Genomic DNA, 88615 nt, shown 5'->3' with positions numbered 1-88615 from the left:
CCGGTGTTGGGCTCTTGGGGGGGCGGCCCCCGCGCCGGGGTTTGTGGCGCCACCTACCCCCCCGGGGGGGGGGGGGGGGGCCCCCGCCGCCCCCCCCCCCCCCCCCCCGCCCGCGTTCGCCCCGAGGAGTCCTCAGCCGGCCGCCGGTACCTGGGTGCGCAGCAGGAGCGGCAGTCGGGTCGTCCGCGGCTTGGCCGGGACCTCGGCGACGGCTCTCGCCAGCGCCTGCTCGACACCGTGCACCACCGACAGATGGCGCTCCGCCCGGCCGAAGGCCGTGTACACCCACGGACGGGAGAGGGCCTGCGCCGCGTCCCCGGGCAGCACCACGACCGCCGCGGGCCACCGGCTGCCCGCTGCCTGATACGCGGTCAGCGCCCAGCCGTGCCGCACGGTCTGCTCCACCCGCTCCCGCGGTACGACGACGGAGGTGCCCGAGCAGGACAGATGCAGTCCGTCCGCGTCCGCCTTCTCCACCCGGCCCAGCTCCACCTGCCCCGGCACGGGGGAGTGGGCGACCACATCGCCGACGTCGAAGCCGCCGAAGCGGCCGGGGCCCGGGTTGAGGCGTTCCTTGATGCCGGCGTTGAGCGCACGGGTACCGGCCGGGCCGCCATGGCCCGGGGTGATCACCACCGTCTGCCCGGGCTCGACGCCGAAGGCCCGCGGCACCGACTCGAACACGAGCTGCATGGTCCGGTGCACGGCCTCGGCCGCGTCCCGCACCGGCACGATCACCAGCTCCTTGCCGGGCGCCTCGACCTGGTTGAGCTCGCCGATGCCGATCCCGGAGAGCAGCTCGCCGAGCGGCCCGGGGTCGGGCGTGCGCGAGGCGATCTGCGGGCACACCCGGGCCGCGAGCAGATCGGCGAAGACCCGGCCCGGACCGGCCGACCACAGCTCCGCCGGGTCCCCGCCGAGCACCAGCCGGGCGCCGTCCGGCAGCGACTCCACCACCATCGCGGCGCTCTCCACGTCGAGCCGCGGCGCGTCCGGCACGATCAGCAGGTCCAGGGCGAGGGCGCCGTCGCCGTCCCGGCCGGGGCCCTCGGCGCCCGACAGCAGACCGGACAGGGTGACGACGGCGTCCCCGGCCTCGCCCACCAGCGAGCCGAACCCGTGTCGGCCGATCGAGGTGTGGCAGGCCACGACGGCACGCAGGCCCAGGGCGCGGGCGGCGGCGAACAGCGCCGCCGGTTCGGCGCGGGCGGCCTCGCCGCCGGTGTGCAGCACCAGGCCGTGACCGGCGACGGCCCGGATCAGCTCGGCCGCGCTGCCGGACGCGGAGGCCGCGGCCGACTCCCACCCGGCCTCCGCGGAGGCCTCCTTGGCCAGGGAGTTCACGATCCGGGCCAGGCCGTCCGCGAGGCTCTCCTCCGCGAGCGCGTACCGCTCCAGGCCGAGCAGGACACGGACCGGGCGTGCCTCCTCCTCGCCGTCCTCCTCGTCGGCCCGCGCGGGGGCGGCACCCGGTTCCTCCAGGGCGTCCTGGAAGGCGAGCGCCTCACCCTCGGCCAGGGCGCCCTGCACGGCCGCGTCGGCGTCCGGCACGGCCTGCCGGCCGAGTGCGGCGGTGAGCGTCGGCAGCTCCAGCGCGGTGTGACCGGCCAGGGCGGCCTGCTCCAGGAGCCAGACCGTCATCGCCCGGCCCCGCCGCTCGTCGTCGGGGGCGCACTCCGGTCCGAGCAGCGCCCGCGCGAAACCGTCGGCCTGCTCGGGCCGTACGCCGGTGACGCGCAGCAGCTGCCAGGGGTCCTCGCGCAGGGTGTCCTCGCCACCCTCGCCGAGAGCCCCGGCGACCTGCGGCGCGAGGGCCTCGGGGGCGCCGCCGTCGTGCAGGACGCGCCGCACGGCCTCCACGGTGTCCGGCGCGGGCGCCGGGGGAGCGGCCGGCTCGGCGGCCACCGGCTGCGGGCGGCGTACGGGCTCGGAGGCGGCGGGGCGGCGCGGGGGTTCCGGTTCGCTGAAGACGGTGGCGGTGGGCTTGGCCCCGCTCTCCACGGCGCGGACCGCAGCGAGCAGGTCGGCGGCCTTGCCGCTGAGCTTGGCACCGCTGTCGACGGGCCCCGCCCTCTCGGCCTTGCGCCGCTCGATCCGCTCCCGCTCCAGCTTCTGCGCGGCGAGCTCGGCCTGGGCCTCGGACAGCTCGGCCGAGGCCTCCTCGCCGCCCTTCTCGCTCCCGGCGTTCGCGTTCCCCCCGTTCTCGTTCCCGGCGTTCTCCGCTGCACCGGTGTCGTCCGGTGTCCCCGGCCCGGTGTTCTCGGTGCTTTCCGAGGGGTCCGGCTCCGTGCTCACAGCGTGCTCCAGTCGTGATCGGGATAGCGGTGCACGGGCGCCGACACGTCGTCGAGGGCCCGGCAGATCTCGTCAGGAAGACTAAGGGCCTCCACTGACAGTGCCGCCGTGAGCTGCTGCGCGTTGCGCGCGCCGACCACCGGCGCGGTCACACCGGGCCGGTCGCGGACCCAGGCGAGGGCGACCTGGAGCGGGGTCACGGCGAGCCCGTCCGCCGCGGTCGTCACGGCGTCGACGATGCGGCTCGCGGTGTCGTCCAGGTACGGCTCGACGAAGGGCGCGAAGTGGTCCGAGGCGGCGCGCGAGTCCGGCGGCAGGGCGTCGCCCCGGTACTTGCCGGTGAGCACGCCCCGGCCGAGCGGCGAGGAGGGCAGCAGCCCGATGCCCAGGTCCAGCGCGGCCGGCAGCACCTCGCGCTCCACGCCGCGCTGCAGCAGTGAGTACTCCATCTGCGTACTGGCCAGCCGGGTGCGGGTGCCCGGCGCGGCGAGCTGCCAGGTGCCGGCCTTGGCGAGCTGCCAGCCGCAGAAGTTGGAGACACCGGCGTAGCGGGCGCGGCCGCTGGCGACAGCGATGTCGAGCGCCTGGAGGGTCTCCTCCAGCGGCGTGTCCGGGTCGAAGGCGTGGACGTGCCACACGTCGACGTAGTCCGTGCCGAGGCGGGCGAGGGAGGCGTCGAGGGCGGCGAGGAGGTGGCCCCGGGAGCCGTCGAAGCGCCGGTCCGGGTCGGGCACGCTGCCCGCCTTCGTGGAGATGATCAGGTCCCGGCGCGGCACCAGACCTTCTATGAGGCGTCCCAGCAGGTACTCGGCATCGCCGTCGCCGTACACGTCCGCCGTGTCGACGAGGGTGCCGCCCGCCTCCCAGAACGTCTTCAAGAGGTCCGCGGCGTCGTGCTCGTCGGTGTCACGCCCCCAGGTCAGGGTGCCGAGCCCGATGCGGGACACACGCAGGCCGGTGCGGCCGAGATGCCTCTGCTCCATGAACGCCGAGATTACTGGCCAGAACTGGGCCGTGGGTTGCCTGTGGACAACGGAATCTCCGCGCGTCACCTTCGGATTCCGGTCACCCGGAGTCCCGCCGCCGCGCAGGCCACGCCGCCGGCACCCGGCCGAGCGACCCTCACCACACCGCCCTCCCCGCCCCCGGCCCCCCGCGCTAAGGTCGGGGCAACAGCGTCGTTACTGATCAGTAAGGGGAATCGGCCATGCAGCTCGGGATCAACCTCGGCTACTGGGGTGCCGGAATGGACGGGGACAACCTGGCCGTCGCCCAGGAGGCCGACCGCCTCGGGTACGCCGTCTGCTGGGCCGCCGAGGCCTACGGATCGGACGCCGCCACCGTGCTCACCTGGGTCGCCGCGCAGACCGAGCGGATCGACGTCGGCTCGGCCATCTTCCAGATCCCGGCGCGCCAGCCCGCGATGACCGCGATGACCGCCGCCACCCTGGACTCCCTGTCCGGCGGCCGCTTCCGCCTCGGCCTCGGCGTCTCCGGGCCCCAGGTCTCCGAGGGCTGGTACGGCGTCAAGTTCGACAAGCCGCTGTCCCGGACCCGTGAGTACGTCGAGATCGTACGGAAGGCGATGACGCGGGAGCGGCTGTCGTACGAGGGCGAGCACTGGACGCTGCCGCTGCCGGGCGGCCCGGGCAAGCCGATCAAGCTGACCGTGCACCCGGAGCGTGAGCACATCCCGCTGTACATCGCCGCGATCGGGCCGAAGAACCTCGAGCAGACCGGTGAGATCGCCGACGGCGCGCTGCTCATCTTCCCCTCGGCCGACCACCTCGAGGACACCGCGATCAAGCATCTGCGGGCCGGGCGCGAGAAGGCCGGCAAGACGCTGGACGGGTTCGACGTCTGCCCGACGCTCCCCCTCGCGCTCGGCGACGACAAGGACGTCGAGCGGCTCGCGGACACCTTCCGCCCGTACACCGCCCTGTACGTCGGCGGCATGGGCAGCCGCAAGCAGAACTTCTACAACCAGCTCGCGCAGCGCATGGGCTACGAGGAGGCCGCGGCCGAGGTCCAGAACAAGTACCTGGCCGGCGACAAGCAGGGCGCCGCGGCCGCGATCCCGCACGACCTGATCGACCGGACCGCGCTGCTCGGCTCGGTGGAGCGGATCGCCGACCGGATGAAGGCCTACGCGGCCGCCGGAGTCACCACCCTCACCCTCGCCCCCGCGGGCTTCACCCTGGACGAGCGCCTGGCCGCGCTGCGGGCCGGCGCCCAGGCGCTGGAGCTCGCCGGGCTGGCGTAAGGGGGAAGTTCTGCGGCCGTGGTGGGGGCTCGGGGGTCTTCCCCGCCACGGCCGTCACGAAGAACAACGCGCCGGAACGCGCGCGGTTACGCCTCCGGCGCGCCCGAGGTCCTCATCCTTTCGGCCGAGTCCTCCGACACAGCTGTTGCGGCGAGTACCGTGCCGCATTTGACTCATTTGCATGCTTTCGGCCAAGAGTCTGTTCCAGGAGATCCTCGACAACGACGAGTCCTTCGCCCTGTTCTGCTCCATCGCCGCCAGCGGGGAGTCGCAGGGCGGCTGGGAGAACGCCCGCATCGCCGCGCTCGTCCCGGCGGACCAGCGCGACCTCGCCCCCAAGATCACCCGGCACGGCGCCGACGAGGACAAGCACGGGCGCATCTTCAACGCCCTGATGAAGAAGCGCGGCGTCGAACCCGTCCCCGTGCCGCCCGACACCGACTACACGATGCTCCTGGAGCGCCACGGCATCGGCCTCGCCCACGACAAGCTCAGGGCCGACCGGCCGCTGACCGTCCAGGACATCGTCACCTACCTCGCCCACAGCCGGGTCACCGAGCAACGGGCCTCCGAGCAGATGGACCTGCTGCGCAAGCACTTCGCCGACCACCCCGGCATCGGCCGCGCGGTGAAGATGATCTCCCACGACGAGGACAACCACCTCGCCTACTGCCACGAGGAACTGCTGCGCTTCGCGTACGCCGGGCACGGCCGCGCCATCCAGCGCACCCTGCGCGAGTGCGCGCTCGCCGAGATCCGTGTCTACCGCGACGTCAGCCTCGCCGTCATGGCCCACATGGGCCGCATCCTCGGCTGGCCGAAGGCCAAGTCGGCCGTCCTCGCGGCCGGCATCCACGCCGTGTACGCCTGGGAGCGGTTCGCGGGCTGGCGGCGGATGGTCTCCCTGGAGATGCCCGAACACCGCAACGCCCTGGACGGCCCGCCGACGACGGCCGCCGAGTTCGCCTGACTACAGCCAGCCGCGCCGCTTGAACAGCTTGTACAGCAGCACCTCCAGTCCGGCCATCGCCAGGACCACCGCCGGATACGACCACAGCCAGTGCAGCTCCGGCATGTGGTCGAAGTTCATGCCGTAGATCCCCGCGATCATCGTGGGGACCGCGGCCATCGCCGCCCACGCGGAGATCTTCCGCATGTCGTCGTTCTGCCGGACGCTCGTCTGCGCGAGATGCGCGGAGAGGATGTCGGAGACCAGCCGGTCCAGGCCCTCCACGGACTCGTTCACGCGCGTGAGGTGGTCGCTGACGTCGCGGAAGAAGGGCCGCGCCTTGTCGTTCACGTAGGGCAGCCCCGAACCGAGGCCGCCGACGTCCGCGAGCCGGGTCATCGGCGGCGTCAGCGGGACCGTGGCCCGCCGGAACTCCAGCAGCTGCCGCTTGTAGCCGTAGATCCGCGACGCGGTGTGGCGCGAGCCGCCGCCCGTCGGCGAGAAGACCTCCGCCTCCAGCTCCTCCAGATCCGTGCCGAGTTCGGTCGCCACCTCCAGGTAGTGGTCCACGATCGCGTCGGCGATCGCGTACAGGACCGCCGTGGGCCCCTTGGCGAGCATCTCCGGCTCCTCCTCCAGACGCCGTCGTACGGCGGACAGCGGAGAGCCCTCGCCGTGGCGGACGGTGACCACGAAGGCGTCGCCGAGGAAGACCATGACCTCGCCGGAGGAGACGGCGTCGCTCTCGGGCTCGTACACGACCGGCTTGAACACCTGGAACAGCGAGTCGTCGTACACCTCCAGCTTGGGCCGCTGGTGGGCGTTGAGGGCGTCCTCCACGGCGAGCGGATGCAGCCCGAACTCCTCGGTGACGTGTTCGAACTCCTGCTCGGTCGGCTCGTGCAGCCCGATCCACACGAAACCACCCGACGCGCGTGCCTCGGCCAGCGCGTCGGACAGGTCCTCCGGGCCGTCCGTGCGGTGCCCGTCGCGGTAGATCCCGCAGTCGACGATCACGGAGCGTATTCTCCTCTCGCGCGCCGCACAGCGCACGCGCGTGTGTGCCTACGCTGGGCCGCATGCCCACGCTGATCCTCGTCCGGCACGGACGTTCGACCGCCAACACCTCCGGAGTGCTCGCCGGCTGGACGCCCGGCGTCGCCCTCGACGAACGCGGGGCCGCGCAGGCCGCCGCGCTGCCCGGCAGGCTGGAGGGGCTGCCGATCGCCGAGGTCGTCGCGAGCCCCCTGCAGCGCTGCCAGGAGACGATCCGGCCGCTGCTCGACGCCCGCCCCGGCCTGCCCGTCCACACCGACGAGCGGATCGGGGAGGCCCACTACGGCGACTGGTCCGGGCGCAAGCTCGCCGAACTGAAGGACGAGCCCCTGATGGAGGTCGTGCAGGCGCACCCGTCCGCGGCCGCCTTCCCGGGCGGCGAGTCCATGCGGGCCATGCAGACGCGCGCGGCCGAGGCCGTACGCGAGTGGAACGCGCGCGTGGAGCGCGACCACGGCGCCGACGCCGTCTATCTGATGTGCTCCCACGGCGACATCATCAAGTCGCTCGTGGCGGACGCGCTCGGGCTTCATCTCGACCTCTTCCAGCGGATCTCCGTCGAACCGTGTTCCATCACCGCGATCCGTTACACCCGGCTGCGCCCCTTTCTCGTGCGCCTCGGCGACACCGGCGACTTCGCCTCGCTGGCGCCGCGCGAGGAACCCCCGACCGGTGACGCGACGGTCGGGGGCGGCGCGGGCGCACCGTGATCGTCGGCCGCAGTAGGGTGAAGCGGTCCACATACGCGCGTACACGCATGGACGTTCCCGAACCCACGACTCCCATGGAGACAGGACGTGTCCCGTCAGGTGTTCCTCTACGACCCACCGGACCGCTTCGTGGCCGGTACGGTCGGACTGCCCGGGCGCCGTACCTTCTTCCTCCAGGCCACCGCCGGCGCCCGAGTGACCAGCGTGGCCCTGGAGAAGACCCAGGTCGCCGCGCTCGCCGAGCGCATGGACGAACTGCTGGACGAGGTCGTACGCCGTAGCGGCGGCAACGCGGCCGTGCCCGCCGTGGCGCCCGCCGAGAACGCCGACACCGCCCCCCTCGAGGCCCCCGTCGAGGAGGAGTTCCGGGTCGGCACCATGGCCCTCGCCTGGGACGGCGAGGAACAGCGCATGATCGTCGAGGCGCAGGCCCTCGTGGAGCTGGAGGCGGACTCCGAGGAGGACCTCGCCGAGGCCGAGGAACGGCTCCTCCAGGACGAGGAGAACGGGCCCCCGATGCTGCGGGTCCGGCTCACCGGCGCGCAGGCGAGAGCCTTCGCCAAGCGCGCCCTCGACGTCGTCAACGCCGGCCGGCCGCCGTGCCCGCTGTGCAGCCTGCCGCTCGACCCGGAAGGACACGTATGTCCGCGCCAGAACGGATACCGCCGCGGGGCGTGACGACCACCGGCCCGGCCTCCGCCGACCTCCTCGCCCGGGGCGAGCTGACCGTGCGGGGCCGCATCCGCGACGCCTCCAACGCGGCCCTGTACTGCACCGTCACCCACGAGGGCCGCGAGGCCACCTGCGTCTACAAGCCCGTCGCCGGGGAGAGACCCCTGTGGGACTTCCCCGACGGGAACCTCGCCCGGCGCGAGGTCGCCGCGTACGAGGTGTCCGAGGCGACCGGCTGGGGGCTCGTCCCGCCCACCGTGCTGCGCGACGGACCGTACGGCGAGGGCATGTGCCAGCTGTGGATCGAGGCCACGCCCGAGGCCGAACTGCTCGCGCTCGTCGACACCGAGGAGCCGGAGCCCGGCTGGAAGGCGATCGGGTTCGCCGAGGTCGGGGAGGGCCGGACCGCGCTGCTGGTGCACGCCGACGACGAGCGGCTGCGGCGGCTCGCCGTCCTCGACGCGGTGATCAACAACGCAGACCGCAAGGGCGGCCATCTGCTGCCCACCGCCGACGGCCGGCTCTACGGCATCGATCACGGAGTGACCTTCAACACCGAGAACAAGCTGCGCACCCTCCTGTGGGGCTGGGCGGGGGAGCCCCTGACCCGAGAGGCCGTCGACGTCCTCCAGGGCCTCAAGGCCGCCCTGGAGCCCTCGGGGCGGCTCACGGGCACCCTGGCCGCCCTGGTCACCCCCGCCGAACTCGACGCCACACGCGCCCGTGTCGACGCCCTCCTGGAGTCCGGGAAGCACCCCGAGCCCAGCGGCGAGTGGCCGGCCATCCCCTGGCCACCGGTGTGACGAGCCGCGGGCACACCGGACGGGGCCGCAAGCACACCGGACGGAATCGCACAAGAGCGCCTTCCCGGTCGTCCGGGCCGCTCCGGTTCGTATACGCAACATCCGTCCGGGTTACGCTCATGACATGCATGCCTGGCCCGCTTCCGAGGTCCCCGCCCTGCCTGGTCAGGGCCGCGACCTGAGGATCCACGACACCGCGACCGGTGGCTTGGTCACCCTCGACCCCGGTCCCGTCGCCCGTCTCTACGTCTGCGGCATCACGCCGTACGACGCGACCCACATGGGGCACGCGGCGACCTACAACGCGTTCGACCTCGTGCAGCGCGTGTGGCTCGACACCAAGCGGCAGGTTCACTACGTCCAGAACGTCACCGACGTCGACGACCCGCTCCTGGAGCGCGCCGACCGCGACGGCGTCGACTGGGTCGCCCTCGCCGAGAAGGAGACGGCCCTCTTCCGCGAGGACATGACCGCCCTACGGATGCTCCCGCCGAAGCACTACATAGGCGCCGTCGAGGCGATACCCGGCATCGTCCCGCTCGTCGAACGACTGCGGGACGCGGGCGCCGCCTACGAACTCGAGGGCGACATCTACTTCTCCGTCGAGTCCGACCCGAACTTCGGCAAGGTCTCGAACCTCGACGCCGCCGCGATGCGGCTGCTGTCCGCCGAGCGCGGCGGCGACCCGGACCGCCCGGGCAAGAAGAACCCGCTCGACCCGATCCTGTGGCTGGCGGCCCGTGAGGGCGAGCCCAGCTGGGACGGCGGTTCGCTGGGCCGGGGCAGGCCCGGCTGGCACATCGAGTGCGTCGCCATCGCCCTCGACCACCTCGGCATGACCTTCGACGTGCAGGGCGGCGGCTCCGACCTCGCCTTCCCGCACCACGAGATGGGCGCCTCGCACGCCCAGGTGCTCACCGGCGAGTTCCCCATGGCCAGGGCCTACGTCCACGCCGGCATGGTCGCCCTGGACGGCGAGAAGATGTCCAAGTCCAAGGGCAACCTCGTCTTCGTCTCCCGGCTGCGCGCGGACGGCGTCGACCCAGTCGCCATCCGCCTCACCCTGCTCGCCCACCACTACCGGGCCGACTGGGAGTGGACCGACCAGGTGCTCGCGGACGCCGTCGCCCGGCTCGGCCACTGGCGCGCGGCCGTCTCCCGGCCCGACGGGCCGCCCGCCGAAGCCCTGGTGGAGGAGATCCGCGAGGCCCTCGCGAACGACCTCGACGCCCCGGCCGCGCTGGCCGCCGTCGACCGCTGGGCCGCGCTCCAGCAGGAGCGGGGCGGCACGGACATCGGCGCACCCGGCGTCGTGTCCCGGGCCGTGGACGCACTGCTCGGCGTCGCGCTGTAACCCGTGAGCGAGGGGCGCCTCCCGTACACCACGGGAGGCGCCCCCTCGCTTGCTGTCGACATGCTGTCGGACGCTGTGACCATGGGGCTGTCTGTGATGGGGTGGGGCGGTAGTTGACCGTTGGACCGGCCAACTGCCGGTCCCTACGCGGAAGGACATCCCGTGGCACCCACACACGGTTCCTTCGCACATCCCCTCTCCCGCCGCCGGCTCCTCGCGATCGGCGCCGCGACCTTGGGCGCCGCCTCCCTCGGCACGACCGCCCACGCGACCGCCTCCTGGCCGGACGTGATCCCCCTGCCCGACGGCTTCCGCCCCGAGGGCATCGCCATCGGCCACGGCCCCCACGCCTACCTCGGCTCGCTCGGCGACGGCTCGATCTACCGCGCCGACCTGCGCACCGGCGCGGGCACCATCGTCTCCGAGGGCCCCGGCACCCCGTCCGTCGGCCTCAAACTCGACGACCGGGGGCGGCTGTTCGTCGCCGGACGCGACGCCGGCGCCCGGGTCGTGGACGTACGCAGCGGCGAGATCCTCGCCTCCTACGCGCTCGCCACCACCACCCCGACGTTCACCAACGACGTCTTCCTCACCCCGCGCGCGGCCTGGTTCACGGACTCCTACCAGCCCACCCTGTACGCCCTGCCGCTGGGCCGGCGCGGTGAACTCCCGGACGCCGCCGACGTCGTACGCCTGCCGCTGAGCGGCGCCTGGACCCAGGTCGACAACGGATCGGTGAACGCCAACGGCATCACCCGCACCCCGGACGGCTCGGCGCTGCTCGTCGTCCAGAGCGGGGTCGGCGGACTGCACCGCGTCGACCCGCGCACCGGCGTCACCACCCTGGTCGACCTCGGGGACGCGGCCCCGCTCACCAACGGCGACGGCCTGCTGCGGACCGGACGGACGCTGTACGTCGTGCAGAACCGGCAGAACGCGATCGACGTGTTCACGCTGGCCGCCGACGGCCGCAGCGGCGTGTTCAAGCAGCGGATCACGGACACGGACTTCGACGTGCCGACCACGGTCGCCGCGTTCGGGGACCGGCTCTACCTGGCCAACGCCCGCTTCACGACCACTCCGACACCTCAGACGACGTACTCGGTGGTCGCCGTCCCGGCGTGACGGAAGGGGCGGTGCGCCCCATGGCGCACCGCCCCGTTTCAGTCCTCCGACGAATCCTCGTCGTCAGTGTTCTCGGAGGTCTCCCCGCTCGGCTTCGGCGGCTTCGGCGGCCTGGTCCGCTCCCCGGGGTCGGGCGGGCCGCCGCCGTCCCGGCGCCGCAGATAGCGCTCGAACTCGCGGGCGATCGCCTCACCCGACGCCTCCGGCAGCTCCGCGGTGTCGCGGGCCTCCTCCAGCGTCTGCACGTACTCCGCGACCTCGCTGTCCTCGGCGGCCAGCTGGTCCACGCCCACCTGCCAGGCACGCGCGTCCTCGGGCAGCTCGCCCAGCGGGATGCGCACGTCGATCAGGTCCTCGAGCCGGTTCAGCAGCGCCAGCGTGGCCTTCGGGTTCGGCGGCTGCGACACGTAGTGCGGGACGGCCGCCCACAGCGACACCGCCGGCACACCCGCGTGCGTGCACGCCTCCTGCAGGACGCCGACGATGCCCGTCGGGCCCTCGTACTTGGTCTCCTCCAGGTCCATCCGCTGCGCCAGGTCGGCGTCGGACGTCGTCCCGGAGATCGGGACCGGACGCGTGTGCGGGGTGTCGCCGAGCAGGGCGCCCAGGATGACCACCAGCTCCACGCCCAGCTCGTGTGCGAAGCCGAGCAGCTCGTTGCAGAACGAGCGCCAGCGCATGGACGGTTCGATACCGCGTACGAGCACCAGGTCCCGCGGCTTCTCGCCCCCGACCCGCACGACCGACAACCTTGTCGTGGGCCAGGTGATCTTGCGCACGCCGCCGTCCATGAACACCGTGGGACGGTTCACCTGGAAGTCGTAGTAGTCCTCGGCGTCCAGCGCCGCGAACACCTCGCCCTTCCACTCCCGCTCCAGATGCGCGACCGCGGTGGAGGCGGCGTCGCCGGCGTCGTTCCAGCCCTCGAACGCGGCCACCATGACCGGGTCGATCAGCTCGGGAACCCCCTCGAGCTCGATCACCCAGCGCCTCCTTCCGACGTGCCCTCGCTTGACCACCCAACCTTACGGCGTTCCGCGGGGGCGCCCGCAGCCCCCTTGCACGGGGGAGTGAACGGATCACTGCCCCGTTCGCCACGCTCGAACACCCCGCGCCACCCCCCTCTCGGGCGACGCACCTCAGAGCGTGGACCGCAGCCACTGCTCCACGCTCGCGATGTGCACCGTCGCCCAGGCACGCGCCGCCTCCGCGTCCCGGCTGCGCAGCGCCGCCAGGATCGCGCGGTGCTCGCGCAGCGTCCCGGCCACCGCGTCCTCCTGGGTCAGCCCGCGCCAGATCCTCGCCCGCGTGGTGGGCCCCGACAGACCGTCCAGCAGCGAGCACAGCACCGAGTTGCCGGCGCTCTGCACGATGCCCCGGTGGAACTCCAGGTCGCACGCGACGAGTTCCTCCACCGACGGCGCGTCGCCCAGCTTCTCCAACTGGGCGTCCAGCGCGTCCAGTTGCTGCTCGCTGACGCGCAGGGCAGCCATCGCGGTCGCGGCCGGCTCCAGGATGCGGCGCACGGCCAGGAACTCCAGGACCGTGTCGTCGCGGTGGAAGTCGACGACGAACGACAGCGCCTCGAGCAGCAGTTGGGGATCGAGACTGGTCACGTACGTGCCGTCGCCCTGGCGCACGTCCAGGATCCGGATCAGCGACAGGGCGCGCACCGCCTCCCGCAGGGAGTTGCGGGACAGGCCGAGCTCGGCGGCCAGCTCGCTCTCCTTGGGGAGCCGGTCCCCGGGGCGCAGCGCACCCGAGACGATCATGCCCTTGATCTTCTCGATCGCCTCGTCGGTGACTGCCATGACCGGCCTCCCTCTCGCTCCCCGACCACCGGTTTCGCCCACCCGCTCAGACATCGGATGTCTCAGGTCATTATGAGCCCGGGAGCGTGTCGCTGGGGAGTGCGCGGACGAGAGCCTCGAGATCGGCGATCACCGCGCCCTCGTCGAGCGTCGTGAGCGTCCGGTCCCGCATCAGCACCCGCCCGTCGACGACCGTGTCCCGCACGTCGGCCGAGTGCGCCGCGTACGCCAGCGTGGACCACGGGTCGTGCGCCGGCCGCAGATGGGGCGCGTTCAGGTCCAGCACGATCAGGTCGGCCCGCTTGCCCGGCTCCAGGGAGCCCAGCCGGTCCCCCAGGCCCAGCGCCCGCGCGCCCTCGACCGTCGCCATCCGTACGGCCCGCTCGGCGCCGACCGCCGTCGGGTCGCCGCCCGCCTTGTGCACCAGCGCCGCCTGCCGCACCGCCCCCAGCACGTCCAGCGAGTTGGAGCTGACCGCCCCGTCGGTCCCCAGTCCCACCGTCACCCCGGCGCCGAGCAGCCTCGGCACGGGCGCGATCCCGCAGCCCAGCTTCAGGTTCGACACCGGACAGTGGGCGACGGACGTCCCCGTGCGGGCCAGCGCCGCGATCTCCGGCCCGGTCAGGTCCACGGCGTGCGCCAGCAGCACATCGGGGCCGAGCAGCCCCAGCGAGTCCAGCAGCTCCACCGGCCGCTTTCCGTACTTCACCTCGACGGTGGCCACCTCGGTGGCGTTCTCCGCCGCGTGGATGTGCACCAGCGCCCCGAACTCCCGCGCCAGCGCGAAGACGTCGGTGAGCTGCGCGGGGGAGAGGGTGTACGCCGAGTGCGCGAACACGACCGGCCGGTACCCGCCCCGCGCCGCCCCGCGCGCCTGAAGGTCCCGCCGCGCCCACGCGAGCCGGTCCTCGTACGCGATGCCGTCCGGCGGCTCCGGTACGTCCATGAAGGTGGGCCCGGTGTGCAGCCGCCAGCCCGTCTCCCGGGCCGCCCGCTCCGCCGCCTCGTGGAACCAGTACATGTCCAGTGCCGAGGTCACCCCGGCCCGTACGCTCTCGGCGACCGCGAGGCGCACCGCCGCCGCCACGTTCTTCGGCTCCAGCAGCCGCGCCTCCCACGACAGCACCCGCTCCAGGAACCCCTGGAGGGTGACGTCGTCGGCCCGGCCGCGCAGCAGCGTCATCGCGAGATGGGTGTGGGTGTTGATCAGCCCCGGGAGGACCAGACAGCCCTCGGCGTCGATCTCCTCGGTGGCCGGGAAACGCGCTCGGACGCCCTCGGTCGTCCCCACGGCGACGATCTCGCCCTCGTGGACCGCGACCGCCCCGTCCCGTACGACGGTCCCGGCCTCGTCCACGGTGAGGACGTCACCGCCGTGCACCAGCAGGTCGACGCTCACGCCCGCTCCTCCTGCGCCAGCAGCCGCAGCGCCTCCAGGGACACCACCGCGCCCCGCTCGACACCGGCCGCGACGACCTCCCGGTGCGGGTCGTAGCCACCGGTGGCCTCCGCGTCGACCAGTTCGTCGGCGTTCGCCCCGTCGATCACGAGGACACCGCCGGCCACCAGCCCGCGCAGCGAGGCCGTGACCAGCAGCGCCGACAGCTCCATCTCGATCGCCGCGAGCCCGGCGCCGTCGTAGGAGAAGAGGGGGAGCAGGCCGGGCTGGAACGCGGCCCGGGTCCAGACCACGCCCCGGTGGTGCGGGGCGCCGCTCTCGCGGGCGGCGCGCTGCAGGGCGAAGACCGCCTCGGGCGCGGAGACCGCCGGATACTCCGGGGGCAGCAGCTGGTGGGTGACGCCGTCGTCGCGGACGGCCGCCTCGGCGATGACCAGGTCGCCGTCACCGATGCCCGGCTGCATCGCGCCCGCCGTACCGAACCGCAGGAAGACCCGCACCCCCGCGTCCGCCAGCTCCTGGAACAGCAGGATCGCGCCCGGCGCGCCCACCCCGTGCGAGGCGACGACCACCGGCACGCCCTTCCAGCTGCCGCTGAACACCCGGTACTCGCGGTGGTACGACACCTCCTGGGCGCCGTCGAGCAGCGCGGCGACGGCGGCGGCGCGCGCCGGGTCGCCGACCACCACGGAGTGCGCGGGCAGACCGGTGCGGGGTACGCGGGTGATGGGCAGGAGATCCTGCGTCATGAACGTGCTCCTGAGGGACGGGGGAGGCGACGGCGGCGGGCCGTCGTGAGGAACAGGGCGCCGAGCGTGACGACGTACGGCGCGGCGTCGGTCGCCTGCTGCGGCAGGCCGAGGCCCTGGAGACGGAACCCGGCGGCCTCCGCGAGCCCGAACAGCAGCGCCGCGAGCAGTACCCCGAGCGGCGCGGCCCGGCCCAGCATGACGGCCACGACAGCGATCCAACCACGGCCGGCCGTCATGTTCTCCGTGAACAAGGTGACGTTGCCGAGGGCGAGTTGCGCGCCGGCCAGCCCGCACAGCACCCCGGAGACCAGGATCACGCCGTACTGGTACTTCGCCGGCCGCACACCGAGCGTGGCCGCCGCGTCCGGCGCCTCGCCGACCCCGCGCAGCCGCAGCCCCCACACATGCCGGGACAGCAGCACCGCGGCCACCGCGACCGCGACCCACGACAGATAGGCGAGCGGGGTGAAGCCGCCGATCAGCGGCAGGCCCTGGAGCGACGGGTCGTCGAAGGTGCCCTGCACGCCGAACACCGTGCGCAGCAGGAAGCTGGTCAGACCGACGGCCAGCAGGTTCATGGCGATGCCGAGGACCACGGCATCCCCGCGCAGGGTCACCGCCCCCACGGCCAGGATCAGCGAGTACGCGGCCGCCGCCAGGGCCGCCGCGAGCACGCCCAGCCAGGGGCTGCCGGTGAACCAGCTCGTCGCCACGGACGTGAAGCAGCCCATCAGCATCATGCCCTCGAGGCCGATGTTGAAGACCCCGGCCCGCTCGCACAGCGCACCGCCGAGCGCGGCCAGCAGGATCGGGGTGAGGGCGCGCAGCGCCGACATGAGGAGATCGGAGTCGAAGAACATCAGACCGCCTCCCTTTCGGGGGAACGACGGCTGAACCACCGGCTCGGGAGGCTCAGCCGGGCCGCCAGGAACACGATCACGATCGCCTGCAGCACCTGCGTCAGCTCGCGCGGCACCTCGGTCGTCCGCTCCATCGCCAGACCGCCGACCTGGAGGACGGCGAAGAAGAACGCGGCGATCACCGTGCCCAGCGGGGCCGCACCGGCGAGCAGCGCCGCCGTCAGACCGGTCCAGGTGTAGCCGGGCGCGGTGAGCGAGCCGTCCACGAAGCGGTACGGGAAGCTCAGCACCCCGATGGCGCCCACGAGTCCGGCGAGGCCACCGGAGACCGACATCAGCTTCAGGGTCAGGCCCCGGCGTTCGACGCCCGCGTACGCGGAGAAACGCGAGTTGAGGCCCGTCATGCGGATCTCGTAGCCGAGGGCGGTGCGCCGGTCGGTGAACCAGTACGCGGCGGCGGCGAGCGCGACGAGGACCAGCCCGAGGGTGACCGTCGAGTCGCCGAACGCGGGCAGCGCCACCCCGTCAGGCAGGGCGCGGGTCTGCGGCAGGCTGGAGCCCGGCTCCTTGAGCGGGTAGCGGGCCAGGTAGGAGGCCAGCGACACCGCCGGGTAGCTGAGCAGCAGGCTGCTGACCAGGAGCGGGACACCGAGGTGGTTCTCGCACAGGGCGGCGAGGACCGCGTACCCGGCGCCGGCCGCCATGCCCGCCAGCAGGGCCAGCACGACGGTGAGGGGCGCGGGGAGCGGGGAGTAGAGGCCGGTCACGGCGGCGGTGATGCCGCCGAGGACCAGCTGTCCGTCGCCGCCGAGGTTGATCAGCCCGGCCCGCAGCGGGATCGCCAGCGCCAGGGCCAGGCCGAGCACGCTGGTGGCGGTGGTCAGCGTCGAGCCGATCCCGTCGCCGCCGAGCGCGCCGGTCACCACGGCCCGGTACGCCGTGAGCGGGTCCGCGCCGGTGCCGACGAGGAACAGGGCGCCGATGAGCAGGCCCGCGAGCACGGAGAAGGTGAGGGGGGAGCGCAGGGCTCCGGATATGCGTGTCATGTCAGTCGACGGCCTCCACCGGAGCGGGCGCGCCCGCCATCGCGAGGCCCAGCGTCCGCTCGTCCGCCTCGTCCTTCGTGTACGACGCCGCGACCCGGCCCTCGTACATCACCAGCACCCGGTCCGCGAGGCCCCGGATCTCGCTCAGCTCGGCCGAGACGAGCAGGACGGCGTGACCGGCGTCGCGGTAGGCGACGAGCTGGTCGTGGATGTTCTGGATGGCGCCGATGTCCACCCCGCGCGTCGGCTGCTCGACGAGCAGCAGCGGGGCGTCATGGGCGAGTTCCCGGCCGATGAGCAGTTTCTGCAGGTTGCCGCCGGACAGCGCGGAGGCGGGCACCTCGGTGGTCGCCGCCTTGACGCCGAACCGCTCGACCAGGCGCCGGGCGTGGGCACGCACCGCCGCCGGCGGCAGCAGTCCGCGGGAGGAGAGGGACGTACGGTGGTGGCCCATCGCCAGGTTGTCCGCGACCGAGGCGGCGGGGGCCGTACCGACCGCGTGACGGTCCTCGGGGACGTACGCGAGGCCCTTCGCCCGGCGCTCGGTGGCCGAGGCGTGGGTGATGTCCTCGCCCTGGAGCGTGACCCGGCCCCCGGTGACCGGCCGCAGCCCTGCCAGCGCCCCGATCAGCTCGCTCTGGCCGTTGCCGGCGACGCCCGCGATGCCGACGATCTCCCCGGCGTGGACGGTGAGGTCCACTCCGTGGACGGCGTCCGTGGTGAGGGCGGCCACGGACAGGACGGTCTCGCCCGGCGTGCCCGGTGCGTGGATCCGGTCCAGCTCCACCGCCCGGCCCGTCATCGCGGCCGCGATCTCGTCGGCCGTCGTCTCCGAGGTGACCAGCCGGGCGACGACCCGGCCGTCCCGCAGGACGGTCACCCGGTCCGAGCCCTCCAGCACCTCGCGCAGCTTGTGGGTGACCAGGATCACCGTACGGCCCTGCGCGGTCAGCGACTTGAGGACGGCGAACAGGGCGTCCGCCTCGGCCGGGGTGAGCACGGCCGTCGGCTCGTCGAGGATGAGCGTGCGGGCGCCCCGGTGCAGCAGCTTCAGGATCTCCACCCGCTGACGCAGACCGACCGGCAGGTCGCCGACCCGGGCGTCCGGGTCGACGGCCAGCCCGTGCTCCTCGGCCAGCTCGCGCACCCGGCGCCGCGCGGCGGCCCGGTCCACCAGACCGAAGCGGCGCGGCTCGGCGGCGTACACGACGTTCTCGGCGACCGTCAGCGAGTCGAACAGCTTGAAGCTCTGGTGGACCATGCCCAGCCCGGCGGCCATGGCGGCCGACGGGCTGGTGAAGGTCACCTCGCGCCCGTCCACCCGGATCGACCCCGCGTCGGGCCGCTCCATGCCGTAGAGCACCGACATCAGCGTGGACTTGCCCGCGCCGTTCTCACCCATCAGAGCATGGATCTCACCACGCGAGACGGTCAGCTCGACGGCGTCGTTGGCGAGCGTGCCGGGGAACCGCTTGGTGATTCCCCGGAGCTCGACAGCGAAGTCGGCGTCAGCTCGCGGCGGGGTCATCGACCTTCAGCTCTCCGGAGACGATCTGGTCGCGCAGCGCCTCGACCTTCGTCAGCACGTCCTTGTGGTCGGCGATCACGCACTTCGAGGAGTCGACGCCGTCCTCCAGGCCGGTCAGGCTGATGCCGCCCTCCTTCAGGCCGTACGAGACGGTCGTGCCGGTCCGGCCGCCCAGCACCGCGTCGATGCCCTTCTCCACGGCGACGTCCGTGCGCTTGATCACGTTGTCGACGACCGTGCCGGGCGCCGAGGGGCACTGGTTGACGTCGACGCCGTACGCGAACGCGCCCTTGGCCTTGGCGGCCTCGAAGACGCCGTAGTTGCCGGCCGCCGCGGCCGCCATGATCTGGTCGTAGCCCTTGGAGAGCAGGGTGTTCGCCTGCTCCTTGGCGCGGGCCGAGTCGTCGAAGGGGGACTGGCCGCCGACGAAGCGCGTGGACGTCTCCGTCTTGGCGGCGACCTGCTTGGCACCGGCCGCGAACGGGTCGCTGTAGCGGCGGAACTGCGGGGTGTCGAGCACGTCCACCGCGCCGACCTTGCCGGACTTGCTCAGCAGACCCGCCTCGGCGCCCGCGAGGTAGACGCCCTCGTGCTCCCGGAAGACCGCGCAGCCGACATTGGCGAACGCCTTCGTCGTGCACGCGTCGACGATCAGGAACTGCTGCTTCGGGTTCTTCTCGGCCTGCTGGGCAACGATGTCGGCGAACTCGAAGCCGACGAGCACGATGACGTCCGGCTTGGCGTCCACGGCGGCCTGCACGTTCTGCTGCTGGGAGGCGGTGTCGGTGGACTCGTAGACCTTCTGCGTCCCGTCGTGGGCCTTCGCCGCGTCCTTGACGCCGCTGACGGCGAGCTTCAGGAACTCGTTCTGTCCCACGGCGTCCGGGGTGACCAGGGTGAAGGACGTGCCGCTGCCGCCGCTCGCGCTGTCGGAGGCGTCGCTCTTGGCGGCGGCGTTGCAGGCGGTGGCCGCGGTGACCAGGAGGGCGGTGGTGGCGGCGACTTGCAGGGTACGACGGGTTCTGCGAGGCATCGGAGGACCTTCCGAAAGGTACGGCGAACCACGCTCGACGATGAGCGGGTGAGGGAGGGTGAGGGTGCGACGGGCGGTGGGGGAAGGCTCAGCGTCGACAGCCGTCGCCGGCACACCGGCCGAAGTCGAGGAAACGGCGCTTGGTCAGCAGCATGGGTCTCCTCCTTCGTCTCGGTCTGCGGACTGGGTGCTGGACTGTAACACCCGTTTCCAGACACTTGCTCGGTTGTCTCGAACTATGGTTCTCCCAGGTCATGTACGGTGGCGGACACCCACCGGAACATCAGGAGTGTCCCGATATGCCCCAGGAACTGCGCGCTGTCGACTGGACCGGAAACGGCCTCGCACTCATCGACCAGACGCTGCTGCCGCACCGCAACGAGACGGTGGACGTCCGCGATGTGGACACCCTGGTGGACGCGATCCAGCGTCTCGTCGTGCGCGGCGCGCCCGCCATCGGGGCCGCGGGGGCGTACGGCGTGGCGATCGCGCTGCTCCAGGGCGAGCGCGAGGGCTGGTCCGAGGACGAGGTGCGCAAGGCCGTCGCCCGCATCCGCGAGGCCCGCCCCACCGCCGTGAACCTGATGGTGTGCGTGGACCGCGTCATGACGCGCTTCGAGGAGGGGCTCGACGCGGTGCTGGCGGAGGCCGCCGCCGTCCAGCGCGAGGACGTCGAGGCCAACCGGGCGATGGGCGCCTTCGGCGCGGACTGGCTGCTGAAGAGGGTCGGCGAGGACCGGCCGCTGCGCATCCTCACCCACTGCAACACCGGCGCCCTCGCGACCGCCGGCTGGGGCACCGCCCTCGGAGTCATCCGCGAACTCCACGCGCGCGGACGGCTGGAGGTCGTCTACGCCGACGAGACCCGCCCGCTGCTCCAGGGATCGCGCCTGACCGCCTGGGAACTGGTCCAGGAGGGCATCCCGCACTACGTCCAGGCCGACGGAGCCGCCGCCGGCACCGTCCTGCGCGGCGAGGTCGACGCGGCGATCGTGGGCGCCGACCGCATCGCGGCCAACGGCGACACCGCCAACAAGGTCGGCACGGTGGGCGTGGCCCTCGCCTGCGCCGACGCCGGCATACCGTTCCTGGTGGCGGCCCCCACGACCACGGTCGACCTGTCGACGCCGGACGGCGACGCCATCCACATCGAACTCCGCGGCGAGGACGAGGTGCTGGAGTGGGGCGGCGTACGCACCGCACCCGCCGGATCGCGCGGCCACAACCCCGCCTTCGACGTGACGCCGGGACGGCTGGTGACGGGGCTGGTGACGGAGCGGGGCGTGCTGGAGGTGTCGGCCGGACAGCTGCCGGGGGACCGGCTGCGCTGAGAGCCTGTCCGAGCACCCCGAGCACCCCGAGCACCCCGAGTACCCGAGCACCCGGGCACACCGAAGGCCACGGTCGGACCGACCGTGGCCTTCGTGGTGTTCAGCGCCGGGTGAGCTCCAGTTCCAGGAGCCACTCGACGACCTCGGTGTGGTGCCGGGCCTGGCGGGGGTTCTCGCCCCACACGTACAGCCCGTGCCCGGCCACGACCACCGCCGGCATCCGGGGCTCGCGCGCCGCCTCCAGCCGGTCCCCGAGGACCTTCATGTCCTGGCTGTTGGCGATGACCGGCAGGGTCACCTCGACGTCGTGGGCGGGCTGCCCGACGCCCTTGAGCATCTCCAGGTCGCGGAAGACGATCCCGCCCGGATGCCGGTGCCCCAGCGCCACCGACGCCACCGTGTGGACGTGCACGACCGCGCCCGCCCCGGTCAGCGCCGCCACGCGCGCGTGCAGCTCGGCCTCGGCGGACGGCTTGCCGCCCCGCACGGCCGCGCCCTGTCCGTCCACCAGCACCACGTCCGCGGGCGTCAGTTCACCCTTGTCGTGACCACTGGCGGTGACGGCCAGCCGCAGCGGCTCGCGCGAGAGCACCACGGACAGGTTCCCGGAGGTGCCCCGCATCCAGCCGAAGGAGGCGAAGCGGGCGGACTCGGCGGCCAGGACCGCGCCCGCCTCCTCCAGGTCGAGTGCGGTGATGTCGGCAGTCACGTGGTGCTCCTCGAAACGGTGATCTCGTCGAACGTCCCCGCCTGCGCGTGGTCGCCGACGCCCTGCTCGTAGTACGGCTCCCCGGGCCGGCGGATTCCGACGGCGTGCCAGCCGGCCTCGCGGGCCGCGTCCAGCTCGCCCGGCCGGTCGGAGAGGAACAGGAGCCGGTCCGGGGCCACCCCGGCCGCCTCCGCGATACGGCGGTACGCCGCCGCCTCCTGCTTGGGGCCCGCGTTCTCGGTGTCGTACAGCCCCGACACCAGCGGCATGAGGTCGCCCTCGGGGCTGTTGGTGAACCACGCCCGCTGCGCCGACACCGAGCCGGACGAGTAGACGTACAGCCGCAGACCCGCCGCGTGCCAGGCCCGCAGGGCCGGTACGACGTCGTCGTAGAAGTGCGAGACGAGGTCGCCGCGCGCGAAGCCCTCCGCCCAGACGATGCCCTGGAGGGTCTTCAGCGGGGTCGCCTTGCGGTCGTCGTCCAGCCAGGCGTTCAGCGTCTTCTCGATCGCGGCCGCGTCGGCGTCCGGCTCGCCCGTCAGCTCCCGCACCTGGGCGATCGCCCGCGCCACCTCGGGCTCGGCGGCCCGCTCGGTGAGCAGTTCGGCGAAACGGGCGCGCGAGTACGGGTACAGCACGTCGACGACGAAGCCCGTGGCGCTCGTGGTGCCCTCGATGTCGAGCACCACGGCGTCCACGGCGTACGCCAGGTGTCGCAGCGTCACGCGGATGCCCTGTCGGCCTCGTAGCCCGCCGCGATGGTGTCGTAGTCCGGGAAGCGGGTGGCGATGGTGGAGCCGGTGAAGTTGCCGATCCAGCCGTCCTCCTCGTGGAAGAAGCGGATCGCGGTGAACGACGGGTTCGTGCCCATGTCGAACCAGTGGGTGGTGCCGCGCGGCACGCCCAGCAGGTCGCCCTTCTCGCAGAAGACCGCGTGCACCTCGCCGTTCACGTGCAGGTAGAAGATGCCGGAGCCGGAGACGAAGAAGCGGACCTCGTCATCGTCGTCGTGCGTGTGCTCCTGCAGGAACTTCTCGCGCGCCGCCTTCGCCTTCGCCGGGAACCCGGGGTCGTCGCTGGGGTGCAGGCCGAGGACGTCGACGGTGGTGAAGCCCTCCTCGTCGTTCAGCTTGTCGATCTCCGGGCCGTACGCGGCGAACACCGTCTCGCTGTCGGCGTCGGACGGGACGTCCTCGCGGATCGGCCACTGCTCGTAGCGCACGCCCAGCGGCGCGAGGGCCGCGGCGATCTCGGCCGGGTCGGAGGTGCGGCGGACCAGGGTCTCCGGGCCGGACTCGGGCCAGGTCGTCAGCAGCGTCATGGAGCAACTCCAGGAGTCTGGAAGGCAGAAGTGGGAGAAGGCGGCGGTGGAGGAGCGTCACTCGACCGCGACAAGCCAGGGCAGGTGCCAGTTCGGTGATGGTAACTCCCGATGGTGCATACACCGACTGTGACCTTGTCGTCGTCTCGTATCGCGAGATTTCATGTCCATTTCTTTGACGGCTGACTGGAAACGTTCTCATGATCTGCGTATGAAGACGCTGCTGCTCGTGCGGCGGCTGTACGTGGACCTGCTCCGGTCGACCACGGCCAGCTGTCGCTGACCTCTCCCGGAGCTCTGACGCGCCCCCATGTCCCGGGGCGTCCGCCGCCGTTCCTGCCGCGGCTCATTTCCGTCCCCCGCTCCGGTCGCGCATCCCCTCGTTTCCTCCCCTCAGCACCGCCCCGCACCTGGAGCCCCTCATGTCCCGTACCCGTCTGCCCCTTGCCGCGCTCTCGCTGGCCTCCGTCTCCGCCCTCGTGCTGTCCGGCTGCTCGCAGTCCTCCGACGCCTCGGACTCCACCGACTCGGGCAACACCGCGGCCTCCGCCTCCGCCGCCACCGGCAAGAAGCCCGCCCCCTTCAGCGAGGGCACGGTCAAGGTGGCCCTGGTCCGCCAGAGCGGCGCCGGCGACTACTTCGAGCAGTGGGGCAACGGCGCCAAGGCCCAGGCCAAGGCCCTCGGCATCGACCTGACCGTGTACGACGCCCAGGCCGACAACGCCAAGCAGGCCACCGACCTCTCCTCGGCGATCAACTCCGGCGCCCAGGCGATCATCATCGACCACGGCTTCCCCGCGACCATCCAGCCGGAGATCGACAAGGCCGTGAAGAAGGGCGTCAAGGTCGTCGTCTACGACGTCGAGACCGACACCAAGGGCGTCGTCTCCACCAAGCAGGACGACGCCAGCATGGCCAAGGCCGTCCTCGATGTGATGGCGAAGGAGGTCGGCAAGGACGCCAAGGTCGGCTACGTCAACGTCGCCGGCTACGCGGCACTCGACAAGCGCGACACCGTCTGGAAGTCCACCGTGACCTCCGAGGGCTGGAAGCAGCAGTTCAAGGTCGGCAAGGTCACCGACTCCACGGCCACTGACAACGTTCCCCTGGTCTCCGCCGCACTCACCCAGCACTCCGACGTCGCCGGCGTCTTCGCCCCCTACGACGAGCTCGCCAAGGGCACCGTCCTCGCCGTGCAGAACAAGAAGCTCCAGGACAAGGTGAAGGTCTTCGGCGCGGACGTCTCCAACGCCGACATCCAGCAGATCACCGCCGAGGACAGCCCCTGGGTCGCCACGGCGGGCACCGACCCTTCCGCGGTCGGCGCGGCCGTCGTGCGCACCACCGCCCTGGAACTGGCCGGCCAGTTGAACAAGACCTCCGTGGAGTTCCCGGCCGTCGCCATCACCCAGGACTTCCTGCGCGAGAAGAAGATCGCGAACATGGACCAGCTGCGCGAGGCGCTGCCCGCGCTGAACCTGTCGCAGGTCTCGACCGCCGACTGGATCTCCAATGTCGCCCACTGACGTGGTCCCCGCGGTGAGCCTGCGGGACGTCAGCATGGCCTTCGGCGGCAAGACGGTGCTCGCCTCCGTCACGCTCGACATCGCACCGGGCAGCGTGGTCGCGCTGCTCGGCGCGAACGGCGCCGGCAAGTCCACGCTGATCAAGATCCTGTCCGGCGTCCACACCGACCACGGGGGAGAGGTGCGGGTCGGAGGGGAACCCGCGGCTCTCCAGTCCCCGCTCGCCGCCCGCCGGCTGGGCATCCAGACCGTGCACCAGCGGATCGGCGAGGGCATCGTCCCGGGTCTCACGGTCGCCGAGAACCTGGTCTTCGAGGAACTCGCCCAGAAGCGCGGCAACCCTTTCCTGGGCGGCCGGGCGACCCTCGCCCGCGCCCGCGAGATCCAGGCCGCCCTCGGCCTGGACTGGAGCGACGCGGTCCTGAAGCAGGACGTCACCGAACTCGGCATCTCCGACCGGCAGTTGCTGATCCTGGCCCGCGCCCTCGCGACCCGCCCCCGGCTGCTCATCCTCGACGAGCCGACCTCCGCGCTCTCCGCCGCCGAGGCCGAGCGGCTGTTCGCGCTCGTCGGGAGGATGCGCGAGGACGGCATCGCCGTGCTCTACGTCTCCCACCGGCTCGGCGAGATCGACGCGCTCGCCGACCGGCTGGTCGTCCTGCGGGACGGGCTCCTCACCGAGGACCAGGCGAGACCGTTCGGCTGGGACACCGCCCTGCGCGCGATGCTCGCCCAGGCCCAGGAGGCGACCACCGCCCGCCCGGTCCGGGAGGGCGACCCGGGCGAGGTCGTGCTCTCCCTGCGCGGCGTCCGCCTCCTCGACGGCCGGGCCCCGCTCGACCTCGACCTCCGCTCCGGCGAAGTCACCGGCGTCGTCGGCCTGCTGGGCGCCGGCAAGACCGAACTGGCCCGCGGCCTGTTCGGCGCCGAACCCCTCACCACCGGCACGACCGAACTGGACGGCAGGGCCTACGCCCCCCGCCGCCCCGCCGACGCCATCCGCGCCGGCGTCCACCTGGTCCCCGAGGACCGGCACGCCGACGCCCTGGTCCCCGGCTGGTCCGTCGCCCAGAACATCTCGCTGCCGTTCCTGAAGTCCCTGTCCCGCGCGGGACTCGTCCAGCGCTCCAGGGAGGACGCCCTCGGCCGCGACACCATCGACGCCCTGGGCGTCGTCACCCGCGACGAGCACAGCACCGTCGAGGAACTCTCCGGCGGCAACCAGCAGAAGGTCGTGGTCGGCCGCTGGCTCGCCGAGACCCCGCGCGTCCTCATCCTGGACGAGCCGTTCCGAGGCGTGGACATCGGCGCCCGCCGGGACATCGGCCGCCGGGCCCGGGCGCTCGCCGCCGAGGGCGCGGCCGTCCTCGTGCTGTCCGCCGACGTCGACGAGGTCCTCGAGATCGCCGACCGGGTCGTCGTCCTCGCGGCCGGCGAGGTCCACCTCGACGCGTACGGCGAGGACGCGGAGCGCGACCGCGTGATCCAGACCATCTCGGCGTCCCTCTGATGCCGGCCCGCCCCCACGAAGTCCCAGGAAGCACCCCATGACCACCACCCAGAGCACCGAGGTCCCCACCAAGGCGGCGCTCCCGCGGGCCACCTCCACCGCGGTCCGCGTCCAGAACGCCGTCATCAAGTACGGCTTCATCTTCGTCACCGTCGCGCTCTTCCTGTACTTCGCGCTGACCGAGGGCTCCTTCCGCGAGTCGGCGACCCTCCTCGACACCCTGCGGTACGTCTCCGTCGCCGCGATCCTCGGCCTCGGCGTCACCCTCACCATGGCCGTCGGCGGAATGGACATGTCCGTCGGCGCCGTCGCCGGCCTCGGGGTCTCCGTCGCCGCCCAGACGATGGTCGTCTTCAACCAGGTCGGCACGGTCGCGATCCTCGCCGTCCTGGTGGCCGGCGCCCTCGCCGGACTGCTCAACGCGCTGCTGATCGTCGTCCTGAAGATCCCCGACATGCTCGCCACGCTCGGCACCATGTTCGTCATCCAGGGCAGCAAGCTGATCCTCGTGGACGGCCAGTCGATCACCCCCGGTATGACCCTGGACGACGGCACCACCGCGCCCGGCAGGTTCACCGACGGATTCCTGAAGATCGACCGAGGCACGGTCCTCGGCATCCCCCTCTCCGTCCTCATCTTCGGCGCCCTCACCGTCGCCGCCTGGGTCTTCCTCGCCCGCACCCGCTGGGGCCGCGTCCTCTACGCCATCGGCGCCAACCCCGAGGCCTCCCGGCTGGCCGGCATCCGCGTCGGCGCCTACCGCGCCCTCGCCTACGTCATCTCCGGCGTCCTCGCCTCCGTCGGCGGCCTGATCCTCGCCTCCCGCATCGGCCAGGGCGATGTGTCGGCGGGCACCTCCCAGCTCCTCGAGGCGGTGGCGGTGGCCCTCGTCGGCACGTCCGTCCTGGGCCGGGGCCGCCCCAACGTGTGGGGCACGGCCCTGGGCGCGGTCCTCATCGGCATCATCACCACCGGCCTGACCATCAAGGGCCTGCCGTACTACACACAGGACGTCGTCGAGGGCGCGGTCCTCATCCTCGCCCTGGTCTTCAGCTTCACCCTGTCCAAGCGCCGCACCGCATAAGGGAGTTCACCGACCATGGGCTACCGCATCCTGGAGACCGACGACATCCCGGCGTACCTGCGCGAACGGGGCCACTGGGCGAACCCCGACGACATCACCGTCCGCGAGGTGTCCGACGGCAACGTCAACCGCGTCTTCCTCGCCTCGAACGCCGCCAACACCCGCAGCCTCGCCCTCAAGCAGGCGCTGCCCTGGGTCCGCGTCGCCGGCCCCTCCTGGCCGCTGAGCCCCGACCGCGCCGACGCCGAGGCCCGCGCCTACGAGCAGGTCGCCAAGGTCGCCCCGGACAAGATCCCCGCGATCCACGGCTACGACCCCGAGAACCACGCCCTCGTCATGGAGGACCTCTCCGACCTGGAGGTGCTGCGCACCGCCCTCAACGAGGGCGCCGCCTACGGCCCGCACACCTCGCCCCGGATCGGCGAGTTCGTCGCCCAGCTCACCTTCGCCACCAGCGACTTCGGCATGGCCTCCGCCGACCGCAAGGCCCTCCTCGCCGTCTCCGTCAACCCCGAGCTCTGCAAGATCACCGAGGACGTCGTCCTCTCCGAGCCGTACATCGAGCACGAGCACAACCACTGGCACCCGGGCCTCGCCGACCTGGCCGCCGAGTTCCGCGCCGACACCCGTCTGCGCACCGAGGTCGCCGACCTGCGCCACGCCTTCATGACCGGCGCCCAGGCACTCCTCCACGGCGACCTGCACACCGGCAGCATCATGGTCGGCGAACGCGACGGCGCCCCCGTCGTACGCGTCTTCGACCCCGAGTTCTCCTTCGTCGGCCCGATCGGCTACGACCTCGGCCTGTACTGGGCCAACGCGCTGGTCTCGGAGGAACGGGCCCGCGCCCTCGGCACCCTGTCCGACCACGCCGACCAGCTCCGCCTGTCCTGGGAGGCCTTCGAGGCGGAGTTCCGCCGGCTGTGGCCGAGCCGCGTCGACACCTTCTTCGACGACGCCTACCTCGACCGCTTCCTGCGCCGCGTGTGGACGGAGTCCGTCGGCTTCGCCGGCACGGAGATCGTCCGCCGCATCATCGGCTTCGCCCACCTCACCGACCTCACGACCCTGCCGGATCCGGTACCCGCGTCCCGGCGGGCGCTGCTGCTGGGCCGTGAACTGATCGTGCGGCGCGAGGAACTGAGGAACCCCGACGAGGTGAGGGCGCTGGTGGAAGCCCCCTGAACTCACCCGGCGTCGAACCACTCCTTGCCGGCCACCCAGTGCGCGACCCAGCCGGCGAAGCCGGGCGCGCAGGTCGTGTAGCCGAACTCGGCGCCGAAGGGCGTGGCGCCCACGTCGGTGACGTTCCAGATGTGGCCGCGGTGGGGGCCGGTGACCACGAGGTGCCAGAACATGCCGCAACCGTCGGTTCCGAGGACACCGATCCATGGTCGCTGACCTGGTCCATGACGGCCTCGGGGTCGTCGTGCGGCCCGTCGTCGTCCTCCCAGACCCACGCCTCGGTGAGCGGGAACGGCTTGGCCAGGTCCCGTCGTCGCCCGGCAGCAGGATGCCGCGCTCCGCCTTGAATGCCCCGCACTGCTTCCTTTGTTCCTGGTAGTTTCTTTGTGTCCCGCAAGGGGCCGGTTCGGGCTGGACCGCAATCTTCGGGTTGGAAGCTCCCGCTGGGAGCGGAGTCACGGAAACACCCGGCACTGAGCGCGGGTCCGCGAGGATGACCTCGCACGCGAGAGGGGCGGCTCCTTTGACGAGGAGCCGCCCCTCTCGCGCCGTACCGGCCCTGGTCAGGGGAGAGAGCCGGTCCGAGGTCTCACTTCTTGTCGAGCAGGTCCTGCACCTTGCTGCGCACCTCGTCCGTGGCCAGGCCGCGGATCGTCAGCGTGGTACGGCGGCGCAGCACGTCGTCCGCAGTCTCGGCCCACTCGTGGTCGCGCGCCCAGACGACCTGCGCCCAGATCTCCGGGGCGTCGGGGTGGACGCGCTCGCCCAGCCCGGGGTTGTCGTTCGCCAGGCGGGCGATGTCGAAGGCCAGCGAACCGTAGTGGGTGGCCAGGTGCTTGGCGGTGTCCGCCGCCATGCGCGGGCCGGGCGCCGGGTTGTCCACCAGGAGCCGGTGGGCGACCGCGCGCGGGTTGGCGACGCCGGGCAGCGGCAGCTTCTTCGGCAGCGAGGAGATCGGCTCGAAGTCCTCGCCGAGCGGGTGGCCCGGCAGCGCCTCCAGCTTCTGCATCACCGTACGGCCGATGTGGCGGAAGGTGGTCCACTTGCCGCCCGCGACGGACAGCATGCCGCCCCGGCCTTCCGTGACGACGGTCTCGCGCTTGGCCTTCGCCGTGTCGCCGGGGCCGCCCGGCAGCACACGCAGACCCGCGAAGGAGTATGTGATGAGGTCACGCGAGAGCTGCTGGTCGCGGACGGAGAACGCGGCCTCGTCGAGGATCTGCGCTATGTCCTTCTCGGTGACCGCGACGTCCGCCGGGTCGCCCTCGAACTCCTCGTCGGTGGTGCCCAGCAGCAGCATGTCCTCCCACGGGAGGGCGAAGGTGATGCGGTACTTGTCGATGGGGGTCGCGAGCGCGGCCTTCCAGGGGGAGGTCCGCTTCAGGACCAGATGCGCGCCCTTCGACAGCCGGATCGACGGGGCGGCATTCGGGTCCTCCATCCTGCGCAGGTGATCGACCCACGGGCCGGTCGCGTTGAGCACCAGCCGGGCGTTGACGCCGAACTCGTCACCGGTCAGACCGTCCTTGAGGTCCGCGCCCGTCACCCGGCCCCGGGTGAAGCGCAGGCCGGTGACCTCGGCGTGGTTGAGGACGACCGCGCCCGCCTCGACGGCCGCGCGGACCGTCATCAGCGCCATGCGCGCGTCGTTCATCTGGTCGTCGCCGTACACGGCCACGGCCTTGAGGTTCTCGGTGCGCAGCTCGGGCACGTCCTGCGCGGCCTTGGCGGGGGAGAGCAGGTGGCCCACCCCGTCGCCGAAGGCCGACAGGGCGGAGTAGGCGAAGACGCCCGCCCCGAGCTTCGCCGCGCCGTGCGGCCCGCCCTTGTACACGGGGAGGTAGAACGTGAGCGGGTTCGCCAGGTGGGGGGCCACCTGGCGGGAGACCGCACGGCGCTCGAAGTGGTTCTCCGCCACCAGCTTCACCGCGCCGGTCTGCAGGTAGCGCAGACCGCCGTGGAGCAGCTTGGAGGAGGCGGAGGAGGTGGCGCCGGCGAAGTCGCCGGCGTCGACCAGGGCCACCCTGAGGCCGGACTGCGCGGCGTGCCAGGCGGTGGAGATGCCCAGGATGCCGCCGCCGATCACGAGAAGGTCGTACGACGCCTTGGAGAGCTGCTCCCGGGTCTCGGCGCGGCTCGGGTTGGAGCCGGACGCCGGGTGCGTCCCCAGGGCAGGCACGGAACTCAGGGTGGACTGACTGGTCATGTCGGGTTCTTACTCCTCATCAGAGCTGTGCGCGTGGGGCGGGGGTCAGCTCTCGTCCTCGAGCCAGCCCATGGTCCGCTCGACGGCCTTGAGCCAGCTCTTGTACTCACGGTCGCGGGTCTCCGCGTCCATGCGGGGGGTCCATTCGGCGGCCCGCCGCCAGTTGGCGCGCAGGTCGTCGGTGCTGGTCCAGAAGCCGACGGCGAGGCCGGCGGCGTAGGCGGCGCCGAGGCAGGTGGTCTCGGCGACCATCGGGCGCACCACGGGGGCGTCCAGGAAGTCCGAGAGCGTCTGCATCAGCAGGTTGTTGGAGGTCATGCCGCCGTCCACCTTGAGGGCCGCGAGCTCGACGCCCGAGTCCTTGGTCATGGCGTCCGTGATCTCCCGGGTCTGCCAGGCGGTGGCCTCCAGGACGGCGCGCGCGAGGTGCGCCTTGGTGACGTACCGGGTGAGGCCGGCGATCACACCGCGGGCGTCGGAGCGCCAGTACGGGGCGAACAGACCGGAGAAGGCCGGTACGAAGTAGGCGCCGCCGTTGTCCTCGACCGAGAGCGCGAGCGTCTCGATCTCGGCGGCGGTGGAGATCAGGCCCATCTGGTCGCGCATCCACTGCACCAGCGAACCGGTGACGGCGATCGAGCCCTCCAGGGCGTAGACCGGGGTCTGGTCGCCGATGCGGTAGCCGACGGTGGTGAGCAGGCCGGAGTACGAGTTGATGATCTTCTCACCGGTGTTCATCAGCATGAACGTGCCGGTGCCGTACGTCGACTTGGCCTCGCCCTCCGCGAAACAGGTCTGGCCGAACAGGGCCGCCTGCTGGTCGCCGAGCGCCGAGGCGACCGGGATGCCGCCGAGCAGGTCGCCCAGCTTGCCGCCGGTGACCTCGCCGTAGACCTCGGCGGAGGAACGGATCTCCGGGAGGATCGCCAGCGGGACGCCGATGGACTCGGCGATCTTGTCGTCCCACTCCAGGGTGTGGAGGTTCATCAGCATGGTGCGGGAGGCGTTGGTGACGTCGGTGTAGTGCTTGCCGCCGTTGACACCGCCCGTCAGGTTCCAGATGACCCAGGTGTCCATGGTGCCGAAGAGGATGTCGCCCGCCTCGGCGCGCTCGCGCAGGCCCTCGACGTTGTCGAGCAGCCAGCGGGCCTTGGGACCGGCGAAGTAGGAGGCCAGCGGCAGGCCGGTCTCACGGCGGAAGCGGTCCTGGCCGACGTTGCGGCCGAGTTCCTTGCACAGGGCGTCGGTGCGAGTGTCCTGCCAGACGATGGCGTTGTGGACCGGCTCACCGGTGTTCTTGTCCCAGAGCAGCGTGGTCTCGCGCTGGTTGGTGATACCGATGGCCTTGATGTCGTCACGCGTGATGCCGGCCTTGGCGATGGCCCCGGCGACGACCTCCTGGACGTTGGTCCAGATCTCGTTGGCGTCGTGCTCGACCCAGCCCGGCTTGGGGAAGATCTGCTCGTGCTCCTTCTGGTCGACGGAGACGATCCGGCCGTCGCGGTCGAAGACGATGCAGCGGGAAGAGGTGGTGCCCTGGTCGATCGCGGCGATGAAGGGGCCGGCGGTGTGGGCGTCGGTCACTGAGTGCTCCTGAGGTTCCGTGGGTAGGGGCTGTCTGTACGGCGCGGTGCTGTTTAAGTGCGGTGAAGGCCGAGGTTGTTCGTGCTCAGCGTGTTCTTCGTGCTCTTAAGCAAAGGCGACGTTGTAGATGCCTGCAGCGATGGCGCCGCCGATCAGCGGACCGACCACCGGGATCCAGGCGTAGCCCCAGTCGGAGCCACCCTTGTTGGGCAGGGGCAGGAGGGCGTGCACGATACGCGGACCGAGGTCACGGGCCGGGTTGATCGCGTAGCCGGTCGGGCCACCGAGGGACAGACCGATGCCGACGACCACGAGCGCGGTGATCAGCGCACCCAGGGTGCCGAGGCCGTTGCCCTTGTCGTTCAGGCCCTGCGTGAGGACGGCGAGCACCAGCACGACGGTACCGACGATCTCCGTGGCGAGGTTCTGCCAGGCGACCCGGATCTCCGGACCGGTGGAGAAGATGCCCAGCACCGGGCCCGCGCCCTGCTCCTGGGCCTCGACGGCCTTGGCCGCGGTGGCCTGCGCGCCCGGACCGCCGACGATCTCCTTGTCGGTGAGGTGGGCGTGGAACTGGCCGTAGTAGGCCACCCAGACCAGGGTCGCGCCGATCGCGGCGCCGAGCAGCTGGCCCGCCCAGTAGACCGGAACGTTGCTCCAGTCGTCGTCCTTGATCGCGAGTGCGAGCGTCACGGCCGGGTTGAGGTGGGCGCCGGACAGCGGCGCCGAGGTGTAGACCGCCGTGAGCACGGCGAAGCCCCACCCGAAGGTGATGGCGAGCCAGCCGGCGTTGCGGGCCTTGGAGGCCTTCAGCGTGACGGCGGCGCAGACGCCTCCGCCGAGGAGGATGAGTATGGCGGTACCGATGGTCTCGCCGATGAAGATGTCGGAGCTGGACACCCGCGACTCCTTTGTCCTTCGTCCAGGGAAGCCGTTCTCCCCGGGTCCCTCCGGGGGTCTGGCGCCCTCGGGGGTGAGAGCGATTCCGGTCCTTGGCGTTGTCACACTCTAGCGCGTATTGCCGGTAGGTGTTCGACAATGCCGACCGATGGACGGGAGTCTTGCTCCGGCGTCACGTGTGCGTCAAGGGTTCGGTTGTCGAAAACGCGATCGTTACTGATCCCCGAGATCCAGGCGGTGCTCCCTGGGGTGCCCACGGGCATGACGAGGGCCGGGACGCCGTACGGCGTCCCGGCCCGACCTCGTTGCTCAGAAGCGCCCGGCGCCCAGGTCCCGCGACACCGCGCGGGCGCAGTCCCGCACCGCCGCGATCAGCTCGGGCCGCAGCTCACCGTCCCTGGCCAGCCGTTCCACGGCGCCGGTGATGCCGACCGCGCCGACGGGCATCCGCCGCCGGTCGTGGATGGGCGCGGCGATGGAGGCCACGCCCTCCCAGGTCTCCTCGACGTCCGCCGCGTACCCACGCGCACGCGTGACGTCCAGGATGTGCTCGAAGTCCGCCGGCTCGCACACCGTACGGTCCGTGAACGGCTTGCGGTCGGCCTCCATGGCCTCGCTGTGCGCGACCGGGTCGTACGCCGACAGCACCTTGCCCAGGGCCGTGGAGTGCAACGGCTGCATGGCCCCGATCTCCAGGACCTGCCGGCTGTCGTCGGGCCGGAAGACGTGGTGCACGATCAGCACCCCCTGCTGGTGCAGCACCCCCAGATGGACGCTCTCACCGCTGGATCGCGCCAGGTCGTCCGTCCACACCAGCGCACGCGCGCGCAGCTCGTGCACGTCCAGATAGGTGGTGCCCAGGCGCAGCAGCTCCGCGCCCAGCTGGTAGCGCCCGGAGGCGTCGTCCTGTTCGACGAAGCCCTCCTGCTGGAGGGTGCGCAGGATGCCGTGGGCGGTGCCCTTGGCCAGGCCCAGCGACGAGGCGATGTCGGACAGGCCCAGCCGCCGCTCCCCGCCCGCGAGCAGCCGCAGCATCGCGGCCGCCCGTTCGACCGACTGGATGTTCCGTGCCATCGCCGTCCTGCCTCCGTCCCCTTCGCCCGTCCACGCGCGATACGCAAGTACCGGCGTTCGGCAATGTCGAACACTACCGGTCCATGCCGACCTCCCGCTAATGGTCGGTCGACACCTGTTCCACCACACGTCCCCCCGGAGTGACGTGACGGCAGTGTGCCCGTGCCCCGACCTGCGGCGCCGCCCCGCCCCCAGGGACCCGGCCGGCCCACCGTCCCCGTCCGTCCCGTGGACGCCCTGACCATACGGCCCCCGTCCCGGCTACCCTGACGGCGTGCGCTCTCCTCGGGAAGCCGTCCCGCACGCATCCTGAGGAAACGCAAAGCCGACAGCCGTCGCATCCGAGGGAGCCCTTTCATGGCCTCTGTGCCGCCGACCCCTTCCGCCGACAGCGCGACCCGTGTGTCCGCGCTCCGCCAGGCCCTGGCCACCCGTGTGGTGGTGGCCGACGGGGCCATGGGCACCATGCTCCAGGCCCAGGAACCCACCCTCGAGGACTTCGAGAACCTCGAGGGCTGCAACGAGATCCTCAACCTGACCCGCCCCGACATCGTCCGTTCGGTCCACGAGGCCTACTTCGAAACGGGCGTCGACTGCGTCGAGACCAACACGTTCGGCGCGAACCACTCCGCCATGGCCGAGTACGACATCGCCGACCGCGTCCACGAGCTGTCCGAGGCCGGCGCCCGCATCGCCCGCGAGACGGCCGACGCCTTCGGCGCCCGCGACGGCCGCCAGCGCTGGGTACTGGGCTCGATCGGCCCCGGCACGAAGCTGCCGACCCTCGGCCACATCGGCTACGGCACGCTGCGCGACGGCTTCCAGGCCAACGCGGAGGGCCTGCTGGCCGGTGGCGCCGACGCCCTGATCGTGGAGACCACCCAGGACCTCCTGCAGACGAAGTCGTCGATCCTCGGCGCCCGCCGCGCCATGGAGGCCACCGGCACCGACGTGCCGCTGCTGGTGTCGATGGCGTTCGAGACGACCGGCACCATGCTGCTGGGCTCGGAGATCGGCGCCGCGCTGACCGCGCTGGAGCCCCTGGGCATCGACATGATCGGCCTGAACTGCTCCACCGGCCCCGCCGAGATGAGCGAGCACCTGCGCTACCTCGCCCGGCACTCGCGCACCCCGCTGCTGTGCATGCCGAACGCCGGCCTGCCGGTCCTCACCAGGGACGGCGCCCACTTCCCGCTCGACGCGAAGGGCCTGGCCGACGCCCAGGAGACCTTCGTACGCGACTACGGCCTGAACCTCGTCGGCGGCTGTTGCGGCACGACCCCGGAGCACCTGCGGCAGCTCGTGGAGCGCCTGCGCGGCACGGAGCCCGGCGAGCGCAGCCCGCAGCCCGAGCCCGGCGCCGCCTCCCTCTACCAGACCGTCCCGTTCCGCCAGGACACCTCCTACCTGGCGATCGGCGAGCGCACCAACGCCAACGGCTCGAAGAAGTTCCGCGAGGCCATGCTGGAGGCCCGCTGGGACGACTGCGTCGAAATGGCCCGCGAGCAGATCCGCGAGGGCGCGCACATGCTCGACCTGTGCGTGGACTACGTCGGCCGCGACGGCGTCGCCGACATGGAGGAACTGGCCGGCCGCTTCGCCACCGCCTCCACCCTGCCGATCGTCCTCGACTCCACCGAGGTCGACGTCATCCGGGCGGGCCTGGAGAAGCTCGGCGGCCGCGCGGTGATCAACTCCGTGAACTACGAGGACGGCGACGGACCCGAGTCCCGCTTCGCCAAGGTCACCCGCCTGGCCCAGGAGCACGGCGCCGCGCTGATCGCCCTCACCATCGACGAGGAGGGCCAGGCCCGCACCCCCGAGAAGAAGGTCGAGATCGCCGAACGGCTCATCGACGACCTCACCGGGAACTGGGGCATCCAGGAGTCGGACATCCTCATCGACACCCTGACCTTCACCATCTGCACCGGCCAGGAGGAGTCCCGGGGGGACGGCATCGCCACCATCGAGGCGATCCGCGAGCTCAAGCGCCGCCACCCCGACGTCCAGACCACCCTGGGCCTGTCGAACATCTCCTTCGGCCTCAACCCGGCCGCCCGCATCCTGCTGAACTCGGTCTTCCTGGACGAGTGCGTCAAGGCGGGCCTGGACTCCGCCATCGTCCACGCCTCGAAGATCCTGCCGATCGCCCGCTTCAGCGAGGAGGAGGTCCAGACCGCCCTCGACCTCATCCACGACCGCCGCAGCGACGGCTACGACCCCCTGCAAAAGCTCATGCAGCTGTTCGAGGGCGCCACGGCGAAGTCCCTGAAGGCGGGCAAGGCCGAGGAACTCGCCGCCCTGCCGCTGGAGGAGCGCCTCAAGCGCCGCATCATCGACGGCGAGAAGAACGGCCTGGAGGCCGACCTCGACCAGGCGCTGCAGACCCGCCCGGCCCTCGACATCGTCAACGAGACCCTCCTGGACGGCATGAAGGTCGTCGGCGAGCTCTTCGGCTCCGGCCAGATGCAGCTGCCGTTCGTGCTGCAGTCCGCCGAGGTCATGAAGGCCGCCGTCGCCCATCTTGAACCGCACATGGAGAAGTCCGAGGCCGACGGCAAGGGCACCATCGTGCTCGCCACCGTGCGCGGAGACGTCCACGACATCGGCAAGAACCTCGTCGACATCATCCTGTCCAACAACGGCTACAACGTCGTCAACCTCGGCATCAAGCAGCCGGTCTCCGCGATCCTGGACGCCGCCGAGGAACACCGCGCCGACGTCATCGGCATGTCCGGTCTCCTGGTCAAGTCGACGGTGATCATGAAGGAGAACCTGGAGGAGCTCAACCAGCGCGGCCTGGCGGCCAGCTACCCGGTCATCCTCGGCGGCGCCGCCCTCACCCGCGCGTACGTCGAGCAGGACCTGCACGAGATCTACCAGGGCGAGGTCCGCTACGCCCGCGACGCCTTCGAGGGCCTGCACCTCATGGACGCCCTCATCGGCGTCAAGCGCGGCGTGCCCGGCGCCAAGCTGCCCGAGCTCAAGCAGCGCCGGGTCCGCGCGGCCGCCGCCGTCGCGGTCGAGGAGCGCCCCCAGGAGGGCCACGTCCGCTCCGACGTCGCCATCGACAACCCCGTGCCCGCCCCGCCGTTCTGGGACACCCGCGTCATCAAGGGCATCCAGCTCAAGGAGTACGCCACCTGGCTGGACGAGGGCGCCCTGTTCAAGGGCCAGTGGGGCCTGAAGCAGGCCCGCACCGGCGACGGACCGACGTACGAGGAACTCGTCGAGACCGAGGGCCGCCCCCGCCTGCGCGGCCTGCTGGACCGGCTGCAGACGGAGAACCTCCTCGAGGCCGCCGTGGTCTACGGCTACTTCCCGTGCGTGTCCAAGGAGGACGACCTGATCATCCTGGACGAGCACGGCAACGAACGCACCCGCTTCACCTTCCCCCGCCAGCGCCGCGGCCGCCGGCTGTGCCTGGCGGACTTCTTCCGCCCCCAGGAGTCGGGCGAGACGGACGTCGTCGGCCTCCAGGTCGTCACCGTCGGCTCCCGCATCGGCGAGGAGACCGCCAAGCTCTTCGAGTCGAACTCCTACCGCGACTACCTCGAGCTCCACGGCCTGTCCGTGCAGTTGGCGGAGGCGCTCGCCGAGTACTGGCACGCGCGCGTGCGCTCCGAACTGGGCTTCGCCGGTGAGGACCCCGCCGACATCGAGGACATGTTCGCGCTGAAGTACCGCGGCGCCCGCTTCTCCCTCGGCTACGGCGCCTGCCCCAACCTGGAGGACCGCGCCAAGATCGCCGACCTGCTCCGGCCCGAGCGGATCGGCGTCCACCTGTCCGAGGAGTTCCAGCTCCACCCCGAGCAGTCCACGGACGCGATCGTGATCCACCACCCCGAGGCGAAGTACTTCAACGCACGGTGACAGGTGTGCCACTGAGCACGCTGATCCGATAAGTCGTACACTGGTCGGTCCACTGCAGGCCGGTTCCCCCGCGGGAACCGGCCTGCTCGTCCCTCAAGGAGGTACGTGGATGACCAGCACGGTTCCCGCGCCCGTAACCCGCACGGCCGAGGGCTCGGCCCTGCAGGCCGTGCTCCTCGACATGGACGGCACCCTGGTGGACACCGAGGGCTTCTGGTGGGACGTCGAAGTCGAGATCTTCGCCGGTCTCGGCCACACCCTCGACGACTCCTGGCGCCATGTCGTGGTCGGCGGCCCGATGAGCCGCAGTGCCGGGTTCCTGATCGAGGCGACCGGGGCCGACATCACCCTCGCCGAACTGTCCGTCCTGCTCAACGAGGGGTTCGAGGACCGCATCACGCGCGCCCTGCCCCTGATGCCGGGAGCCGCCCGGCTGCTCGCCGAACTCGCCGAGCACGAGGTGCCCACGGCCCTCGTCTCCGCCTCCCACCGGCGCATCATCGACCGCGTCCTGAGCTCACTCGGCCCCCAGCACTTCACCCTGACCGTGGCCGGCGACGAGGTCGCGCGCACCAAGCCCTACCCCGACCCCTATCTGTTCGCGGCCTCCGGACTCGGCGTGGACCCCGCCCGCTGTGCCGTCGTCGAGGACACCGCGACCGGGGTCGCCTCGGCGGAGGCGGCGGGCTGCCATGTCGTGGCGGTGCCCTCCGTGGCCCCGATCACCGCCGCCGCGCGGCGCACCGTGGTGCCCTCGCTGGAACAGGTCGACCTGACATTTCTGCGCGGTCTGATGCCTCTCTGAGAGCGCTCCGATGATCGCTGCTCCGATCATTGGTGATCGGCCGATGACGGAAATGCGAGAGCGTGTTCACCGAGCGTGCACCGCCGATAGCAAGGAAATTCGGCGGATGTACGCGCGGGGGAATTCAGATCTTCGACAACGGTTGCATAACGTACCGCCCGACCCTGTTGACGTGTGACGTTTACCACCTCACAGGGGGTCGACAGGGATCTCCCCATGTGCCGCAACGCCCCGTTCGGGGTGTTCGAGCGCGCCCTTGTGTCCCGATTGATGGACTGCTGCGCGTATCGTTCCGCTGACGGTTTTTCAATGCGTTCGCATACGGTTCCGCTGCGTGATGGGCTTTCAACTCCGGTGGCGGCGAACCCTCGTGCCGGTGCGGACTAATCTCGTCGCGGTACATCACCCCTTTCCCCGTGATCCGCCGCGACACCCTGCATGCCGGATACACGGACCGACAGCTCTGGAGAAACTCGAGCATGAACCGCAAGACTTTGGTGCTGCCGGCCGTGGTCGGTCTGCTCGCGCCCGTACTCGCCGCCTGCGGCGGGGCCGACAGCGGGAGCGGCAGCGGCGACGCCATCGTCGTGGGCACCACCGACCGGTTCACCGCCACCAAGGCCGCCCCCGCACCGCTCGATCCCGCCTACGCCTACGACGTCGGCACCTGGAACATCCTGCGCCAGACCGTGCAGACCCTGATGATCGTGCCCAAGGGCGACGGCGACCCCGTCCCCGAGGCGGCCCAGTCCTGCGGCTTCACCGACAGCGGCAACGAGCGCTACGCCTGCAAGCTCCGCGACGGCCTGAAGTTCTCCAACGGCGACGCGATCACCGCCGAGGACGTCAAGTTCTCCATCGACCGCGCCCGCGCCATCAAGGCCGACTCCGGCGTCTTCGCCCTGCTCTCCACCATCGACACCGTCGAGACGCAGGGTGACAACGAAGTCATCTTCCACCTCAAGACCGCCGACGCCACCTTCCCGCAGAAGCTGTCGACCCCGGTCGCCGGCATCGTCAACCCCGACGACTACGAGAAGGACAAGCTGCGCGACGGCTTCGAGGTCGACGGCTCCGGCCCGTACACCCTCAAGGCCGAGACCGACGGCGACGCCGTCACCAAGGCCGTGTTCACCAAGAACCCCAACTACAAGGGGACCCTCCAGGTGAACAACGACGAGGTCGACATGGTGTCCTACGACGACGCCGACGCCATGGGCACCGCCCTCGAAAAGGGCGACATCGACCTGATGACCCGCACCATGTCCCCGGCGCAGATCAACAAGCTCTCCCAGGCCGCCGCCGACAGCGACGTCGACCTCGTCGAGCTCGCCGGCCTGGAAATCCGCTACCTGGCCTTCGACACCGACGCCCCCGCCGTGAAGACCAAGGCCGTGCGCCAGGCGATGGCCCAGGTCATCAACCGCAACGAGCTGGTCGCGCAGGTCTACGGCTCCCAGGCCGAGCCCCTCTACTCGCTGGTCCCGGCCTCCATCACCGGCCACTCCAACTCGTTCTTCAACAAGTACGGCGACCCGAGCGTCAGCAAGGCCAAGGACCTGCTGGCCAAGGCGAACATCAGCACCCCGGTGAAGCTGACGCTGAACTACACGACCGACCACTACGGTCCGGCCACCAAGGAAGAGTTCGAGCTGCTGAAGAAGCAGCTGGACGACAGCGGCCTGTTCGACGTCACCATCAAGGGCGCCCCCTGGGACACGTTCATCCCGGCCGAGCGCAAGGGCGAGTACGCCGTCTACGGCATGGGCTGGTTCCCCGACTTCCCCGACGCCGACAACTTCGTCGCGCCGTTCCTCGACAAGGACAACACCCTCAACTCCCCGTACAGCAACAGCGACATCATCGACAACCTGATCCCGCAGTCCCGCCGGGAGGCCGACCGCGTCAGCGCCGGCAAGAGCCTCACCGAGATCCAGGACATCGTCGCCGACGACGTCCCGATCCTCCCGCTGTGGCAGGGCAAGCAGTACGTCGCCGCCAACACCGACATCACCGGCACGGCGTACGCCCTCAACTCCTCGGCCACCCTCCAGCTGTGGGAGCTGGGCCGCGGAGTCAGCAACTGAGAGACAGCGGTCGGGTGATACGTTTTCCGCGGCCGGAGCCCGGGACGGCGGCACCGGTGTGACGGGACCCGACGACAAAGGTATTTCGTGAACATGCGTAACCAGTGGCCAGTCCTGCCGATCATGGCGGGGCTGGCCTCCGGCCTGTTGACCGGCTGCGGCGCCCAGACCGGGGGCTCGGACGGCGACGGCTCCACCGTGGTGCTCGGGATGTCGGACGACGTCCTCGCCACGGACCCGGCCTCCGGCTACGACCCCGGATCCTGGATGTTGTTCAACAACGTCTTCCAGTCCCTGCTGAGCTTCCCCAAGGGCGGCACCGAACCCGAGCCCGACGCGGCGAAGGAGTGCACCTTCACGGACCAGCAGGCCAAGGTCTACCAGTGCACGCTCAAGGACGGACTGAAGTTCTCCAACGGTGACGACCTCACCTCCGAGGACGTCAAGTTCTCCTTCGACCGCATGCTGAAGATCAACGACGACTCCGGCCCCGCCATCATGTTCCCCATGCTCGGCAAGGTCGAGACGCCGGACGCCAAGACGGTCGTCTTCAAGCTCAAGGTCCCCGACGCCACCTTCCCCAGCAAGATCGCCTCCGGCGCCGGCTCCATCGTCGACCACAAGGACTACGACGCCGACGGCCTGCGCAAGGACGACGGCGCCACCGGCTCCGGCCCCTACAAGCTGGACTCCTTCAGCGAGGACGAGGCCGTCTTCTCCGTCAACGAGAACTACAAGGGCAGCGCCGCCGACGTCCAGAACAACGGCGTCACCCTCAAGTTCTTCGACGGCGACCAGAAGGCCCTCAAGAAGGCCCTCCTCGACGGCGACGTCGACGTCGCCTACCGCGGCCTCACCGCCGCCGACATCGCCGACATCGACCAGAGCACCGACGACGGCGGCCCCGAGGTCGTCGAGGGCAGCAGCGCCGAGGTCCAGCACCTCGTCTTCAACACCGACGACCCCGTCACCGGAAAACTCGGCGTCCGCAAGGCCATCGCCTACCTGATCGACCGCGAAGCCCTCATCAAGGACGTCTACGAAGGCACCGCCGACCCGCTGTACTCGATCATCCCGGCCGGCATAGCGGGCCACAACACCGCGTTCTTCGACCGCTACGGCGCCAACCCCTCCCCGGCCAAGGCCGCCGCCGCACTCCAGGACGAGGGCATCACCGACAAGGTCGAACTCACCCTCTGGTCCACGCCCAGCCGCTACGGCCCCGCCACCGACCAGGAACTCAAGACCATCGCCGCCCAGCTCAACGCCAGCGGCCTGTTCGACGCCGACGTCAAGTCCGTCGCCTTCGACCAGTACGAGAAGGACATCGCCGACGGCAAGTACGGCGTCTACGTCAAGGGCTGGGTCCCCGACTACCCCGACGCCGACAACTTCACCGCGCCCTTCTTCGGCGACGGCAACGTCCTCGGCAACAACTACGCCAACAAGACGATCACCAGCACGCTCATCCCGCGCACCGCCGCCCAGAGCGACCGCTCCGCCACCGACTCCGACTACGGCACGCTCCAGGACATCGTCGCCGAAGAACTGCCCGTCCTGCCCATCTGGCAGGCCAAGCAGTACGCCGTCGTCGGCGACAACGTCTACGGCCTCGAGAACTGCCTGGACGCCTCGACGGTGTTCCGCTTCTGGGAACTCAGCAAGGACTGACCCCAGCCAAGGACCGACCGCCCCCACCACGCGACAGGGCGCCCCCGCTCAGCAGGGGCGCCCTTCGCCGGTCCCACGCTCTTCGCCGGCCCTACTGCGCGCCCGGGCGCACCAGACCGCTCTCGTACGCGTACACCGCGGCCTGCACCCGGTCACGCAGCCCCAGCTTGGTCAGCACATGCCCCACATGCGTCTTCACCGTCGTCTCGCTGACGAACAGGTCCGCGGCGATCTCCGCGTTCGACAACCCCCGCGCCACCAGCTTCAGCACCTCCACCTCACGATCGGTGAGCGTGTGCAGCGTGTCCGGCACCGGCTCGTCCCCCGACGGCAGATGCGTCGCGTACTTGTCGAGCAGCCGACGCGTGATGCTCGGCGCCAGCATCGCCTCGCCCGCGGCCACCACCCGGATCGCCTGCACCAGCTCGTTCGCCGGGGCGTCCTTCAGCAGGAAACCGCTCGCCCCGGCCCGCAGCGCCTCCACCACGTACTCGTCGAGGTCGAAGGTCGTCAGCACCAGCACCTTCGCCGGTCCGTCCCGCCCCGGCCCGGAGATCTGCCGGGTCGCCTCCACCCCGTCCATCCGGGGCATACGGATGTCCATGAGCACCACATCGGGCTGCAGCGCCCGCACCTGGTCCAGGGCCTGAAGACCGTCTCCGGCCTCACCGACGACCGCGATGTCCTGCTCGGCCTCCAGGATCATCCGGAAGCCGGTACGCAACAGCGGCTGGTCGTCGACCAGTAGGACGCGGATGGCCACGTAAGTCTCCTTCGCTAGTCCGGCCCCATTCTGCCCTGCGGGACGTCACCGGACTCGGCCGCCCTCACCGTCACCGGCAACGGATACGGCGGGGGAGTGCCCCCGAACTCCGGGCAGTGCGCCTGGTGATCGCACCAGCCGCACAGCTTCGTCGGCCGCGGCCGCCAGTCACCCGTCTCCGTCGCCTGCCGGATCGCCTCCCACAGCGCGAGCAGCTTGCGCTCCACCCGCTCCAGATCGGCGAGGACCGGGTCGTACGTCAGCACGTCCCCACTGCCGAGATAGACCAGCTGCAGCCGCCGCGGGACCACCCGCTTCAGCCGCCACACCACCAGCGCGTAGAACTTCATCTGGAACAACGCGCCCTCGGCGTACTCCGCCCTCGGCGCCTTGCCCGTCTTGTAGTCGACGATCCGGACCTCGCCCGTCGGCGCCACGTCGACCCGGTCGATGATCCCGCGCAGCCGCAGCCCCGACTCCAGCTCCGCCTCCACGAACAGCTCCCGCTCGGCGGGCTCCAGACGCGTCGGATCCTCCAGCGTGAACCAGCGCTCCACCAGCGCCTCCGCCTCCGCCAGCCAGCCCGCCAGCCGCTCGCCCTCCGGATCGTCCGCGAACAGCTCCACGACCTCCGGCCGCGTCTCCCGCAACCGGTCCCACTGACCCGGGATCAGCGCCTTGGCCCGCGGCGCCGTCCGCTCCGCCGCCGGGGCGTCGAACAGCCGCTCGAGCACCGCGTGCACCAGAGTCCCCCTGGTCGCCGCCGCGCTCGGCTTCTCCGGCAGCCGGTCGATCACCCGGAACCGGTACAGCAGCGGACACTGCATGAAATCCCCGGCACGCGAGGGCGACAGCGAGGAGGGAGCCGAGGAGGGCGCTATGGCGACGGGCCCGGCCGCCGCCTCGGGCACGACGGACTCGGCGACCACATCAGGCGCGACGGTCTCCGCGACCGCCTCTGCCACCGTCTCGGGCCCGACCGCCCCCGAACGCGCCGCTTCCTCCACGGCCCCACCCTCGACGCCGGCCCCGCCGGCGCCCTCGCTGCTGCTCTCCATGCACCAGACCATACGGCCCGCCACTGACAGTCACCCACTCCCGCCCGGCACACCCCGGGGCGAGCGGGGAAACACGGGGGGTGCCGGGGCGGAACACCTCACGACGGCCGCATACCATCGGTCCCGAGACCCTTCCGCCCGCAACGAGCGGAAGACGCTTCGAACGAGGGGACATCGTGGTGGAAAGCGGCGGGAGCGGGCGGCCGCGGCCGGACAGCGAAGAGTCGGCCGAGCACCCCGCGCCACCAGCGCCCCAGGCCACCGCCCCTGCGGAGCCCCCGCAGCGGGAGAACCAGGCGGCCGAAGGCCCCACCACGCCCGGAGACACCCCCACGACCGCCGATCCGACACCGGCCCCGACCGCCGGCCAGGAACCCCGCCCGACCCCACCCACGTCCGACGCCCCCACCGCCGACACCGACACCAGCAACGGGCAGGCCGCCGAAGCCACGCCGACGGATGAGCCCGGGAACGGGCAGGCGCCCAGGCCTCAGTCGGCCGGTGACGCCAGGAACGGACAGGCCGCTGAGGCCACCCCCACCGGTGAGCCCGCGAACGGGCGGCCCGTCGAGCCCCCGTCGGCCGGTGAGACCGCGAACGGGCAGGCCGTCGAACCCCCGTCGCCCGATGGGTCCGCGAACGGGCGGGCCGTCGAGCCCCCGCCGCCCGGTGACGCCAGGAACGGGCAGGCCGCCGCATCCACCCCGACCGGTGGGTCCGCGAACGGACAGGCCCCCGAGTCCCCGTCGGCCAGTGAGCCCCGTGACACCCCCGCGGCGCCCACGGCCCCCGCCGACGACGACGCCCCAGTCCGCCCCCCGGCACCCACCGCCCCCGAGGCCGACGCCCATGCCGACCGTGCCCGGGCCCATGCGGGCGGTCACGAGTCGGGGGACACCGACAGCACCGGGCCCATCCCCGTGCTCACCAAGGGCGCCCCGCCGCAGCGGCCCCCCGAGCAGCCGCGAGGCGGGCTGCTCATGGGACGGCCCTTCGGCGTGCCCGTCTACGTGGCGCCCAGCTGGTTCCTCGTCGCCGCACTGATCACCTGGGTGTTCGGCGGGCAGCTCGACCGCGTCCTGCCCGAACTCGGCGTCGCCCGCTACCTGGTCTCCCTCTTCTTCGCGGTCGCCTTCTACGCCTCCGTCCTCATCCACGAACTCGCCCACACCATCGCCGCCCTCCGCTTCAAGCTCCCGGTCCGCCGCATCCAGCTCCAGTTCTTCGGCGGCGTCTCCGAGATCGAGAAGGAGGCCGAGACCCCGGGCCGCGAATTCTGGCTCGCCTTCGTCGGCCCCCTCCTCTCCCTCGTCCTCGCCGGCGTCTTCTACGCCGCCATGCAACCCGTCGAACCCGGCACCGTCCCCGGCGTCCTCCTCGCCGGCCTGATGATCTCCAACCTCATCGTGGCGATCTTCAACCTCCTCCCCGGCCTCCCCCTCGACGGCGGCCGCATGCTCCGCGCCGTGGTCTGGAAGATCACCGGCAAACCCATGAGCGGCACCATCGCCGCCGCCTGGGTCGGCCGCGCCCTCGCCGTCTCCGTCCTCATCGGCCTCCCCCTGCTCACCCAGTCCGGCGCCCTCGGCTCCAGCGCCGAGGACAGCGTCGGCATGGACACCGTCACCGACGCCCTGCTCGCCGCCATCCTCGCCGCGATCATCTGGACCGGCGCCGGCAACAGCCTGCGCATGGCCCGCCTGCGCGAGCACCTCCCCGAACTCCGGGCCCGCACACTCACCCGCCGCGCCGTCCCCGTCGAAACCGACACCCCCCTCTCCGAAGCCCTCCGCCGCGCCAACGCCGCAGGCGCCCGCGCCCTCGTCGTCGTCGACGCCCACGGCGAACCCCTCTCCCTCGTCCGCGAGGCCGCCATCGTCGGCGTACCCGAACACCGCCGCCCCTGGGTCGCCGTCAGCGGCCTCGCCCAGGACCTCACCGACGGCATGCGCATCTCCGCGGAACTCGCGGGGGAGGACCTCCTCGACGTCCTGCGCGCCACCCCGGCCACCGAGTACCTCGTCGTCGAGGAGACCGGCGAGATCTACGGCGTCCTCTCCGCCGCCGACGTCGAACGCGCCTTCGTCAAGGCCATGGCCCGCCCCAACTGAGCACCACCCCCACGCACACGTGGTCGGCGGCCCCCGCAATCGCCGGTAGGCTGTTCACATGTCCGAACCGACCGGTGCCGCCCGCAGGCGCGGGCCCTTCAAGGTCGGGGACCAGGTTCAGCTGACCGACCCCAAGGGCCGCCACTACACGTTCACGCTCGAGGACGGGAAGAACTTCCACACCCACAAGGGTTCCTTCCCGCACGACGAACTGATCGGCGCACCCGAGGGCAGCGTTGTCCGCACCACCGGGAACGTCGCCTACCTCGCGCTGCGCCCCCTGCTCCCCGACTACGTCCTGTCCATGCCCCGCGGGGCAGCCGTCGTCTACCCCAAGGACGCGGGGCAGATCCTCGCCTTCGCCGACATCTTCCCCGGCGCCCGCGTCGTCGAAGCCGGCGTCGGCTCCGGCTCGCTCAGCAGCTTCCTGCTGCGCGCCATCGGCGACCAGGGCATGCTGCACTCCTACGAGCGCCGCGAGGACTTCGCCGACATCGCCCGACAGAACGTCGAGCGCTACTTCGGCGGCCCCCACCCCGCCTGGCAGCTCACCGTCGGCGACCTCCAGGACAACCTGAGCGACACCGACGTCGACCGCGTCATCCTCGACATGCTCGCCCCCTGGGAATGCCTGGAGGCCGTCTCCAAGGCACTCGTCCCCGGCGGCATCCTCTGCTGCTACGTCGCCACCACCACCCAGCTCGCCCGGACCGTCGAGTCCATCCGCGAGATCGGCTGCTTCAACGAGCCGACCGCCTGGGAGACGATGATCCGCAACTGGCACATCGAAGGCCTCGCCGTCCGCCCCGACCACCGCATGATCGGCCACACCGGCTTCCTGCTCACCGCCCGCCGCCTCGCCGACGGCGTCGAGCCCCCCATGCGCCGCCGCCGCCCCGCCAAGGGCGCCTACGGCGAGGACTACGCCGGCCCCAACGCCGACGGAGGCAGCGGCCGCTGACACGGCCCTCGTGCCCGCACAACGACAGGGCGCCGTGGCCGAGTTCCCGGAACACCTCCGGAACTCGACCACGGCGCCCTCCTGTTGGCACCCCGGCCGCGCAATCCCCCGCCCCCCCACACCCGCACATCCCCGGCATCCCGCACCCCGCCGTTCCCCCGCCCTGTGACGTGTGGCACGATGCTGGCCACCCCACCCCCACCGGCACAGCCACCCCAGGAGACGCTCCTAGTGCAGCAATCCGCCGTCCCGGAACTGGCACACACCCACACCCGGCCGATCCACTGGGTGGCCACCGCCACCGCCGTGGCCGGCGTCGTGGCCCTCTCCTCGGTCCTGCAGCCCAGACCGGCGACGGCCGCCCAGGCCGCCGAACCGCACACCACCCCCACCACCGCAGCCGCCCCCGCCACCACCGGCATCGACTTCCCGATCGACTGCGGCCCGGTCAAGGCCCTCGTCCAGCGGAAGGCCAGCGGAGACCTCGACGGCGACGGCAGGCCCGAAACGGTCGCCGTCGTCCACTGCGACGCCCCCATGGGCACCCCGCCCGACGGCGTCTACGTCCTCACCCAGGCCGCCGGCAGCACCCACGCACGCGTGGTCGCCACCCTCGTCGACCCCAAGGACCGCACCAACGTCACCAGCATCTCCGTGACCGACGGTGCCGTCCTCGCCACACTCCTCGGCTACTCGTCGGCGGACGTGCCCAGTTGCTGCCCCGACCTCAAGGACAGCGCCAAGTGGCAGTGGAAGGACAACGCGTTCATCCGCTCGACACCCGCCGGCGCCCACAGCGTCTGAATCAGGCCATCGAGGCCTGTGAGAAATCAGACAACAACCACGGAACGCACCCGACTCGTCACTCCGCGTCCGGACCGAACACCTCGACCCTGTCCGAAACTCGCCGTACATGAATGCACTCACCGGGACACTCCCGCACGGAGTCCACCACGTCCGTCAACAGCGGCAACGGCACCGGCGTGGTGGCCCCCTTGGCCTGCAGAAGCTCGTCCTCGGCACTCTTCACGTACGCCAGCCCGTCGATGTCCAGCTCGAACACCTCCGGCGCGTACTGGGCACAGATGCCGTCACCGGTACAGAGATCCTGGTCGATCCAGACCTCCAGCGCCTCCGCGCCGACACCGGCCTCCTGCTGCACGCTCATCTCTCCTGCCGTTTAGTGTCGAGCCGCACGGGAACGATGCAGGCTCTGACGGGTGTTGAACACTTCGACCCTACCCCCGTCCGCTTTCCAATCATGTTCGGTGGGTATTCCCCTGGCGTGAGGGAGAGCGCAAGGGTGAAGATCGGACACACCCCGACAGTCTTTGTGATCTAGGGGTTTCAATCGACACCCGCCCAGGTAGGGTCTGGAAGCGTCCAGCTCCCCTTGGAGGAGGTGAGGACCGTGGCAGCCCACGACGACGACATGAACCGCGGCATCCGCCCGGGACGAGGGTCCGACGACCCGGCCGGGCAGATTGCCTACCTTGAGCAGGAGATCGCCGTCCTGCGACGCAAGCTCGCCGACTCTCCGCGACACACGAGGATTCTCGAAGAGCGGATCGTCGAGCTGCAGACCAACCTGGCCGGCGTGTCCGCACAGAACGAGCGACTCGCCAACACACTCCGTGAGGCCCGCGACCAGATCGTGGCCCTCAAGGAAGAAGTCGACCGGCTCGCACAGCCCCCGGCCGGCTTCGGTGTCTTCCTCACGGCGAACGAGGACGGCACGGCCGACATCTTCACCGGAGGCCGCAAACTCCGCGTGAACGTCAGCCCCAGCGTCGAGCTCGACGAGCTCCGGCGCGGCCAGGAACTGATGCTCAACGAAGCGCTCAACGTGGTCGAGGCCATGGAATTCGAGCGGGTCGGGGACATCGTCACCCTCAAGGAGATCCTCGAGGACGGCGAGCGCGCCCTGGTCATCGGGCACACCGACGAGGAACGGGTGGTCAGGCTCGCCGAGCCGCTGCTGGACGTCACCATCCGCCCCGGCGACGCCCTCCTGCTCGAACCCCGCTCCGGCTACGTGTACGAGATCGTCCCCAAGAGCGAGGTCGAGGAACTCGTCCTCGAAGAAGTCCCCGACATCGGCTACGAGCAGATCGGCGGCCTCGGCGGCCAGATCGAGGCCATCCGCGACGCGGTCGAGCTGCCGTATCTCTACCCGGACCTGTTCAAGGAGCACGAACTGCGCCCGCCCAAGGGTGTGCTCCTCTACGGGCCCCCCGGATGCGGCAAGACGCTCATCGCCAAGGCCGTCGCGAACTCGCTGGCCAAGAAGGTCGCCGAAGTGACCGGAGTGGCCGCCGGCAAGAGCTTCTTCCTCAACATCAAGGGCCCCGAGCTCCTGAACAAGTACGTCGGCGAGACCGAGCGGCAGATCCGCCTCGTCTTCCAGCGAGCCAGGGAGAAGGCCAGCGAGGGCACCCCCGTCATCGTCTTCTTCGACGAGATGGAATCCCTCTTCCGCACCCGCGGCTCCGGCGTCAGCTCGGACGTGGAGAACACCATCGTCCCCCAGCTCCTCGCCGAGATCGACGGTGTGGAAGGCCTGCAGAACGTGGTCGTCATCGGCGCCTCCAACCGCGAGGACATGATCGACCCCGCCATCCTGCGCCCCGGCCGCCTCGACGTGAAGATCAAGATCGAGCGCCCGGACGCCGAAGCCGCCAAGGACATCTTCGGCAAGTACCTCACAGAACGCCTCCCGCTGCACTCCGACGACCTCGGCGAGCACGGCGGCAGCAAGGCCACCACCGTCGAAAGCATGATCCAGACGGCAGTGGAACACATGTACGCCGAATCCGAGGAAAACCGCTTCCTGGAAGTCACCTACGCCAACGGCGACAAGGAAGTCCTCTACTTCAAGGACTTCAACTCCGGCGCCATGATCGAAAACATCGTGGGCCGCGCCAAGAAAATGGCGATCAAGGACTTCCTCGAAAAGAACCAGAAGGGCCTCCGCGTCTCCCACCTCCTCCAGGCATGCGTGGACGAGTTCAAGGAGAACGAGGACCTGCCCAACACCACCAACCCCGACGACTGGGCCCGAATCTCCGGAAAGAAGGGCGAACGGATCGTCTACATCCGTACCCTCATCACCGGAAAGCAGGGCGCGGACACCGGACGCTCCATCGACACGGTGGCGAACACCGGACAGTACCTGTAAGAAACAGGGCGGCTGCGGGTGCCCTCAACGGGTACCCGCAGCCGACTGTTTTTCAGGCCACGGCTGGAGCAAGGCAATGACGCAAATGATCTCCCCACCGGCACAGAGGCGTTCTAGGCTCTTTCCTACCGCCGGGTTGCGCAGTGCGGAGAGGACGGGCACCGCACCCGCACCGGAGCACCACCGGTATCTGAGCGGCGCCCACGACCGAGGGCGCCGCCGGGCAAGGAGGGCCGCATGACCGTACGGCGAGTAATGGGCATCGAGACGGAGTACGGGATCTCCGTCCCCGGCCACCCCAACGCCAATGCCATGCTCACCTCATCCCAGATCGTCAACGCCTACGCCGCGGCGATGCACCGGGCCCGCCGGGCCCGCTGGGACTTCGAGGAGGAGAACCCGCTGCGGGACGCGCGAGGCTTCGACCTCGCCCGCGAGGCCGCCGACGCCAGCCAGCTGACCGACGAGGACATCGGCCTCGCCAACGTGATCCTCACCAACGGCGCCCGCCTCTACGTCGACCACGCACACCCCGAGTACAGCGCCCCCGAGGTCACCAACCCACGCGACGCCGTCCTCTGGGACAAGGCCGGCGAGCGGATCATGGCCGAAGCCGCCGAACGCGCGGCCCAGCTACCCGGCGCCCAGCCCATCCACCTCTACAAGAACAACACCGACAACAAAGGCGCCTCCTACGGCACGCACGAGAACTACCTCATGAAGCGGGAAACCGCTTTCTCCGACATCGTGCGCCACCTCACCCCCTTCTTCGTCTCCCGCCAGGTCGTCACCGGCGCCGGCCGCGTCGGCATCGGCCAGGACGGCCACGAACACGGCTTCCAGCTCAGTCAGCGCGCCGACTACTTCGAAGTCGAGGTAGGCCTCGAGACGACGCTGAAGCGCCCCATCATCAACACCCGCGACGAGCCCCACGCCGACGCGGAGAAGTACCGCCGCCTCCACGTGATCATCGGCGACGCCAACCTCTCCGAGATCTCGACCTACCTGAAACTGGGCACGACCGCCCTGGTCCTGTCCATGATCGAGGACGGCTTCATCGCGGTCGACCTGGCCGTCGACCAGCCCGTACGCACGTTGCACCAGGTGTCGCACGACCCGACACTCAAGCGCCTCGTCACCCTCCGCAGCGGCCGCACACTCACCGCCGTCCAGCTGCAGATGGAGTACTACGAACTGTCGCGCAAGTACGTCGAGGAGCGCTTCGGCGCCGACGCCGACGACCAGACCAAGGACGTCCTCGCCCGCTGGGAGGACACCCTCACCCGCCTGGAGAACGACCCCATGAGCCTCGCCGGCGAACTCGACTGGGTCGCCAAACGCGAACTCATGGAGGGCTACCGCCGCCGTGACAGCCTCGACTGGGACGCGGCGAAGCTACACCTCCTGGACCTCCAGTACGCCGACGTACGGGCCGAGAAAGGCCTCTACAACCGCCTCGCGGCCCGCGGCCGTATGAAGCGGCTCCTGGACGAGTCCGAGGTCGAGCGCGCCAAGTCCACGCCCCCGGAGGACACCCGGGCGTACTTCCGCGGCCGCTGCCTCGAGCAGTACGCCGACGACGTCGCCGCCGCCTCCTGGGACTCGGTCATCTTCGACCTGCCGGGCCGGGACTCGCTCCAGCGCGTCCCAACCCTCGAACCTCTTCGCGGAACGCGAAATCACGTCAAGGAGCTCCTGGACCGCTGCCGCACGGCAGAAGACCTGGTCAGGGTCCTGTCAGGCGGCTGAGCAGGCCTCCGGGCGACACCGGACGCTGCCTCGCGGCGGGGTGGAAACCCCGCCGCAAGGGAATCATCGAGATGGCCCTCGTACGTTGGAACAACTACGGGGCCGATGTCGGACCCGCTGTGTAGGGTCTGATCACCACCGATCGGCAGGAAGCCGACCTGCCGAACATGTCGGGCGAACTGAGCGGGGTGAGGGTAATGGCGACCAAGGACACCGGCGGCGGCCAGCAGAAGGCGACGCGCTCCACGGAGGAGGTCGAGGAGCAGGCGGCAGAGGCGCAGGCTTCGGAGGACCTCAAGGAGCGCCACGAGAAGCTGAGCGACGACGTGGACTCCGTCCTGGACGAGATCGACGATGTCCTCGAGGAGAATGCCGAGGACTTCGTCCGTAGTTTCGTTCAGAAGGGCGGCGAGTAGCCTTCGATTCCAAGGCTACGGGGGAGCTTTCGGGTGGCGATGGAAGAAAGCGTGAAGCGTTGCTCGCGGTGCGGGGAATCCAAACCGCGGGCGGCCTTCGCAAGTAACAGGGCTGCCCGTGACGGGCTGCAGGCCTACTGTCGGGAGTGCTGGGCTGCCTATCACCAGGCTCGGCAACTGGCAAAAGGGAGGAACGTCCGGCCGCGAGTGGAGACACCCTCGGGTCACAAGTTCTGTCGCAGTTGCGAGGAGATCAAGCCGCACAGCGAGTGGCACCGCAATGCAACGGCTTCAGACGGGCTCTCCACCAGCTGCAAGGCCTGTCGAGGGGCGAAGGCGCGCGCCCGTCACCTGAAACGAAACTACGGCCTCACCGAAGCCGAGCGTGACGCCATGGTCGCCTCTCAGATGGGGCTCTGCGTGATCTGCCTGAAAGCTCCGGCCGTACATGTGGATCACTGCCACGAGACGGGTAGGGTCCGTGGCGTACTGTGCTTCAACTGCAATTCGGCCATCGGCAAGTTGGGAGACGATCCCGACGCTGTTCGTCGGGCAGCCGCTTACCTGGAAGGAACTCCGTGGAAGCCAACACTCGTAGCACCGGGCGTCTACCAGCTGCCTTCCTGACGCCTGGGTCGTCGTCCTTCATGGACTTTCTGTCCGATCATCAGCCGGAGATGCTGCCGGGCAACCGCCGGCTGCCCCCCACGCAGGGCGTGATCGAGGCGCCGCACGGGACGACGATCGTGGCCGTCACCTTCCCCGGCGGGGTGGTGCTCGCCGGTGACCGGCGGGCGACGATGGGTAACGTCATCGCGCAGCGGGACATCGAGAAGGTGTTCCCGGCGGACGAGTACTCGGCCGTCGGTATCGCCGGCACGGCCGGTCTGGCCGTGGAGATGGTGAAGCTGTTCCAGCTGGAGCTGGAGCACTTCGAGAAGGTCGAGGGGGCGCAGCTCTCGCTGGAGGGCAAGGCGAACCGTCTGTCGACCATGATTCGCAGCAACCTCGGCATGGCGATGCAGGGCCTCGCGGTCGTGCCGCTGTTCGCGGGGTTCGACGTGGACCGCGACAGGGGGCGGATCTTCTCGTACGACGTGACCGGCGGTCGTTCCGAGGAGCACAACTACGCCGCCACGGGCTCCGGCTCGATCTTCGCGCGCGGGGCGATGAAGAAGCTGTTCCGTGACGACCTGTCCGAGGAGCAGGCCACGACGCTGGTCGTGCAGGCCCTCTATGACGCGGCCGACGACGACTCGGCGACCGGTGGTCCCGATGTCGCGCGCCGGATCTATCCGATCGTCACTGTGATCACCGAGGACGGTTTCCGCAGGCTGACGGACGAGGAGTCGTCCGAGATCGCCCGTTTGATTCTCGAGCGTCGGCTGCAGGAGCCGGACGGCCCGCGGGCCGCCCTGCTGTAGGCGGTGGGTTCGTTCTTGTCTCAGGTGATCCAGTGACTTCGACAGAAAGGGACGGATAACCGGTGTCGACGCCGTTCTATGTCTCACCCCAGCAGGCGATGGCGGACCGCGCGGAGTATGCGCGCAAGGGCATCGCTCGTGGCCGCAGCCTGGTTGTGCTGCAGTATGCCGACGGCATTGTGTTCGTCGGTGAGAACCCGTCCCGTGCGCTGCACAAGTTCAGCGAGATCTACGACCGGATCGGCTTCGCGGCGGCCGGTAAGTACAACGAGTACGAGAATCTGCGGATCGGTGGTGTGCGGTATGCCGATCTTCGTGGTTACACCTATGACCGTGACGACGTGACCGCGCGTGGTCTGGCCAATGTCTACGCTCAGACGCTGGGCACGATCTTCTCCTCGGCGGGTGAGAAGCCGTACGAGGTGGAGCTGGTGGTGGCGGAGGTCGGTGAGACTCCGGACGGTGATCAGATCTATCGGCTGCCGCATGACGGGTCGATCGTGGACGAGCACGGTTCGGTGGCGGTCGGTGGTAACGCCGAGCTGATCAGCAACTACCTGGATCAGCGTCATCAGGACGGCATGTCCCTGGCCGAGGCGCTGAAGCTTGCGGTGCAGGCGTTGTCGCGGGAGTCGAACGGTTCGCAGCGGGAGATTCCGGCCGAGCGGCTGGAGGTCGCGGTGCTGGACCGTACGCGTCCGCAGCAGCGGAAGTTCAAGCGGATCGTGGGTCGTCAGCTGTCGCGTCTGCTGGAGGCGGACGGTGCGGCGACGGAGGCGGAGAGTTCCGAGGAGGAGGAGAGCGCCGAGGAGTAGGGCGCCTTCGTCTTCACGCCTTCAGCCTCATCTTCACCCCTTTTCTGTGCCCCGGCCGGTCGACGGTCGGGGCACAGGGCGTTTCAGGGGGCGCCTGGTGGGGCTGTGGAGCCTCGTACGACGAGTTGGACGGGAATGTCCCCGGCGTCCGGTGTTCGGCCCTCCAGGACGGCGAGGAGGGCTTGCATGCCGCGTTCGCCGAAGAGCTCGGCGTCGAGTCGGACGGTGGTGAGTTCGGGGTCGAGGGCGGTGGCGAGGGCGAGGTCGTCGAGGCCGGTGACGGAGATGTCGTCGGGGACGCGCAGGCCGAGGCGGCGGAGGGCTTTGTAGGCGCCTGCGGCGAGTTTGTCGTCGTCGCAGACGATGGCGGTGGGGCGGGGGCCGGGGGTGCTGAGGGCGGTTTCCGCGGCGGTGCGGGCGTCTTCGATGGTGATGGGGGCGGGTGCGGTGCGCAGGGTGGTGCCGGGGAGGGCTGCGAGGCGGGCGGTGAGTTCACGCGCGCGTACGTGGAAGGTCCAGGAGGGGATGTCGGCGGCGAGGTGGAGGAAGTGGCGGTGGCCGAGGCCGAGGAGGTGGTCGGTGATCTGGCGGACGCCGTCGGTGATGTCGAGGTTGACGGTGGCGGCGCCGAGGCTGCCGGTGGGGTCGCTGTCGAGCATGACGAGGGGGAGTTGGTCGCCGCGGATGGCGGTGAGGGCGTCGGCGGCCATGGAGGAGGCGATGACGCCGTCGAGGGCGGCCTGGGCGGAGGCGAAGGGGTCGCGGGCCGGGCCGACGCCTTCGGGGGAGGGGTAGAGGACGACGCCGAAGCCGTGGTCGGCGGCGACGCGGGCGGCGCCGGTGTAGACGCCGGCGAAGAATTCGGTGGTGAGGGCGGGTACCACCAGGAGTACGGTGCGGGTGCGGCCGAGGCGGAGGTTGCGGGCGGCGAGGTTGGGCCGGTAGCCGAGGGTGCGTGCGGCTTCTCGTACGCGTTCGGCCGTGGGCTCGGAGACGCGGCCGCGCCATTTGTCGCCGAGGACGAGGGAGACGGCGGCCTGGGAGACGCCTGCGGCCTGGGCGACGTCACGGCTCGTGGGGCGGGTGCTGCCTTGTGCCACCGTCCGCCTGCTCCTTCGTCTGGACTCGTGAACAGCGCACATGGTACGTATGGCCAACGACGTTATACGTAAAACTTCGACGGACGGGTGAGCGATGGCCACGGGGTACGGGGAGATCCTCAGGGCGAGGCATGCCGCCCGGCTGCTGATCGGCACCCTCGTCGGCCGGCTGCCGAACGCCACCTCCGCGATCGCGATCGTGCTGTTCGTGCGGGCCGGGGGCGGCACGTACAGCCTGGCGGGCGCGCTGGTGTCGGTGTACGGCCTTGCCGGCGCCGTGGGGCAGCCCGTGCTCGGGCGGCTGGTGGATCTGTACGGGCAGCCGCGTGTCCAGTTGCCCGCCGCGCTCGTGTCGGCCCTGGCGATGGGCGTCTTCGCGTTCACCGGTACGGATCCGCTGCCGCTCGCGTACGCGGCCATGGTGGTCGCCGGGCTGTTCACTCCGCCGTTGGAGGGTGGTCTGCGGGCGCTGTGGCCGTCGGTGCTGCGGCGTGAGGAGCAGGTGCCGAGGGCGTACGCGATGGACGCGGTGGCGCAGGAGGTGATGTTCACGGTCGGGCCGCTGTTGGTGACGCTGTGCGCCGCGCTGTGGTCGGAGCGGGCGGCGCTGCTCGTCATGAACGGTGTCGGGGTGCTCGGGGCGCTGTCGGTGGTCGTGTCGCCTCCCTCGCGCGCGTGGCGCTCGGCTCCGCGTGAGGCGCACTGGCTGGGGGCGCTGCGTTCGCCCGGGCTGCTGGTGCTTCTGGGTGCGTTGCTGTTCGTGGGGATCGCGATGGGGTCGATCACGGTGGCCGCGGTGCCGTATGCGGACGGTCACGGCGGGGACGTGGTGTACGGCTGGCTGATGGCGGCGCTGGGGCTGGGGGCGCTCGTCGGGGGTCTGGCGTACGGGGCGCGGGAGTGGGCGGGGGTGCCGGAGCGGCGACTGCGGGTGCTGGTGGCGTTTCTGGCGGTGTGTTATGTGCCGTTGGTGCTGATGCCGGGCGCGGTGGCCATGGTGGCGCTGGCGACGCTGGCGGGGGTGTTCCTGGCGCCGGTGCTGGCGTGTGCGTTCGTCATCGTGGACCGGCATGCGCCGCGTGGCACGGTCACGGAGGCGTTCTCCTGGCTGGTGACGACTTTCACGGTGGGTGCGTCCGTCGGAACGGGTGTCGCGGGTCCTGTGGTGGAGGCGGGCGGGGCGTTGTGGGGGTTTGCCGTTCCGGGGGCCGCGGGTGCCGTGTCGTTGCTGGTTTTGCTGGTCACGGGAAGGGTACTGGCGGCTCCCGTGGGAAGTGCGGTGGTTGCGGCTTCATCGGAAAATGATCCAAACCGTGCTGCCGAACCCCGTTTCAGTTCAGGGGATCGGGCGTAATGTTCAGTCATGGACCGCCGCATTTTCGGGCTGGAGAACGAGTACGGCGTCACGTGCACGTTCAGGGGACAGCGCCGCCTGTCGCCTGACGAGGTGGCGCGGTACCTCTTCCGCCGTGTCGTGTCATGGGGCCGAAGCAGCAATGTCTTTCTGCGGAACGGCGCCCGCCTGTATCTCGACGTGGGATCACATCCGGAATACGCGACACCGGAATGTGACAATGTGACCGAACTGGTCACTCACGACAAGGCCGGCGAGCGCATTCTCGAGGGACTCCTGGTGGACGCGGAACGACGCCTGCACGAGGAGGGAATCGCGGGCGACGTCTACCTCTTCAAGAACAACACCGACTCGGCGGGCAACTCTTATGGTTGCCACGAGAACTACCTGGTGGCCCGGCACGGGGAGTTCTCCCGGCTCGCGGACATCCTGATTCCGTTCCTGGTGACCCGGCAGCTGCTGTGCGGCGCGGGCAAGGTGCTGCAGACGCCCCGTGGGGCGGTGTACTGCGTCAGTCAGCGGGCCGAGCACATCTGGGAGGGCGTCTCCTCGGCGACGACCCGTTCGCGGCCGATCATCAACACGCGGGACGAGCCGCACGCGGACGCGGAGCGTTATCGCCGGCTGCATGTCATCGTGGGCGACTCGAACATGTCCGAGACGACGATGCTGCTGAAGGTCGGCGCGACGGATCTGGTGCTGCGCATGATCGAGGCGGGCACGGTGATGCGGGATCTGACCCTGGAGAACCCGATCCGGGCGATCCGTGAGGTCAGTCATGACATCACGGGCCGGCGCAAGGTGCGTCTGGCGAGCGGGCGTGAGGCCTCGGCGCTGGAGGTGCAGCGCGAGTACTACGAGAAGGCCGTGGACTTCTGCGAGCGCCGCGGGATCCGTACGGGTACGGTCGAGCAGGTCCTGGAGCTGTGGGGCCGGACGCTGGACGCGATCGAGGCGGAGGACCTGGACCGGATCGGCACCGAGATCGACTGGGTGATGAAGTACAAGCTCATCGAGCGGTACCGGGCCAAGCACAACATGACCATGTCGCATCCGCGTGTGGCGCAGATAGACCTCGCCTACCACGACATCCACCGTCGTCGTGGTCTGTACTACCTGCTGGAGCGCAAGGGCCAAGCGAAGCGGATCTGCAACGACTTGAAGATCTTCGAGGGCAAGTCGGTGCCGCCGCAGACGACTCGGGCGCGGTTGCGCGGTGACTTCATCCGGCGGGCGCAGGAGCAGCGTCGGGACTTCACGGTGGACTGGGTCCATCTGAAGCTCAATGACCAGGCGCAGCGCACCGTGTTGTGCAAGGACCCGTTCCGTTCGGTGGACGACCGGGTGGAGAAGCTGATCGCCGGTATGTGAGCGGTGCGTTCCGCGGGAATCCGTGGAACGCAACACGGGCGCCGTACGTTTCCCGTACGGCGCCCTTCTCACGCCGTAGAGTTGCGCGCACGCCCTTCCCAAGATCGACCGATTACGAGGCCCTCATCGTGCGCCGACGCTCCCTCATCCTTGCCGCCGTACCCGCCGGACTGGTCACGCTCGCCGCGTGCGGTGACGACAAGTCCGACTCGAGCAAGGCGAGCGAGGAGGCGTCGCCCTCGGCCTCGGAGACGTCGGCTGCGCCTCCGCCGAAGATCGTGGACGGTCCGTTGCCGGCGATCACGGCGGGTACGAAGTTCGGTGAGAAGCCGACGGTGGCCAAGGGCAGTGGTGATCCGTCGGATCAGCTGGCGGTGAAGACCGTGATCGCGGGCAGTGGTCAGACGGTCGCGGAGAAGGACTTCCTCTGGGCGAACTACCTGGGGCAGATCTGGGACACCGGGAAGGTGTTCGACAACTCCTACGACCGTAAGACGCCGCTGTTCATCCAGCTCTCCCAGGGCAGCATCATCGACGGCTGGCGCTATGCCCTGGCGGGGAAGAAGGTGGGCAGCCGGGTGCAGTTCTCGGTGCCGCCGACCTGGGGTTACGGCAAGGAGGGCCAGTCGCAGGCGGGCATCAAGGGCACCGACACGCTGGTGTTCGTGGTGGATCTGGAGGGCACGTTCAACTCCAAGAGCTCCGCCAAGGGCACGGACGTCCCGCAGGACGACGCCACGCTGCCCAAGGTCGGTACGAACACCGACGGGAAGGCGCCCTCCCTCAAGATCCCCGACAGCGACGCGCCGACGAAGCTGGTGGCGGAGTACGTCATCGAGGGTGACGGCGAGGAGGTCGCGGCGGACAGCACCGTGGTCGTGCAGTACCAGGGCTTCGTCTGGGACACCAAGAAGAAGTTCGACTCCTCGTACGACCGCAGCGCGCCCACGTCGTTCTCGCTCCAGCAGGTCGTGAAGGGCTGGGCGCAGGGGCTGACCGGCAAGAAGGTGGGCAGCCGGGTCGTCATCGTGATCCCGCCGTCGCTGGGCTACGGGGACAACCCGCCGAGTGGCAGCGGCATCGAGAAGGACTCCACGATGGTGTTCACGGTGGACATCCTCGCGGCGTCGTGACGCCGTCCGGGATGAAAGACTGTGTGTTGTTGCCTTTCCGTAGACAAGCAGGAGCAGTGACGTGAGCAACGAGAAGCCCGAGATCGACTTTCCCGAAGGCGCGCCCCCGGCGGACCTCGAGATCAAGGACATCTGGGAGGGCGACGGCGAGGTTGCGCAGGCCGGTCAGACCGTCACCGTCCACTACGTGGGTGTCTCCTTCTCCACCGGTGAGGAGTTCGACGCGAGCTGGAACCGTGGCACGCCGTTCCGCTTCCCGCTGGGTGGCGGCCGGGTCATCAAGGGCTGGGACAAGGGCGTGCAGGGCATGAAGGTCGGCGGCCGTCGCCAGCTGACCATCCCGGCGCACCTGGCCTACGGCGACCAGAGCCCGACCCCGGCGATCAAGCCCGGCGAGACGCTGATCTTCGTCGTGGACCTGCTCGCGGTCTGACCGTCGTACGACTGGTCGCGATCACCTGGGGCCCATGCCTGCCCGGGCATGGGCCCTCGGCTTTTGTCCGGGCGCGGTGGAGCGGTACGGTCGTCGATCGTAAGCACCATAGGGGAGGCGAAGGGCGTCGATGGCCATTGCCAAGGCCGAGCGGCTGATGAACCTCGCGCTGTGCCTGCTGGGGACGCGCAGGCCGCTCAGCAAGCGTGAGCTGCGTGAGTCCATCGAGGCCTATCTGGAAGCGGGCGGCGACGACTCCTTCAACCGGATGTTCGAGCGGGACAAGGACGATCTGCGTGAGCTCGGCCTGGTCATCGAGACCGTGGAGAGCCTGGACGGCGAGATCGGCTATCTGGCCCGCCGGGACAGCAACCGTCTGCCGCCGATCACTCTGGACGCCGAGGAGGCCGCCGCCCTCGGGCTGGCGGCGAAGGTGTGGCAGCAGGCCCGGCTCGCGGGCGCGGCCAGCGGCGCCCTGCAGAAGCTGCGCGCGGCAGGCCTCCCGGAGGACGTGGACCCGTACGAGGCGCACGGCGCGCTGGAGCCCCGGATCCCGGTGCACGAGGCGGCGTTCGAGCCGCTGATGCTGGCCTGCCGTGACCGCCGGCCGGTCGTGTTCGACTACCGCAAGGCCACCGCCGCCCACCCCGAGACCCGGACGGTCGAGCCGTGGGCGCTGGAGTGCTGGCGCGGCCACTGGTATCTGGCGGGCTTCGACCGGGACCGGGGTGCCGAGCGGGTCTTCCGGCTGTCGCGGATCACCGGCAAGGTGCGTTCGCGCGGCGCGAGCTTCACCGCGCCCGTTCCCGACGTGGTCACCGTGCGTGAGACGGTGGCGAGCTGGGCGGGGGAGACCGCCGACCGCAGCGCGCTGATCCGGCTGCGCACCGGTGCCGGGTACCCCTTGCGGGCGAAGGCGACGGCCGTACGGGAACTCGGTGACGGCTGGGACGAGTTGGAGATTCCGTACGGGCACGGGCTGGACGCCTGGCTGGTGGAGTTCGGGCCGGACGTGGTGGTCCTGGAGCCCGCCGAGCTGCGGGCGGACGTCGTGGACCGGCTGCGGGCCGTGGCCAAGGGCTGAGGGGGAGCGGAGCAAGACTGTGGCAGGCAAACCGGCCAGGCCGGCCAACGCGATCGACCAGACCCGGCGGATGCTCTCCCTGGTGACGTATCTCAGGGAGCGCCCCGGCGCGCGGATCGAGGACGTGGCGCGTGCCTTCGGCATCACCGAGGACGAACTGGTCTCGGACCTCGACGTGCTGCCCATGTGCGGCACCAGCTTCCGTGGTGGCGACCTCCTCGACATCGACACCGACGGTGAGCGCATCTGGTGGCACAACCCGGCCGCGCTGGGCGCGGAGGCCGCCGAGCCGCTGCGGCTGGCCGCCGACGAGGCGACCGCGCTGCTGGTGGCCGCCCGTGCGGTGGCGACGCTGCCCGGGCTGCGCGAGGGCGACCGGCAGGCGTTGTTGCGGGCGACGGCGAAGGTGGAGACGGCGGCCGGTGAGGCGGCCGGGGCCAGCTCGCGGCTGTCGGTGACGTTCGAGTCCGAGGGCGGGGTCTTCGCGGACGTCGACCGGGCGATCTCCGAGCGCCGCCGGCTGTGGATCCGCTACTACTCGCCGGCGCGCGACGAGCTCAGTGAGCGCGAGATCGACCCCATCCGCCTGGTCAGCGTGGGGCACACGTACGTGGAGGCATGGTGCCGCCGCTCCGAGGCGCGGCGCACCTTCCGTCTGGACCGGGTCGCCGAGATCCGCATCCTCGACGAGCCGTCGGCGCCGCCCGAGATCGAGCTGCGAGACCTGTCCCAGGCGCTGGTGCAGCCGGCCGCCGAGGATCCGGAGGTCGTCGTCGAGGTCGGTCCGGGCGGCCGCTGGGTCGCCGAGTACTACCCGCACGACAGCGCGGATGAGCTTCCCGACGGCGGGCTGCGTATTACTCTGCGCACGCCCGACCCGGCCTCGCTCAGGCGGCTGGCGCTGCGGCTCGGCCGCGACGGCCGGATCGTGTCGCCGCCGGACCTCGCCGACAGCGCCCGCCGGGCCGCCCGCGACGCGCTGGCGGCGTACGACGGGATCGAGGCGCGGGGAGCGGCCGACGGGCCGTTCGCCCCCGGCGGCGAGCAGCACGGCGGGCGGCGGGGCGAGCAGCGGTACGGCAGGCGGAGCGACGAGCGGTTCGACGAGCGGTTCGACGGGCGGGAGAAGCTGTGAGCGAGTCGGTGACGTCCGGTGCGCGGGGCATCTCGGTGGCCTCGGCCTTCGCGGGCATGCGGAGCGTGGCCCCGGTGACGTTCAGAGCCGGCTGCCCCGACTGCCGCGGTCGCTTCGAGCTCACCGCGGGTGCCCTGCGCCTGGCGATCGGCGCCACCGACCGCACCACCTTCTACTCCTTCACGTGCCCCGACTGCGGTGCGGCCGTCCGCAAGCCCGCCGGGGAGCGGATCGTCGAGCTCCTCACCGGCGGCGGGGTGCGGACCCTGCGGCTGCACACGCCGTAGCAGGGTCTAGGCTCGGCGTCATGTTCTGGCCGATGTTCGCGGTAGCCGTGGGTTTCGTGGGTCTCGCCGTCCTCGCGGTGTTCGCCGTCCGGGTCTTCCTGGAAGCGCAGCGGCTGGGCCGGCAGGTGACCGAGTCCGCCCGGCGCATCAACCGGGCCGCCGAGGAGCTCGAACGGGCGTCGGCGAGCGCGGCCCGGGCTGTGGACGCGCTGTGAGCGGTGCTGTGGTGACCCTGGCGTGGGACTGTGGTGGTTCTGTGAGTCGGGCGCCGAATGCGTTTTGGGCCACTTCGCCCTCCCGCCCCGACGGGGTGGGCGGGTACGCTGCTGATCGCGGCCCGGAGAACGAGGCCCGGACCGCGGACCGGGAGTACGCACGGGGATTGCCTCACGTTCACCCCTGAGCGTTACGATCGCTGCCAGCACGATCGTTCGGACATGTGTCCGACCGGTCGGACAGTACAGCACCCCCACCCAGCCGCCTCGGTGAGAAGGTAAAGACTTATGTTCGGACGGCTCGGCGCCCCCGAGATCATTCTGATCCTCGTCGTCATCATCCTGCTGTTCGGCGCGAAGAAGCTTCCGGACATGGCCCGCTCGCTCGGCAAGTCCGCGCGCATCCTCAAGAGCGAGGCCAAGGCGATGAAGGAAGAGGGCAGCAGCACCACCACCCCGGCGGGCCCGCCGAACAACGGCGAGCAGCCCCCCGCGCAGCGCACCATCCAGGCCGCTCCCGGCGACGTGACCAGCTCCCGCCCGGTCACCGAGCCGACGGACTCGACCAAGCGCTGACGCAGGGCCGGTGACCTCCGGCCCGCCGCACGAGATGGGAACGTGGGTTGCTGAAGTCTGCCCGCAAGCAGGAGAAGGACCCCGAGGGGCGGATGCCCCTCGCGGATCACCTTCGTGAGCTGCGCAACCGGCTCGCGAAGGCGATGCTGGCCATCGTCCTCGTGACGGTCGTCGCCGCCTTCTTCTACAAGGACATCATCGAGTTCTTCACGAACCCGATTCTGAACGCGGTGGGGTGTGACTCGACCTTCTCCGAGCTGGCGCAGCAACGCAGCGGAACCTGCGCCCGCATCGTCCTGAACGGTCTGCTCACCCCCTTCACTCTCGCCCTCAAGGTCTCCTTGATGGCAGGCGTGATCTTCGCGTCGCCCGTGTGGCTGTACCAGCTGTGGGCGTTCGTCGCCCCAGGGCTGCACAAGCACGAGCGCAAGTACGCGTACGCCTTCGTCGGTACGGGCGTTCCGCTGTTCCTCGGCGGTGCCTTCTTCGCGTACAAGACGCTGCCGACGATGGCGAAGGTGCTTCTCGAGTTCTCGCCGGCGGATCTGGACAACCAGCTGCCGCTGGACGATCTGCTCGACCTGATCGTCCGCATGGTGCTCGTGTTCGGTCTCTCCTTCGAGCTGCCGCTGCTGCTGGTCATGCTCAACCTGACGGGGGTGCTGACCGGTCAGCGGATGCTCGGCTGGTGGCGGGCCATGATCATCGGCATTACGGTCTTCGCGGCCGTGGCCACTCCCAGCACCGACCCGCTCACCATGCTGGCGCTGGCCGGGCCCATCTGGATCCTCTACTTCTGCGCGACCGCCTTCTCGCTGCTGAACGACCGCCGCAGGCGCCGTCGCGACGCCCTGGGCCCCGCCGACGACGAGGCTTCCGAGCTGGACCTCACCCCCGAGGAGATCGGCGAGGTCGAGTCGGTGTCCGCGAGCCGCGCCCTGCCGGAGCAGGCGAGCACGGACCGGGTCAACGGGTACGACGACGTGACCTGATCATCGGACCTGACAGAGGCGGCCGGGGCGCTCACGGAGCGCAGCCGGCCGCTTCTGCTTTCCGCCCCTGAACTGCGCGATCGCAGGTTTCACGGACCCATATCCGGATAATGATCGTCCTGTTGTCAGTGGCGCCCGGTACGCTCGAAAGCACGATGACAGAGGACCTCTCACCGGCCGAGCGGTACACGGCGGCGCGCAGGCGTGCCGCTGAGCAGGCCACCGCGCTCGCTTCCTTCCGCGAGATGTACGACTTCGGTCTCGACCCCTTCCAGATCGAGGCCTGTCAGGCACTCGAGGCGGGCAAGGGCGTCCTGGTGGCCGCCCCCACCGGCTCCGGCAAGACGATCGTGGGCGAGTTCGCCGTCCACCTCGCCCTCCAGCAGGGCAAGAAGTGCTTCTACACGACACCCATCAAGGCGTTGTCGAACCAGAAGTACTCCGACCTGTGCCGTCGCTACGGCGCCGAGAAGGTCGGCCTGCTCACCGGCGACAACAGCGTCAACTCCGAGGCTCCGGTGGTCGTGATGACCACCGAGGTCCTGCGGAACATGCTGTACGCCGGTTCGCAGACCCTCCTCGGCCTCGGCTACGTGGTGATGGACGAGGTGCACTACCTCTCCGACCGCTTCCGGGGCGCCGTGTGGGAGGAAGTGATCATCCACCTCCCCGAGTCGGTCACCCTCGTCTCCCTCTCCGCGACCGTGTCCAACGCCGAGGAGTTCGGCGACTGGCTCGACACCGTCCGCGGTGACACCGAGGTGATCGTCTCCGAGCACCGGCCCGTGCCGCTGTTCCAGCACGTGCTCGCCGGACGGCGGATGTACGACCTGTTCGAGGAGGGCGAGGGCCATCGCCGGGCCGTCAACCCCGACTTGACGCGCCTGGCCCGGATGGAGGCCAGCCGGCCCTCCTACCAGGACCGCAGACGCGGCCGTGCCATGCGCGAGGCCGACCGGGAGCGCGAGCGCCGGCAGCGGTCCCGGGTGTGGACGCCCGGGCGCCCCGAGGTCATCGAGCGGCTCGACGCCGAGGGCCTGCTGCCCGCCATCACCTTCATCTTCAGCCGCGCCGCCTGCGAGGCCGCCGTCCAGCAGTGTCTGTACGCCGGGCTGCGGCTCAACGACGAGGACGCGCGGGCCGAGGTCCGCGCCCTGGTCGAGGAGCGCACGGCCGCCATTCCGCGCGAGGACCTGCACGTTCTCGGCTACTACGAGTGGCTGGAGGGCCTGGAGCGCGGTATCGCCGCCCACCACGCGGGCATGCTCCCGACGTTCAAGGAGGTCGTCGAGGAGCTGTTCGTGCGGGGGCTGGTCAAGGCCGTCTTCGCGACGGAGACCCTCGCGCTGGGCATCAACATGCCCGCCCGGTCCGTGGTGTTGGAGAAGCTCGTCAAGTGGAACGGCGAGCAGCACGCCGACATCACCCCCGGCGAGTACACCCAGCTGACGGGGCGTGCGGGGCGGCGCGGCATCGACGTCGAGGGGCATGCGGTGGTGCTGTGGCAGCGCGCCATGAACCCCGACCACCTCGCGGGACTGGCCGGTACGCGCACCTACCCGCTGCGCTCCAGCTTCAAGCCGTCGTACAACATGGCGGTCAACCTGGTCGAGCAGTTCGGCCGGCACCGGTCGCGCGAGCTGCTGGAGACCTCGTTCGCGCAGTTCCAGGCGGACCGCTCCGTCGTCGGCATCTCCCGGCAGGTGCAGCGCAACGAGGAGGGCCTCGAGGGCTACAAGGCCTCCATGACCTGCCACCTCGGCGACTTCGAGGAGTACGCGGCGCTGCGCCGTGAACTCAAGGACCGCGAGACCGAGTTGGCCCGGCAGGGCGTGGCCCAGCGGCGGGCGGAGGCGGCGGTCGCGCTGGAGAAGCTCAAGCCGGGCGACGTCATCCATGTGCCGACGGGGAAGTACGCGGGCCTGGCACTGGTGCTGGACCCCGGACTGCCCGCCGGGCGGGCCAACGGGCACCGCGGCTTCGAACAGCACGACGGGCCGCGCCCGCTGGTGCTGACGGCGGAACGCCAGGTCAAGCGGCTGGCGTCGATGGACTTCCCGGTGCCGGTCGAGGCGCTGGAGCGGATGCGGATCCCCAAGTCGTTCAACCCGCGTTCCCCCCAGTCGCGCCGCGACCTCGCCTCCGCGCTGCGTACGAAGGCCGGGCACATCCCGCCGGAGCGGGCCCGCAAGAAGCGGTCCCAGGCCGCCGACGACCGGGAGATCGCACGGCTGCGGACCGCGATCCGCGCCCATGCGTGTCACGGGTGCGCCGAGCGTGAGGACCACGCCCGGTGGGCCGAGCGCTACCACCGGCTGCTGCGGGACACCTCGCAGCTCGAGCGGCGCATCGAGGGGCGGACCAACACGATCGCCCGCACCTTCGACCGGATCGTCGCGCTGCTGACCGAACTCGACTACCTGCGGGGCAACGAGGTCACCGAGCACGGCAAGCGGCTGGCGCGGCTGTACGGCGAACTCGACCTGCTCGCCAGCGAATGCCTGCGGGCGGGCGTGTGGGAGGGGCTCGCGCCCGCCGAGCTCGCCGCCTGTGTGTCCGCGCTGGTGTACGAGGCCCGGGTCGGTGACGACGCGATGGCGCCGAAGCTGCCCTCCGGTCAGGCCAAGGCCGCGCTGGGGGAGATGGTCCGGATCTGGGGGCGGCTCGACGCCCTGGAGGAGGACTTCCGGATCAACCAGACCGAGGGGGTCGGGCAGCGTGAGCCCGATCTCGGGTTCGCCTGGGCCGCGTACATGTGGGCTTCCGGGAAGGGGCTCGACGAGGTGCTGCGGGAGGTGGAGATGCCGGCCGGGGACTTCGTGCGGTGGTGCAAGCAGGTCATCGACGTGTTGGGGCAGATCTCTGCGGCTTCTCCTGCGGAGGGCTCCACCGTGGCGAAGGCCGCGCGTAAGGCTGTTGATCAGTTGCTGCGGGGTGTGGTCGCCTATTCGTCCGTGGGGTGACATGTTGTCGGGCGGGCGCGGGTCGACTGTGGCTGGTCGCGCCCGCGCGGCGGAGCCGCATATCGATACAGCCCCGCGCCCCTGGGTGAGTTCTACCCCTCGTTCAGATATGAGCGCCAGCTTCCGTACCGTGTGATGTCCTCTGATTCCTTCAGAGCGCTCGGCTCGCACAGGAAACCGGGGACTCGGCTGCCGTCCACCAGTTCGACGCTGCCCAACGCCATCGGGCGCGGGAGCGACGACAGCAGGCGGCCCAGTCCCTCCGCCGGGAGGCGCCAGACCTCGGCCTCGATCTCCGTGCCTCCCTCGCCCACATACTCCAGGCCCGGCTTCGGTGGTGTCGTGCGCAGGGCGTGCAGGCGGTAGAGCGGGGCCGTCGTGGTCGTGCGGTCCAGTACGGCCCCCAGGGACAGGAGCTGGGGGTTCAGGGGCTGGCCCGTCAGATGGGCGCCCACGACGGCCACGTACGCCGAGGGCTGGAGCAGGGCCGCGATCCTCGCGAGCCGTTCGTCCGTATGGGCCGGGCCGATCAGCATCACGCCGAACGGGAGGCCGTTCACCTCGCCGGACGGGACGGCGGCCGCCGCCAGGTCGAAGAGGTTCGTGGAGTTGGTGAAGCGGCCGAGGCGCGCGTTGGCGCCCAGGGGGTCGGCGGCCACCTCGGCGAGGGTGGGATGGCCGGGGGCGGTGGGCAGGAGCAGGGCGTCCGCGTCGGCGAGTTCCGACAGGGCCCGGGTGCGCAGGACTTCCAGCCGGTCCTGGTCCGCGAAGAGCTGGTGGGCCGGGATGTCGCGGGCGCGGGTGATGATGCCGGCGACCGTGGGGTCGAGGCCCTCGCCACCCTCCGAGATCAACTTGTCGACAAAGCTGCCCACCGCTGTGTAGCGCTCGGCGACGAACGCGCCCTCGTAGAGCATCGTGGCCGCCTCGGTGAAGGGCGTGAGGTCGATCGTGCGGATCCGCGCCCCGGCCGCCGCGAGCCGCCGTACGGCTGCCTCGTAGGCCTCCGCCCAGCCCTCGTCGAGTGCGCCGAGCTGGTCGAGCGGCGGGACCGCGACGCGCCAGGGGCCGGAGGGCCGGCCGGGGAGGGACGGGGTGGTGCCGGTCGTCATGTGGGCCAGCGCCTGCTCGGCCTCCGGGAGGGTGCGGGCGAAGACGGTGACGCAGTCGAGCGAGGCGCAGGCGGGGACCACGCCCTGGGTCGGGACCAGGCCACGGGTGGGCTTGAGGCCGACGATGCCGTTGAAGGCGGCCGGGACCCGGCCCGAGCCCGCCGTGTCCGTACCGAGGGCGAAGTCGACGATGCCGAGGGCCACCGCGACGGCCGAGCCGGAGCTGGAGCCGCCGCTGATCCGGGCCGGGTCGTGGGCGCCCCGTACCGCGCCGTGCGGGGAGCGGGTGCCGACCAGGCCCGTCGCGAACTGGTCCAGGTTCGTCGTGCCCAGGAGGAGGGCGCCGGCCGCGCGCAGTCCGGCGACCACCGGGGCGTCCTCGGCCGGTTCGTAGGCGTACGCCGGGCAGCCCGCCGTCGTGGGCAGGCCGGCCACGTCGATGTTGCCCTTGGCGGCGAAGAGACGGCCGGCGAGCGGGAGGCGGGCACCGGAGGCGAGGCGCTCGTCGAGCGCCCGGGCCTCCGCCTCGACCTCCGCCCGCGGGCGCAGGTCGATCCAGATCTCGGGGCGGTCGACGGCGTCGATACGGGCGTAGGCCGCGCGGACCCGGGAGACAGTGGTGGACATGTGCGGTTCCTCTTTCAGTTCGCGGCCGGGGCCAGGACGACCAGCGCCGTCCCCGCCTCCACCTGGTCGCCCGGCCTGGCCAGGACCTCCGCCACCACGCCGGTGATCGGCGCGTGCACCCTGGACTCCATCTTCATCGCCTCCAGCGCGAGCAGCGGCTGTCCCGCCGTCACCTCGTCACCCGGCGACACGTTCAACTGCCATACGGACGCGGCGAACTCGGCCTCCACCAGGCGTCCGCCCGCCGGGACCGTCACCTCGGCCGGCGGCGCGGGCGGTGCGGCGGCCGCGTCCGCCCGGGCGAACTCGCCCGCCGCCTCCCACGCGTCCCGTTCCGCGCCGAACGCGGACTGCTGGCGGCGCCTGAAGTCCGCTATGGAGTCCGCGTGTTCGGCGAGGAACTCCTGGTACTCGGCCAGTGAGAAGGTGCCCTCCTCGATGCGCGGCACGAAGCGGCCTGAGGTGATGTCGGCGCGCAGGTCGAGGAGTTCGTCGGCGTCGACCGGGTACCAGCGGATCCGGTCGAAGAACCGCAGCAGCCAGGGCGAGCCCGGCTCGAACGCGCCGCGCTGCTGCCACGGCGACCACACCTGCGTGGTCCGGCCCACGAACTGGTAGCCGCCGGGGCCCTCCATGCCGTAGACGCACAGGTAGGCCCCGCCGATGCCGACCGAGTTCTCGGCCGTCCAGGTGCGCGCCGGGTTGTACTTCGTGGTCACCAGGCGGTGGCGCGGGTCGAGCGGGGTGGCCACGGGGGCGCCCAGATAGACGTCCCCGAGGCCCAGCACCAGGTACTCCGCCTCGAAGACCGTGTCGTAGACGTCCGCCACCGACTCCAGGCCGTTGACGCGGCGGATGAACTCGATGTTCCACGGGCACCAGGGCGCGTCGTCGCGGACCCCCGCCATGTAGCGGGCGATGGCCTCGCGGGTCGCCGGGTCGTCCCAGGACAGCGGGAGATGCACGGTGCGGGAGGGGACGACCAGCTCGTCCGTCGGCGGGAGGGAGCGTGCCAGCTCGCGTACGGCTGCGAGGAGTTCGTGTTGGGGCAGGCGCGCCGGGTCCGTCTGGATCTGGAGGGAGCGGATGCCGGGGGTGAGGTCGGTGACGCCCTCCAGGTCGGCCTGGGCCACCGCCTCCATCAGGGCGTGGACGCGCATCCGCAGGGCCAGGTCCAGCTGCAGGGGTCCGAACTCGACCAGCAGGTTGTCGTCGCCGCTGCGGCGGAACGTGACGTCACCCTCCCGGGCCAGGACGCCGCCGTCGACGATCTCGGGGCGCGGCACGCCGTGCACGTCCACCGGCTGGAAGCGGACCGTGTCGCCGGGGCGCAGCTGGCCGAGCTTCCAGCGCTCGGAGCTGAGCACGGTCGCCGGGCACACGAACCCGCCGAGGGAGGGGCCGTCCGGGCCGAGCAGCACGGGCATGTCGCCGGTGTAGTCGACGGCGCCGACGGAGTAGGGGGTGTCGTGGATGTTGGAGGGGTGCAGGCCCGCCTCGCCGCCGTCGGTGCGCGCCCACCGGGGCTTGGGTCCGACGAGGCGGACACCGGTGCGGGCCGAGTTGAAGTGGACCTTCCAGTCGGCGGCGTAGAACTCGCGGATGTCGTCCTCGGTGAAGAACTCCGGTGCGGCGTGCGGGCCTTCGACGGCGCCCACGTGCCATACGGAGGTGAAGGACGGGAGGTCGGCCACCGGCATCCCCTCGGTGACCGTCCCGCCGTGCAGGACGTCCCCGGTGCGCAGCGCCCGTCCGCCGTGGCCGCCGAACCGGCCCAGGGTGAAGGTGCTCGCGCTGCCCAGGAACGCGGGGACGTCCAGGCCGCCCGCGAACAGGACGTAGGTGCGCAGGCCGTGCTCGGTCGGTGCGCCGATCTCCAGCAGGGCCCCGGCCGGCACGGTCACCGGCTCCCACTGCGCCACCGGCGTGCCGTCGACCGTCACCGGGGCCGGGGCGCCGGTCACGCACACGGTCGTCGGGTGGGTGAACCTCAACGAGGGCCCCTGGAGCGTGCATTCGAGTCCGGGGGTGCCCTCGGGGTTGCCGAGCGCGTGGTTGCCGAGGCGGAAGGAGCGGTCGTCCATCGGGCCGGACGGCGGGACCCCGACCTGCCAGTGGCCGGTGCGGCCGGGCCAGTCCTGCACGGTGGTGAGGGTGCCGCCGGAGACGACCTCGATGCGCGGGGTCGGGTCGCCGATCGTGGCGAGGGTCGCCGTCGAGTGGGCCGCCGCGACGACCCGGGAGTCCGCGAGTGCCGCCCGTACCAGGCCCAGGTTCGTCTCGATGCCGTCGACGCGGGTACGGGCCAGTGCCTCGTCCAGCCGGGCCAGGGCGTGGGCGCGGTCGGAGCCGTACGCGATGACCTTCGCGAGCATCGGATCGTACGAGGTCGTGACCTCGGTGCCGGTCTCCACCCAGCCGTCCACGCGTACCCCGCCCGGGAAGTCGACCCGGGTCAGCAGTCCCGCGCTGGGCCGGTGGTCGCGGCTCGGGTCCTCGGCGTACAGGCGTGCCTCGACGGCGTGCCCGCGCGGCGGTCCCGGGTCGTGTACGACGTCCCGCTCGCCGCGTGCCAGGCGCAGCATCCAGCCGACGAGGTCGACGCCGTAGATCTCCTCGGTGACCGGATGCTCCACCTGCAGGCGGGTGTTGACCTCCAGGAAGTAGGCCTCCTCGCGGGCCGCGTCGTACACGAACTCGACGGTGCCGGCGGAGCGGTAGCCGACGGAGGCGCACAGGTCGCGGGCGGCCCCGGCGAGTTGCCGCCGTACGTGGTCGGGGAGGCCCGGGGCGGGGGCCTCCTCGAGGACCTTCTGGTTGCGGCGCTGGAGGGAGCAGTCGCGGTCGCCGAAGGTGACGACCCTCCCCGTGCCGTCGCCGAAGACCTGGACCTCGACATGGCGGGCGTGCTCCACGAGCCGTTCCAGGAAGACCCCGGCGGAGGAGAAGGAGGCGGCGGCGACGCGCTGGACGCGTTCCCAGGCGTCGGTGAGGTCCTCGGGGGTGTGACAGGCGGACATGCCGATGCCGCCGCCGCCACCCGTGGCCTTGAGCATGACCGGATAGCCGATGACCTGGGCCTTCTCGAGTGCGTCGGCCAGATCCTGCAGCAGTCCGGTGCCCGGTGCCAGGGGCACCCCCGCCGCCTCCGCGGCGGCCCTGGCGGTGTGCTTGGCGCCGAACAGCTCCAGTTGCTCGGGCGTCGGGCCGACGAACACGATCCCGGCGTCGGCGCAGCGGCGGGCGAAGGCCGCGTCCTCCGAGAGGAAGCCGTAGCCGGGGTGGACGGCGCCCGCGCCGGTGTCCTTGGCGGCCTTCAGGACGAGGTCGGCGTCGAGGTACGACTCCTTCGCGGGCGCGGGGCCGAGCCGGACCGCCTCGTCGGCGAGCCGGACGTGGGGCGCCGAGCGGTCGGGGTCGGAGTACACCGCGACCGTGCGCAGGCCCAGTTCGCGGGCGGTGCGGATGATCCGGACGGCTATCTCGCCCCGGTTGGCGATCAGTACGGTGTCGAAGGTCATGCGCCGGCCCCGGTGATCGTCATCTCCACCGCCGTCGGCTCGAAGCCGTTGCAGGGGTTGTTGATCTGGGGGCAGTTGGAGACGAGGACGAGGACGTCCCGTTCGGCGCGCAGGGTCAGGGCGAGACCGGGGGCGGAGAGGCCGTCGACGATGCCGAGGGTGCCGTCCTTCTCGACGGGCACGTTCATGTACCAGTTGATGTTGGAGACGAGGTCGCGTTTGCCGAGGCCGTGCTTCGCGCCCTCGGCGAGGAAGTTGTCCACGCACGCGTGCTGCGACCAGGTGTGGTGGCCGTAGCGCAGGGTGTTGGACTCCTTGGAGCAGGCGCCGCCGACGGTGTCGTGGCGGCCCACGGCGTCGGCGGTCACCGTCATCAGCGGGGTGTGCTCGTTGGACATCAGCACGCTGCCGGTGGTGAGGAAGATGCCGCCCTGGGCGTGGATCGTGTCGGGGGCGCTGTAGCGCACGGACGTGTCGTGGGCGTCGTAGACGAGGAAGTCGACGGCCTGGTTGCCGTGCAGGTCGGTGATGGTGAGCGTGTCGCCCTCGCGGACGACGGCCGACCAGGCGGCGCGTGCCGGAACCACGGTCTTCGTGCTCATGCGAGCCCCCTCGCGGTGAGGAATTCGGCGGTGTTGAGGAAGGCGCGGCGGCCCTCCGGGGTGGCGTCCCACAGCGGGTCGCCCGGCCGGGTGGGTGCCGCGCGCCAGGCGAGGACCTCCAGCGGGGTGCTGACGTAGTCCGGGCGGGGGTCGGCCGGGTGCGGCACGTTGGCGAGCAGGACCGTGACGTCCTGCTCGATGCGCAGGGTGAGGCTCGCGCCGGGGCCGGCCGAGCCGGTGAAGTCGAGGGTGCCGTCGTCGCGGACCTCCACGCCCTGGAAGAACGACAGGGAGGGTGGCAGATCACGGGGTTCCAGGCCGTTCTTGGCGGCCGCCAGCTTGAACAGCTCGCGTCCGGCGGGGGAGGGGCTCTGCGGGGTGCCGTCGCCGTAGCGCTCGGTGTTGCGGACGAGGGTGGAGGTGCCGCAGAGCGCGTCGTGCCGGCCGGAGGTGTCGGCGACGACCGAGGCGAGGACGCGGCCCTGGTCGGAGAGGAGCAGCACGCCCTCGCCGAGGTAGGCGTTCCACTGGACCTTGACCGTGTCGGCGACGTTCAGCCGCTCCCAGGGGCGGCCGTCCACGTGGAGGAGCAGATGGGCGCAGGCGTCGCCGCGCAGGTCGGTCAGGCGCATTTCGGTGCCGCGGGCGAGGACCCGGTGGGTGTAGTTGCCGCCGGCCACGGTCTCGGCCCACACCAGGTGGCCCGCCTCGCAGGGCGGGGCCGGCCAGTCGGTCGCCGGGACGACGGGCATGGTCTCGGCCCGGGTGCCCTCCTGGGCGCGGGCGTGGTCGCGTGCTCCGTACGTGGTCGCTGTCGCCGCCATCGTGGACCTCCGGCTGCCGGGAAGAGATAATTTCTGTCGCTCGACAGAAATTAGGGGCGGGCCGGGTCGCCGGCATTGCCCACGTGTTGCCGCTCGGTTACCGAGCCCTCACGAAGATCGCCGTCCGGCGCGGTGTGCGAGGATCGAACGCATGGGGACGAGCAAGGGGACCGGCGGGCGCCGGGTCGGCAGGCCGCGGGCCGCGCAGCGGCCGGACAGCGGCCTGGAGCCGCGCGCCGAACTGCTGGCCGCCGCTGCCGAGTTGTTCACCGTCAACGGCTATGCCGCCACCACCACCCGGGCCGTCGCCGAGCGGGCCGGTATGCGCCAGGCCTCGATGTACCACTACGTCTCCGGCAAGGAGGAGCTGCTCGCCGAGCTGCTGGAGTCCACCGTCACGCCGTCACTGACGTACGCCCGCGCGCTGCTCGCCGAGGACGGGCGGGCGGCCGAGGAGCGGCTGTGGGAGCTGTGCCGCACCGACGTGGAGCTGCTGTGCGGCGGGCCGCACAACCTCGGCGGGCTCTATCTGCTGCCCGAGGTGCGCACCGAGCGGTTCGCCGGGTTCCATGCGGTGCGCGCCGAACTCAAGGACGCCTACCGGCAGTTGATCGCCGCCACGGCTGTGGGCGGCGCGCTCGCCAAGGGTGGGCTGGATCTGCGGACCGATCTCGTCTTCGGGCTCATCGAGGGCGTCATCCTCGTCCACCGCTCGGACCCCGAGCGGTCCGTCGCGGACTTCGCCCGCGCCACCGCCGACGCGGCGCTGCGCATCACCGGGGCCTGAACACCGCCCGAATCCCGCCTGGGAGTGGCCGGCTCACCCGTCCCGGTGAGCTGTTCCCGTACGCCCGTACGCAATTACTCATTGTGTTCGAGTGATACCTGAGCGTGTAAATGAGGCTGAGGTTACTCCACTCACACGGTCGGTTTCAGGCGGTCGCTGAATATGACACAGCGATGATCCGGTCGGACTAAGCTCGCCCGCGGCGCACCGAGTTGAGGTGTATTCGTGCGTCTGTTCCCAAATGCTCCGAAGATGCCGACAGATCCCTACAGAGGGTGCCCACATGGTGAGTGTTCAGTCCCCACCCGGTCGCCGAGAACTTTCCTTCGCACGACTGCTGTTGCTGCCGGCGATACTGATGGCCGCGGCGACCGGAGCCGCCGTCGCCCTGGTGGCGGGGCAGGCCCGGCTCGCCGTCGGCGTCTGCGGAGCCGTCGCCACCCTTCTGGTGACCGCGGCGGGGGCCGACGCACGGCGTCGCGGCCGCCGGCTGCTGGAACTGCGCGCGGCATCGGACCAGCGCATCGCCTACCTGGAACGGCGCCTCGCCCTCCAGCAGGAGGAGAACCGGCACATCGCCAAGGAGATGATCCCCCTCGCCGTGGAGTGGTTGCGCGGTGGGAATTCCCCCGAGGAGGTGATGCACCACCTCGGGCAACGTGAACCGTTCTTCCGTGACATCGGCGACGGGCAGCGCGCCCTCGTCAAGAAGTTCCTGGACGCCCTCGACTACGAGCACGCCCTGCGCGACTCCGTCCAGCGCGCCTTCGTCAACGTCGCACGCCGCGTCCAGGCGATCGTCCACCAGCAGTCCGCGGAACTGCGGGAGATGGAGGAGGACCACGGCCGCAACCCCGAGGTCTTCGACGACCTGCTGCGCATCGACCACGGCACCTCCATGATCGGCCGCCTCGCCGACTCCATCGGCGTCATCGGCGGCGGCCGCCCCGGACGCAGCTGGCCCAAGCCGGTCCCGCTGTACAGCGTGCTGCGCGGCGGAATGTCCCGGATCCTGGAGTACCCCCGCATTCAGCTGAACTCCATCGCCAAGGTCAACATCCGCGGTATCTCCGTCGAGCCGCTCATCCACGCCATCGCCGAACTCCTCGACAACGCCACCCGGTTCTCGCCCCCGCAGTCCAAGGTGCACGTCAACGCCGTGGAGGTGCAGACCGGCGTCGCCATCGAGATCGAGGACGCCGGCGTCAGCCTCAGCGAGGAGGGCCGCGCCAAGACCGAGAAGATGCTCGACGACGCCATGCGCGGCGTCACCATGCAGGACCTCGGCGGCGCCCCGCGCCTCGGCCTGGCGGTCGTCGGCCGGCTGTGCACCTCCTTCAACCTGAAGGTGTCGCTGCGCACCTCGGCGTACGGCGGCGTCCGCGCCGTCCTCATCGTGCCCCGCGAGATGATCACCTCCGACCCGGCACCCGGCTACGCCCACGGCATCGGCGCCACCTCCGCGCAGATCGACCTCAGCAACCTCGAAGGCCCCAAGCGCCCGCCCAAGAGGCGCCGGCCCACCAACCCGAAGATCCCGGCCAACGTCTCCCTCGAGGACGACGTGCCCGTGGTCACCGAGTGGACCGACAAGGGCCTGCCGCAGCGCCGCAGCAAGTCGACGATCCCGATCAGCCAGCGCTACCGGGAGGCGTACGCCGCCCAGGAGGCGGCCGAGCGTGCCGAACGCGAGGGCAAGCCGGACCCGTTCGCCCAGGCCGCCCGGCCCGAGCCCCAGCCCAAGAAGAAGAAGCAGGAGCCCGGCGTGGGGCTCGAGGCCTTCTGGGAGGGCCTGAAGAAGATCGCCCCGCCCGGTGTCCACCCCACCGACTTCACCCGCAATCCCACCGCATACCTGCACCTGATCGAAGACAAGCCCAAGCCCGGGGCCGACGACGAAGGGGACCTCACGTGATCCAGCAGCGCCAGAACTTCGACTGGGTGCTCAAGGAGCTCTACGACGGCGTACCGGGCATCGAGATGATCGTCGTGCTCTCGGCCGACGGCCTGCGCATCGCCCGCTACGCCGGCGAACCCGACGCCGCCGACCGGGTCTCCGCCGCCTGCGCGGGCATGCAGAGCCTGGCCACCGCCATCGCCCAGGAGATGGAGTGCGTCGAGGGCGACATGAACCTCATCATGATCGAGCTGGAGGGCGGCTACTTCTACATGATGTCCGCCGGCGCCAACGCCTATCTCGCGGTCCTCTCCGACGTGTGCTGCGAACCGGGCCGGATGAGCGGCTCGATGCGCGACCTCGTGGTCCGCATCGGCGCGCATCTGACCAGCCCGCCCCGCCGCAACGGGCAGACCGTATGACGCCTCCGCAACGCCGGCGGCGACACCCCCTGCCGCCCCCGCCACCGGAACCGACCCCGCCCCCCGAGCCCCAGGAGGAGGGGGAGAAGCAGCCCGAGCGGCTCTACACCCTCACGGGGCCCGACGGGGAACGGGCTCCACTGGACCTGGTGACCTTAATCGTGGCGTGTGCCGAACCGCCTTCGTCCGCCACCCCGGAACAGATCGTGGTGCTCCGCATGTGCGCCGCGCCGCTGTCGGTGGCCGAGGTGTCGGCCTACCTCGGCCTGCCGTTCAGCGTGGTGACGGTGCTGCTCACCGAGATGCTGGCGGCCGAGCTGGTCCAGGCACGCGCCCCGATCGTCCGGCAGAAGCTCCCCGACCGTTCCCTGCTCGAAGCGGTGATGCATGGACTTCAAAGGCTCTGACACGGTCCCCGGCCCACGGGTCGAGGACCAGCTCCCGCAGACCACCACGGCCGCGGCGAAGATCGTCATCGTGGGCGGCTTCGGCGTCGGCAAGACGACCATGGTCGGCTCCGTCAGCGAGATCAAACCGCTGACCACCGAGGAGACCATGACCCAGGCCGGCATCGGGGTCGACGACGACTACGGCTCCGAGACCAAGACCGCCACCACCGTGGCCATGGACTTCGGGCGCATCCGCATCACCGACAAGGTGGTGCTCTATCTCTTCGGCACGCCCGGCCAGGAGCGCTTCTGGTTCCTGTGGAACGGCCTCTTCGAGGGCGCGCTGGGCGCGGTGGTCCTGGTCGACACCCGCCGCCTGGAGGTCAGCTTCGAGGTCATGGGCCGGCTGGAGGAGGGCAACGTGCCCTTCATCGTCGCCGTCAACACCTTCCCCGACGGGCCTCGTTACCCCATCGAGGACCTGCGGGCCGCCCTCGACCTGGCCCCCGAGGTGCCGATCGTGGAGTGCGACGCACGCCGCCGCGCCTCGAGCCGCGACGTCCTGATGACCCTGATGCGCTTCCTGCACGCCCTGTCGCTCAGCGGCAGCCTCACCTGAACCACCCCCGCCACCCGTACGTCCGCACCACCCCGCCGCCACCCGCACCCGGCACATTTCCCGACACCGGATCCCCCTCAGTTTCGGAGCGACCCCCTGTGACGCCTGAACACCCCACCACCGGACCGCACGATCTCGCCCTGGACCCGCCGCCCGGCTGCCCCGCCCACGGCCTCGGCCTCGGTCCCGGCGGCCTCCAACGGCTCTACGGCCCCGGCGCCGAGGACCTGGGCGCGTTGTACGAACAACTCCGCGAGCAGTACGGCCCCGTGGCCCCCGTCCTGCTCCCCGACGACCTGCCGATGTGGATGGTCCTCGGTCACGCCGAGAACCTGCAGATGCTGCGGACGCCCTCGACCTTCACCAAGGACACCCGCGTCTGGGCGCCGCAGCGGGACGGCAAGGTCAGGCCCGACCACCCGCTCATGCCGCACATCGCCTGGCAGCCCATCTGCGCGCACGCGGAGGGCGAGGAGCACAAGCGGCTGCGGAGCGCGGTCACCTCGGCCATGAAGACCCTCGACGAGCGCAGTGTGCGCCGGTACATCTACCGAGCCACCCAGACCCTGGTCAACCGCTTCTGCGAGGGGGGCCGGGCCGACCTGGTGAGCCAGTTCTCCGAGCACCTCCCCATGGCGGTGATGTGCCAGCTCCTGGGCATGCCCGACGAGTACAACGACCGGATGGTCGCCGCCGCCCGGGACGCGCTGAAGGGCACCGAGACCGCCGTCGTCAGCCACGAGTACGTCGTGAGCGCACTGAGCCGGCTCACCACGCGCCGCCGCGCCGAGCCCGCCGACGACTTCACCAGCCACCTCATCGCCGACCCGGCCGGACTGACCGACGACGAGGTCCGCGAACACCTGCGCCTGGTGCTCTTCGCCGCCTACGAGGCCACGGTCAACCTCCTGTCCAACGTGCTGCGCACGGTCCTCACGGATCCACGCTTCATCGCCCGGCTCAACGGCGGCGAGATGACGGTGCCGGAGGCGGTCGAGCAGTCGCTCTGGGACGAGCCGCCGTTCAGCACGATCTTCGGCTACTTCGCCAAGCAGGACACCGAGCTGGGCGGCCAGCGCATCCGCGCGGGCGACGGGCTCTTCTTCGCGCCCGCCCCCGGCAACGTCGACCCCCGGGTGCGCCCCGACCTCTCCGCCCACATGCGGGGCAACCGCTCCCACCTCGCCTTCGGCAGCGGTCCGCACGAGTGCCCCGGCCAGGACATCGGCCGTGCCATCGCCGACGTCGGAGTCGACGCGCTGCTGTCGCGGCTGCCGGACATCCAGCTCGAATGCGACGAGGAAGAGCTGCGCTGGACCACGTCGATCGCCTCCCGGCACCTGGTGGCGCTGCCGGTGCACTTCGAGCCGAAGCCGCAGCAGGACATCAAGCTCAACCCGACGCACGCGCCCGTCCCGCCGCAGCGCTCCTTCCGCCCGCTGCACATCGACCCGAAGCCCGCACCCGCCGCCGCCGAGCCGGTGACGGCCCTCCGGCCCGAGCCCGTCGCCCCCCAGCCCCTGCGCCGCCCGAACGCCTGGCGACGGTTCCTGGCCTGGTGGCGGGGGTACTGAGCCCGGTCGTACCCGGCCCGGCGGTCCCGACCCGGCCCGGCGGCCGCTACCCGGCCCAACGGGCGTACGACGCCCAGGCCTCCAGCACCCGGCCGCTGCGCAGGCGGTGTTCCGTCCCCGTGATCGGGTCGGTGAACTCCAGCTCCCGTGCCAGCAGTTGCAGCGGGCGCCGGAAGTCGCCGGCCGGCACGGGGGCGGTCACCTCCGGGTAGAGGGGATCGCCGAGGATCGGCACACCCAACGCGGTCATGTGGACCCGTAGTTGATGGGTCTGCCCGGTGTGGGGGACCAGCCGGTAGCGGGCCAGCCCGTCCGCCCGGTGTTCCACCGGCTCGATGTCGCTGACCGCGTTGGGCTCGCCCGGCACCTCGCGGGCGGTCAGCGTGCCGCGCTCCTTCACGATCCGGCTGCGCACGGTCACCGGCCACGCGCGCGCCGGATCGTGGGGGGCGACGGCCTCGTACACCTTGCGCACCCGCCGGTCGCGGAACAGCGTCTGGTAGGCGCCGCGTTCCTCGGGCCGGACCGTGAACAGCACCAGCCCGGCGGTCAGCCGGTCCAGGCGGTGCGCGGCGCCGAGCGCGGGAATGTCCAGCTCCCGCCGCAGCCGGGCCAGCGCGGTCTCGGTGACATGGCTGCCGCGCGGGGTCGTGGCCAGGAAGTGCGGCTTGTCCACGACGACGATGTGCTCGTCGCGGTGCACGACCTCCAGCGGGAACGGCACCGGCACCTCGGCGGGCAGCTCCCGGTGGAACCACACGAACATCCCCGGCACGTACGGGGCGTCCGGCGCCACCGCCGTCCCGTCGGCGCCGACCACGAGCCCGGCCCGCAGCATCCCGTCGACGACCCCGGCGCCCGCCCCGCTGAGCCGCTCCACCAGGTGCTCCCGCACGGTGGCCCAGTCCCCCTCGCCCGGCAGCCGCACCCGCACCGGGTCCACCCCGTCGCGCTGCGGCAGGGGGGAGGGCGGGGGAGGGGTGCGGCGTCTCATCGGGGTCCAGGTTACGGGGGCAGGGGTGGCGGAGCCCGGGGCCGGAAAATCCGTTGGCCGGGGCAGGTCGACTTGGCAAGATCGCAGCATGCCCTTCACCGCCGACTCCGTGCTGCCCGCCGGAACGCTGTCCGAGATCCCGCAGCCCGTCCTCGCCACCGGAGACGGACTGGTCCTGCGCCCGTGGCGGGCCGAGGACGCCCCCGTCGTGCACGCCGTCTTCCAGGATCCGCTGATGCACCAGTGGCACATCAGGTCCGCCGACTCCCTGGAGGAGGTCGCCGGCTGGATCGAGGAGTGGCAGAAGGCCTGGAGCGGTGAGCGCAACGCCCAGTGGGCCGTGGTCGACGCGGACACCGACCGGGTGCTGGGGCGGGTGGCACTGCGCGAGATCCTGCTGAGCGAGGGGCAGGCCGAGATGGCGTACTGGACCGCCCCTCAGGCCCGCGGCGGCGGCATAGCGGCCCGCGCCACGACGGCGCTCGCCCGCTGGGCCCTCGACGAGATCGGCTTCCACCGCCTGGAGCTGATGCACGCCACCGCCAACGAGGCCTCCTGCCGCGTCGCCGCCAAGGCCGGCTTCACCCTGGAGGGCACCAAGCGCAGCGCCGTCCTGCACCAGGACGGCTGGCACGACATGCATCTGCACGCGCGCGTACAGGGCGACTGAGCCGGTCGCCCTCCACACGCGCGTGCGGCCGTACGCCCCTCAGAGCGCCGTGGCGGTCCGGGCGCGGTACGTCCGGAAGGCCACGCCCGCCGCGAGGGTCGCGGCGAGGAAGAGCACGGTGAACCACTGGAAGTACCAGTGCCCGCCGGCCGGGTCGTACACCGCCGCCCGCGGCCAGGCCAGGTTGACGGTCATGAGGAGGCCGTAGAGGAGGGCGAGGGCGTTGACGGGGACACCCCAGCGGCCCAGGGAGAACAGCGGGGCGCCGGTCTCGTCCGTGCCGGACGACGGCGTGCCGGAGGTGTCGAACCCGCCGCGCAGCCGGCGGACCAGGAGCGGGCCGGTGACCATCGCGTAGGCCAGGTACAGCATCACGATGCAGGTGGTGCCGATGGCCAGGAAGGCGTCCGGCGAGGCGAAGTTGAGCAGCAGCAGGGCCGCCGCGAGGACGCCGACGACCAGGGCGGGGGCGCTCGGCATGCCGGTGCGGGGGTTCACGCGCGCGAGGCGGGCGGAGAAGGGGAGTTGTCCGTCGCGGGCCATGGAGAACAGCATCCGGCAGGCCGCCGTCTGGATGGCGAGCGTGGCCACCGCGATCGCGACCACCACGTCCGCGAGCAGCACCTTGCCGACGCCGTCGCCGAGGCTGCTGGTGAGGACGTAGGAGAGCCCGTCGACGCCGAGGTGTCCGTCGGTGAGGCTGGGCGCGGCGAGCAGTCCGCCGAGCACGATCAGTCCGCCGAGCAGACCGGCCGCGCCGAGCGCGGTGAGGATCGTGCGGGGCGCCGTACGGCGGGGGTGGTGGGTCTCCTCGCTCATCTCGCCCGCGCTGTCGAAGCCGATCATCACGTAGGCGGCGGTGAACGAGCCGACCGCGAGCGCCCCGAAGAGGCCGGACTGGGCGGCGCCGGTGGTGTGGAAGGTGATGCCGGGGGTGCGCTCGGAGTGGGTGAGCAGCAGGACGACGATGAGGACGGCGCCGATGATCTCGGCGGTCACACCGACCCGGTTGATCACGGACATCACGCGGTTGTCGACGACGTTCACCAGGGTCGTGAGCACCAGCAGGACCACGCCGAGCAGTGCCGCGTTGGCCGCGCCGTCGGGGGACACCGGCGAGGGGTCGGTGCCGATCAGCTGGAAGCCCGACCAGATCGCCGGCAGCACCATCTGCAGCGCCAGCGCGGCCGCCGCGACCACCACGATCTGCCCGATCACCATGATCCAGCCGGCGAACCAGCCGAACGACGGCGTCGACAGCCGCGAGGACCACTGGTAGATCGCGCCCGAGATCGGGTAGCGCGCGGCCAGTTCCGCGAAGCACGCGGCCACCAGCAACTGTCCGATCAGCACGATCGGCCAGGCCCAGAAGAAGACGGGGCCGCCGAAGGCGTACCCGAAGGCGAAGAACTGGAAGACGGTCGTCAGAACGGAGATGAAGGAGAACCCGGCGGCGAACGAGGCGTACCGGCCGAGGCTGCGGTGCAGTTCCTGGCGGTAGCCGAACTCGGCGAGGGAGCCGTCGTCGGCGGGGGAGTGCGGGGGGTCGGGACGTACGTCGGCGGGAGAGGTGGTCGTCACGGCGGCACCTGCCTTGGGCGCGAATTCCTGTCGGGCGACAGAAATTAGGGACGACCTGTTTCCGGGACGTCACGCCGCCGTGTCCGTGGCGGGCCCAAGTCCTCACGTTCCCCCGCCGGGAGGACCGCGTGGCGGGGGCTGCGCCCGCGCAGTGCCCGCCACGGGGCTATCCGACCGGGGTCGCGCCCTCCTGCTCCGCCTCCACGTGCGCGTTCCAGTCCCGCTTCGAGGCCTGCCAGCCGTCCTCGTTGTGGCCGAGGCGCCAGTAGCCGGAGATCGACAGGTCCTCGCGGGGGATCTGGCGTTCGACGCGGAGCAGTCCGCGCAGTTCCTTCACCGCCGCGGCCTCGCCGTGCACGAAGGCGTGCAGCCGGCCCGCGGGGAACTCCAGCGCGCGGACGGCCTCGACGAGCCTCTCGCCGACGGGCCTCTCGCCGCGGTGCAGCCAGGTGACCTCCACGTCGGAGTCGATCTTCTGCTCCTCCGCCGGGCCGGCGACCTCGATGAAGGCGTGCGCCACGGCGCCGGAGGGCAGCGACTCCAGCGCGGCCGCGATCGCGGGCAGGGCGCTCTCGTCACCGGCGAGCAGATGCCAGTCGGCGTCGGTGTCGGGGGTGTAGGCGCCTCCGGGCCCCATGAAGCGGACGGTCTCGCCGGGCTGGACGCGTGCCGCCCACGGCCCGGCCAGGCCCTCGTCGCCGTGGATCACGAAGTCCAGGGTCAGTTCCCGGTGTTCGGGGTCCCAGCCGCGCACGGTGTACGTCCGGGTCACGGGCCACTGCTCGCGCGGGAACTCGGCACGGATGCGCTCCAGGTCGAAGGGCTCCGGGTAGGTCACGCCCTCGGGTCCGAAGAGCAGCTTCACGTAGTGGTCCGTGCAGGTGCCCGCCGAGAACTCGGCCAGGCCCTCGCCGCCGAGCACCACGCGCTGCATGTGCGGGGTCAGCCGTTCGGTGCGGACGACCTGCGCGGAGTGGGGCTTCCGCGGCTTCCGTGCCGGACGTTCTGCCATGACGGCCTCCCATGTTCTATGGTTAGGTTTACCTAAGTTAGCATCTCTTCCCCCGGTGATGCCCCTGCTTCGAGAGGTTGTTTCACCCCTCTTGTCGAGGATGGCTCTCCGCCATCGTGAATGTCATTCCGTACCGCGAGAACATTGGTTACGCGCCGGGCGCGTACGGCCTCACGCGCCGGTCGCCCCGGACGCGCCCAGGGTGAGCAGCAGCCGCTGCAGCGATCCGCCGAGACCCCAGCGCTCCGACAGTCCCTCCAGTGTCGCCCCGTCGCGCGGCGTACGGGGCAAAGACGTGTCCATGTCGGGCAGTGGTACGTCGGCGGCGACCTTGACCACCTTCGGCGCGACGGCGACGTACGGCCGCGCCTCGTCCAGCCGCTTGCGCTGCGAAGGGGTGAGCTTCGCCTTCGGGTCGTCGACCGCCGCCATGATCCCGGCCAGGTCGCCGAACTCGGCCAGCAGCTTGGCCGCCGTCTTCTCCCCGATGCCCGGCACGCCCGGCAGTCCGTCGCTCGGGTCGCCGCGCAGCAGCGCCAGATCCGCGTACCCGCGCCCGTCGACACCGTACTTCTCGCGCAGCCATGCCTCGTCGGTCGTCTGCAGCGTGCCCACGCCCTTGAGCGGGTACAGCACCCGCACCCCGCGCGCGTCGTCCACCAGCTGGTACAGGTCGCGGTCGCCGGTGACGATGTCGACCGGGCCCTTCGCCCGCGCCGTGAACGTGCCGATCACGTCGTCCGCCTCGTATCCGGCGACGCCCACCCGCGCGATGCCGAGTGCGTCCAGCACGGCCTCGATGACCGGCACCTGCGGCGAGAGGGTGTCCGGCACCTCCTCCTCGTCCGGGCCCACCGGGCGCTCCTCGGCGACGCGGTGCGCCTTGTAGGAGGGGATCAGGTCGACCCGCCACTTCGGGCGCCAGTCGGCGTCCATGCAGGCCACCAGCTCGTCGGGCCGGTGGTCCTTGACCAGGCGGTCGATGAAGTCGAGCAGTCCGCGCACGGCGTTCACCGGCGTGCCGTCCGGGGCCCTCACGGAGTCCGGGACGCCGAAGTAGGCGCGGAAATAGAGCGAGGCGGTGTCGAGGAGCATCAGTCGTCCGGTCACGCCTCGCATCATGCCGCACGGGTGCCCGGGTGACCGGCGGGTATTCACTCCCGTGGCAGGCGTGAACGTCTCTGGCGCGTCCTGTGAACTGAACCACTTGCGCGTTTGTGCGTACCGGCCGAGGGCAGGCGCGGCCTCGGAGCGGCGCAAGGTTGCGCATTCAACCGTTTGCTTTGCATCAGCATTCGCTGAACGCCGCTCCGGTCCCTGTCCCCGAACGAGTAGGTACGTGTGTCAGCCAGGCTTGAGGCCGAACATCTCTTCAAGGTGTTCGGCGGACGACAGAACGAGGCGATCGAACGGCTCCGCCAGGGAGCCTCACGGGAGGAACTGCGCGCCGACGGCACCACCGCCGCCGTCATCGACGCCTCCTTCGGCGTGGACCCCGGCCAGATCTTCGTCGTCATGGGGCTGTCCGGCTCGGGGAAGTCCACCTTGCTGCGGATGCTCAACGGGCTCCTGGAGCCCACCGCCGGGCGCGTCCTGTTCGACGGCCAGGACCTCACCGCCCTCACCGGCCGCGCCCTGCGCGAGGTCCGCGCCCGGAAGATCAGCATGGTCTTCCAGCACTTCGCGCTCTTCCCGCACCGCAGCGTGCTCGACAACGCCGCCTACGGCCTCGCCGTCCAGGGCGTCCCCCGCGCCGAGCGCGCGGAACGCGCCGCCGAGGCGCTCGGGCTCTGCGGCCTGGCCGGCTGGGAGAAGTCCTGGCCGGACGAGCTGTCCGGCGGCATGCAGCAGCGCGTGGGCCTGGCCCGCGCCCTCGCCACCGACGCCGACCTGCTCCTCATGGACGAGTCCTTCAGCGCGCTGGACCCGCTGATCCGCCGTGACATGCAGGATCAGCTGCTCACCCTCCAGCAGACGCTGAAGAAGACCATCGTCTTCATCACCCACGACCTCAACGAGGCCATGCGCCTGGGCGACGGCATCGCCGTCATGCGCGACGGTCGCATCGTGCAGACCGGCACGGCCGAGGACATCCTGCTGCGCCCCGAGAACGACTACGTGGCCTCCTTCATCCAGGACGTCGACCGCTCCCGGGTGCTGACCGCCTCCGCCGTCATGGACCACCACGTCCGCGGCGACGAGGCCGACTGCGGCTGCGAGACCGCCACCCCCGACACCCCGTTCACCGCGCTGTGCGCGCTCAGCGCCCGCCTGACCCACCCCGTGGCCGTCCTCGACGGCAGGCGCGAGCTCGTAGGGGTCGTCCCGAGGCAGCGCCTCGTCGGCGTCCTCGGCGACGCCCAGGGCGAGACCGCCCGCGAGACCGCGTCCTGCGACCACGAAGGGAAGGTGACCGCCCGTGCCTAGGCTCCACCTCGGCGACTGGGTCGACTCCGGCGTCGACTGGCTCGTCACCCACCTGTCCTGGCTCTTCGACGCCGTCAAGACGGTCGTCGAGGGCATGTACGACGGCATCGACGCCGTCTTCACCGCCCCCGAGCCGCTGCTCCTCGCCGGCATCCTCGCGGTGCTCGCCTGGTGGCTGCGCGGCCTGGTCGCGGGCGTCCTCGCGTTCGCCGGATTCGCGCTCATCGACTCCCTCGGCCTGTGGGACGAGGCGATGTCGACGCTGTCCCTGGTGCTTGTGGCGACGGTCGTCGCGCTGGCGGTCTCGCTCCCGCTGGGCATCTGGGCCGCCCGCTCCAAGGCGGTCAGCGCGGCCGTCCGGCCCGTCCTGGACCTGCTCCAGACCATGCCGTCGATGGTCCTGCTGATCCCGGCGATCCTGTTCTTCGGCATGGGCGTGCCCGCGGGCGTCGTGGCCACCCTGATCTTCGCGCTCGCGCCCGGCGTCCGCATGACCGAGCTGGGCATCCGTCAGGTCGACGCCGAACTCGTCGAGGCGGCCGAGGCGTTCGGCACCCCGCCCCGCGACACCCTGCTGCGGGTCCAGCTGCCGCTCGCCCTGCCGACCATCATGGCGGGCGTCAACCAGGTCATCATGCTGGGCCTGTCGATGGTCGTCATCGCCGGCATGGTCGGCACCGGCGGTCTCGGCGGCGCCGTCAACGAGGCCATCGGACAGCTCGACATCGGCCTCGGCTTCGAGGCGGGCCTCGGCATCGTCGTCCTCGCCATCTACCTGGACCGCATGACCGGCGCCCTCGGCACCCGCCTCTCCCCGCTGGGCCGCCGCGCCGCCGCCAAGGCCCGGACGACCGTGTGGGCGCACCGCCCGCGCCCGGCCGTCGCCGTGGCCGGCGTGTCCGTCCTCGCCCTGGTGGCCGGCGGCCTGGGCGTCTTCGGCACGTCCCCCGGCAGCGCCGAGGCCTCCGCCACGAACGTCGGCAAGGGCCGGGAGATCAGCATCGGCTACATCCCCTGGGACGAGGGCATCGCCTCCACCTACCTGTGGAAGGAACTCCTGGAGGAACGCGGCTTCGAGGTGAAGACCACCCAGTACGCCGCCGGCCCCCTCTACACCGGCCTCGCCACCGGCCAGATCGACTTCCAGACCGACTCCTGGCTGCCCACCACCCACGCCGAGTACTGGAAGAAGTACGGCGACCGGCTCGACGATCTCGGTCAGTGGTACGGCCCCACCTCCCTGGAGCTCTCCGTCCCCGCGTACATGAAGGACGTGAATTCCCTGGCCGACCTGAAGGGCCACGCCGCCGAGTTCGGCGGGAGGATCACCGGCATCGAGCCCAGCGCCGGAATGATGGGTCTGCTCAAGGACAAGGTCCTCAAGGCGTACGGACTCGACGGCGACTACCGGGTCGTCGACGGCTCCACGCCCGCGATGCTCGCCGAACTCGAGCGGGCCTACGCCAGGAAGCAGCCGATCGCCGTCACCCTCTGGTCGCCCCACTGGGCCTACAGCACCTACAAGCTCAAGAAGCTGAAGGACCCCCAGGGCGCGTGGGGCAAGGGCGACGGCGTGCACACCCTCGCCCGGGAGGACTTCGCCGCCGACCAGCCCGAGGTCGGCGCCTGGCTGAAGGACTTCACCATGACGGAGGAGCAGCTCACGGGCCTGGAGGCGCAGATCCAGAAGGCCGGCAAGGGCAAGGAGCAGGACGCGGTCCGTACCTGGCTGAAGGACCACCCCGATCTGGTCGACCGATGGGTACCGGTGGCCGGCGTGGGGGAGAAGAGCCGGGCGGCCGGGTGACCTGACAGCCCCGTCACCGCCTGTCGAGGGGCGGGCACCGACGTACGACGCGACGCGTACGGCGGGGCCCGCCCCTCGTGCCTGCCCTCACCACGGCAGGAACGTTCCGC

75 protein-coding genes and 1 pseudogene are annotated in these 88615 nt (G+C 71.0%); 45 read left to right on the top strand and 31 right to left on the bottom strand.

Features of this window, described 5'->3' with window-relative positions; all coding sequences use genetic code 11:
• Positions 1-132: 132 nt before the first annotated feature.
• Both ACIRF9_RS23620 and ACIRF9_RS23615 read right to left on the bottom strand, forming a co-directional pair.
• Complete coding sequence (locus ACIRF9_RS23620) at positions 133-2295, bottom strand: helix-hairpin-helix domain-containing protein (RefSeq protein ID WP_403825485.1); 2163 nt, start codon at positions 2293-2295, stop codon at positions 133-135.
• Positions 2292-3278 carry an aldo/keto reductase gene (locus ACIRF9_RS23615; protein ID WP_403825482.1) on the bottom strand — a complete coding sequence of 329 codons (987 nt, stop codon included), beginning with the start codon at positions 3276-3278 and terminating at the stop codon, positions 2292-2294. The genes ACIRF9_RS23620 and ACIRF9_RS23615 overlap by 4 nt, the downstream gene beginning before the upstream one ends.
• A 224-nt stretch (positions 3279-3502) precedes the next feature.
• Here ACIRF9_RS23615 and ACIRF9_RS23610 point away from each other — a divergent pair, with 224 nt between their 5' ends.
• Together ACIRF9_RS23610 and ACIRF9_RS23605 are read left to right on the top strand one after the other, a co-directional pair.
• On the top strand, positions 3503-4558 hold the full coding sequence (locus tag ACIRF9_RS23610) for an LLM class F420-dependent oxidoreductase (RefSeq protein ID WP_403825480.1): 1056 nt from the start codon (positions 3503-3505) through the stop codon (positions 4556-4558).
• 181 nt (positions 4559-4739) lie between these two features.
• Positions 4740-5528 carry a ferritin-like domain-containing protein gene (locus ACIRF9_RS23605; RefSeq protein WP_403825477.1) on the top strand — a complete coding sequence of 263 codons (789 nt, stop codon included), beginning with the start codon at positions 4740-4742 and terminating at the stop codon, positions 5526-5528.
• Here ACIRF9_RS23605 and corA read toward each other — a convergent pair whose 3' ends face one another.
• Positions 5529-6524, bottom strand: a complete 996-nt coding sequence (corA, locus tag ACIRF9_RS23600) for a magnesium/cobalt transporter CorA (protein ID WP_403825475.1) — start codon at positions 6522-6524, stop codon at positions 5529-5531.
• A 62-nt stretch (positions 6525-6586) separates the two neighbouring features.
• On the opposite strand from corA, the gene ACIRF9_RS23595 reads away from it, so the two are divergent.
• The 5 genes from ACIRF9_RS23595 (at position 6587) to ACIRF9_RS23575 (ending at position 11227) form a co-directional block, all read left to right on the top strand.
• Entirely contained in the window at positions 6587-7273 is a 687-nt protein-coding gene (locus ACIRF9_RS23595) for a histidine phosphatase family protein (RefSeq protein WP_403825472.1), read from the top strand.
• A gap of 87 nt (positions 7274-7360) precedes the next feature.
• Positions 7361-7951 carry a DUF3090 domain-containing protein gene (locus ACIRF9_RS23590; protein ID WP_403825470.1) on the top strand — a complete coding sequence of 197 codons (591 nt, stop codon included), beginning with the start codon at positions 7361-7363 and terminating at the stop codon, positions 7949-7951.
• On the top strand, positions 7915-8748 hold the full coding sequence (locus tag ACIRF9_RS23585; protein ID WP_403825468.1) for an SCO1664 family protein: 834 nt from the start codon (positions 7915-7917) through the stop codon (positions 8746-8748). The genes ACIRF9_RS23590 and ACIRF9_RS23585 overlap by 37 nt, the downstream gene beginning before the upstream one ends.
• Positions 8749-8872: 124 nt before the next feature.
• Positions 8873-10102, top strand: a complete 1230-nt coding sequence (gene mshC, locus ACIRF9_RS23580) for a cysteine--1-D-myo-inosityl 2-amino-2-deoxy-alpha-D-glucopyranoside ligase (protein ID WP_403825466.1) — start codon at positions 8873-8875, stop codon at positions 10100-10102.
• 162 nt (positions 10103-10264) lie between these two features.
• Positions 10265-11227: an SMP-30/gluconolactonase/LRE family protein gene (locus ACIRF9_RS23575; protein WP_403825464.1), complete on the top strand. Its 963-nt coding sequence runs from the start codon at positions 10265-10267 to the stop codon at positions 11225-11227.
• A gap of 38 nt (positions 11228-11265) precedes the next feature.
• Here the strand turns inward: ACIRF9_RS23575 and ACIRF9_RS23570 are convergent, their stop codons facing one another.
• The 8 genes from ACIRF9_RS23570 to ACIRF9_RS23535 form a co-directional block, all read right to left on the bottom strand.
• Positions 11266-12210, bottom strand: coding sequence for a PAC2 family protein (locus tag ACIRF9_RS23570; protein ID WP_403825462.1), 945 nt, complete (start codon positions 12208-12210; stop codon positions 11266-11268).
• Between the two features lie 156 nt (positions 12211-12366).
• Entirely contained in the window at positions 12367-13038 is a 672-nt protein-coding gene (locus ACIRF9_RS23565) for a FadR/GntR family transcriptional regulator (protein ID WP_403825459.1), read from the bottom strand.
• Positions 13039-13108: 70 nt separating this feature from the next.
• A complete protein-coding gene (locus tag ACIRF9_RS23560) occupies positions 13109-14437 on the bottom strand; it encodes an amidohydrolase (RefSeq protein ID WP_403825456.1) in 1329 nt (442 codons plus the stop codon).
• Positions 14434-15186, bottom strand: coding sequence for a nucleoside phosphorylase (locus tag ACIRF9_RS23555; RefSeq protein WP_403825454.1), 753 nt, complete (start codon positions 15184-15186; stop codon positions 14434-14436). The genes ACIRF9_RS23560 and ACIRF9_RS23555 overlap by 4 nt, the downstream gene beginning before the upstream one ends.
• Complete coding sequence (locus ACIRF9_RS23550; protein ID WP_403825451.1) at positions 15183-16049, bottom strand: ABC transporter permease; 867 nt, start codon at positions 16047-16049, stop codon at positions 15183-15185. Before ACIRF9_RS23550 ends, ACIRF9_RS23555 begins: the two co-directional genes overlap by 4 nt.
• Positions 16049-17095, bottom strand: a complete 1047-nt coding sequence (locus tag ACIRF9_RS23545) for an ABC transporter permease (RefSeq protein WP_403825449.1) — start codon at positions 17093-17095, stop codon at positions 16049-16051. The genes ACIRF9_RS23550 and ACIRF9_RS23545 overlap by 1 nt, the downstream gene beginning before the upstream one ends.
• Position 17096: 1 nt before the next feature.
• Positions 17097-18623, bottom strand: a complete 1527-nt coding sequence (locus ACIRF9_RS23540; RefSeq protein WP_403825446.1) for an ABC transporter ATP-binding protein — start codon at positions 18621-18623, stop codon at positions 17097-17099.
• Positions 18604-19656, bottom strand: a complete 1053-nt coding sequence (locus tag ACIRF9_RS23535) for a BMP family ABC transporter substrate-binding protein (RefSeq protein WP_403825443.1) — start codon at positions 19654-19656, stop codon at positions 18604-18606. The genes ACIRF9_RS23540 and ACIRF9_RS23535 overlap by 20 nt, the downstream gene beginning before the upstream one ends.
• Positions 19657-19955: 299 nt before the next feature.
• Between ACIRF9_RS23535 and mtnA the strand changes: the two genes are divergently transcribed.
• Complete coding sequence (gene mtnA / locus ACIRF9_RS23530; protein ID WP_403825440.1) at positions 19956-20987, top strand: S-methyl-5-thioribose-1-phosphate isomerase; 1032 nt, start codon at positions 19956-19958, stop codon at positions 20985-20987.
• A gap of 100 nt (positions 20988-21087) precedes the next feature.
• Here the strand turns inward: mtnA and mtnB are convergent, their stop codons facing one another.
• Genes mtnB through ACIRF9_RS23515 form a run of 3 tightly spaced genes read right to left on the bottom strand, consistent with a single transcriptional unit; the run spans position 21088 to position 23017 of the window.
• Positions 21088-21696, bottom strand: a complete 609-nt coding sequence (gene mtnB / locus ACIRF9_RS23525; protein WP_403825437.1) for a methylthioribulose 1-phosphate dehydratase — start codon at positions 21694-21696, stop codon at positions 21088-21090.
• Positions 21693-22421, bottom strand: coding sequence for an acireductone synthase (mtnC, locus tag ACIRF9_RS23520; protein ID WP_403825434.1), 729 nt, complete (start codon positions 22419-22421; stop codon positions 21693-21695). The genes mtnB and mtnC overlap by 4 nt, the downstream gene beginning before the upstream one ends.
• Entirely contained in the window at positions 22418-23017 is a 600-nt protein-coding gene (locus tag ACIRF9_RS23515; RefSeq protein ID WP_403825431.1) for a 1,2-dihydroxy-3-keto-5-methylthiopentene dioxygenase, read from the bottom strand. Before ACIRF9_RS23515 ends, mtnC begins: the two co-directional genes overlap by 4 nt.
• Before the next feature lie 422 nt (positions 23018-23439).
• Here ACIRF9_RS23515 and ACIRF9_RS23510 point away from each other — a divergent pair, with 422 nt between their 5' ends.
• Genes ACIRF9_RS23510 through mtnK form a run of 4 tightly spaced genes read left to right on the top strand, consistent with a single transcriptional unit; the run spans position 23440 to position 28322 of the window.
• On the top strand, positions 23440-24543 hold the full coding sequence (locus tag ACIRF9_RS23510; protein ID WP_403825428.1) for a substrate-binding domain-containing protein: 1104 nt from the start codon (positions 23440-23442) through the stop codon (positions 24541-24543).
• On the top strand, positions 24530-26053 hold the full coding sequence (locus ACIRF9_RS23505; RefSeq protein WP_403825425.1) for a sugar ABC transporter ATP-binding protein: 1524 nt from the start codon (positions 24530-24532) through the stop codon (positions 26051-26053). Before ACIRF9_RS23510 ends, ACIRF9_RS23505 begins: the two co-directional genes overlap by 14 nt.
• A gap of 37 nt (positions 26054-26090) precedes the next feature.
• Positions 26091-27137 carry an ABC transporter permease gene (locus ACIRF9_RS23500; protein ID WP_403825422.1) on the top strand — a complete coding sequence of 349 codons (1047 nt, stop codon included), beginning with the start codon at positions 26091-26093 and terminating at the stop codon, positions 27135-27137.
• Positions 27138-27152: 15 nt separating this feature from the next.
• Positions 27153-28322 carry an S-methyl-5-thioribose kinase gene (mtnK, locus tag ACIRF9_RS23495; protein WP_403825419.1) on the top strand — a complete coding sequence of 390 codons (1170 nt, stop codon included), beginning with the start codon at positions 27153-27155 and terminating at the stop codon, positions 28320-28322.
• A gap of 2 nt (positions 28323-28324) precedes the next feature.
• Here mtnK and ACIRF9_RS23490 read toward each other — a convergent pair.
• From ACIRF9_RS23490 to ACIRF9_RS23470, 5 genes and pseudogenes are all read right to left on the bottom strand, one after another.
• Positions 28325-28638, bottom strand: a pseudogene (locus tag ACIRF9_RS23490) (SMI1/KNR4 family protein); the annotation flags it as partial.
• A gap of 273 nt (positions 28639-28911) precedes the next feature.
• Entirely contained in the window at positions 28912-30528 is a 1617-nt protein-coding gene (locus ACIRF9_RS23485) for an FAD-dependent oxidoreductase (RefSeq protein WP_403825416.1), read from the bottom strand.
• 45 nt (positions 30529-30573) lie between these two features.
• Entirely contained in the window at positions 30574-32112 is a 1539-nt protein-coding gene (gene glpK / locus ACIRF9_RS23480) for a glycerol kinase GlpK (RefSeq protein ID WP_403825413.1), read from the bottom strand.
• A 105-nt stretch (positions 32113-32217) separates the two neighbouring features.
• Positions 32218-33012, bottom strand: coding sequence for an MIP/aquaporin family protein (locus ACIRF9_RS23475; protein ID WP_403825410.1), 795 nt, complete (start codon positions 33010-33012; stop codon positions 32218-32220).
• A 309-nt stretch (positions 33013-33321) separates the two neighbouring features.
• On the bottom strand, positions 33322-34086 hold the full coding sequence (locus ACIRF9_RS23470; protein ID WP_403825407.1) for an IclR family transcriptional regulator: 765 nt from the start codon (positions 34084-34086) through the stop codon (positions 33322-33324).
• A 357-nt stretch (positions 34087-34443) separates the two neighbouring features.
• Between ACIRF9_RS23470 and metH the strand changes: the two genes are divergently transcribed.
• The 4 genes from metH to ACIRF9_RS23450 all read left to right on the top strand — a co-directional run bounded on the left by metH (position 34444) and on the right by ACIRF9_RS23450 (position 42522).
• Positions 34444-37959, top strand: a complete 3516-nt coding sequence (gene metH, locus ACIRF9_RS23465) for a methionine synthase (RefSeq protein ID WP_403825404.1) — start codon at positions 34444-34446, stop codon at positions 37957-37959.
• Between the two features lie 109 nt (positions 37960-38068).
• Positions 38069-38764 (top strand): HAD family hydrolase, encoded by a 696-nt coding sequence (locus ACIRF9_RS23460; protein ID WP_403825401.1) that lies wholly within the window; start codon positions 38069-38071, stop codon positions 38762-38764.
• 479 nt (positions 38765-39243) lie between these two features.
• On the top strand, positions 39244-40851 hold the full coding sequence (locus ACIRF9_RS23455) for an ABC transporter substrate-binding protein (RefSeq protein ID WP_403825398.1): 1608 nt from the start codon (positions 39244-39246) through the stop codon (positions 40849-40851).
• Positions 40852-40938: 87 nt separating this feature from the next.
• Entirely contained in the window at positions 40939-42522 is a 1584-nt protein-coding gene (locus ACIRF9_RS23450) for an ABC transporter substrate-binding protein (RefSeq protein ID WP_403825395.1), read from the top strand.
• Positions 42523-42613: 91 nt separating this feature from the next.
• Here ACIRF9_RS23450 and ACIRF9_RS23445 read toward each other — a convergent pair whose 3' ends face one another.
• Positions 42614-43285 carry a response regulator gene (locus ACIRF9_RS23445; RefSeq protein WP_403825392.1) on the bottom strand — a complete coding sequence of 224 codons (672 nt, stop codon included), beginning with the start codon at positions 43283-43285 and terminating at the stop codon, positions 42614-42616.
• A gap of 14 nt (positions 43286-43299) precedes the next feature.
• Positions 43300-44343, bottom strand: coding sequence for a RecB family exonuclease (locus tag ACIRF9_RS23440; protein WP_403825389.1), 1044 nt, complete (start codon positions 44341-44343; stop codon positions 43300-43302).
• A 176-nt stretch (positions 44344-44519) separates the two neighbouring features.
• Between ACIRF9_RS23440 and ACIRF9_RS23435 the strand changes: the two genes are divergently transcribed.
• The 3 genes from ACIRF9_RS23435 (at position 44520) to ACIRF9_RS23425 (ending at position 48219) form a co-directional block, all read left to right on the top strand.
• Entirely contained in the window at positions 44520-46454 is a 1935-nt protein-coding gene (locus ACIRF9_RS23435) for a site-2 protease family protein (protein WP_403825386.1), read from the top strand.
• A 58-nt stretch (positions 46455-46512) separates the two neighbouring features.
• The gene (locus ACIRF9_RS23430; protein WP_059203278.1) at positions 46513-47415 is read left to right on the top strand and encodes a tRNA (adenine-N1)-methyltransferase; all 903 of its coding nucleotides are present in this window, start codon (positions 46513-46515) and stop codon (positions 47413-47415) included.
• 231 nt (positions 47416-47646) lie between these two features.
• Positions 47647-48219, top strand: coding sequence for a hypothetical protein (locus ACIRF9_RS23425; RefSeq protein ID WP_403825383.1), 573 nt, complete (start codon positions 47647-47649; stop codon positions 48217-48219).
• A 58-nt stretch (positions 48220-48277) separates the two neighbouring features.
• On the opposite strand, the gene ACIRF9_RS23420 is transcribed toward ACIRF9_RS23425, so the two are convergent.
• Positions 48278-48583: a ferredoxin gene (locus ACIRF9_RS23420; RefSeq protein WP_403825380.1), complete on the bottom strand. Its 306-nt coding sequence runs from the start codon at positions 48581-48583 to the stop codon at positions 48278-48280.
• A 243-nt stretch (positions 48584-48826) separates the two neighbouring features.
• Between ACIRF9_RS23420 and arc the strand changes: the two genes are divergently transcribed.
• The 6 genes from arc (at position 48827) to prcA (ending at position 54997) form a co-directional block, all read left to right on the top strand.
• Complete coding sequence (gene arc / locus ACIRF9_RS23415) at positions 48827-50593, top strand: proteasome ATPase (RefSeq protein ID WP_403825378.1); 1767 nt, start codon at positions 48827-48829, stop codon at positions 50591-50593.
• Between the two features lie 237 nt (positions 50594-50830).
• Positions 50831-52342, top strand: a complete 1512-nt coding sequence (dop, locus tag ACIRF9_RS23410; protein WP_403825375.1) for a depupylase/deamidase Dop — start codon at positions 50831-50833, stop codon at positions 52340-52342.
• A gap of 197 nt (positions 52343-52539) precedes the next feature.
• Entirely contained in the window at positions 52540-52758 is a 219-nt protein-coding gene (locus ACIRF9_RS23405; protein ID WP_031486664.1) for a ubiquitin-like protein Pup, read from the top strand.
• Between the two features lie 39 nt (positions 52759-52797).
• Positions 52798-53385: an endonuclease VII domain-containing protein gene (locus ACIRF9_RS23400; RefSeq protein ID WP_403825526.1), complete on the top strand. Its 588-nt coding sequence runs from the start codon at positions 52798-52800 to the stop codon at positions 53383-53385.
• Complete coding sequence (prcB, locus tag ACIRF9_RS23395; protein WP_403825373.1) at positions 53337-54182, top strand: proteasome subunit beta; 846 nt, start codon at positions 53337-53339, stop codon at positions 54180-54182. Before ACIRF9_RS23400 ends, prcB begins: the two co-directional genes overlap by 49 nt.
• 62 nt (positions 54183-54244) lie before the next feature.
• Positions 54245-54997 carry a proteasome subunit alpha gene (gene prcA, locus ACIRF9_RS23390; protein WP_403825371.1) on the top strand — a complete coding sequence of 251 codons (753 nt, stop codon included), beginning with the start codon at positions 54245-54247 and terminating at the stop codon, positions 54995-54997.
• An 83-nt stretch (positions 54998-55080) separates the two neighbouring features.
• Here prcA and ACIRF9_RS23385 read toward each other — a convergent pair whose 3' ends face one another.
• Positions 55081-56097 (bottom strand): LacI family DNA-binding transcriptional regulator, encoded by a 1017-nt coding sequence (locus tag ACIRF9_RS23385; RefSeq protein ID WP_403825369.1) that lies wholly within the window; start codon positions 56095-56097, stop codon positions 55081-55083.
• Positions 56098-56191: 94 nt separating this feature from the next.
• Here ACIRF9_RS23385 and ACIRF9_RS23380 point away from each other — a divergent pair, with 94 nt between their 5' ends.
• The 11 genes from ACIRF9_RS23380 (at position 56192) to ACIRF9_RS23330 (ending at position 67640) form a co-directional block, all read left to right on the top strand.
• Positions 56192-57451 (top strand): MFS transporter, encoded by a 1260-nt coding sequence (locus ACIRF9_RS23380; RefSeq protein ID WP_403825366.1) that lies wholly within the window; start codon positions 56192-56194, stop codon positions 57449-57451.
• A gap of 9 nt (positions 57452-57460) precedes the next feature.
• Positions 57461-58822 (top strand): Pup--protein ligase, encoded by a 1362-nt coding sequence (gene pafA / locus ACIRF9_RS23375; RefSeq protein ID WP_403825363.1) that lies wholly within the window; start codon positions 57461-57463, stop codon positions 58820-58822.
• 128 nt (positions 58823-58950) lie between these two features.
• A complete protein-coding gene (locus ACIRF9_RS23370) occupies positions 58951-59955 on the top strand; it encodes an FKBP-type peptidyl-prolyl cis-trans isomerase (RefSeq protein WP_403825360.1) in 1005 nt (334 codons plus the stop codon).
• A 61-nt stretch (positions 59956-60016) separates the two neighbouring features.
• Positions 60017-60388 (top strand): FKBP-type peptidyl-prolyl cis-trans isomerase, encoded by a 372-nt coding sequence (locus ACIRF9_RS23365; protein WP_403825357.1) that lies wholly within the window; start codon positions 60017-60019, stop codon positions 60386-60388.
• Positions 60389-60518: 130 nt separating this feature from the next.
• Positions 60519-61472, top strand: coding sequence for a helix-turn-helix transcriptional regulator (locus tag ACIRF9_RS23360; RefSeq protein ID WP_403825355.1), 954 nt, complete (start codon positions 60519-60521; stop codon positions 61470-61472).
• A gap of 19 nt (positions 61473-61491) precedes the next feature.
• Positions 61492-62607 (top strand): helix-turn-helix transcriptional regulator, encoded by a 1116-nt coding sequence (locus ACIRF9_RS23355; protein ID WP_403825352.1) that lies wholly within the window; start codon positions 61492-61494, stop codon positions 62605-62607.
• On the top strand, positions 62604-62894 hold the full coding sequence (locus ACIRF9_RS23350; RefSeq protein ID WP_403825349.1) for a hypothetical protein: 291 nt from the start codon (positions 62604-62606) through the stop codon (positions 62892-62894). The genes ACIRF9_RS23355 and ACIRF9_RS23350 overlap by 4 nt, the downstream gene beginning before the upstream one ends.
• Before the next feature lie 20 nt (positions 62895-62914).
• Positions 62915-63109, top strand: a complete 195-nt coding sequence (locus ACIRF9_RS23345) for a hypothetical protein (RefSeq protein ID WP_403825347.1) — start codon at positions 62915-62917, stop codon at positions 63107-63109.
• A 288-nt stretch (positions 63110-63397) separates the two neighbouring features.
• Complete coding sequence (gene tatA / locus ACIRF9_RS23340; RefSeq protein ID WP_403825344.1) at positions 63398-63685, top strand: Sec-independent protein translocase subunit TatA; 288 nt, start codon at positions 63398-63400, stop codon at positions 63683-63685.
• 47 nt (positions 63686-63732) lie between these two features.
• Positions 63733-64677, top strand: coding sequence for a twin-arginine translocase subunit TatC (gene tatC / locus ACIRF9_RS23335; RefSeq protein ID WP_403825341.1), 945 nt, complete (start codon positions 63733-63735; stop codon positions 64675-64677).
• A gap of 110 nt (positions 64678-64787) precedes the next feature.
• Positions 64788-67640 carry a DEAD/DEAH box helicase gene (locus tag ACIRF9_RS23330; RefSeq protein ID WP_403825338.1) on the top strand — a complete coding sequence of 951 codons (2853 nt, stop codon included), beginning with the start codon at positions 64788-64790 and terminating at the stop codon, positions 67638-67640.
• Positions 67641-67732: 92 nt separating this feature from the next.
• Here ACIRF9_RS23330 and atzF read toward each other — a convergent pair whose 3' ends face one another.
• Genes atzF through ACIRF9_RS23310 form a run of 4 tightly spaced genes read right to left on the bottom strand, consistent with a single transcriptional unit; the run spans position 67733 to position 74326 of the window.
• Positions 67733-69379 carry an allophanate hydrolase gene (gene atzF, locus ACIRF9_RS23325; protein WP_403825335.1) on the bottom strand — a complete coding sequence of 549 codons (1647 nt, stop codon included), beginning with the start codon at positions 69377-69379 and terminating at the stop codon, positions 67733-67735.
• A gap of 14 nt (positions 69380-69393) precedes the next feature.
• Complete coding sequence (locus ACIRF9_RS23320; RefSeq protein WP_403825332.1) at positions 69394-72900, bottom strand: 5-oxoprolinase/urea amidolyase family protein; 3507 nt, start codon at positions 72898-72900, stop codon at positions 69394-69396.
• The gene (locus ACIRF9_RS23315) at positions 72897-73502 is read right to left on the bottom strand and encodes an urea amidolyase associated protein UAAP2 (protein WP_403825329.1); all 606 of its coding nucleotides are present in this window, start codon (positions 73500-73502) and stop codon (positions 72897-72899) included. The genes ACIRF9_RS23320 and ACIRF9_RS23315 overlap by 4 nt, the downstream gene beginning before the upstream one ends.
• A complete protein-coding gene (locus ACIRF9_RS23310; protein ID WP_403825326.1) occupies positions 73499-74326 on the bottom strand; it encodes an urea amidolyase associated protein UAAP1 in 828 nt (275 codons plus the stop codon). The genes ACIRF9_RS23315 and ACIRF9_RS23310 overlap by 4 nt, the downstream gene beginning before the upstream one ends.
• A 151-nt stretch (positions 74327-74477) precedes the next feature.
• On the opposite strand from ACIRF9_RS23310, the gene ACIRF9_RS23305 reads away from it, so the two are divergent.
• The 6 genes from ACIRF9_RS23305 (at position 74478) to ACIRF9_RS23280 (ending at position 80014) form a co-directional block, all read left to right on the top strand.
• Positions 74478-75113 carry a TetR/AcrR family transcriptional regulator gene (locus ACIRF9_RS23305; protein WP_403825323.1) on the top strand — a complete coding sequence of 212 codons (636 nt, stop codon included), beginning with the start codon at positions 74478-74480 and terminating at the stop codon, positions 75111-75113.
• 283 nt (positions 75114-75396) lie between these two features.
• Complete coding sequence (locus ACIRF9_RS23300; protein WP_403825320.1) at positions 75397-77028, top strand: ATP-binding protein; 1632 nt, start codon at positions 75397-75399, stop codon at positions 77026-77028.
• Entirely contained in the window at positions 77025-77432 is a 408-nt protein-coding gene (locus tag ACIRF9_RS23295; RefSeq protein WP_403825317.1) for a roadblock/LC7 domain-containing protein, read from the top strand. Before ACIRF9_RS23300 ends, ACIRF9_RS23295 begins: the two co-directional genes overlap by 4 nt.
• Entirely contained in the window at positions 77429-77839 is a 411-nt protein-coding gene (locus ACIRF9_RS23290) for a DUF742 domain-containing protein (RefSeq protein ID WP_403825314.1), read from the top strand. Before ACIRF9_RS23295 ends, ACIRF9_RS23290 begins: the two co-directional genes overlap by 4 nt.
• Positions 77820-78440: a GTP-binding protein gene (locus ACIRF9_RS23285; RefSeq protein WP_403825311.1), complete on the top strand. Its 621-nt coding sequence runs from the start codon at positions 77820-77822 to the stop codon at positions 78438-78440. Before ACIRF9_RS23290 ends, ACIRF9_RS23285 begins: the two co-directional genes overlap by 20 nt.
• 98 nt (positions 78441-78538) lie before the next feature.
• Positions 78539-80014, top strand: a complete 1476-nt coding sequence (locus tag ACIRF9_RS23280; RefSeq protein WP_403825308.1) for a cytochrome P450 — start codon at positions 78539-78541, stop codon at positions 80012-80014.
• Positions 80015-80060: 46 nt separating this feature from the next.
• Here the strand turns inward: ACIRF9_RS23280 and ACIRF9_RS23275 are convergent, their stop codons facing one another.
• Positions 80061-81008, bottom strand: a complete 948-nt coding sequence (locus ACIRF9_RS23275) for an RluA family pseudouridine synthase (RefSeq protein WP_403825305.1) — start codon at positions 81006-81008, stop codon at positions 80061-80063.
• Positions 81009-81096: 88 nt separating this feature from the next.
• Here ACIRF9_RS23275 and ACIRF9_RS23270 point away from each other — a divergent pair, with 88 nt between their 5' ends.
• Positions 81097-81678 carry a GNAT family N-acetyltransferase gene (locus ACIRF9_RS23270; protein ID WP_403825302.1) on the top strand — a complete coding sequence of 194 codons (582 nt, stop codon included), beginning with the start codon at positions 81097-81099 and terminating at the stop codon, positions 81676-81678.
• A gap of 39 nt (positions 81679-81717) precedes the next feature.
• On the opposite strand, the gene ACIRF9_RS23265 is transcribed toward ACIRF9_RS23270, so the two are convergent.
• The 3 genes from ACIRF9_RS23265 to ACIRF9_RS23255 form a co-directional block, all read right to left on the bottom strand.
• Entirely contained in the window at positions 81718-83259 is a 1542-nt protein-coding gene (locus ACIRF9_RS23265; protein ID WP_403825299.1) for an amino acid permease, read from the bottom strand.
• Between the two features lie 166 nt (positions 83260-83425).
• Positions 83426-84271: a siderophore-interacting protein gene (locus ACIRF9_RS23260; RefSeq protein WP_403825296.1), complete on the bottom strand. Its 846-nt coding sequence runs from the start codon at positions 84269-84271 to the stop codon at positions 83426-83428.
• Between the two features lie 171 nt (positions 84272-84442).
• Positions 84443-85390: a 5'-3' exonuclease H3TH domain-containing protein gene (locus ACIRF9_RS23255; protein ID WP_403825523.1), complete on the bottom strand. Its 948-nt coding sequence runs from the start codon at positions 85388-85390 to the stop codon at positions 84443-84445.
• A 222-nt stretch (positions 85391-85612) separates the two neighbouring features.
• Here ACIRF9_RS23255 and ACIRF9_RS23250 point away from each other — a divergent pair, with 222 nt between their 5' ends.
• Positions 85613-86698 (top strand): glycine betaine/L-proline ABC transporter ATP-binding protein, encoded by a 1086-nt coding sequence (locus ACIRF9_RS23250; RefSeq protein WP_403825293.1) that lies wholly within the window; start codon positions 85613-85615, stop codon positions 86696-86698.
• Complete coding sequence (locus ACIRF9_RS23245) at positions 86691-88505, top strand: ABC transporter permease/substrate binding protein (RefSeq protein WP_403825290.1); 1815 nt, start codon at positions 86691-86693, stop codon at positions 88503-88505. Before ACIRF9_RS23250 ends, ACIRF9_RS23245 begins: the two co-directional genes overlap by 8 nt.
• Positions 88506-88615 lie beyond the last annotated feature (110 nt).

The sequence above is a fragment of the Streptomyces sp. NPDC096132 genome (genome assembly GCF_044763345.1).
GTDB lineage: Bacteria > Actinomycetota > Actinomycetes > Streptomycetales > Streptomycetaceae > Streptomyces.
Note: the sequence above shows the minus strand (reverse complement) of the source record. Positions and strands in the feature narration are given on the sequence as shown.

Coding starts and splice junctions, on each gene's coding strand:
- mtnA (WP_403825440.1), top strand. CDS start 19,956: ATGCCCCAGGAACTGCGCGCTGTCGACTGGACCGGAAACGGCCTCGCA.
- ACIRF9_RS23550 (WP_403825451.1), bottom strand. CDS start 16,049: ATGTTCTTCGACTCCGATCTCCTCATGTCGGCGCTGCGCGCCCTCACC.
- ACIRF9_RS23515 (WP_403825431.1), bottom strand. CDS start 23,017: ATGACGCTGCTGACGACCTGGCCCGAGTCCGGCCCGGAGACCCTGGTC.
- ACIRF9_RS23400 (WP_403825526.1), top strand. CDS start 52,798: ATGGAAGAAAGCGTGAAGCGTTGCTCGCGGTGCGGGGAATCCAAACCG.
- ACIRF9_RS23505 (WP_403825425.1), top strand. CDS start 24,530: ATGTCGCCCACTGACGTGGTCCCCGCGGTGAGCCTGCGGGACGTCAGC.
- metH (WP_403825404.1), top strand. CDS start 34,444: ATGGCCTCTGTGCCGCCGACCCCTTCCGCCGACAGCGCGACCCGTGTG.
- ACIRF9_RS23470 (WP_403825407.1), bottom strand. CDS start 34,086: ATGGCACGGAACATCCAGTCGGTCGAACGGGCGGCCGCGATGCTGCGG.
- ACIRF9_RS23540 (WP_403825446.1), bottom strand. CDS start 18,623: ATGACCCCGCCGCGAGCTGACGCCGACTTCGCTGTCGAGCTCCGGGGA.
- ACIRF9_RS23360 (WP_403825355.1), top strand. CDS start 60,519: ATGGCCATTGCCAAGGCCGAGCGGCTGATGAACCTCGCGCTGTGCCTG.
- ACIRF9_RS23330 (WP_403825338.1), top strand. CDS start 64,788: ATGATCGTCCTGTTGTCAGTGGCGCCCGGTACGCTCGAAAGCACGATG.
- ACIRF9_RS23310 (WP_403825326.1), bottom strand. CDS start 74,326: ATGGCGGCGACAGCGACCACGTACGGAGCACGCGACCACGCCCGCGCC.
- mshC (WP_403825466.1), top strand. CDS start 8,873: ATGCATGCCTGGCCCGCTTCCGAGGTCCCCGCCCTGCCTGGTCAGGGC.
- ACIRF9_RS23615 (WP_403825482.1), bottom strand. CDS start 3,278: ATGGAGCAGAGGCATCTCGGCCGCACCGGCCTGCGTGTGTCCCGCATC.
- ACIRF9_RS23315 (WP_403825329.1), bottom strand. CDS start 73,502: ATGAGCACGAAGACCGTGGTTCCGGCACGCGCCGCCTGGTCGGCCGTC.
- ACIRF9_RS23285 (WP_403825311.1), top strand. CDS start 77,820: ATGGACTTCAAAGGCTCTGACACGGTCCCCGGCCCACGGGTCGAGGAC.
- ACIRF9_RS23485 (WP_403825416.1), bottom strand. CDS start 30,528: ATGACCAGTCAGTCCACCCTGAGTTCCGTGCCTGCCCTGGGGACGCAC.
- ACIRF9_RS23610 (WP_403825480.1), top strand. CDS start 3,503: ATGCAGCTCGGGATCAACCTCGGCTACTGGGGTGCCGGAATGGACGGG.
- ACIRF9_RS23420 (WP_403825380.1), bottom strand. CDS start 48,583: ATGAGCGTGCAGCAGGAGGCCGGTGTCGGCGCGGAGGCGCTGGAGGTC.
- ACIRF9_RS23305 (WP_403825323.1), top strand. CDS start 74,478: ATGGGGACGAGCAAGGGGACCGGCGGGCGCCGGGTCGGCAGGCCGCGG.
- ACIRF9_RS23545 (WP_403825449.1), bottom strand. CDS start 17,095: ATGACACGCATATCCGGAGCCCTGCGCTCCCCCCTCACCTTCTCCGTG.
- ACIRF9_RS23345 (WP_403825347.1), top strand. CDS start 62,915: ATGTTCTGGCCGATGTTCGCGGTAGCCGTGGGTTTCGTGGGTCTCGCC.
- ACIRF9_RS23555 (WP_403825454.1), bottom strand. CDS start 15,186: ATGACGCAGGATCTCCTGCCCATCACCCGCGTACCCCGCACCGGTCTG.
- ACIRF9_RS23405 (WP_031486664.1), top strand. CDS start 52,540: ATGGCGACCAAGGACACCGGCGGCGGCCAGCAGAAGGCGACGCGCTCC.
- ACIRF9_RS23595 (WP_403825472.1), top strand. CDS start 6,587: ATGCCCACGCTGATCCTCGTCCGGCACGGACGTTCGACCGCCAACACC.
- ACIRF9_RS23300 (WP_403825320.1), top strand. CDS start 75,397: ATGGTGAGTGTTCAGTCCCCACCCGGTCGCCGAGAACTTTCCTTCGCA.
- ACIRF9_RS23510 (WP_403825428.1), top strand. CDS start 23,440: ATGTCCCGTACCCGTCTGCCCCTTGCCGCGCTCTCGCTGGCCTCCGTC.
- ACIRF9_RS23535 (WP_403825443.1), bottom strand. CDS start 19,656: ATGCCTCGCAGAACCCGTCGTACCCTGCAAGTCGCCGCCACCACCGCC.
- ACIRF9_RS23260 (WP_403825296.1), bottom strand. CDS start 84,271: ATGGCAGAACGTCCGGCACGGAAGCCGCGGAAGCCCCACTCCGCGCAG.
- ACIRF9_RS23500 (WP_403825422.1), top strand. CDS start 26,091: ATGACCACCACCCAGAGCACCGAGGTCCCCACCAAGGCGGCGCTCCCG.
- ACIRF9_RS23605 (WP_403825477.1), top strand. CDS start 4,740: ATGCTTTCGGCCAAGAGTCTGTTCCAGGAGATCCTCGACAACGACGAG.
- ACIRF9_RS23320 (WP_403825332.1), bottom strand. CDS start 72,900: ATGACCTTCGACACCGTACTGATCGCCAACCGGGGCGAGATAGCCGTC.
- pafA (WP_403825363.1), top strand. CDS start 57,461: ATGGACCGCCGCATTTTCGGGCTGGAGAACGAGTACGGCGTCACGTGC.
- atzF (WP_403825335.1), bottom strand. CDS start 69,379: ATGTCCACCACTGTCTCCCGGGTCCGCGCGGCCTACGCCCGTATCGAC.
- ACIRF9_RS23255 (WP_403825523.1), bottom strand. CDS start 85,390: ATGCGAGGCGTGACCGGACGACTGATGCTCCTCGACACCGCCTCGCTC.
- ACIRF9_RS23275 (WP_403825305.1), bottom strand. CDS start 81,008: ATGAGACGCCGCACCCCTCCCCCGCCCTCCCCCCTGCCGCAGCGCGAC.
- ACIRF9_RS23455 (WP_403825398.1), top strand. CDS start 39,244: ATGAACCGCAAGACTTTGGTGCTGCCGGCCGTGGTCGGTCTGCTCGCG.
- ACIRF9_RS23270 (WP_403825302.1), top strand. CDS start 81,097: ATGCCCTTCACCGCCGACTCCGTGCTGCCCGCCGGAACGCTGTCCGAG.
- ACIRF9_RS23460 (WP_403825401.1), top strand. CDS start 38,069: ATGACCAGCACGGTTCCCGCGCCCGTAACCCGCACGGCCGAGGGCTCG.
- mtnK (WP_403825419.1), top strand. CDS start 27,153: ATGGGCTACCGCATCCTGGAGACCGACGACATCCCGGCGTACCTGCGC.
- tatA (WP_403825344.1), top strand. CDS start 63,398: ATGTTCGGACGGCTCGGCGCCCCCGAGATCATTCTGATCCTCGTCGTC.
- ACIRF9_RS23565 (WP_403825459.1), bottom strand. CDS start 13,038: ATGGCAGTCACCGACGAGGCGATCGAGAAGATCAAGGGCATGATCGTC.
- dop (WP_403825375.1), top strand. CDS start 50,831: ATGACCGTACGGCGAGTAATGGGCATCGAGACGGAGTACGGGATCTCC.
- ACIRF9_RS23380 (WP_403825366.1), top strand. CDS start 56,192: ATGGCCACGGGGTACGGGGAGATCCTCAGGGCGAGGCATGCCGCCCGG.
- ACIRF9_RS23585 (WP_403825468.1), top strand. CDS start 7,915: ATGTCCGCGCCAGAACGGATACCGCCGCGGGGCGTGACGACCACCGGC.
- ACIRF9_RS23440 (WP_403825389.1), bottom strand. CDS start 44,343: ATGGAGAGCAGCAGCGAGGGCGCCGGCGGGGCCGGCGTCGAGGGTGGG.
- ACIRF9_RS23430 (WP_059203278.1), top strand. CDS start 46,513: ATGTCCGAACCGACCGGTGCCGCCCGCAGGCGCGGGCCCTTCAAGGTC.
- ACIRF9_RS23290 (WP_403825314.1), top strand. CDS start 77,429: ATGACGCCTCCGCAACGCCGGCGGCGACACCCCCTGCCGCCCCCGCCA.